Origin of the sequence: Marinobacter sp. VGCF2001 (genome assembly GCF_049943275.1) — a bacterium.
In the GTDB taxonomy this organism is placed as follows: Bacteria; Pseudomonadota; Gammaproteobacteria; order Pseudomonadales; family Oleiphilaceae; genus Marinobacter.
Window position 1 is genome coordinate 286,606 of the sequence record NZ_JBNFVX010000001.1, and the last position, 115,343, is coordinate 401,948.

At 55.7% G+C, this 115,343-nt stretch carries 108 protein-coding genes, 3 tRNA genes and 2 pseudogenes (2 of these 113 only partly in view); 27 read left to right on the forward strand and 86 right to left on the reverse strand.

Features of this window, described 5'->3' with window-relative positions; all coding sequences use genetic code 11:
- From ACP2AU_RS01290 to prpD, 22 genes are all read right to left on the reverse strand, one after another.
- Nucleotides 1-879: the 5' portion of a hypothetical protein gene (locus tag ACP2AU_RS01290; RefSeq protein ID WP_426373960.1), read on the reverse strand. It extends 195 nt beyond the left edge of the window; 879 of the gene's 1,074 nt are visible here — the first part of the coding sequence; the start codon lies at nt 877-879; its stop codon lies off the left edge, out of view.
- Entirely contained in the window at nt 872-2,803 is a 1,932-nt protein-coding gene (gene asnB / locus ACP2AU_RS01295) for an asparagine synthase (glutamine-hydrolyzing) (RefSeq protein ID WP_426373961.1), read from the reverse strand. The genes ACP2AU_RS01290 and asnB overlap by 8 nt, the downstream gene beginning before the upstream one ends.
- A gap of 3 nt (nt 2,804-2,806) precedes the next feature.
- The gene (locus ACP2AU_RS01300; protein WP_426373962.1) at nt 2,807-4,321 is read right to left on the reverse strand and encodes an oligosaccharide flippase family protein; all 1,515 of its coding nucleotides are present in this window, start codon (nt 4,319-4,321) and stop codon (nt 2,807-2,809) included.
- Nucleotides 4,318-5,448 (reverse strand): glycosyltransferase family 4 protein, encoded by a 1,131-nt coding sequence (locus tag ACP2AU_RS01305; RefSeq protein ID WP_426373963.1) that lies wholly within the window; start codon nt 5,446-5,448, stop codon nt 4,318-4,320. Before ACP2AU_RS01305 ends, ACP2AU_RS01300 begins: the two co-directional genes overlap by 4 nt.
- A gap of 99 nt (nt 5,449-5,547) precedes the next feature.
- Nucleotides 5,548-6,921: an O-antigen ligase family protein gene (locus ACP2AU_RS01310; RefSeq protein WP_426373964.1), complete on the reverse strand. Its 1,374-nt coding sequence runs from the start codon at nt 6,919-6,921 to the stop codon at nt 5,548-5,550.
- Nucleotides 6,911-7,951: a polysaccharide deacetylase family protein gene (locus tag ACP2AU_RS01315; protein WP_426373965.1), complete on the reverse strand. Its 1,041-nt coding sequence runs from the start codon at nt 7,949-7,951 to the stop codon at nt 6,911-6,913. Before ACP2AU_RS01315 ends, ACP2AU_RS01310 begins: the two co-directional genes overlap by 11 nt.
- A gap of 6 nt (nt 7,952-7,957) precedes the next feature.
- Nucleotides 7,958-9,085 carry a glycosyltransferase gene (locus tag ACP2AU_RS01320; protein WP_426373966.1) on the reverse strand — a complete coding sequence of 376 codons (1,128 nt, stop codon included), beginning with the start codon at nt 9,083-9,085 and terminating at the stop codon, nt 7,958-7,960.
- Nucleotides 9,078-9,995, reverse strand: coding sequence for a glycosyltransferase (locus ACP2AU_RS01325; protein ID WP_426373967.1), 918 nt, complete (start codon nt 9,993-9,995; stop codon nt 9,078-9,080). Before ACP2AU_RS01325 ends, ACP2AU_RS01320 begins: the two co-directional genes overlap by 8 nt.
- Before the next feature lie 142 nt (nt 9,996-10,137).
- Nucleotides 10,138-11,406, reverse strand: a complete 1,269-nt coding sequence (locus ACP2AU_RS01330; RefSeq protein WP_426373968.1) for a glycosyltransferase — start codon at nt 11,404-11,406, stop codon at nt 10,138-10,140.
- Between the two features lie 799 nt (nt 11,407-12,205).
- The gene (locus ACP2AU_RS01335) at nt 12,206-13,648 is read right to left on the reverse strand and encodes a hypothetical protein (protein WP_426373970.1); all 1,443 of its coding nucleotides are present in this window, start codon (nt 13,646-13,648) and stop codon (nt 12,206-12,208) included.
- A gap of 108 nt (nt 13,649-13,756) precedes the next feature.
- Nucleotides 13,757-14,746, reverse strand: coding sequence for a hypothetical protein (locus ACP2AU_RS01340; RefSeq protein WP_426373971.1), 990 nt, complete (start codon nt 14,744-14,746; stop codon nt 13,757-13,759).
- A gap of 63 nt (nt 14,747-14,809) precedes the next feature.
- Nucleotides 14,810-15,841: a CoF synthetase gene (locus ACP2AU_RS01345; protein WP_426373972.1), complete on the reverse strand. Its 1,032-nt coding sequence runs from the start codon at nt 15,839-15,841 to the stop codon at nt 14,810-14,812.
- Nucleotides 15,842-16,056: 215 nt separating this feature from the next.
- Nucleotides 16,057-17,181, reverse strand: coding sequence for a glycosyltransferase (locus tag ACP2AU_RS01350; protein WP_426373973.1), 1,125 nt, complete (start codon nt 17,179-17,181; stop codon nt 16,057-16,059).
- The gene (locus ACP2AU_RS01355; RefSeq protein WP_426373974.1) at nt 17,178-18,320 is read right to left on the reverse strand and encodes an acyltransferase family protein; all 1,143 of its coding nucleotides are present in this window, start codon (nt 18,318-18,320) and stop codon (nt 17,178-17,180) included. Before ACP2AU_RS01355 ends, ACP2AU_RS01350 begins: the two co-directional genes overlap by 4 nt.
- A complete protein-coding gene (locus ACP2AU_RS01360) occupies nt 18,320-19,477 on the reverse strand; it encodes a glycosyltransferase family 2 protein (protein WP_426373975.1) in 1,158 nt (385 codons plus the stop codon). The genes ACP2AU_RS01355 and ACP2AU_RS01360 overlap by 1 nt, the downstream gene beginning before the upstream one ends.
- Nucleotides 19,474-20,373 (reverse strand): XrtA system polysaccharide deacetylase, encoded by a 900-nt coding sequence (locus ACP2AU_RS01365; protein ID WP_426373976.1) that lies wholly within the window; start codon nt 20,371-20,373, stop codon nt 19,474-19,476. Before ACP2AU_RS01365 ends, ACP2AU_RS01360 begins: the two co-directional genes overlap by 4 nt.
- 28 nt (nt 20,374-20,401) lie before the next feature.
- A complete protein-coding gene (locus ACP2AU_RS01370; protein WP_426373977.1) occupies nt 20,402-21,688 on the reverse strand; it encodes an outer membrane beta-barrel protein in 1,287 nt (428 codons plus the stop codon).
- Nucleotides 21,681-22,577: a polysaccharide biosynthesis protein gene (locus tag ACP2AU_RS01375; protein ID WP_426373978.1), complete on the reverse strand. Its 897-nt coding sequence runs from the start codon at nt 22,575-22,577 to the stop codon at nt 21,681-21,683. Before ACP2AU_RS01375 ends, ACP2AU_RS01370 begins: the two co-directional genes overlap by 8 nt.
- Nucleotides 22,577-24,094 carry an XrtA system polysaccharide chain length determinant gene (locus ACP2AU_RS01380; protein ID WP_426373979.1) on the reverse strand — a complete coding sequence of 506 codons (1,518 nt, stop codon included), beginning with the start codon at nt 24,092-24,094 and terminating at the stop codon, nt 22,577-22,579. Before ACP2AU_RS01380 ends, ACP2AU_RS01375 begins: the two co-directional genes overlap by 1 nt.
- Nucleotides 24,095-24,133: 39 nt before the next feature.
- The gene (locus tag ACP2AU_RS01385) at nt 24,134-24,778 is read right to left on the reverse strand and encodes an XrtA/PEP-CTERM system exopolysaccharide export protein (protein WP_426373980.1); all 645 of its coding nucleotides are present in this window, start codon (nt 24,776-24,778) and stop codon (nt 24,134-24,136) included.
- A gap of 64 nt (nt 24,779-24,842) precedes the next feature.
- Complete coding sequence (locus ACP2AU_RS01390) at nt 24,843-26,255, reverse strand: TIGR03013 family XrtA/PEP-CTERM system glycosyltransferase (protein ID WP_426373981.1); 1,413 nt, start codon at nt 26,253-26,255, stop codon at nt 24,843-24,845.
- 144 nt (nt 26,256-26,399) lie between these two features.
- Nucleotides 26,400-27,878 carry a 2-methylcitrate dehydratase gene (gene prpD, locus ACP2AU_RS01395; protein ID WP_426373982.1) on the reverse strand — a complete coding sequence of 493 codons (1,479 nt, stop codon included), beginning with the start codon at nt 27,876-27,878 and terminating at the stop codon, nt 26,400-26,402.
- A 282-nt stretch (nt 27,879-28,160) separates the two neighbouring features.
- Between prpD and ACP2AU_RS01400 the strand changes: the two are divergent.
- Nucleotides 28,161-28,691: pseudogene (locus ACP2AU_RS01400) on the forward strand (DVUA0089 family protein); the annotation flags it as partial.
- A gap of 78 nt (nt 28,692-28,769) precedes the next feature.
- Here the strand turns inward: ACP2AU_RS01400 and prpF are convergent.
- The 6 genes from prpF to ACP2AU_RS01430 all read right to left on the reverse strand — a co-directional run bounded on the left by prpF (nt 28,770) and on the right by ACP2AU_RS01430 (nt 36,669).
- On the reverse strand, nt 28,770-29,948 hold the full coding sequence (prpF, locus tag ACP2AU_RS01405; protein ID WP_426373984.1) for a 2-methylaconitate cis-trans isomerase PrpF: 1,179 nt from the start codon (nt 29,946-29,948) through the stop codon (nt 28,770-28,772).
- Between the two features lie 73 nt (nt 29,949-30,021).
- On the reverse strand, nt 30,022-32,646 hold the full coding sequence (gene acnD, locus ACP2AU_RS01410) for a Fe/S-dependent 2-methylisocitrate dehydratase AcnD (RefSeq protein ID WP_426373985.1): 2,625 nt from the start codon (nt 32,644-32,646) through the stop codon (nt 30,022-30,024).
- 8 nt (nt 32,647-32,654) lie between these two features.
- A complete protein-coding gene (prpC, locus tag ACP2AU_RS01415; RefSeq protein ID WP_426373986.1) occupies nt 32,655-33,788 on the reverse strand; it encodes a bifunctional 2-methylcitrate synthase/citrate synthase in 1,134 nt (377 codons plus the stop codon).
- Nucleotides 33,789-33,835: 47 nt separating this feature from the next.
- Nucleotides 33,836-34,723: a methylisocitrate lyase gene (gene prpB, locus ACP2AU_RS01420; RefSeq protein WP_426373987.1), complete on the reverse strand. Its 888-nt coding sequence runs from the start codon at nt 34,721-34,723 to the stop codon at nt 33,836-33,838.
- Between the two features lie 17 nt (nt 34,724-34,740).
- A complete protein-coding gene (locus ACP2AU_RS01425) occupies nt 34,741-35,421 on the reverse strand; it encodes a GntR family transcriptional regulator (RefSeq protein ID WP_426373988.1) in 681 nt (226 codons plus the stop codon).
- Nucleotides 35,422-35,610: 189 nt separating this feature from the next.
- Nucleotides 35,611-36,669, reverse strand: coding sequence for a ShlB/FhaC/HecB family hemolysin secretion/activation protein (locus tag ACP2AU_RS01430; protein ID WP_426373989.1), 1,059 nt, complete (start codon nt 36,667-36,669; stop codon nt 35,611-35,613).
- A 462-nt stretch (nt 36,670-37,131) separates the two neighbouring features.
- On the opposite strand from ACP2AU_RS01430, the gene galU reads away from it, so the two are divergent.
- Complete coding sequence (gene galU / locus ACP2AU_RS01435; RefSeq protein WP_426373990.1) at nt 37,132-37,968, forward strand: UTP--glucose-1-phosphate uridylyltransferase GalU; 837 nt, start codon at nt 37,132-37,134, stop codon at nt 37,966-37,968.
- Nucleotides 37,969-37,976: 8 nt separating this feature from the next.
- On the opposite strand, the gene ACP2AU_RS01440 is transcribed toward galU, so the two are convergent.
- Nucleotides 37,977-38,393: a helix-turn-helix domain-containing protein gene (locus tag ACP2AU_RS01440; protein WP_426373991.1), complete on the reverse strand. Its 417-nt coding sequence runs from the start codon at nt 38,391-38,393 to the stop codon at nt 37,977-37,979.
- A 118-nt stretch (nt 38,394-38,511) separates the two neighbouring features.
- On the opposite strand from ACP2AU_RS01440, the gene ACP2AU_RS01445 reads away from it, so the two are divergent.
- The gene (locus ACP2AU_RS01445; RefSeq protein WP_426373992.1) at nt 38,512-39,378 is read left to right on the forward strand and encodes a RibD family protein; all 867 of its coding nucleotides are present in this window, start codon (nt 38,512-38,514) and stop codon (nt 39,376-39,378) included.
- Here ACP2AU_RS01445 and ACP2AU_RS01450 read toward each other — a convergent pair whose 3' ends face one another.
- From ACP2AU_RS01450 to ACP2AU_RS01465, 4 genes are read right to left on the reverse strand one after another with little or no spacing between them, the layout of a single operon-like run.
- Nucleotides 39,379-40,350 carry a lysylphosphatidylglycerol synthase transmembrane domain-containing protein gene (locus tag ACP2AU_RS01450; protein WP_426373993.1) on the reverse strand — a complete coding sequence of 324 codons (972 nt, stop codon included), beginning with the start codon at nt 40,348-40,350 and terminating at the stop codon, nt 39,379-39,381. It lies immediately after the preceding gene.
- Entirely contained in the window at nt 40,332-42,254 is a 1,923-nt protein-coding gene (locus tag ACP2AU_RS01455; RefSeq protein ID WP_426373994.1) for a glycosyltransferase family 4 protein, read from the reverse strand. Before ACP2AU_RS01455 ends, ACP2AU_RS01450 begins: the two co-directional genes overlap by 19 nt.
- A complete protein-coding gene (locus ACP2AU_RS01460; protein ID WP_426373995.1) occupies nt 42,241-42,639 on the reverse strand; it encodes a 6-pyruvoyl trahydropterin synthase family protein in 399 nt (132 codons plus the stop codon). Before ACP2AU_RS01460 ends, ACP2AU_RS01455 begins: the two co-directional genes overlap by 14 nt.
- A 13-nt stretch (nt 42,640-42,652) precedes the next feature.
- Nucleotides 42,653-43,633 carry a zinc-dependent alcohol dehydrogenase gene (locus tag ACP2AU_RS01465; RefSeq protein WP_426373996.1) on the reverse strand — a complete coding sequence of 327 codons (981 nt, stop codon included), beginning with the start codon at nt 43,631-43,633 and terminating at the stop codon, nt 42,653-42,655.
- Nucleotides 43,634-43,782: 149 nt separating this feature from the next.
- On the opposite strand from ACP2AU_RS01465, the gene ACP2AU_RS01470 reads away from it, so the two are divergent.
- From ACP2AU_RS01470 to ACP2AU_RS01495, 6 genes are all read left to right on the forward strand, one after another.
- Nucleotides 43,783-44,526 (forward strand): CDP-alcohol phosphatidyltransferase family protein, encoded by a 744-nt coding sequence (locus ACP2AU_RS01470; protein WP_426373997.1) that lies wholly within the window; start codon nt 43,783-43,785, stop codon nt 44,524-44,526.
- Nucleotides 44,507-45,112: a YceI family protein gene (locus ACP2AU_RS01475; protein WP_426373998.1), complete on the forward strand. Its 606-nt coding sequence runs from the start codon at nt 44,507-44,509 to the stop codon at nt 45,110-45,112. The genes ACP2AU_RS01470 and ACP2AU_RS01475 overlap by 20 nt, the downstream gene beginning before the upstream one ends.
- A 129-nt stretch (nt 45,113-45,241) precedes the next feature.
- Nucleotides 45,242-46,306 carry a hypothetical protein gene (locus ACP2AU_RS01480; protein ID WP_426373999.1) on the forward strand — a complete coding sequence of 355 codons (1,065 nt, stop codon included), beginning with the start codon at nt 45,242-45,244 and terminating at the stop codon, nt 46,304-46,306.
- Nucleotides 46,307-46,344: 38 nt separating this feature from the next.
- A complete protein-coding gene (locus ACP2AU_RS01485) occupies nt 46,345-47,433 on the forward strand; it encodes a hypothetical protein (protein WP_426374000.1) in 1,089 nt (362 codons plus the stop codon).
- A gap of 114 nt (nt 47,434-47,547) precedes the next feature.
- Nucleotides 47,548-48,507: a DMT family transporter gene (locus tag ACP2AU_RS01490; RefSeq protein ID WP_426374001.1), complete on the forward strand. Its 960-nt coding sequence runs from the start codon at nt 47,548-47,550 to the stop codon at nt 48,505-48,507.
- 43 nt (nt 48,508-48,550) lie between these two features.
- Nucleotides 48,551-48,627: transfer RNA gene (locus ACP2AU_RS01495), tRNA-Val, on the forward strand.
- A 610-nt stretch (nt 48,628-49,237) separates the two neighbouring features.
- On the opposite strand, the gene ACP2AU_RS01500 is transcribed toward ACP2AU_RS01495, so the two are convergent.
- From ACP2AU_RS01500 to ACP2AU_RS01520, 5 genes and pseudogenes are all read right to left on the reverse strand, one after another.
- On the reverse strand, nt 49,238-50,674 hold the full coding sequence (locus ACP2AU_RS01500; protein ID WP_426374002.1) for a hypothetical protein: 1,437 nt from the start codon (nt 50,672-50,674) through the stop codon (nt 49,238-49,240).
- A gap of 35 nt (nt 50,675-50,709) precedes the next feature.
- Entirely contained in the window at nt 50,710-51,393 is a 684-nt protein-coding gene (locus ACP2AU_RS01505) for a hypothetical protein (protein ID WP_426374003.1), read from the reverse strand.
- A gap of 117 nt (nt 51,394-51,510) precedes the next feature.
- Nucleotides 51,511-51,798 carry a hypothetical protein gene (locus ACP2AU_RS01510; protein ID WP_426374004.1) on the reverse strand — a complete coding sequence of 96 codons (288 nt, stop codon included), beginning with the start codon at nt 51,796-51,798 and terminating at the stop codon, nt 51,511-51,513.
- Nucleotides 51,799-52,094: 296 nt separating this feature from the next.
- A pseudogene (locus ACP2AU_RS01515) lies at nt 52,095-52,442 on the reverse strand (type I restriction endonuclease subunit R); the annotation flags it as partial.
- A gap of 38 nt (nt 52,443-52,480) precedes the next feature.
- Nucleotides 52,481-53,044 (reverse strand): recombinase family protein, encoded by a 564-nt coding sequence (locus ACP2AU_RS01520; protein ID WP_426374005.1) that lies wholly within the window; start codon nt 53,042-53,044, stop codon nt 52,481-52,483.
- A gap of 342 nt (nt 53,045-53,386) precedes the next feature.
- Here ACP2AU_RS01520 and ACP2AU_RS01525 point away from each other — a divergent pair, with 342 nt between their 5' ends.
- Nucleotides 53,387-54,556 (forward strand): MerR family transcriptional regulator, encoded by a 1,170-nt coding sequence (locus ACP2AU_RS01525; RefSeq protein ID WP_426374006.1) that lies wholly within the window; start codon nt 53,387-53,389, stop codon nt 54,554-54,556.
- A 98-nt stretch (nt 54,557-54,654) separates the two neighbouring features.
- Here the strand turns inward: ACP2AU_RS01525 and ACP2AU_RS01530 are convergent, their stop codons facing one another.
- The 6 genes from ACP2AU_RS01530 to putP form a co-directional block, all read right to left on the reverse strand.
- Complete coding sequence (locus ACP2AU_RS01530; RefSeq protein WP_426374417.1) at nt 54,655-55,437, reverse strand: BCCT family transporter; 783 nt, start codon at nt 55,435-55,437, stop codon at nt 54,655-54,657.
- 203 nt (nt 55,438-55,640) lie between these two features.
- Nucleotides 55,641-56,579 carry a biotin-dependent carboxyltransferase family protein gene (locus ACP2AU_RS01535; protein ID WP_426374007.1) on the reverse strand — a complete coding sequence of 313 codons (939 nt, stop codon included), beginning with the start codon at nt 56,577-56,579 and terminating at the stop codon, nt 55,641-55,643.
- Nucleotide 56,580: 1 nt separating this feature from the next.
- Nucleotides 56,581-57,294, reverse strand: a complete 714-nt coding sequence (gene pxpB, locus ACP2AU_RS01540; protein WP_426374419.1) for a 5-oxoprolinase subunit PxpB — start codon at nt 57,292-57,294, stop codon at nt 56,581-56,583.
- A complete protein-coding gene (locus ACP2AU_RS01545; protein WP_426374008.1) occupies nt 57,291-58,040 on the reverse strand; it encodes a 5-oxoprolinase subunit PxpA in 750 nt (249 codons plus the stop codon). Before ACP2AU_RS01545 ends, pxpB begins: the two co-directional genes overlap by 4 nt.
- Nucleotides 58,041-58,070: 30 nt before the next feature.
- A complete protein-coding gene (locus tag ACP2AU_RS01550; protein ID WP_426374009.1) occupies nt 58,071-58,940 on the reverse strand; it encodes an urea carboxylase-associated family protein in 870 nt (289 codons plus the stop codon).
- A gap of 21 nt (nt 58,941-58,961) precedes the next feature.
- Nucleotides 58,962-60,440, reverse strand: a complete 1,479-nt coding sequence (gene putP, locus ACP2AU_RS01555) for a sodium/proline symporter PutP (protein ID WP_426374010.1) — start codon at nt 60,438-60,440, stop codon at nt 58,962-58,964.
- 148 nt (nt 60,441-60,588) lie between these two features.
- On the opposite strand from putP, the gene ACP2AU_RS01560 reads away from it, so the two are divergent.
- On the forward strand, nt 60,589-61,488 hold the full coding sequence (locus ACP2AU_RS01560) for a LysR substrate-binding domain-containing protein (protein WP_426374011.1): 900 nt from the start codon (nt 60,589-60,591) through the stop codon (nt 61,486-61,488).
- A 3-nt stretch (nt 61,489-61,491) separates the two neighbouring features.
- On the opposite strand, the gene ACP2AU_RS01565 is transcribed toward ACP2AU_RS01560, so the two are convergent.
- On the reverse strand, nt 61,492-61,662 hold the full coding sequence (locus ACP2AU_RS01565) for a DUF2897 family protein (protein WP_426374012.1): 171 nt from the start codon (nt 61,660-61,662) through the stop codon (nt 61,492-61,494).
- 164 nt (nt 61,663-61,826) lie between these two features.
- On the opposite strand from ACP2AU_RS01565, the gene ACP2AU_RS01570 reads away from it, so the two are divergent.
- On the forward strand, nt 61,827-62,642 hold the full coding sequence (locus ACP2AU_RS01570) for a pseudouridine synthase family protein (protein ID WP_426374013.1): 816 nt from the start codon (nt 61,827-61,829) through the stop codon (nt 62,640-62,642).
- 197 nt (nt 62,643-62,839) lie between these two features.
- Complete coding sequence (locus ACP2AU_RS01575; RefSeq protein ID WP_426374014.1) at nt 62,840-63,664, forward strand: VWA domain-containing protein; 825 nt, start codon at nt 62,840-62,842, stop codon at nt 63,662-63,664.
- Between the two features lie 108 nt (nt 63,665-63,772).
- Here ACP2AU_RS01575 and ACP2AU_RS01580 read toward each other — a convergent pair whose 3' ends face one another.
- Genes ACP2AU_RS01580 through dapA form a run of 5 tightly spaced genes read right to left on the reverse strand, consistent with a single transcriptional unit; the run spans nt 63,773 to nt 68,361 of the window.
- Nucleotides 63,773-64,780: an NAD-dependent epimerase gene (locus ACP2AU_RS01580; protein ID WP_426374015.1), complete on the reverse strand. Its 1,008-nt coding sequence runs from the start codon at nt 64,778-64,780 to the stop codon at nt 63,773-63,775.
- Between the two features lie 52 nt (nt 64,781-64,832).
- Nucleotides 64,833-65,570, reverse strand: a complete 738-nt coding sequence (locus ACP2AU_RS01585) for a TIGR04219 family outer membrane beta-barrel protein (protein ID WP_426374016.1) — start codon at nt 65,568-65,570, stop codon at nt 64,833-64,835.
- 32 nt (nt 65,571-65,602) lie between these two features.
- Nucleotides 65,603-66,316: a phosphoribosylaminoimidazolesuccinocarboxamide synthase gene (gene purC, locus ACP2AU_RS01590; RefSeq protein WP_426374017.1), complete on the reverse strand. Its 714-nt coding sequence runs from the start codon at nt 66,314-66,316 to the stop codon at nt 65,603-65,605.
- 40 nt (nt 66,317-66,356) lie between these two features.
- A complete protein-coding gene (gene bamC / locus ACP2AU_RS01595) occupies nt 66,357-67,451 on the reverse strand; it encodes an outer membrane protein assembly factor BamC (protein ID WP_426374018.1) in 1,095 nt (364 codons plus the stop codon).
- 31 nt (nt 67,452-67,482) lie between these two features.
- On the reverse strand, nt 67,483-68,361 hold the full coding sequence (dapA, locus tag ACP2AU_RS01600) for a 4-hydroxy-tetrahydrodipicolinate synthase (RefSeq protein WP_426374019.1): 879 nt from the start codon (nt 68,359-68,361) through the stop codon (nt 67,483-67,485).
- Between the two features lie 74 nt (nt 68,362-68,435).
- On the opposite strand from dapA, the gene ACP2AU_RS01605 reads away from it, so the two are divergent.
- Nucleotides 68,436-68,903, forward strand: a complete 468-nt coding sequence (locus ACP2AU_RS01605; RefSeq protein ID WP_426374020.1) for a peroxiredoxin — start codon at nt 68,436-68,438, stop codon at nt 68,901-68,903.
- On the opposite strand, the gene ACP2AU_RS01610 is transcribed toward ACP2AU_RS01605, so the two are convergent.
- Together ACP2AU_RS01610 and ACP2AU_RS01615 are read right to left on the reverse strand one after the other, a co-directional pair.
- Nucleotides 68,890-69,987, reverse strand: a complete 1,098-nt coding sequence (locus ACP2AU_RS01610; RefSeq protein ID WP_426374021.1) for an AI-2E family transporter — start codon at nt 69,985-69,987, stop codon at nt 68,890-68,892. The genes ACP2AU_RS01605 and ACP2AU_RS01610 overlap by 14 nt on opposite strands.
- A gap of 15 nt (nt 69,988-70,002) precedes the next feature.
- A complete protein-coding gene (locus tag ACP2AU_RS01615; RefSeq protein WP_426374022.1) occupies nt 70,003-70,230 on the reverse strand; it encodes a sulfurtransferase TusA family protein in 228 nt (75 codons plus the stop codon).
- 156 nt (nt 70,231-70,386) lie between these two features.
- Here ACP2AU_RS01615 and ACP2AU_RS01620 point away from each other — a divergent pair, with 156 nt between their 5' ends.
- On the forward strand, nt 70,387-71,859 hold the full coding sequence (locus tag ACP2AU_RS01620) for a M48 family metalloprotease (RefSeq protein WP_426374023.1): 1,473 nt from the start codon (nt 70,387-70,389) through the stop codon (nt 71,857-71,859).
- A 27-nt stretch (nt 71,860-71,886) separates the two neighbouring features.
- On the opposite strand, the gene nadA is transcribed toward ACP2AU_RS01620, so the two are convergent.
- From nadA to aspS, 15 genes are all read right to left on the reverse strand, one after another.
- Nucleotides 71,887-72,948, reverse strand: a complete 1,062-nt coding sequence (nadA, locus tag ACP2AU_RS01625) for a quinolinate synthase NadA (RefSeq protein WP_426374025.1) — start codon at nt 72,946-72,948, stop codon at nt 71,887-71,889.
- Nucleotides 72,949-73,140: 192 nt separating this feature from the next.
- Nucleotides 73,141-73,216, reverse strand: a tRNA-Lys gene (locus ACP2AU_RS01630).
- Nucleotides 73,217-73,276: 60 nt separating this feature from the next.
- Nucleotides 73,277-73,352: transfer RNA gene (locus ACP2AU_RS01635), tRNA-Lys, on the reverse strand.
- Between the two features lie 112 nt (nt 73,353-73,464).
- The gene (gene ybgF, locus ACP2AU_RS01640; RefSeq protein WP_426374026.1) at nt 73,465-74,226 is read right to left on the reverse strand and encodes a tol-pal system protein YbgF; all 762 of its coding nucleotides are present in this window, start codon (nt 74,224-74,226) and stop codon (nt 73,465-73,467) included.
- A gap of 22 nt (nt 74,227-74,248) precedes the next feature.
- Entirely contained in the window at nt 74,249-74,818 is a 570-nt protein-coding gene (pal, locus tag ACP2AU_RS01645) for a peptidoglycan-associated lipoprotein Pal (RefSeq protein WP_426374027.1), read from the reverse strand.
- A 54-nt stretch (nt 74,819-74,872) separates the two neighbouring features.
- Nucleotides 74,873-76,201, reverse strand: coding sequence for a Tol-Pal system beta propeller repeat protein TolB (gene tolB, locus ACP2AU_RS01650; protein ID WP_426374421.1), 1,329 nt, complete (start codon nt 76,199-76,201; stop codon nt 74,873-74,875).
- Nucleotides 76,202-76,209: 8 nt separating this feature from the next.
- Nucleotides 76,210-77,235, reverse strand: a complete 1,026-nt coding sequence (tolA, locus tag ACP2AU_RS01655) for a cell envelope integrity protein TolA (RefSeq protein ID WP_426374028.1) — start codon at nt 77,233-77,235, stop codon at nt 76,210-76,212.
- Between the two features lie 18 nt (nt 77,236-77,253).
- Nucleotides 77,254-77,700 (reverse strand): protein TolR, encoded by a 447-nt coding sequence (gene tolR / locus ACP2AU_RS01660; RefSeq protein ID WP_426374029.1) that lies wholly within the window; start codon nt 77,698-77,700, stop codon nt 77,254-77,256.
- Nucleotides 77,701-77,733: 33 nt separating this feature from the next.
- Nucleotides 77,734-78,423: a protein TolQ gene (gene tolQ / locus ACP2AU_RS01665; RefSeq protein WP_426374031.1), complete on the reverse strand. Its 690-nt coding sequence runs from the start codon at nt 78,421-78,423 to the stop codon at nt 77,734-77,736.
- A 39-nt stretch (nt 78,424-78,462) separates the two neighbouring features.
- Nucleotides 78,463-78,888 (reverse strand): tol-pal system-associated acyl-CoA thioesterase, encoded by a 426-nt coding sequence (ybgC, locus tag ACP2AU_RS01670; RefSeq protein ID WP_426374032.1) that lies wholly within the window; start codon nt 78,886-78,888, stop codon nt 78,463-78,465.
- Nucleotides 78,881-79,912: a Holliday junction branch migration DNA helicase RuvB gene (gene ruvB, locus ACP2AU_RS01675; RefSeq protein ID WP_426374034.1), complete on the reverse strand. Its 1,032-nt coding sequence runs from the start codon at nt 79,910-79,912 to the stop codon at nt 78,881-78,883. Before ruvB ends, ybgC begins: the two co-directional genes overlap by 8 nt.
- Before the next feature lie 158 nt (nt 79,913-80,070).
- On the reverse strand, nt 80,071-80,700 hold the full coding sequence (gene ruvA / locus ACP2AU_RS01680) for a Holliday junction branch migration protein RuvA (protein ID WP_426374035.1): 630 nt from the start codon (nt 80,698-80,700) through the stop codon (nt 80,071-80,073).
- A gap of 30 nt (nt 80,701-80,730) precedes the next feature.
- Nucleotides 80,731-81,258: a crossover junction endodeoxyribonuclease RuvC gene (ruvC, locus tag ACP2AU_RS01685; RefSeq protein WP_426374036.1), complete on the reverse strand. Its 528-nt coding sequence runs from the start codon at nt 81,256-81,258 to the stop codon at nt 80,731-80,733.
- 33 nt (nt 81,259-81,291) lie between these two features.
- Nucleotides 81,292-82,035 carry a YebC/PmpR family DNA-binding transcriptional regulator gene (locus ACP2AU_RS01690; protein ID WP_426374037.1) on the reverse strand — a complete coding sequence of 248 codons (744 nt, stop codon included), beginning with the start codon at nt 82,033-82,035 and terminating at the stop codon, nt 81,292-81,294.
- A gap of 55 nt (nt 82,036-82,090) precedes the next feature.
- Complete coding sequence (gene aspS, locus ACP2AU_RS01695) at nt 82,091-83,890, reverse strand: aspartate--tRNA ligase (RefSeq protein WP_426374038.1); 1,800 nt, start codon at nt 83,888-83,890, stop codon at nt 82,091-82,093.
- A 206-nt stretch (nt 83,891-84,096) separates the two neighbouring features.
- Here aspS and fabR point away from each other — a divergent pair, with 206 nt between their 5' ends.
- On the forward strand, nt 84,097-84,723 hold the full coding sequence (gene fabR / locus ACP2AU_RS01700) for an HTH-type transcriptional repressor FabR (protein WP_426374423.1): 627 nt from the start codon (nt 84,097-84,099) through the stop codon (nt 84,721-84,723).
- Between the two features lie 10 nt (nt 84,724-84,733).
- Here the strand turns inward: fabR and ACP2AU_RS01705 are convergent, their stop codons facing one another.
- From ACP2AU_RS01705 to guaB, 6 genes are all read right to left on the reverse strand, one after another.
- Nucleotides 84,734-85,144, reverse strand: a complete 411-nt coding sequence (locus ACP2AU_RS01705) for an HIT domain-containing protein (protein ID WP_426374039.1) — start codon at nt 85,142-85,144, stop codon at nt 84,734-84,736.
- Between the two features lie 22 nt (nt 85,145-85,166).
- Complete coding sequence (locus ACP2AU_RS01710) at nt 85,167-86,513, reverse strand: UDP-glucose dehydrogenase family protein (protein WP_426374040.1); 1,347 nt, start codon at nt 86,511-86,513, stop codon at nt 85,167-85,169.
- A gap of 33 nt (nt 86,514-86,546) precedes the next feature.
- The gene (gene galE / locus ACP2AU_RS01715; protein WP_426374042.1) at nt 86,547-87,536 is read right to left on the reverse strand and encodes a UDP-glucose 4-epimerase GalE; all 990 of its coding nucleotides are present in this window, start codon (nt 87,534-87,536) and stop codon (nt 86,547-86,549) included.
- Nucleotides 87,533-88,045, reverse strand: coding sequence for a tRNA adenosine(34) deaminase TadA (tadA, locus tag ACP2AU_RS01720; RefSeq protein WP_426374043.1), 513 nt, complete (start codon nt 88,043-88,045; stop codon nt 87,533-87,535). Before tadA ends, galE begins: the two co-directional genes overlap by 4 nt.
- Nucleotides 88,046-88,065: 20 nt before the next feature.
- Nucleotides 88,066-89,643, reverse strand: coding sequence for a glutamine-hydrolyzing GMP synthase (gene guaA / locus ACP2AU_RS01725; RefSeq protein ID WP_426374044.1), 1,578 nt, complete (start codon nt 89,641-89,643; stop codon nt 88,066-88,068).
- A gap of 64 nt (nt 89,644-89,707) precedes the next feature.
- The gene (gene guaB, locus ACP2AU_RS01730; protein WP_426374045.1) at nt 89,708-91,171 is read right to left on the reverse strand and encodes an IMP dehydrogenase; all 1,464 of its coding nucleotides are present in this window, start codon (nt 91,169-91,171) and stop codon (nt 89,708-89,710) included.
- 191 nt (nt 91,172-91,362) lie between these two features.
- Here guaB and xseA point away from each other — a divergent pair, with 191 nt between their 5' ends.
- The 3 genes from xseA (at nt 91,363) to ACP2AU_RS01745 (ending at nt 95,251) form a co-directional block, all read left to right on the forward strand.
- Entirely contained in the window at nt 91,363-92,742 is a 1,380-nt protein-coding gene (xseA, locus tag ACP2AU_RS01735; RefSeq protein ID WP_426374046.1) for an exodeoxyribonuclease VII large subunit, read from the forward strand.
- Between the two features lie 61 nt (nt 92,743-92,803).
- A complete protein-coding gene (locus ACP2AU_RS01740; RefSeq protein ID WP_426374047.1) occupies nt 92,804-94,729 on the forward strand; it encodes a propionyl-CoA synthetase in 1,926 nt (641 codons plus the stop codon).
- Nucleotides 94,730-95,041: 312 nt separating this feature from the next.
- The gene (locus ACP2AU_RS01745) at nt 95,042-95,251 is read left to right on the forward strand and encodes a cold-shock protein (protein WP_426374048.1); all 210 of its coding nucleotides are present in this window, start codon (nt 95,042-95,044) and stop codon (nt 95,249-95,251) included.
- 96 nt (nt 95,252-95,347) lie between these two features.
- Here ACP2AU_RS01745 and leuA read toward each other — a convergent pair whose 3' ends face one another.
- Nucleotides 95,348-97,042 (reverse strand): 2-isopropylmalate synthase, encoded by a 1,695-nt coding sequence (gene leuA / locus ACP2AU_RS01750; RefSeq protein ID WP_426374049.1) that lies wholly within the window; start codon nt 97,040-97,042, stop codon nt 95,348-95,350.
- A gap of 143 nt (nt 97,043-97,185) precedes the next feature.
- Between leuA and ACP2AU_RS01755 the strand changes: the two genes are divergently transcribed.
- Nucleotides 97,186-97,683, forward strand: a complete 498-nt coding sequence (locus tag ACP2AU_RS01755) for an Lrp/AsnC family transcriptional regulator (protein WP_426374050.1) — start codon at nt 97,186-97,188, stop codon at nt 97,681-97,683.
- Here the strand turns inward: ACP2AU_RS01755 and ACP2AU_RS01760 are convergent.
- Complete coding sequence (locus ACP2AU_RS01760) at nt 97,671-98,294, reverse strand: TetR/AcrR family transcriptional regulator (protein WP_426374051.1); 624 nt, start codon at nt 98,292-98,294, stop codon at nt 97,671-97,673. The genes ACP2AU_RS01755 and ACP2AU_RS01760 overlap by 13 nt on opposite strands.
- A gap of 127 nt (nt 98,295-98,421) precedes the next feature.
- Between ACP2AU_RS01760 and ACP2AU_RS01765 the strand changes: the two genes are divergently transcribed.
- Nucleotides 98,422-100,155, forward strand: coding sequence for a proline--tRNA ligase (locus ACP2AU_RS01765; protein ID WP_426374052.1), 1,734 nt, complete (start codon nt 98,422-98,424; stop codon nt 100,153-100,155).
- A 47-nt stretch (nt 100,156-100,202) separates the two neighbouring features.
- Here the strand turns inward: ACP2AU_RS01765 and murB are convergent, their stop codons facing one another.
- The 9 genes from murB to ACP2AU_RS01810 form a co-directional block, all read right to left on the reverse strand.
- Nucleotides 100,203-101,234, reverse strand: a complete 1,032-nt coding sequence (gene murB / locus ACP2AU_RS01770; RefSeq protein WP_426374053.1) for a UDP-N-acetylmuramate dehydrogenase — start codon at nt 101,232-101,234, stop codon at nt 100,203-100,205.
- Complete coding sequence (locus ACP2AU_RS01775) at nt 101,231-101,710, reverse strand: low molecular weight protein-tyrosine-phosphatase (protein ID WP_426374055.1); 480 nt, start codon at nt 101,708-101,710, stop codon at nt 101,231-101,233. The genes murB and ACP2AU_RS01775 overlap by 4 nt, the downstream gene beginning before the upstream one ends.
- Complete coding sequence (gene kdsB / locus ACP2AU_RS01780; protein WP_426374056.1) at nt 101,703-102,488, reverse strand: 3-deoxy-manno-octulosonate cytidylyltransferase; 786 nt, start codon at nt 102,486-102,488, stop codon at nt 101,703-101,705. The genes ACP2AU_RS01775 and kdsB overlap by 8 nt, the downstream gene beginning before the upstream one ends.
- Nucleotides 102,489-102,507: 19 nt before the next feature.
- Nucleotides 102,508-102,696, reverse strand: coding sequence for a Trm112 family protein (locus ACP2AU_RS01785; protein ID WP_426374057.1), 189 nt, complete (start codon nt 102,694-102,696; stop codon nt 102,508-102,510).
- The gene (lpxK, locus tag ACP2AU_RS01790) at nt 102,689-103,750 is read right to left on the reverse strand and encodes a tetraacyldisaccharide 4'-kinase (RefSeq protein WP_426374058.1); all 1,062 of its coding nucleotides are present in this window, start codon (nt 103,748-103,750) and stop codon (nt 102,689-102,691) included. The genes ACP2AU_RS01785 and lpxK overlap by 8 nt, the downstream gene beginning before the upstream one ends.
- Nucleotides 103,747-105,519: a lipid A export permease/ATP-binding protein MsbA gene (gene msbA, locus ACP2AU_RS01795; protein WP_426374059.1), complete on the reverse strand. Its 1,773-nt coding sequence runs from the start codon at nt 105,517-105,519 to the stop codon at nt 103,747-103,749. Before msbA ends, lpxK begins: the two co-directional genes overlap by 4 nt.
- On the reverse strand, nt 105,516-105,941 hold the full coding sequence (locus tag ACP2AU_RS01800; RefSeq protein ID WP_426374060.1) for an ExbD/TolR family protein: 426 nt from the start codon (nt 105,939-105,941) through the stop codon (nt 105,516-105,518). The genes msbA and ACP2AU_RS01800 overlap by 4 nt, the downstream gene beginning before the upstream one ends.
- A 5-nt stretch (nt 105,942-105,946) precedes the next feature.
- Complete coding sequence (locus ACP2AU_RS01805; protein WP_426374061.1) at nt 105,947-106,573, reverse strand: MotA/TolQ/ExbB proton channel family protein; 627 nt, start codon at nt 106,571-106,573, stop codon at nt 105,947-105,949.
- 78 nt (nt 106,574-106,651) lie between these two features.
- Nucleotides 106,652-109,066, reverse strand: a complete 2,415-nt coding sequence (locus tag ACP2AU_RS01810) for a DNA internalization-related competence protein ComEC/Rec2 (RefSeq protein ID WP_426374062.1) — start codon at nt 109,064-109,066, stop codon at nt 106,652-106,654.
- An 83-nt stretch (nt 109,067-109,149) separates the two neighbouring features.
- On the opposite strand from ACP2AU_RS01810, the gene ACP2AU_RS01815 reads away from it, so the two are divergent.
- A complete protein-coding gene (locus ACP2AU_RS01815) occupies nt 109,150-109,698 on the forward strand; it encodes a DUF2062 domain-containing protein (protein ID WP_426374063.1) in 549 nt (182 codons plus the stop codon).
- On the opposite strand, the gene ACP2AU_RS01820 is transcribed toward ACP2AU_RS01815, so the two are convergent.
- Nucleotides 109,686-110,384 carry an ABC transporter ATP-binding protein gene (locus tag ACP2AU_RS01820; protein WP_426374064.1) on the reverse strand — a complete coding sequence of 233 codons (699 nt, stop codon included), beginning with the start codon at nt 110,382-110,384 and terminating at the stop codon, nt 109,686-109,688. The genes ACP2AU_RS01815 and ACP2AU_RS01820 overlap by 13 nt on opposite strands.
- On the reverse strand, nt 110,377-111,621 hold the full coding sequence (locus ACP2AU_RS01825) for a lipoprotein-releasing ABC transporter permease subunit (RefSeq protein WP_426374065.1): 1,245 nt from the start codon (nt 111,619-111,621) through the stop codon (nt 110,377-110,379). Before ACP2AU_RS01825 ends, ACP2AU_RS01820 begins: the two co-directional genes overlap by 8 nt.
- A 151-nt stretch (nt 111,622-111,772) precedes the next feature.
- Between ACP2AU_RS01825 and ACP2AU_RS01830 the strand changes: the two genes are divergently transcribed.
- From ACP2AU_RS01830 to ACP2AU_RS01850, 5 genes are all read left to right on the forward strand, one after another.
- Nucleotides 111,773-112,357 (forward strand): PilZ domain-containing protein, encoded by a 585-nt coding sequence (locus ACP2AU_RS01830; protein ID WP_426374066.1) that lies wholly within the window; start codon nt 111,773-111,775, stop codon nt 112,355-112,357.
- A 102-nt stretch (nt 112,358-112,459) separates the two neighbouring features.
- Nucleotides 112,460-112,765 carry a hypothetical protein gene (locus tag ACP2AU_RS01835; RefSeq protein ID WP_426374067.1) on the forward strand — a complete coding sequence of 102 codons (306 nt, stop codon included), beginning with the start codon at nt 112,460-112,462 and terminating at the stop codon, nt 112,763-112,765.
- Between the two features lie 107 nt (nt 112,766-112,872).
- Nucleotides 112,873-113,925 (forward strand): agmatine deiminase family protein, encoded by a 1,053-nt coding sequence (locus ACP2AU_RS01840; protein ID WP_426374068.1) that lies wholly within the window; start codon nt 112,873-112,875, stop codon nt 113,923-113,925.
- On the forward strand, nt 113,922-114,845 hold the full coding sequence (locus ACP2AU_RS01845; RefSeq protein WP_426374069.1) for a carbon-nitrogen hydrolase: 924 nt from the start codon (nt 113,922-113,924) through the stop codon (nt 114,843-114,845). Before ACP2AU_RS01840 ends, ACP2AU_RS01845 begins: the two co-directional genes overlap by 4 nt.
- A gap of 7 nt (nt 114,846-114,852) precedes the next feature.
- A protein-coding gene (locus tag ACP2AU_RS01850; protein WP_426374070.1) for an AAA family ATPase crosses the window boundary here: on the forward strand, nt 114,853-115,343 show its 5' portion. Its footprint extends 421 nt past the window's final position; the window shows 491 of its 912 coding nt (coding positions 1-491); its start codon is at nt 114,853-114,855; its stop codon lies off the right edge, out of view.

Consider the following 115,343-nt stretch of genomic DNA (forward strand, 5'->3'; position numbering starts at 1 on the left):
CTGATAGAAACCGGCAGCTTTCATTACTTGCTTTAATTCCAGATCAGATGTCATTGCGGAATAAGACGACGCACCAGGCCAATTACTGAGTATTGCTTCAATAACCGCTGCTTTTATCCCCTTCGATTTGGCCGGCCCGAGGTAATCCACCAGGCGCACCTGTCTACCATACTCTCGTACCACTCCAAGAGCTTTCAGAGTGCGGCCTCGGTCTCTCAATTCTATAAACTGATAACTTGCAAACGGATGTTGCTGATATCGCCAATCCAGATAGCTCCAATTCCGCACTACTGCCTTGTCGTAGCCTTTTGCTATCGAATTCCACAGCGCGTCGATCTCATCTTTGGCCGGAAGCTGCTTTGTTACCGATATGGAATCCGCCATTGGAGGTGTTCTGCGGGTTATCAACTTTGTCCCGAATTGAAAAACCATCAATGCCCAGTCACGGAATGAACGGGGCTCTCGAATTCGCCTGAGAAAATGCACCTCGTTATTGGCTTGCCATCCCATCCGCTCCAGAACAATGGCGGCCACAGGACTGATACCAAACGACATTAGAATGGGGGAACGCTGCGCAAGCTCCACCTTGATCAGCCTACCAATGCCCTTTCCTCGCAGGCCTTGGTTAACCTTGAAATCGCAGCTCCACATCGCAGAAGTAGGCCTGCCCTCCCACAATATGGACACGGGAACCACAGCATTGAACCCGACAACGGAGCCTTCTTCTTCTGCCACCACGGGGGCAAAGCCCCGAGCCCGAGCCCCGGGATTATCCAGAAACTGGTAATCCCAGATATCACGCTTGAACGCTACATCAGAGAAAAGATTGAGTACCTGCTCCCTGTGTCGGTGCTCTTCGTAGGGTTTAATGTCAACCACCGGTACGCTCCAGCCAGGCAAGAAACATCAGAATGCCCCATAATTCTGCGGAATAATCTTCCCGTCCTTTAAGATGTTCTTGCCAATAGGCATGAACGACCAAACGATCAAGGTAATCCTGCTTATCGAACACCGAGGGCTGCAACAATGACTCGGCCCAAGGACGTAATGGACCTCTAAGCCATTGTCCCACCGGCACTGCAAAACCCTGTTTCGGCCTGTCAACCATCGACTGAGGCACATGTCGGTAGAGCACACTTCGCAGTACCTGTTTGCCAATGCCGCCTTTCAGGTTATAGCTCAACGGCAAAGATAGCGCGAAGGCAACCACGCTGGGATCCAACATCGGTATCCGGGTCTCAAGGCTGCAAGCCATGGCCGCCCTATCCACCTTAACCAGAATGTCATCTGGCAGGTACCAATTCAGATCGCGCCACATGAGAGTTATAAGGCTGTCTTGAGGAATGACATTCGGAAGATTCCCGCTCAAACCGTAGAGCGGCTCATTAACATTGCTCAGGAAACATTCTGGCTCGGTCCAGAAAGACACCGATTGGCGGTAGAATTCCGAGAGACTGGCAGACGAGGCCAACGCTCGCTCCGCTTTCAGTCGATGGCGAATCGCCAGAGCCGAGCGCCCACGCTGCGAAGGTATTAGTGACCGAATGACATGCGCAGTTAGGCCCTCTGGCAAACGAGTGAGCAAACGTCGGGCAGCACCGCCAACACCGTTTCGCACCTGCCAACGTTTATGAACCGACGGATATCGGGAGTAACCGCAAAAAAGCTCATCGCCGCCGTCGCCAGACAGCGCCACCGTGACATGTTTTCGGGTCATCTCGCTGACAAGAAAAGTAGGCAGCTGCGAGGAATCCGCGAAAGGCTCGTCGTATAGATCTGGCAACCGTGGCACGAGGTCAAGCGCATCCTCGGGAGTTACGTACAACTCCGTGTGTTCGGTTCCCAGATGACGGGCAACCTCTGCAGCATGCTCTGCCTCATTGAAGCCCGGCTCATCAAAGCCAATACTGAACGTTCTCACGTTCTGGCTTGCACGGGCTTGCATAAGTGCAACCACGGTGGAAGAGTCGATACCGCCGGAGAGAAAAGCACCTAAAGGAACGTCCGATACCATCTGGTCTTCGATCACGTTCCCGAGTAAAGCCTCCAACTGGTCACTGGCAGCCTCAAAGCTTTCCGGCGCCCGGCTCTCTGTAAAGCAATCCTCAAGGCACCAGTAGCGTTGCGGTTCCGGTAACGTACCCGGTGAGGATCCATCAAGAGGAAAACGAACCAGCGAGGCAGGCGGTAGTTTTAAAATCCCTTTGTGAATACTGATCGGTGCTGGTATCACGTTGTGCCGGAGCAACAGCGCCAGCGCCCCAGGCTCTACACCGCCTTGCCATGCAGGATGTACCCGAAGCGCCTTGAGCTCCGAACCAAACAACAGAGTGTTGCCTTGCCATCCATAATACAGTGGCTTTTCACCCATTCGATCTCGGGCCAGAATCAGATCCCGGCTTTTCAGATCCACCAGCGCAAAAGCAAACATTCCCGAAAACTTCGGCAGACTCTCTTCCAACCCCCAACGCTCAATTGCGTGGAGCATCACTTCCGTGTCTGAGTGGCCCCGAAAGGTGCATCCCTCCTTTTCAAGCTCTGCTCGCAGCTGCCGAAAGTTATAGATTTCCCCATTGAAGGCAATAACAAAGCGCCCGCTCGCTGACGCCATCGGCTGCGCACCCGCCGGTGACAGATCCTGAATGGCCAGCCGCCTGTGCACCAGACCAACACCAAGCTCGGCCCTCACCCAAACTCCGGCGTCGTCTGGGCCCCGGTGAATGATAGCCTCACCCATACGTTCCAGCGTCGTTTCGGGCCCTCGACCCACATCCCTGTTTACGAATCCTGCAAAACCGCACATGGATTAGTTCCTTCCTGCAATGCGAGTCAATCGAGCGCCCACGTAGTCTCGCTCTTCCCGATTCAACACCAGCAACCAGAAGGCCGCTAACCAACCCACACTTCCCAATATAGCGCCTAGCAAAATATGACCATACGAGTCGTACACCAGATATTCGCCAAGTCCCAGGATAATCAAAGCCATCAAACCGGCCGGTACAAACGCCGGCAGCACAGACGCCCGGAGATATTGCCTAACCGGCAAATCCAGGTGCCGACAGGTGTACCGAAGATACAGCGGCACAAAAATCAGCCCCGGGACGACGGAGGCAAAGGCAACTCCCTCAAGTCCAAATGGATGGACCAGCACAAGGCTTAGCCCGATATTAAGCAATGCTGCCAATGGCGTAAGGCGAGCAAAAATTCCATGCTTATTAATAGCCGTGAGGTAACGGCTGGCAAAAGGATTTATGAACGGCAATATCGTAAAAAAGACCAGAAACAAGATGAGCCACTTAGCTTTTTCACCAAACTCGGGGCCTAGCCAAACTGAAATAAATGGCGCGCCAAGTAGTAAAGCGCCGGTCCCCATAGCAAAAAGCACACAGACGACGTAACGGGATGAAATAAGAAAAACTTGCCGAATTGTCTCATACTCATCCTTAGCACTGAGGCCACTAAACAAAGGCATAAAGGCATGGGTTAACGTCCATCCCAAACCTCGTATATGCTGCGTCAGGTTTGCGGGTATGCTGTAGAATGGCACAGCTGCCGGCCCCAGAATTAAGCCGATGACCAGAACGTCTGTCGCATTCTCAACACGTGTTGCTATACCCTGAACAAACGACTTAAAGCCGAAGACGATAAGCTCCTTCAGCCTCGTCCAAGAAAACGTCTTCCACTGGGCGCGAATGGCACCGTAGGCTGGGCGCGAAAGAATCCACATAAACAGCAGATACTTCACAGTAAGACCGATCGCATTAATACCCGCGAGAAGCACCAACCCATTTTCCGGTGTAATCAGGGTATACAACAAAACACCTCCGATTACGGAATTCACGATAGTAATGTTGTTTTTCAGGTAGTACTTCTGAAAACCCTCAAGGTAACTTTCTGCCACATATCCGGGGAAGGCAATCAATAGATAAGCGCCAATAATTATCAAAAATAACTGGTACTTTTGATGAGGCGCACCCTCGGGCGCCAACGCCCCCCCGAACCAATATCCCCAGGAGAAAAAGAACAAAAACAGTAGCAAACCAACCAAGGCCATGAAGACAAGCGCCGACATGTATACAGCCTGAAGCGCGGTTTCATTTCTCTCTGCCAGATGCTTGGCGGCATAACGGCTGATAGCGGGGCGAAGGCCAAGATCAAGTATACCCATGTAGCCGATAACCGCTCCGATCATTTCCCAAAGGCCGTAATCGTATTCGCCCAGATTATGGACAAATATTGGGGTCATAATGAAAGTAATGACCAATTTAACGATCATCACCAAGATATTTGAGCCGGTATTGACCAATAAAGTCCGAATCACCTATCGGACTCCGGCTTCATCAAAACCCCTTTATAAAGGTGCGCCAATTCACCTGCGGTTTGGCTGACATCAAATCTCGAAGCGGCTTCTTGTCTGAATCTATCCGACTCAAGCTGAAAGAAGTTCTGATCCGCTACAAATAAGCGGATCTTATCAAGAAGTCCGTCCAGTGATCCGACCTCGAATACGAGTGCAGGAGAATCGGCGACCACTTCCTTCATTCCGATACAGTTGGATGCAATGAATGGTCGACCAGATACCATCACTTCCATCGGTAAAAGCGGGCACGCCTCCCATTTTGACGGCATCACAACAACATCTACACCTCGTATGGCCTCCGACATCAAATCTGTCGCTGGGAAGAAATGGAAGAATGGCTCCAAATCCCGGGACCGAATGTCGGCCTGCTCCTCTCTAATAAAACCACCCCAACCAAAACAGCATACGTGAACTGGCTTTCCAATACCCTCGCGATTCAAACTCTCGACAGCATTGACCAATAGGCCAAACCCCTTTTGAGCCATGAACCGCCCAAAAAAACCGATAACAAGAGCATCGGGAGGAATACCGGCCTCGTTGCGGAGATTCCTGACACTATTCCCTATAAAAGCCTCAGCTTTAATTCCATTCCGAATCTCCTTCACGCGTCCGCGGGAACCCAAAATGGGAAAGGTATCTATAAAATTCAAAGCCGCGTCCTCACCCACCGGATTTATGACATCTGCTAAGGAGAACAGGCTAGCCATTATCCGTTTCTTCAACTTTCCCACCAGACCTTGGAACTGTCCCGGCATAAATACATCGTGAGTCGTTATGACATGAGGTATACGGAGTATACGAAGCGGCAAAGCCGCAATCAGTCCCGCTGTAAACCCGTGGGAGTGGACTATTGCCGGCCTGACCTTTACTACCTGTTTCAAGAGCGCGAGGAATAACATAACCAGGTTATCTGAAGGCTGAGCAGATACTTTAACATTAGCTAATGGCCCTACAAGTGTTCGAAGCGCCTCGGACTCAGGTGTTACTAGGTTAAAGCTGTTATCTCGCAGAGATTTATCGCCATATACGTAAGAAAAATACGTCCTAATTCCACCGCTCGGATGCCTGGCAAAAACTAAAACTCTCATCAATAAATCCTTTTATAAAACAAAATTCAGTGCTGGTGTGGTACGTTCACACTGTAATAGTCCGTAATTTCATGAAGTCTTTCATAATCTAGCATCACATCAGCTGAAATAGTGCCGACCATTACGAAGTTTTTCTGCTAGAGTGAAACGCCCATTTTCACTGATTTCTTCAATGGCACCAGCCTCTCTCATAGGGATCGACTTTTGTAACATCGCTAAACGGCCCAATGCGATAGTCAGACCGCCGAACAAGTACCAGTAGTACTGAGACAAACCCCAATAGTTAATGCTGTAGACTGCGTACATCCAAAACAAACAGATAAGTACTTTATTAAGGTTTTCATAGAAGGAAACTTTTGTCCTAGCGGTTCGGCCAAACTCTATTTGAAGACATTTCAGCTGCCTGAAGGCACGAAATAAAAAGACCATGAATATTGCAAACCCGATAAACCCGATCTCAATTAACAGCTCAGCATATAGATTGTGACTTGCCTGGCGTCGACCCAGTTTATGTGCTTTCGCCTCACCCGTTGTGCCAAGTCCATGCCCCACAACAGGCCGACTCAGCCCAAGCCGGAACTCCTGGATCATCCCTTGAATACGACCTTCGGCGGATGCGCCGCCTTCAACATCACGGTCAATAATCGAAAGATAGCGTTCCTTCTGGACGGGCGTCATTACGGAAAACGCTGTCACAATCGCCATTACGGCCACTCCAACAAGAGCAGTCTTGTGTCGTGATTCCTTGAAAATAAAAAAGCTGACGACCATCAAAGCAAGAAACGCACCACGCGACATAGTCAAAATCAGGGCATATAACAATAACGGCATCAAAATCAGGTAAAAAACTTTAAGCCTCCACCTTCCGGTCCATAGGAGATAGTGTAAAAACGGAATTACCGTAACGATCACAAACCCGAGCTCGTTAGGATTGATCACATCAGTCGGAGCGCCGGCAAGTCGGTTAGCAAACTCGTTGGTACTTAAATAGGTTGAGCTACCCCAGTATCCCTGGGTCAAATTCAAATATAGCGGCTCAAGTACCCGAACTACCTGACAAAAAACGAATATAACAATAAACCAGACCAGCCTTTTCCGAGTATCTACAATCAGCGCAGTAAAAAATAAAAAGACAATAGCTTTAACAAAAGGATCCAAGTTATTCCGGATAACGCTACCTGGCCACTCCACAAGAGGCAGGCTTATCACTATGTAGGCAAGCAAGACAAATATAGGCTTGAAAATAGGATGCTGAAACTTCTCAACCAGTTTTTCACGCTGTAAGAATAGAGATAGCGCCAGAACAACCACAGCCACCAATGTAGGGCGGAGACTTGAATAGCCTGGTATCCGAACTGAAAAGCGAAGGAAAAAATCCAAAGTAAAATATAGAAAAAAGACAAACGTAAAGGAGCTGACCACCTGATCAGATACTTTTGCCTGCTGCGGTGTAGTTACCACCTTACCCGGCATAACCAGACACCGCACCACTCAACCCCATACGAACTTCTTTCCGAAGCCTCAACCCTATTAACTCGACGCCAGAAACAGACTTGAAAAACTGAAACATGTCATCACCACTAACATGGCGTCGCATGAGCATAGGCTCACGGGTTCCGAATGCATCCGGAAAGGCAGTTACAGCACCAAGAAACCCTGCTTCTTGGACAAGGCCAGGCAAAAAATCCCGGAAATCGGAGGGCTGCCCATTTGGATAGCAAAACGTTCGACATCGACCTCCCAGTCTAGCATTCAAGGCGTCTCGGCAACCAAATATTTCCTCTCTCGCCTGAGATTTGGTTACTCGCCCAAGCGACGGATGAGTAACAGTGTGTCCGCCAATCTCAATGCCATTATCCTGCATTTCTGAAAGCTCAAGCCAGTTCACTGGTTCGAATTCAGGGGGAATGGAATCAGGGAAAGTTTTTCCTAGCCCAGAAGCAAGCTGGTCAATAAAAAAATGCTTTTCAACGTCAGGTAAGGACAGTGCGTGATGGATCCATTGTTTCCAGTATAACGGACGAGTTTCGAAATTAACTTCTCCAGCTCCACTCCGAAAAGAGCCAATCTTTATTGCTTCCGGAATACGATCGACCTGGCTCAAGAGCCAAGTAATCTTGTCTGGCCAGAGCCAAAGTCTACGGTCTATAAAGCCGGTGGTAACAAACAGTGTAGCGGGAACCTGATATTTTCTGAGGATTGGGTACGCATAATGATAGAAATCGCGATATCCGTCATCAACAGTGATGACAACGGCGTGACGTGGCATGTGCCCATGCTCACGTTTGTACTGCATCAAGCCCACCAAGGAAAAGGAGTTATAGTTCTCCTTGATGTGTCGAACCTGCTGCTCAAAGTACTTTGGGCTTGCCCAATCTTTAACTGGCGGATTGGAGAACCGGTGATACATTAAAATGCGTGGCTGCGTCCGGCAGATCTGCCTGGCTAATTGATAACCACCCCAAGGTCCCAGCGTGCGAATGGTTTTGGAGAACAAGCCCATACTGCATTACTCCTTGTTCAGCAGGGAGTCATAAAGTTCCTGATGCTGCTGAACCATCGTTTCCATACTGAAGCGTTGTCTTGCGGTAGATTTCGCATTTTTCCCTAAACGTTCACGGAGCTCACCATCCGTTACCAGTTTTTCAAGGCAAAAAGCCAATTCATCCAAATTACCACACGTATACAAAAGCCCGGTTTCTCCGTGAGTTATCGCTTCCGGGTTACCTCCCACCGCGCTGCATACAACCGCTAAGCCAGCCTGCATATACTCCACCAATGAATTAGAAAAACCTTCGGAATCGGAACATAACAAGCCTATATCAAGCCCGGTAAGACACTCCTTTACATCACGTCTCGCTCCCAAAAAGTGAACGCGCCCCTCAACGCCCAGCTCTTTTGATGTCGCCTTGAGTGCCTTTGGATCTCCATCTCCAATAATGACCAGATGTAAAGCCGGAATTTCCCCTGGCAACGCCCCCAAAGCTCGCACTGCGTCTTCCAACCGTTTTATAGGCCGGATGTTAGCAACGATTACGGCAAATACTGCTTCTGGATACATCCGACGCAATTCCTTTAGATCAACAGGTATCTCCGGCTGCCTCTCCTCAAATACATAGCCGTTATAAATCACATGAGTGCTTGTCAGATCAAATGGCTCATGTTCGACAGTAACTTTCCTCACCGCTTGGCTATTAGTGATAGCCAAAGCAGCAAATCGTCCACTAAGATTCAACATCGCCAGATATTTTCGTGTGTACCAATAACCCATGTCCCGGCGGGAGATAATGGTTTGGATGCCCAGCATTCCGAAAACCGGAGGACAGATTACCGATGGATCATTAAAAAAAACATGGGCTACCCGACCTCCTTCCGAACGGAATTTTTTGGCAGCCACCCACAAACTTAACCAAGTTTTAATAGATAGCAAACGACTATGCCCAAGCACCTTCACCGCACACGGGAACTCGGCCGAATCTAGGTATTCGGAGGGCTTGAACACTAGAAGAGTTGGTTCAAACCGTCGCCTATCAAGCCCAGTGATTAATTGGTATAACTGCCCTTCCGTGCCAGCATGGGGATTACGAAAAAAATCAATTACAAATAGAATAGGTGTTGGTGGCGTAGAGCTACTCATGAATAGTCGAAACGCTCATCTCGGGGCGCTTAGCACCTTTTAGCCCTACATCGATTGCTCTTCTTGGGTCCAATAGTGAACAAGTCAGGAAGGAGAAAATTGCCTTTACGTACATCCGTTTTTCAAAGTAAACCTGCCCTAATCGGAAATACAATACGGCTCGGCGCCTCCGCAGCGTAGAACGTGGATATGGATACCGAGCCGCCGCCCGCTCAAGGATTTTGAATCCATTCTGCCAGCGAGTCAGCTTTCCATTTGCGCTAATCGTTCCACCGTGCTTTCTGTAATAAAAACATTCAACGCCGGAATATGCGATCTGGGATACCTCTGCGATCCGCAGCACAAAGTCGTGATCCTGAGCCGCCCTAAAGGTCTCTTCTAGTTGTCCAACCTTGGAAATCACGCTTTTTCGGAACATGCAAAGCCCGGGGGACACTATGTAGCAATCGAGTAAAAGTCGATTGGGGTCACTTTCCTCCTGATGGGTCGAGGGAAAAAGCTGATAGAGCCTCGCCGCCCCCTCGTCAACAGCGTACCCCTGACCATAAACCATACCAACCGACGGGTTTTTATCCAGCACTTCAACGTGGCCTGCAAGCGCTCCTTGGGCAAGAAGGTCATCGCTGTCAAGGATTACAACATATCGCCCACTGGCATGGCGTAATCCTAGATTGATTGACGCTGACTGCCCGCGGTTCTTCCTATTTGTATGAGTGAAGACCTTCACTCGCGGATCGTCGATGCGGTTGAGCCACTCCCAAGTTCCATCGGTAGACCCGTCGTCAACGACTATGTACTCAAACTGCCGGTAACTTTGAGAAAGTACAGAATCTAACGTGGCGGGGAGCAAATCAACTCGGTTGAATGATGGAGTTATAACCGAAACTACGGGAAGCGAATCCTGATCCATGGAAAATACCTTGATGTTCGTAGGTCGCAAACTGATAGGAGCTCAATTGATACCGAGTAATCAATGACCCAAAGTTACATTCTGATACAACCTGAACCACTCTGCAAACGATGTATAGACAAAGTGCGCCAATTGAATGGCGTCAGGAGTGCCTCGGAAATCCAATACCTAGCTCAGACAGATACTTATAGTCGTTTACGAGACGATCACAGCTTTCATCACTAAAGTAATAAAAGTCCAGTCGCTGACTGTAGAATGGTTCTACGCCAACCGACCAGGCCTTGCCATTGCTGTTTGACCAGTCCCGGAGCATGCTGTTAAGTTTACGAGAATTAGCCTGTCCACTGATATTCTCTATAGCAATCTGACGAACCTGATCGTGCCCTTCAAAGTTCCTGTACTCCAATATTTTCTTCCGCAACTCTCTGACAGACTTCACCAGCGCACCAGTCCTTTCATTGATGAGACTCTTTGTACCGATATGTGCCTTGCGAAACATGAGAACAGGCGTGCCAGACATCAAAGACTCCGCAACAGCAATAAACGAGCCTTCGCGGTAAGACATTGCGCAAAACATTTTTGCCCTTCGAAAATATCGCCTCAGTTCCTCCTGGCTAGGATCCTCGACAATTGTTACCTGACCTAATACTCCGTATTCCGCTGCCTCCTGGCGGATGCTCTCGGCTGTTCGGGAACCCAAAGGAACGCCAACACAAGTTACCCGAATATCCTCGGGCAACTCCTTTAATGCCTTGAATAACAGCCAGTGCCTTTTGAAACTGGCGAAGTTGGCAACCATCAGGCAATCAATATCTCTTTCTTGAGCCGGCCTTTCAAAAAAATCAGAATTAACCCAACTGGCTGCGTTAAACGGAAGCGAGTGGCAATTACTACCAAGCGTCGTAACCAACTCTCGCTCATGACTATGAACTGGCAAGACGAAAACAGGTTCTTGGCCTGCAGCAGCGACTAATCTGAATAATTCTTTAGAGTACAGACCACTCCAAGAAGGGATAAAAACCAGATGATAGCGAGCAAGAACGTCATCAATACGACCGGAGTCGAGCAACTTCGCCAACTGGTTCTCGAACGAAACCAACAATATGCCCTTTTCAGACTCCGAGATAAAGGGCTTCAATACCGCGCAGTAACTAAGCGATACTGGTTTCGCTTCCTTAACAGAACGATTGACTGAGCAGGCAATATCCAGCGCTTCAGATAGCTGACGTTTATGGCGGCGGTTCCCAGGAAAGTAACCTAAAGAGCCCGCAAGCTGATTAAGCCTGAAACTACCTCCCGCCCGCGAAACGCTAGCAACACGACTCCAGATCATACGAACCAGAAATAGCCAACCGGCGAGATCTGATTCGCGAGCGAGGTTAAACAACTCCCGCTTTAATTTATTTATCATTTCAAGTTCTCCTGAACGAACATGCGTCGAAAGGCGGGAAGATTACAACTCAGTTTACCTACAAATTAATAAAATTACGTCGCGAAGGGCAATCGAAACTTTCACACAACGCAAAGCGTTCCTGGCTTGGACTACCATTTTCATCAAATACGTAAAGATAAAGGTAAAATGTACGATCCTATACCCAAAAGTCTACAGAGAGCTAAGTTGGATTCTCGTTCCAGCCGACTAAACGCTGTATTTCATAGTAACTAAGAGCTTCATAATTCGGTACGTCACTGATAACAATCCACTGAATAGTATTATTCATATAAATTTCTGATAAATATATGTTCTGAAGCGTTTCTTGGCCTGCGTTATTTCCTATCGACGCAATCGAGTCTAGGAAAACTATGAATAAATCTCAAAATCAGGAATAACACGGCCACTGTCAACCGCATAGAATTCAGTGGCGCCATGGATCAGACCATCTTCTCCGAAGTCCAGTACCAGACCAAGAAACGCAAAACCCGCTGCAAGATTTTTTTTTGGAACGGATGGACAAGCTGATCCCCGGGAAACAGGTGAGGTAAAAGGTAGCCCACCATTAACCGCTGCCTACGATGCTCCGCGTTCACTGCATGCAGTTGTGCTAATACCTCAGCGACCCGGCTATGGAAGATGCCCCGTAAGAGATCGTATCTATGCGTAAGTCCGCCGACCGGAACTTGGACCGGTTTCCGTGCGAAGCCACGCCCCTCAAGTTCCGTCATTTCCTAGAGCGCCGCGGGGTTGGATACACTCGTCTACCATACTCTAATCAATTAATTTCAATGCTTTCAATTGGGCTAGGCGGAACGTTTTTGGCCCCAATTAATACGCCCTTCTGATTAAAATGACCAAGTTTATCAAAAATATAAATATAATAATTGTCATTACCATCCAAAGCACCAAGATACTTTTCAAAAACTACTTCAGTATCAGTCCAGCGAGTTGTTCTTTGAACTTCGCAAGTACCTTTGCCTTGACGATAAAGAGTGTAATCACTAACGTTACAAATTTTTACGCGATGCAAAGATTTATCTAAGTATATATCGTCAACCTCAACGGAAAAGGGAACGGACATAAAGTCATTAATCCCCAAAAGAGCAATTGTTAGCCCTGAACTATCATCAAAATTGACATTTAAAATTTCTTGCTCCCATTTATCATCAGACCTTACGAAAGTTTGGCCGTTCATGTATACCGCTAGCCGCGGAGGAATCGTTCCTTCACTATTTCCCAAGCTAATCTCAACTTCAACCAGATTCCATCGTCCGGGTTCTGCAGAGACGCTCCCGTACTCATTAGACCACAACGACAATCCATGACCGGCCCAGCTGATATTACCTAAAGCGAAGCCATACCCTTTTCCGCTTGAGTCACTCCAGAATCTTGCATACTTGCCCCTAGGCGGTATATACCCAAAATCATCAAACTTATTATTCGATGGCGATGACGGGAATATGGTAGATGCACCTGACTCCAGGCCAACTATTTGCTGGCCTAGCATGTCGTGCGTGCTGACACCTTCGGGCGGCTCAAAAAACAGCCAGCCGTATTCTTGATTACCTAAGTCGGACTTGTAGCGTATGATTTTTCCTGTACCGTCGAGTCCTGATATCTTTATACCCTCCCCATAACTGCCATCACCTCCGTCTATAAACCGGTATGACTCTCGAGAACCCGGAATAGCATAGTAACGAGCCATGTCGTACGGGAGTTTTATCCAAAATGAAGCATACATACTGCGGGAACTGTAATTTATAGTTTCTCCCCCACTCGCCATCGGCCATCCGAGGTAATTATCACCACCTTTACCGAAATAATGAGCAACGCCGTTGGATGTCCGGTGTGCTTTCGACTTAACTACCAACATCCCCGTATTGTCATCGTTAGGAAGTGAAGGCTTCGCCCAAATCGTATTCGGATCTAAGTCCTGTCTTTGCACCACCTGGCCATCTTTAAACTGGGACTGATGAAAATTTGGTTTACCGTTCTCCCAAGTGACGTCAACATGATCGTAGAGAACCGGGTTGCCATCTGTTTTCTCAGTGAAGCCCGCCCCTTGAACCCTGACGCGAAAGACGTCATCTGATACTCTCTCAGCTACAACTGAACCTATACTTGGCGCCGCGTAGACGGCAGTACCAAGGCATCCAAGAGAAATTACAGTTAGCCCAGCAACTAGAGCACTAACACGTTTTGATACCGAACTAGCCATTTCGAATCCTCCTATCGTGGTTGAATAATTATAGTAGAGGCTCATTGCTTTAGTCCGGAAGCTTTATCACAATTATCTATAGTCAAAAATTCTTTATATAGAACCATACTAATGATGAATAAGACTCATCAGATCATCTTTCTTGGACTGCCAATCTTTATCAATCTCTTTTCTTCGCTCCACTATATTACTTTTCATGACATCCAAAGAAGACAATGCTTCGTTTATACCGCCCAAGATATCCAATCTAGAATTATTTACATAAATTATTCCTGGACCTCCAAAGTAGGACTTGAGGGTTTTGGTATTGCTTAGTATTAACGGCTTATTTAGCGATAAAGCTTCGTAAGCACCACAATTCAAAATTAGATCTTTGTCAGTAAGAACAACCACCAAATCCGACTCACAAAGCAACGTTTCATAAACCGAATTTGGAACAAATCCTGTGAAAATTATGTCATGCCTTTTGAACTCAATTACTTCAGATTCAGAAAACTTTTTTTTGTAGTTTCCGGTAAGATAAACGCTAACCGAATCTAAGCTTTTCGCCGCTTCTAGCATCTCATTTATTGGCTCATCATCATCAAATGTAGTGACAAAAAGAACCTTTTTTTTCTCGGCGACATCAACTTCAAACTTTTCAGAGCAAGCCTTACATTCGATCCTGGGAATTCGGTCCGGTAAAATGGCAACGCTTCTCGCTAATGATGAAATATAATCTTTTGCGTAGTCATTTGTCACTATTGTAATATCTGCATTAGACAACGAGTAGTTGCTCAAGTAGTGAAAAATTCTCCATTTAAGGCTTCCATCATCCAATTTATCAATCTTAAAATTTGAATGCCTATCAACAATTGCTTTATAGCGAAAGAATTTTTTCATTAAAACAACAACATAGGCAAGCATTACCGACGGGTTCTGACAAAAAACATTATCAGGCCTCTTTCGAGCGATCAGATATAATGTAAGAACAGTTGAATAAATATATTTTGCCAATCGGTTTTTTGGAGATTTTACAAAGATATATTCTGCATCAAAAGACTCTGCCAACTCTCGTGAGCGCCGATGATCTTCCCAAGTTATCCATATATTCTTCATTATTTGTATCAACTCATAAATTATTGCTTAGAATAAAATTATTGTAATCTTAATATAAAAAATCTAAGATTTTATCTCTTGTACAAAGTAGGTGAATTTTTCACGCCCAGCTTTGGTATTATCGCATGAAACGACGATATTCAAATCTTGCTGTAATTCGAGTTTGGTTATTAGCTCTGAACTTATCCAGCTTCTAAAATGCCTCATTCCAAGCAATGGCTGTTCAGATAGATAAAAATAAAACGAGTTATATTCCTTTTGCCTGATTGTAAATCTAAAACAATCATTGAAATTCCGCATATAAGAGTCAAGGACTCTTCCAAATACGACAGCGTGAAATTTTTGCTTCGGATTGATATAAGCAAACTGCTGAGCTGTACGTCCACGCAGCTCTTCGATCGAGCACATCGAACCCAACTCACTACAATCAGCCTTGGCAAGGCTAACTGCATCTCCCAGCTGATAACGAACGACACTTTGAGATTTGCGAGAGACATCCGTGATCAACACCGTGTCTTCTTCCTCAACCCAAAGCCAGGGATTTACCAAGTGCAAATGTCCTCTTGAGCATTCAAAGGCGATGACATCAAACTCGGTGGACCCATATTCCTCAAAAACCGGAGCTCCAAACACCTCTGCGATAAACTTCTTCTGCGCGGGCAGGATCGACTCCGCCGTGCAGATCACGGCTTTTACGCCCCTTGGCTTAAGTCCCTTCTTTTGCGCAATCTGCGCGGCCTCAAGGATGAGCGACGTATATCCATACAGATACTCAGGGCTCCACTTGACCAGTTTTTCAACCGTTTCTGCAGCACCATCCTCCGCCGGGTAGAACACCTTACGGTTCAACAAAAAATCGCGGATCTTTGCCGTTAGGGAATTGGCTGCCCTACCCCATACTCGCGCTTCTCTCTGACCCAGTTTCAGACCGTGCTTGTTATAGCAATACGCCCTGACGGCAAGCATCTGCGCCAGCTCAGTTCTGGACAGAGAAATATGTGTTGGCTCTCCGGTAGTACCCGCCGTGTGCCGGGAAAAACTCGATGCCACAGTGCTGCTGGCAGCGGACATTGCCCTGAGATCAGCCTTGCTCATTGGCGGTCTATCCGGCAATTCCGACAGAGAATGCACTGCCACACCCTGGGCATCTTTAGGCTGATTCTTGTTGAGTATACAAGACAGCCGCTGCAGTCTTTCGTTTGGCTCTAATCCCCAAAGCTCCTCTACTTCAGCCTGAAACCTGGAAACAGGAAGCCGCAGAACCAGGTAGGTTAAGCGCGCCAAGACATACCGAAAAAAGAACAAAGCCTTCAAGATGCCACCACCCCGTTATATACGCGCAGATACTGTTCGGCCATTGATCTTGCAGACAACTCTCCGGAGACTTTATGAAAAGCGTGCTCAGTTTTCCGATGAGTGGCCTCTGTCTCGTTGAGCACGAGTTCTATGGCATCAACCAACTCTGAAGCAGGATCCGTTACCAGAACGCCGCTATCCCCTTCATCCAGAACAAACGGGATCTCGCCAACATCGGTAGATACAACGGGCAGGCGGACAGCCATCGCTTCGAGCAAGGTGATCGGCAAGCCCTCGGTAGACGAGGAAATAACCAATGCAGACGAGCGCGCCATCAAAGCAGGCACATTGTCGCAATACCCGGGCAAGCAGACATCGCTGCCAAGACCGAGACGTGCAACCTGGTCTTCCAGATCCTTACGCAGCATTCCATCGCCAACAATCAGCAATCCAGCTTTAGTAGCAGATTGTTTGATCACACGGAAGCTATCAATAAGATGACTGAAGCCCTTTTCGTTCGATAGACGACCAACCCCCAGAATCACCTGCTCATGGGTGCTAAAAAACTCTTCCAGCGCCTCTGGCAAGGGTTCAGATGCCTTGCGCTGAGTGTCGTCTACCGGCAGTCCGTTTCTTATTGTCGTGAGGCGACGGGGGCGAATCAGGCCCGTTGATAGTTCCTTCTTCATCGCCGCGCCAACCATGACCACTCCATCCAATCGACTGATAGCCAGTCGATCAAGCAATTCATATACCCACATCCTTGAAAAGCGACGCGCGTGAACGTACCCGTGTAAGGTACTCACAACGGGAACCTTCCGACTAAACCGACCAAAGAGAGACATCAGAATATTGAACTTGTACCCGTGGGAATGCACCAGGTCGACACCCCAATGCTCAGCCCACTCACAGATTTTCCGAGTTTCCGAGTAGTTCAAGCCCGGAGTCATTCGCCAAACTACAAACGGCAATCCCAGTTTCTCAGCCTCGATCTCAAGCGGCTTTTGGTGAATCCCTTGCTCACCGGCACTGAGAATCATGGGCTCCAGCCCCTGTTTGATTTGCTCTGCTACCAGAGCCAACAGCATTCGCTCTGCGCCGTACAGGCCGCCACTATCAATCAGGTGCAATACCTTCAACTGGAACGCTCCCTGGCCGCGAGGCTCTCCATTCCGGATGGATTACCCGCCTTCGGTGAGCGTCCAGGCTTTGCTCCCACTACCTCATAGCGGTGCTTTAATCGCAGGAATCGTTTTTCGAGAAAATGGTAAGACGCTGAGGCAAGCACACCACTGAGAATCACGCCAGCCAGGAGCTGTAACCACTCGGGGAGAAAATTCAGTTTGCCGCCGGCCTGCAGGCCCCATACATGCCACAGATAGATCGGGTAGGATATAACTCCGAGATAGACCGACACAGGGTGATTCATCCAGCCCCAGAAAGCCCCTGAGCTGAGCCTGATCAATTGCAGCAATAGAATCGCGAGTAACAACGCATCAACCGTAAACGCCGGGCCGTAGGCATAATCGCCGCTGCCGTACTCTTTTGACAGGAACAACAGGCCCAGGGGGATAAAAGGCATCCAGAACCGGCTGCTGATGCTATTGAACACAGACAGCCAACGCGGCTTTTGCGCCAGAAACGCCAAAAGGCATCCCAGAGCCAGGTTATCAAATCGCGTATCAAACGCGTTGTAGGCGTAGGATGGTCCGTAGTCGAGGTAGGTGTAGGAATAGGAGCGCCAGGCCAATACAACCAAACTGGCAATAATCAGGAAAGCAACCGCGTACTCTCGGCCGCGCCTCATCAGAAATACGAAAAGCATCGGCCAGATCAGATAGAACTGCTCTTCAATGGCCAGAGACCACACATGCGCAATGGACGACGACGAATGTCCCTCCAGCGCGTTGTGGTAGTTCATAAAATAGAACAAGCCGGGGACTATGGTTTCTTTGATGTCGTCATTTCCGCGGAACAAATCCCACGAAATCGATACCAGTAAGAAGGCGTAGTAAGCCGGGAAGATGCGAAGAGACCGACGCATATAAAACTTTCTGAATGAAACGGTTCCCGTTTTGGCATGCTCCTTTAGCAAGAGCCAGGTAATCAAAAACCCACTCAGAACGAAGAAGCCAGCCACGCCATGGCGTGCCGAAAAGAACAGCGTGCCTACCCCTGAGTGAGCCAGTACCACGGCCATCACGGCAACCATTCGAAATCCATCAAGCCCGGGGAGTTTTTTCTCCTCCAGCAAGGCTTCCAGGTTGGGCAATGCCATTATCCCTTCCTTGGGTTCCAGACAACCTTCTTCTCGCCCTTGGAGAAGGCGACAAATGCCTTAAAGGACGCAAGGTTTAACAACACGAAGTAGTAAGGCAGGGCATACACGGTAGAAAGCGATTGCCCCCGGCTCTCTTTTTGATAGCCCGCCCACGCGAAGTAAAGAAACAGGCCGTACCCTATCGCGGCTAACGCATACAACCCTTTCACCGGCGCCAGGTAAAGGGCAGCAATCGCAAGGGTTATCATGGGTGCAAAGGCCGCGTAGCGCAGCAGCTTGTGGGAGATAAGCTGCCAGGCAAACACTGGATCGTTGGCCGGGCTCATGAGCTGTTTCATGTCTTTGAGCGCCCACAGTGCACGCAGGCTTACCCGCACCCGCATGCTGAATTCACTGCCCCCATCGCTTAACGCTTCTTCCTTGAGCAGCGCCCCAGGTTCATAAACAACGCGGTACCCCTGCTCAACCACTTTGAGTGGCTGAACAAAATCCGGCAACTGATCGGCATTCAGCTCGGAATGCAGTTCTTTACGCATGGCGTCAATGCCACCATCAACGCCTACCACGGAGCCTACCAGAGTCTCCTGTGCCCTGAGCCAGTTCTCGTACTTCATGTAAGCGCTGCAGCCGTCGCCTATCAACGCGCCCTCAGGGTTCACATAGACCATTTTTCCGGTTACGTAACCCACCGACGGGTCGTTGAAGTTACTCACCAGTGCTTTCAGGGCTTGATGATCCCATTCGGAGTTGGCATCCGAAAACGCCAGGATCTCCCCTTCCGCATGCTGTTTGAGCATGTTGAGCCCCGCGGTCTTGCCCTGACGGGGTACCTGACGAAAGAGTTTGACCGGGAAAGGCGCATCAGCGGCAACCGCCTGGACAATCTCGTCGGTCCCATCCTCCGACTCATCGGAAACCACCAGGATCTCCAATTGCTCCCTGGGATATTCCAACGCCAGCTTGTTCCTGAGTGTAGCCTCAATGTCTTTCGCCTCGTTGTAGGCGGCGATAAGAATCGAGACTTTCGGCTGGTAAGCGCCGCTTTTGTTTACGGGCAAAGGTCGTGCGGATGCCAGCAGTTTGATACAGACGGGATAGCCAAAATAGATATAAGCCAACAACAGAAAAGATATCCAGAAAACGGCGACCATCATGCCACTCCTGCCACAGAGCTGGAGCCTGGCGTGTGCAATGAAGGTTCAAGAATCCCTTCGCTCTCCAATACCTGGCTCATGGTGGTAAACCGGAAATCCGACAACAACCGGCTTAACCGCTGTTCGCACACATCCAGGTTGTTGTAATGGCGAAAACGGGAGAACCACTTCACATCCAGGCGCGGTTGGTCTGGGTCTACTTCCCACGGATGAAGGTAAAAAACGAACGGCCTTCCCAGCCGATTTATGGAGCCCAGTCCGTATCGACTGAACCAGTATGGAAACAGCCGGAAATAACCACCGCCCGCAATTGGCAGGGTGTAACCCGGGAACTTGAGCGTACTTAACGGAAATTCGGCCAGCTCATAACCTTTGTCCGTGGTCAGACGGTGCGGCCAACGCGGCGTTCCCGGCATACCGTAGCGGTCGTGGTGTACTGGAAAGATGGAGGAATCCCAGGTAAACCCCTGCTCAGCCAGGATATCCAGGGCCCATCGGGATTGGTTGGTGATAGAGTAGCTCGCCGCGCGATACCCCGTTACTGGCGCACCAAGAATGTCCTCAAGAATAGCCTTTGAACGCCGGGTTTCTTCCTCGAAAACTTCGGGGGTTTGGTTGTAAATCAATTGGTGACTGTAGCCATGGCTGGCGACTTCGTGACCTTGATCAGCTATCCGTCTCACCAGCTCCGGAGATCGCTCAGCCACCCATCCAAGGGTGAAAAACGTCGCCTTCACGCCCGCCCTTTCGAATAGCGCCAGAATGCGATCTGTATTCGCCTCAACCCGATAATCCATGGAAGACCAGTCATCGTAGCGAACGGCCTCTGCCAACGCGGCCACCTGGAAGTAATCTTCCACATCAATTGTCAGGGCGTTCTGTCTCGGTTCTTTCATGGCCATAGCCTCACACTTCCTGTGTTGATCACCTCAGTCGGTATTCCAACCCCACCAACACCCAGTTCTCATCATACTCCCGGCTGGCAAAATCGCTGGATTTGGTGTCGTGCCCTACCCTGGCCAACACGCTTAAATCCCGAGTGGCCTGGTGCTCGGCCCCGATCACAAGCCGGGCGACTTCGTCCTGGCTGTCGTCACTTTCATAGTTCAGGTGGTCGAAACCAAGCCCCAGATATCCGGTGGTAAGCTCCGAGAACTGCCGGGAGTAACGGGCGTTTATGCCGGCCTTGTCTTCCCTTTCATCGCTTTCAAGATAATCCGAGCGATAGGCATACAGGTCGAGATTGAACGATGAGGCGTCAGAAAACGTTTTTTTAAAGCCGGATGCCAGCGCACTGTTCTCAACGGTAATGCTTTCCCTAAGGTTGAATTCAAATTCGCCAAAACGCAGATCGAGCGTCGACGTTCGGTCCGTCAGTTCACGGGAGGCATTCAGGTACCATTCGGTGGTCGGATTGATCTGCCGGGTCAGGTTGAGCTCCCCGACAAACCCATCGCTTGACTGGCTGGTATTGGCGTAATCCGTTTCAACCTCGCTCACACCTACGGACCCGGAAAGCGATGTGCTGGCCCACCGGTTTTCGAAGGTGATCTGGGCGCTGCTGACATCAACTTCGGCACCGTAGTCGAACTCTGTCCGGCTATGGGAAACGCTGAGGCCGCCGGTAAAGGTGGAGCTGAACAGATGATTCCAGGCAATGGAGCCGGTGTAGCGTTCGCTATCGGTTTCCTCGGGCTCGTCGTACTCCGTATTTGCATAGCGCGCCGACAAATTGAGCCAGTTGGTGTCGTTCAGGCGCCAAAGGTACCGTGGGCCCGTGCTGAACACGTTTTTGCGGGTACGATTGTCGGGGATATCACTCTGGCGGGTGTCCTGATTGACTTCCCTGAGGTTGTTGCTCGCTTCCCAGTAGAGCTGATTGGCGAGCTTGCAATCACCCTCAAAATTCATTTCGGCGAAGCTTTCGTTATCAAAGGTTTCATCCTGCCAGAACGAGTAACCCAGGGTGCCGAGGAAGTCGGCGTTACAGCGCCCGGGCTCCGTCTGGTAACCCGCAGTCAGGTAGGTACGGGTCTCCAGATCGCTGTCTTCATTGACCTCAGCTTTACGGGCATTGTCGGTAAAGCGACTGTCCAGGCCAAACGTAATCTCGGCTTGCGCAAACGCCGGAAATGAACAGGCACCTGCTGCCAGCATCAGCGGCGTGATTGTCGCTGCAACGGCCTTTCTTACCCTCAGCTGATCAGCCATTGATCACCGCTCCCACGAATTTATCCGGGTTAAAGGCCGTTGCCGCCCGTTCCGCCGTTGCCGCCGAGATCCTGCCGTGCGGTACCACCAGCATGGCGTAGTCACATAGCTCAGTAAGGATTCGGGCATCGGGGGAATCTGATATCGGGGCCGTGTCCAGTACGATAAAACGGTCCGGATACCGGCGCCGGATGGCCTGAAGAAACTGCTTCATCCGGAACGATGTGAAGAATTCCGCCGGCGTTTCCCGGCGGCTACCGGCCGGGATTAGTCGTAGCCGAGGGATGCCCGTCGGATACAGAATCCGGGCGATGTCGTAATCCGGATCTTCCAGAAAATCGGTCAGGCCGGTTTCCGGCATAACATCGAGAGTGGAATGCAGAGACGGCTCGCGCAGGTTGCAGTCGATGATTAATGCTGTTTTCGCCTGGTCAAAGGCAAAGGCCGCCGCCAGGTTGAGGGCCACAAACGAGGAACCGGCTTCGGTACTGGCGCCGCTGACTACCAGGGTGAAGTTGTTGCCACCGGAGACCTCAAGAAGCTTGGTTCGCAAGTCACGAAAGCGGTTCACAAGCGCCCGGTTGCGGGACTCAGGATAGATGATACGCCGTTCATCAAGATCATCGGGCGTAAGCTTTCTGGGCTCCTGCATCCGCACGATCTGCTTGCTGATTACGTATTTATCAACCGCCCCGGGCCCCAATTCAAGAGAGCTGGGTACCAACATCCGTGAGTCTTCGTCATCACGGAAATCGAGTTCTTGTTTCAAACGCTCCTTCCGCTTCAGCCAGAAGGAATGCTCCTCGGTGCCAGTCTCGGTTGGCTCAGCTGAAGCATCCTGCGGCTTGGTGGAATCGTATCCGGGCTGATCATTTTGGTGTTCCGGCATCAGATCACTCCCATTTGAGCTAGCACAACGATGGTCACGTACGCCGCGATGGTGAGCACCGCAAAAAAACCAATCAGAGCAGTGACCTTCCGATCCCTGCGTTTCTCATAGGGCGTTCGCACCTGGGGAATTTCAACCAGCACAGGCAGGCCAATATCTTCTTCCAGCTGTTTTCTCGCGCGAATTCGCGGATCAACCTGCAGCAGCCCTGCCACCGCGCCAAAAGGGGCGGCTAGCCCGAGAAACAAGCCGGCGGCCGCAAACATGGAAAACTGTGGGCCTGATGGGGTGCGGGGAAACTGCGCGACTTCATTGATGCGGTAATTCAAGCCCTGGCCCTCGATATCAAGATGCATAGATACCCGCGCCTTCTCCCGGCGCTTCAGCAGGTCATCATAGATCTCGCGATTGACCTCCATATCCCGGGTGAGCTCGGAATATTGGGCTTTGTTGGCCTGAATGCGTTCCATTCGCTTGGCCTGCTGCTCCAGCAGGCGGGACAGGGATTGTATCCGGGTCTCAACGGTGGCCATGTCTGCCCGGGTGGTTGAAAGGTTGGCCTGCAATTCCTGGTAAAGCGGATTGACGGTCTCTTCACCTTCAAGCGAGCTCCTGTCTGCCGGTCTTTCCACCGCCTGATCCCGTTGCTTTCGGAGCTCTGCCAATTGTTCCCGGAGTATTACGATGTCCGGATAGGTGTCGTGATATTGCAGCCGCAGGCTATCCAGTCGCTCTTCGAGTATGCGAATGCGTTCGCGATAGCTGTCCTGGGTCCGGCCCTGTCGAATCGTCGGCCGTATACCTGCGAGCTGGCCTTGCAGGGACGCCGCCCGGGTTTCCAGCTCTTTCTTTTCGAGCTCCGCCAGTTCCAGCTGGTTGCGCAACTGCGCCATGCGCGAATTGGCTTCCTGTTCGGTACCATCGGTATTCTCAGAGAGAAACTGCTTCAGCCGGTTTTCCGCCTGAGTCAGTTGCTGCTCGTAACTTTTCACCTGTTTATCGATGAAATCGTACGCGTTTCGGCTCTCCGCCCGCTTGCGATCCTTGGTTTCTTCGATAAAAACCTGGCCCAGGCGTTGGGCAACCCGGAACGCTTCCATCTGTGAGGTTGAAGAAAAACCGATACTGAAATAACTGTCACCGCGCGGTCGAACCGACAACCCCCCACGAATGCTGGCAATACGGTATTCGAGGGGCTCGGGGTCTGTGGGCGCATCCGGGTAGATGTTGCGGTCCAGAGCGACCTTCTCGATCAGGCTCCGGCTCATCAACAACTCCTTGGCAGCAGAGGTCCGGTCGCTTATCTCCGTGGCGACGGCCCGGCCTTCCATCAACGGTGCGATGATGTTGCGGTCGTCCACGAAGATAACGGTCTCGGAGGTATATTTGTACGGCCAGACGAAGCCGGCACCGAGAACGGCAAAACTCACGACCACGAACGCCAGGAAGGCCAACCCCTTGCGGCCCCGTACCTCACGGATGATTTCCTGCGGTAACTGGGATAATGGTAATGCCATGATCTAACCCACCTGTTGGTCAGTACACTCAATGACCATTCAGAAGCTGCGCTCCGGGATGGTGAGAATATCGCCGGGCCGCATACCATAATTGGTTTCTACCCGGCCTTTATTGAGAATGTCGTCCAGCTTTACCGGTATGGCAACGATCTCGCCCTCAAACTTGCGATAAAGCATCGCATTGTTCAGCGCCGCAAATTCGTTGGCACCGCCGGCGTTCAGAAAAATATCCAGTACCGTCATACCGCTCCGGTGCGGCACCGAAATTGACTGGCGCACAGCGCCGGTTACCCGCACCCGGTTTGTAAACTCATGGCTGCCCATAGAGGTAACCACAACGCTCACCTGAGGCTCCCGGATGTACTCGGTCAAAGAGGTGCGAATGGAACTGGCCAATTCTTCCGGGGTACGGCCGCTGGCCTGCACATCGCCTACCAGGGGCACTGAGATTTTGCCGTCAGGCCGGACCGGCACGGCAATACTGAGGTCTTCGTTGCGCCACACCGACACCCGGACGACGTCGGTTGCTCCCAATACGTATTGGTCAACGCTGTCTCGGGAATCCACGGCCAGGGCGCGCTGGATCTGGTCTGATGAGGATGCGGAAGGGCCGGCACAACCTGTGGCCAACGCTACCGCCATGAGGGATACAATGAACCCTTGGATGAGATACTTCCGTGACATTTTTATTCCTCGCTGTTGAGGTCCGTGCTGCATTCCATGTTCCGGGAACAGCTGACTTCCGGAACTACCTTGATCCTTTTTTGAACAATACCACTTCCACTGTTTGAATTATAACCAACAGATCAAGAAGTAAACTCTGATTCTTGATGTAGTAGAGGTCGTACCGCAGTTTTTCCCGGGTGTCTTCTTCGTTGTCTGCGTATGCAAAGCAAAGTTGCGCCCAGCCGGTCAGGCCCGGCTTGACCCGGTGCCTTTCCGCATAAAACGGAATCTTTTCAGACAGCTGCTCAACAAAAACCGGCCGTTCCGGCCTCGGCCCGACAAAAGCCATGGTGCCGTTGAGCACATTGAAAATCTGTGGCAGCTCATCAATGCGAACCTTGCGGATAAACTCACCAACCCGGGTTACCCGCGTGTCGTTTTTCTGCGCCCAGACCGCGCCATTTTTTTCAGCGTCGGTGATCATGGAGCGGAATTTGTGCACCCTGAACACCCGGTTGTTCAATCCCACCCGCTCCTGGCTGTATACCACCGGTGCTTTAAAGCCATCTTCCAGTTTGATGGCGATGGCCGTAAGAATCATGATCGGGAATGTCGCCAGCAAAAGAGCCCCGGAAGCCAGAATATCCAGCGCCCGCTTACCGGCCCCGTACACAGACGAGACAGTAAAGCCGTCCGAGAACACCAGCCAGCCATGGGTGATCATCTCCAGCGCAACCTTGCGGGATTCCCGCTCGTAGAAATTGGCGCCATCGATAATCTGCACGCCTTCCATCTTGCACTCGAGGAGATCCTCCATGGGCAGCCCCCGGCGGCGATCATCCACCGCCACGACAATCTCTCGCACCGGATGACGGAGGACATACTGGTGCAGCGAGACCGGCAGATTGATGAGGTATTGCTCGTCCACCTCAACGGTGTCTTCAGGCATGGGGACAAAGCCATCCAGGCTGAAGCCTTTCCGGTTGAAGGGGGTGGTCAGGTCTTCAAACATCTGTTTTGCGCGGCGCCCGGCACCCAGCACCAGCACCCGGCGCTTGAAACGGTCTTTGCCCACCACGGCAAAGAAAACGATGCGGGCGATTCCCAGTGCGAAGATCGCCAAGACAGTGGCAGAGGTAAGCAGCCCGAAACTGCCGAGGTACCAAAGCCAGTCATCGGCAACGAAATAGGCAAAGCCGTGTAACGGAATGGCCAGAATCATCGCCATGATGGTTCGCAGCATCATTCCGGACATACCTTCCTCTACCCGGGACTGATGAACGCCCAGAGCGATCATAACAATCAGGTTGAGGAGCGCAAAAACGGTAATGGCAGGAAGAACAAAAACGAAATTATCGAGGAAGAAGCCGGGCTCGCCAAAGAAGCGGAAAAAAACCGCAAGTGCGAACGACAACCCCATAACGACCAGATCGATCAGGCCAAGAATGACAAATGGCAGGTGAATATAGTGTCTGAACAATCTGACGTGGGCCACGTCGACTCCTTGTGCGGTTTTTACTGCACTGTACTGCAAGCATCCTTTGCTACACACTGTAACAAACCGTTACACGATTGTACTGCAATTCCCTGAAACTGCAATGTGGCCTGGTTACTGATTCCGTTCGATTTTACAAATATTTTATAGTTTCGACACAAAATCGTGCACCGGCATAACTTCAAGCCGGGCAAGACTTTCACAGCAATCCATAATGGCCTCACATTGCTGGGCCGGAAACCGGGTTTTCAGATTAGCCCGGAACTTTTCCACCAACAGCGGCATCCCCTCTTCCCGCCGCCTCCGATGCCCGATGGGATACTCCACGGCGACTTTTTCAGTGCTGGTGCCATCTTCGAAGAACACCTGCACCGCATTGGCAATTGAGCGCTTGTTAGGCTCCAGGTATTCGCGGGTGTATCGTTCGTCTTCAATCACCTGCATCTTGTTGCGTAAACGGTCAATGTCCGGGTGCGCCTGGTGGAAGCTGTCCTCGTAATGCTCGGCGACCAGGTTGCCGAAGATCAGCGGCACCGCCGTCATGTATTGCAGGCAATGGTCGCGGTCGGCGGGGTTGGCGAGCTTGCCCTGCTTGGAGATGATGCGTATTGCCGATTCATGCGTGGTGATTTCAATACGGTCGATCTCATCCAGCCGGTGCCTGACTTGCGGGTGCAAGGTCACCGCAGCCTCGGCGGCGGTCTGTGCATGGAATTCTGCCGGAAACGAGATCTTGAACAGGATATTTTCCATCACGTACGAGCCGAAGGGTTGAGGCAGGGAGAAGCGGCGCGCCTGCTCCGGCTTTACCGACTGGTCGCGGTTGGTTTTCGCGAATAAAACGTCGTAAAACCCCCATTGCGGTGCGGTCAAAACACCGGGAATTCCCATTTCTCCACGCATGGCAATGTCTGCCAGCCGCACGCCGCGGGAGGTGGCATCACCCGCCGCCCAGGATTTTCGGGAGCCGGCATTGGGCGCATGGCGGTAGGTGCGCAAAGCCTGGCCATCCACCCAGGCATGAGACAGAGCTGAAAGCATCTGCTCCCTGTTGGCCCCCATCAGCTTGGCACTGACGGCGGTCGAAGCGACTTTCACCAGCACAACGTGGTCCAGCCCCACCCGGTTAAATGAGTTTTCCAGGGCCAGCACACCCTGGACTTCGTGAGCCAGAATCATCGCCTCGAGTACCGCCTTCATTGCCAGGGGCGCCTGCCCATTGGCCACCCGTTTTTGCGAAAGATGGTCGGCAACCGCCAGAATCGCACCCAGGTTATCGGAAGGATGCCCCCACTCAGCCGCCAGCCAGGTGTCGTTGTAATCCAGCCAGCGAACGGTGCAACCGATATCCCACGCGGCTTTGACCGGATCAAGACGGTAAGGTGTGCCGGGCACCCGGGCCCCATGGGGAACATGAGTGCCCTCCACCAGCGGGCCCAGATGCTTGGTGCATTCGGGAAAACGCAGCGCCAGCAAACCGCAGCCGATGGTATCCATCAGGCAGTAGCGAGCCGTTTCCCAGGCCTCGTCGCTGTCTATGCGGTAGTCGAGAACATAATCGGCGATGTCCTGCAGCAGCCCATCGTATTCCGGGCGCTCGTTGAGATCGTAATTATCAGCCATGAAAACCTCCCTTCTCTCAATATAGGTTCCACACCCCACAAGCGCCAACTCCGGTCTTCAGTGTCATGTTTTTTTACACTTCGTACTGAGAGGCAACCTGTAAAAATCACAACACACTGTTTTATTTGAAGAAAACCATGCAGGCACAAAACTTGCCTTAAAAGCGCCGCCCAGGCTCTGGGAAAACCAATACTTTCAAGGAGATGAAAGATAATGAAAGCCATGAAGTATGTTGCAGTTGGCTGTTTGATGACGGTAAGCGCGGCTAGCCAGGCGGCTCTCATCAATTTCACCGGTGAAATCGAGAACCACAATGATGTGGTTTACACCTACTTCACACTGAATCAGGACACATCGAATGTTCGGGTATGGACCGACTCATACCAGAACGGAACGAACTTTGACCCCATCACCGCACTCTGGAAAGCCGACGGCAGCCGGATCGCCGAGAATGATGACGACGACAGCATCAACCCGGGCACACAGTCCAACTATGATTCGGGCTTCAATTTGTCGTCTCTGGCGGCCGGTGATTACATCTTCACCGTGGCCACCTACAATAATTTCGCAGTTGGCACATCACTCACCGATGGTTTCAGCTTTGATTCCGAGGCTCCGATCCTGTTGGCAGACTGGGATCAGCCAGCCAATGACGTGAACATGGGGCCGAACTGGAGCGTATGGCTGGACGGCGCCGATTCAGCCTCCAATCCGGATGCCGGCAACCCGGTCTCGGTTCCGGAGCCTGGCTCTCTGGCACTGTTGGCCGCTGGGCTTCTGGGCCTCGGTGTACGCCGCAGACAGCGTGCCTGAGCAAACGCTGGTCGCCTGAAAACAAAAAGCCGGGGCAAGTTATGCTCCGGCTTTTTCAATGGTTACCCTATCGCAACATCAAAAACTGTCGCCGGGCACCCTTACCCAACCTTCCATAATAACCCGCGCACTGCGGCTCATGATCGCTTTGGTCGCAGTCCACTGACCATTCACTTCCTTCGCCTCTGCACCCACCCGAAGCGTTCCGGACGGATGCCCAAAAGTGACATGAGTACGATCCCCGCCGCCGGCCGCCAGATTCACCAGCGTACCGGGAATTGCCGACGCCGTAGCAATGGCCACCGCTGCAGTGCCCATCATGGCATGGTGCAGTTTGCCCATGGAAAGCGCCCGAACCAAAACATCGATATTCCCGGCATCGAGGTGCTTACCGCTGGATGACACGTAATCCTTTGGCTCGGCCACGAAGGCCACCTTCGGAGTGTGTTGGCGGCTTGCCGCTTCCGCAATATCGGCAATCAGGCCCATCTTTACCGCCCCGTGGGCACGAATGGTTTCAAACATCGCCAGTGCCTTGGGGTCGCTGTTGATATCGCTCTGCAACTCGGTGCCCTGATAGCCGATGTCTCCGGCATTGATGAAAATGGTTGGAATACCGGCGTTTATCATGGTGGCTTTCAGGGTGCCAACACCCGGCACATCCAGGTCGTCCACCAAATTGCCGGAGGGAAACATCGCGCCGTCACCATCGGCCGGGTCCATGAACTCGATCTTCACTTCCGCTGCCGGGAAGGTCACGCCATCCAGTTCAAAATCACCGGTTTCCTGTACTTCACCGTTGGTGATGGGCACATGGGCGACGATGGTCTTGCGGATGTTGGCCTGCCAGATACGCACCGTGCAAATGCCATTCTCAGGAATCCGCTCTTTGGCCACGAACCCGCCATTGATGGCGAAGGCGCCGACGGCCGCCGTCAGGTTGCCACAGTTGCCACTCCAGTCGACAAACGGCTTATCGATGGAAACCTGGCCGAACAGGTAGTCAACATCATGATCCGGTTGCGTAGACGCTGCCAGAATCACCGATTTGCTGGTGCTGGAGGTGGCGTTGCCCAAACCGTCAATCTGCTTTTCGTAAGGGTCCGGGCTGCCAATCACCCGCAACAAAAGCTTGTCCCGCGCTTCACCGGGTACCTGACAGGCTTCGGGCAGGTCCTGGAGGCGAAAGAACACGCCTTTACTGGTGCCACCGCGCATGTAGGTGGCGGGAATACGAACTTGAGGGGCAAAACTCATTGAACGAGCCTCACATGAATGAGTGTTTCAGGCGGGAGCCACTACCGGCTCCCGCCTGACCTTGCCATAGCCGTCAGGCTGCGTTTTCCGAAGCCAGGAAGTCCTCGGCAAAACGCTGTAAAACACCGCCTGCGGAATACACGGTCACTTCCTCCGCAGTGTCCAGACGGCAGATCACCGGTACCCGATCCACTTCACCGGTCTGCCGGTGAATGACCAGTTCCAGCCTGGCGCCCGGAGCGGGTGTGCCTTCCACATCGTAGGTTTCGGTGCCGTCCAGCTGAAGCGTGTGGCGCGTGGTGCCTTCCTCAAACTGCAGCGGCATCACACCCATGCCAATCAGATTGGTGCGGTGAATCCGCTCGAAGCCTTCGGCCACGATGGTTTCCACACCCGCCAGGGCAACACCTTTGGCGGCCCAGTCACGGGACGAGCCCTGACCGTAATCCGCGCCGGCAATGATGATCAGCGGCTGCTTGCGCTCCATGTAGGTTTCAATGGCTTCCCACATACGCATGGATTTGCCTTCCGGCTCCACACGTGCCAAGGAACCCTGCACCACGTCACCATTTTCGTCCCGAACCATTTCGTTGAACAGTTTCGGGTTGGCAAGGGTGGCACGCTGGGCCGTCAGGTGATCCCCACGGTGGGTTGCGTAGGAGTTAAAGTCTTCCTCTGGCAAACCCATTTTATGCAGGTACTCACCAGCAGCCGAGTCCATCATGATGGCGTTGGACGGCGACAGATGGTCGGTGGTGATGTTGTCCGGCAGAATCGCCAGCGGGCGCATACCCTTGAGCGGGCGCTCGGCGGCCATGGTGCCCTCCCAGTAGGGCGGGCGACGAATATACGTGGACTGGGGGCGCCATTCGTACAGCGGGCTCTTGGCCTGTTCAACTTCGTCGAGGTTGAACATCGGAATGTACACCTGCTTGAACTGTTCCGGCTTCACGAATTCGCCGACAATGCGGTCGATTTCCTCATCCGACGGCCACAGGTCTTTCAGGGTAACCGGCTTGCCGTCTTTGTCGTAACCCAGGGCGTCCTGCTCGATATCGAAACGCACGGTACCGGCAATGGCGTAGGCAACCACCAGCGGCGGCGACGCCAGGAACGCCTGCTTGGCATAGGGATGAATCCGGCCGTCGAAGTTACGGTTGCCGGAAAGTACCGCCGTGGAATACAGGTCACGATCGATGATTTCCTGCTGGATTTTCGGGTCCAGCGCACCAGACATTCCGTTACAGGTGGTGCAGGCATAAGCCACGATACCAAAACCGAGCTTTTCCAGCTCCGGCATCAGGCCGGCTTCTTCCAGATACAGGCGGGCCACTTTCGAGCCAGGCGCAAAGGAAGACTTCACCCAGGGCTTGCGAATCAGCCCCAGCTCATTGGCTTTCTTCGCTACAAGGCCGGCCGCCACCACATTGCGGGGATTCGAGGTGTTGGTGCACGAGGTGATGGCGGCGATGATCACCGCGCCATCGGGCATCAGGCCTTTTTTCTCTTCTTCCAGTGCCTTGTCGAGATTCACGGCAATGCCACGGTCGTGCAAATCCGACGTTGCCACCCGGCGGTGCGGGTTAGACGGGCCGGCCACATTGCGCACTACGGTGGAAAGATCAAACTCCAGCACGCGCTCGTACCGGGCTTCGGTCATCTCGCTGGCCCACAGGCCGATCTCTTTGGCGTAGGTTTCTACCAGCTCGACCTGCTCCGGCTCACGGCCGGTCAGTTTCAGGTAATCGATGGTCTGCTCATCGATGTAGAACATCGCAGCCGTAGCGCCATATTCCGGGGTCATGTTGGAGATAGTGGCGCGGTCGCCGATGGTCAGGCTGGACGCCCCTTCACCGAAGAATTCCAGATAGGCGCCAACCACGCGCTCTTTGCGCAGGAACTCAGTAATCGCCAGCACAATGTCGGTAGCCGTGATGCCCGGCTGGCGTCTGCCAGTGAGCTTAACGCCCACGATGTCCGGCAGGCGCATCATGGAGGGCCGGCCCAGCATCACGGTTTCGGCTTCCAGTCCACCCACGCCTACGGCAATCACGCCCAGCGCATCAATGTGCGGGGTGTGGCTGTCGGTGCCCACACAGGTGTCCGGGAAAGCGATTGGATGGCCGTCTTCGTCCGGGCGATTCTGAATCACCGGCGACATCTTCTCCAGGTTAATCTGGTGCATGATGCCGTTACCCGCCGGAATCACGTCGACGTTTTTAAACGCCGTGCGGGTCCAGTTGATGAAGTGGAAACGATCTTCGTTACGGCGATCTTCAATGGCCCGGTTCTTCTCGAAGGCGTCCGGGTCAAAGCCCGGGGCTTCCACCGCCAGAGAGTGGTCGACAATCAACTGGGTGGGCACCACCGGATTCACCTTGGCGGGGTCGCCGCCCTTCTCGGCAATGGCATCGCGCAGGCCGGCCAGGTCCACCAGGGCCGTCTGGCCCAGGATGTCGTGGCACACTACCCGCGCCGGGTACCAGGGGAAGTCCAGGTCGCGCTTGCGTTCGATCAGCTGCTTGAGGGCGTCGGTCAGCGACTCGGCATCACACTTGCGAACCAGCTGTTCCGCCAGGATTTTCGAGGTGTATGGCAACTGGGCGTAGGCACCGGGCTGAATATCTTCCACCGCCTGGCGCGTGTCGTAGTATTTCAGTTCCGTGCCCGGCAGGGCTTTACGGTATTGGGTATTCATAGTCTCTCTCAGCTCCGCTTGTCGATCGGCAACCAATCCTGATGCTCAGGGCCGGTGTACTCAGCGCTCGGGCGGATAATACGGTTATTGGCACGCTGTTCTTTAACGTGGGCGGTCCAACCGGATACCCGGGACATCACAAAGATCGGCGTGAACAGTTCCGTCGGAATGCCCATGAAGTGATAGGCCGAGGCATGGAAGAAGTCAGCGTTGCAGAACAGCTTCTTCTCACGCCACATCACCTCTTCACAGCGCACCGAAACCGGATACAACACGGTGTCACCCACTTCTTTGGACAACTTTTCGGACCATTTCTTGATGATGGTATTGCGCGGGTCAGATTCGCTGTAGATCGCATGGCCAAAGCCCATGATCTTTTCCTTGCGCTCCAGCATCCCCATCAGGCCGGCTTCGGCTTCTTCCGGCGTTTTGAATTTCTGGATCAGCTCCATCGCCGCCTCGTTGGCACCACCGTGCAGCGGGCCGCGCAGGGAACCAATGGCGCCGGTCACACAGCTGTGAATGTCAGACAGCGTGGATGCGCAAACACGGGCCGTGAAGGTGGATGCGTTAAATTCGTGCTCCGCGTACAGAATCAGGGAGACGTTCATCACCTGTTCGTGCAGTTCACTGGGCTTTTTACCATGCAGCAATTCCAGGAACACCCCACCGATGGAATCGCATTCGGTGTTGGCAGTATCGACGCGAACACCCTCGTGGGCAAAGCGGTACCAGTAGGTGATGATGGCCGGGAACACCGCCAGCAGACGGTCAATCTTGTCGTCCTGCTCGCTGAAGTCCTGCTCGGTCTCCAGGTTCCCCAGCACGGAACAGCCCGTGCGCATCACATCCATCGGGTGCGCGTTTGGCGGGATCTGTTCCAGAACCAGTTTCAGGGCATCAGGCAGATTGCGCAGGCTTTTGAGCTTGGCTTTGTAAGCGTCGAGTTCGGCCTGAGTGGGCAATTTACCCCGCAGCAGCAGGTAAGCGACTTCCTCAAACTGCGCGTTATCTGCCAAATCAGACACATCGTACCCGCGATACGTCAGGCCCGTGCCCGTTTTGCCAACGGTACACAAGGCAGTTTCACCAGCTACCTGGCCTCGCAGGCCAGCGCCACCGAGTTTCTTTGCTTCAGCCATGTTGGTCTCCCAGATCTTCTGTTTGTATTTTGTTCAGTCTAACGGAATCAGTCTTTTTTCTGAGCGAACAGCTGGTCCAGCTTCTGCTCGAAATCGTGGTAGTTAAGGAAATCGTAAAGCTCCATGCGGGTCTGCATCAGATCCACCACATCTTTCTGGTCGCCCTTGTCCAGGATGTTCTGGTACACCGTCAGGGCCGCCTTGTTCATGGCACGGAAAGCGCTCAGCGGATACAGAACCATGCCAGCGCCGGCATCCGCCAGCTCTTTTTTGTTGTAGAGCGGGGTGGCACCGAATTCGGTGATGTTGGCCAGCAGCGGCACCTCAATGGCGTCGGCAAAGGCACGATAGTCAGACAACTCATGCACGGCTTCGGCGAAGATACCGTCTGCACCTGCTTCAATGCAGGCTTTGGCGCGGTCGATGGCGGCTTCCAGGCCTTCCTTCTGGAAAGCATCAGTACGGGCCATGATGAAGAAATCTTTGTCTTCACGGGCATCGGCAGCCGCTTTGATGCGATCCACCATTTCCTCTTTGGAAACGATTTCCTTGTTTGGGCGGTGGCCACAGCGCTTTTGCGCAACCTGGTCTTCAATATGAACGGCCGCAGCGCCGGCACGCTCCATCTCGCGGATGGTGCGGGCAATGTTAAAGGCGCCGCCCCAGCCGGTATCGATATCCACCAGCAGCGGAACATCAACGGCGGCGGTAATCCGGCGCACATCTTCCACCACATCGTTCATGGTGGTCATGCCCAGATCCGGCAGGCCATAGGAAGCATTGGCAACGCCACCACCAGACAGATAAATGGCCTTATGCCCTACCCGCTCGGCCATCATGGCCGCATAAGCGTTGATGGTACCAACAATCTGCAGTGGCTGGTTTTCCTTCAGGGCTTTACGAAAACGGGCGCCCGGGGAGAGTTTGTTAGCCATGGGAGTTTCCTCTCTTATCAGATGGTGAGAACGCCTTCATCGATTTTCTTCTCGATGTTCTGGCGTGCTGCATTAATGTGTCGTTTCATCAGGAATTCGGCGAGTTCGCCATCGCGCTGGGCAATGGCCTCGACGATACGGCGGTGTTCACCCAGCGCCAGATGGGGGCGCCCGGCCGAGGTGCTTAACCGGTATCGGTACATCCGCACCATGTAGTAGAGATCACCCAGGAGCATCTGGGCCAGCTTGGTATTGCGACTGCCGGTGGCAATCCGGTGATGAAAGTCATAGTCACCCTCGGCCTGATAGTAGGCCTGGCCCTGGGCTTCCTCGATCATTTTCTCGTGGCTGTCCAGAGTGGCCAGAAGGTCGCGGATTTCCTCATCCGGCATTCGCTCTGCCGCCTGTCGAGCCGCCAGCCCCTCCATCACTTCACGAATCCGGTAAAGCTCCAGCAGTTCGGCGGCACTGACAGACACCACCTTCACGCCCGCGTGCGGGCGCCTGACCAGCAATCCCCGGGATTCAAGACGCCCCAGCGCTTCTCGCAGGGGCCCACGGGTGAGGTTGAACCGGGAACAGAGCTCCACTTCGCCAATCTTTTCACCCGGCGCCAGGTCGCCCTTCACAATGGCCGTTTGCAGACAATCAAAGGCCTCGTCGGCACGGGTTTGAGTTTGTAGTTGAGCCTGAACCATACTTTGTTAACAATCCGAAGACGATTTAGCCTGAAGCTACGCCTGGACAACCTGATTGTCAACAATTCCCTCTACGCCTTAAGTCTGATTGTTGGCACACCTTGCGCCGCGGCGAGACCGAACCTCGAGTGGCTGCAGGAAAATACTCCGGTGAGAAGGAAAGCAGGATTGAAAGTCTTCGGGAAAGAGTTATATCTGAAGGTTCATGGATACACGCACATCCGGGTGATCCGGCACTGCGATGGCGCTCGTTGTGGTGTTCAATACCCGGCCAAGACTGACATCGGCGCTGAACTGATGAGCCGTTAAGCCCCAGGATAACTCCCCAGATGTTACAAAACCGGCCTTATGCTGCTGAAAGGGCTCATCCGGCACCCAGCCCCGAAGCACGGAGAGCCGGACACTGGAGAGCAACCGGGGAAAAAGCGGTAGCGCAAAATCCGGGCTCTCGCTACCCAGTCGCAACCAGCCTCCCTCTGCCACTTTCAGCGACTGGCCGTTAAACCCTGCCATCAGCCTGCTGCCAGCCACCCGCAGGTACTGTGAATCCGGCAGGCCTGCGGTGGCAAACTGGTACCGGCCATCCAGCCCCCATCGCCAATTCAACACTTCACGATTCACCGAGGCGTTTATTTCAAAGCGCTCAAACTGATCGTCACGCCATTCGCGCTCTTGATTTGATAATCCCCGCGACTCTGTCTCAATGCCGGTAACCGCGCTGAGGCCACTGTGCAGACGGAAGCCGCCCAGCAGGGAATGTTGCCCCCGTGCTTCCAGGCCAACGGTGGAAAGCTGATAACGGGTGCGATGAATCTCGTTGCGTTGCCGTGTCCACTGCTTGCTGGTCGACGTATAGTGAGCGCGCCCGAGAAAGCGGTAACCGTGAAGAGAAAAAAGCGCACGCCGCCCGGCCAGGGTCAGATTCCGGCTCCGCCCCTCTTTCTGGAACTGTGCCCCGTCGGTTACGGACACTTCCTCGTAAGCCGTGTTTTTGAGTTCCAGATCAAAGTAATTGCTACCTAGTGGCAACGCGTAACTGAACCCGAGTACCTTCTTCTGGTCGCCCGCCCGGTAGGTTCTGGCATCGCGATAGCGCACCCCTGCACGGTGATCTTTCCAGAACAGGCCGTTGAACCCGAGGTTCAGCGCCCCATCCAGACGATCAGACTCCCGGCTGGTACGCCCGGAAAACCGCATTTTGGAACGAAGCCAGTGCTCATATCTTGCCTTCAGGGTATTCTCTGTCATGAGTGATCGGTGTGAATGAGCCGTAGACTCAACGCCCCGAACCGGGGCTGCATTAACGGTCAGGCAAGCGCCCACAGCGCACAGAAACAGTGCGGATTGGCAAATCGTTTTTACAGACCGCAGGCCGAGCAAAGAAAACACTGTCAGTAACCCGAATCCGGTTGGCAGTTGTGCGGGATTATTCAGAGAAAATACTTTAAAAGATCCTGCCGGCCCCCACCACCTCATCCATCATATCTTTACAATTTTAATGTGGCTTATAATCAGTCGGTTAACGGACTTACCAAAAGAAAATTCTAGAATTATCAGGGCGTACCCGCAAAGCGGAACCCGTCCACAGAATTACCGGTTTTCAACACTCGGAAACGAAAGCCTCCACCTCCACATACAAGTTGGTTACACTTGGCACACTTTGTGGGTAATGAAAGTAAACAAACAGATTCCAGATTAAGGACGAACATCATGATCAGAAAGTGCCTCTTCCCGGTTGCCGGATACGGCACCCGCTTCCTGCCGGCCACGAAGGCGATGCCCAAGGAAATCCTCCCGGTCGTCAACAAGCCTCTGGTTCAGTACGGGGTGGAGGAAGCCGCCGATGCAGGTATTCATGAATTCGGTTTCGTCACCGGGCGGGGTAAGCGGGCCATCGAGGACCATTTCGACATCAGTTACGAGCTGGAACACCAGATTGCTGGCACTGGCAAGGAAGGCTTGCTGACCTCCATCCGCGACCTGATCAACAACAATTCGTTCGCCTTCACCCGCCAAAACGAGATGAAAGGTCTGGGCCACGCCATTCTCACCGGCCGCAATCTGGTAGGCGACAGCCCGTTTGCCGTCGTTCTGGCCGACGATTTCTGCGTGGGGCCGGAGGATGGTGACGGCGTACTCACTCAGATGGTGAAGCTCTACAACCAGTTCCGTTGCTCCATCGTCGCGATTGAGGAAGTACCTGCCGATGAAACCCATAAATATGGGGTGATTGCCGGCGAATCGATGAAGGATGGCCTCTACCGGATTACCGATATGGTGGAAAAACCAGCTCCGGAAGATGCGCCCAGCAACCTGGCCATCATCGGCCGTTACATCCTCACCCCTGATATCTTCGACATCATTGAGCGGACGCCTCCGGGCAAGAACGGCGAAGTACAGATTACCGATGCCCTGCTGGAGCAGGCCAAGAACGGTTGCGTGCTGGCGTATCAGTTCAAGGGGCAGCGTTTCGACTGCGGCAGCATTGACGGCTTCGTGGAAGCCACCAACTTCGTTTACGAGAACATTTACAAGAAAGGTAAATAAACGCGGGTTCAAACACCCAGTAATTGCATCACCATGCGCCGGTTATCCGCACTTGCCTTGCGGAACCGGCGCAGCAATTCGCCCTCTTCATCTGAAAGCTGAATCCGGTCGATTTCGTTTTCGAGCTCATTCAGTGCCACCGACAAATCATCGCTGTTACTGAACGCCAGCCCGGGCAACTCAAGCTGCCCATCCTCGCCGTTGTCGTCCATATCCAGCAGGTGTTCCAGCGGCGTTTCGGTCTTCAGGCAGAAATCCAGTAACTCACTCACCCCGGGATAACCCCGCTGGCGCGCGTCTGTGGCCTCCCAGCTACGAACACGAACCTCGTCTACACCGCACAGCTCGGCGACATCGGCCAGGGACAGGCGGCCCTCTTCGCGAGCCCGACGTAAACGACGGTTGAAAGTTTGCAGGTACCGCATGGCTACGTGCCCCTGAAAAGTTGGCTGCACAAGTGAATTAAACCCGAAATGTATCGTACATATAGCTTTGCACACAATCTGCCTATACTGAAACGAACGCTGAACAAGCAGGTACGCTATGAAAAGCAACGAACTGGACGCTGATAACGCCTGGGCTCTGGTGCTGAGCGCGATAAACCGGAGCAATATCACGCTGCCCGCCCCCGGTTCCGACCAGCCGGCGGTGAAGATTAACGGAAAAAGCTGGGAGCTGATGCAACCCGCGACCGAGCAGGCCAGAAACCTGCTGTCTCTGTTTTTGCCGCTGTGCCAACCCGTGGCTGGCAGCATCCGGGTTATCGGGCAGCTTGGCCAAAGTCTCGACGGCCGGATAGCCACGGTGACCGGTTGTTCGCGCTTCATCAATGGCGATGACGGCATTACTCACTTACACCGGATTCGGGCATTGTGCGATGCCGTGGTAGTGGGTGCCGGCACCGCCACAACTGACAACCCACGCCTGACTGTGCGGAGGGCTTCCGGCGCCAATCCCGTGCGCGTCGTCATCGACCGCAGGCAACGGGTACCCGCCAGCCATCACCTGTTTACCGATGGCGAGGCGCCCACGTTGCACCTGATTGCCGGCAACTATCAACCTGGGCCGAAATCTCTGACCAGCGATGGGGTCACAGTCGTGCCCTGCCTCGGTGACATCGACAGCCAGAGCCCGGAATCTCCCGAGCATATTCTGCAGGTGCTGAAGGACTTCGGGCTGAAGAAGGTTTTTATCGAAGGCGGAGGCGTTACCGTGTCGTCCTTTCTCAAGGCGGGACAACTGGACCGTCTGCACGTGATGGTCGCGCCGATGATCATCGGCAGCGGCAGGCCGGCCTTGTCGCTGCCGGAAATCGATCAGCTGGACGAAGCACTCCGCCCCCGGGCCCAACTCATCAATCTGGGCAGCGATATGTTGTTTGATCTGGCTTTTGACACCGCAAATGCGTGATTATCGGCGGGCCATCAGCCCCATGGCCCCCGGCAGGGCTGCGAAAAAGACGGCCGTGCCATAGCCCACGCTCAGCGCAACGCCCTGCTCCGCCGGCAACCCCAGCAGTGGCCAGAGAATGGCTGCAACGCCTTCTCGCACCCCCCAGCCAGACACGGTAACCGGAACCACCATAGACAGAAGCAGCAACGGGCAGAGGGCAACGAACACAAGCCAGGGCATTCCATCGGCAAACAACCCCATACCCGCCGCCATCAAGGCAAACACCACCAGGTAGGTCAGCAACACCAGCACCGATGTGCCAAATTGCAGAAAGGCATTTCGCCACCCCAGGAAAGCCCGCCCAACATCACCTCCAAGCCGCCGGATGTAGCGTTTCAGGCGTGTGCCCACCCCCGTCACAAACGCCAGCAGGGTGGCAAACCCCAGCAAGACCGGCACAAACACCCAGTACCCGAGATTCAGGGATACGCCCGTGTCACCCCACTGACTGTCAAACTGACCACTCCACCACAGCCCAAGCAGGGCAAAAACCGCCACCGGAACCAGCACCAGCTGCCCGGATAAGCGCTCCAGAACCACCGCGTGAACGATGGCCAGTTGCTGTAATCGCCGGGCTGCACGGGTATGACGCCAGGCTCTGTTGACATCGCCCATGACGCCGCCGGGCAGCACCTGATTGAAAAAAACGGCCAGGTAATACTCCCGAAACGCAAAGCCAAAGCCCATAGCGACGCCCAGCCGCCCGGCGGTGTACCGCCAGCGCCAGGCCGACAACGCAACCTGAATCAGTGACACCGCGAACACCGCCAGGGCAACGAACCAGGGCACCATGGCCAAACGCTCAAGAAGCGCCCCAACATCGACAAACGCCAGCACAATGCCCAGCAACGACAAGGTGACACCCCAGCGGAACACAGCCTTTCCTACCCGTTTGGAGAGCTCCGATGCGTTCAGTTGGGCGTCGGCCATGCCAACAGGTCCGTATGGTCGACAACAATGGATAACGTCTCAGCGCCCAGCTGCTGTTGGCGTGTGTACAGCCACGACCTAATCCTTTCAGCGTCTTGCGGGCTCTGATCCCGGGCGGCTTCGGCCCAGCCTTCCAGCAGCATGGCTGCCAGGCCCGCCTGCTCCGCCGTTAACTTCCAGGGGCTGTCTGAGGTTTGAAGGGTGTAACCCTTCTCCGCCAGGGCGTGCCCCAGCGCCTCGGTTGCGCCTGGCCCCATCGCCGGGCCACTGCCTTTTTCGCTATGTTGATGCGCATTGACCAATGCCCGAAGCTTTTCATCGAATGGATGCGTGGGCGCCAGGGCAAAGCTACCGCTGTAGCTGATAACCACCAAAAGTGCCGCCTGCCGACGCGCCACCGCCGCCGACAACGCCTCCAGCCAGGGCCTGGACACCAGATCAATCAGCGCCGACGCGGTAACGAGGTCCGCCTTCGCCGGGAGAGCGCTTTCCAGGTTGTCTGCCGTCAACGCCATCGTTTTCAGGGCGACCGGGGCATCCAAGCGTTCAACTCGACTGTGCGCAGCCATCCCCAGCGACCGGTCTGGCTCTATCAGCGTCCATTGTTGGGGCACGGGCAGATGGCGGCACAGATACACAGGGTTGGAGCCCCGCCCGGTTCCCAGGTCCACCAGATGCAGCGGCTCGCCGGGCCCACCGCCGGTGTTCCGGCGGCTGTATCTGTCCGACAGCCACCGCGCGACTTGCCGGGTCAGGTTATCGGCACGGGCGGTGTGATCCGCCGCTTCGCGAAGTTCCAGCCAGTCCGCCTCAAATCGTGCAGGGTTTCGGGCACCGGCGATATCCAGCCCTTTCCGGAAGTCGGTCGCTGTTTCGGACCATCGCCGTATCAGTTGCCGGGACTGACCGGCCTGTTCTGTCAGCTTGTCGAGCGCTGAAGGCCCGGCAATCAGCTCACTCAAGTGTTCAGACAGGCCCGCCACATCACCCGCCGGGTAGAGGACAACGCCCGGTTTGTCAGACGTTGAACTCAGAGCCCCGCCATCGGAACTCAGCACAGGAAGGCCGGCCGCCAGTGCTTCATCAATGACCATGCCATAGCCTTCATACAGCGAGGGAAACACAAAAAGGTCCGCGCGCTGATACGCGGTTAAAACAGCGTCTTCATCCAGTTCGCCGGCCAGCTGCACCCGGGTTTCCAGCCCGAGTGCCCGCACCTGGCGATTGACGCTCTCGGCATATTCCGGGTCGCGCTCCATGCTCCCCACCAGGGTACAGTGCCAGTTTTGCGCGTGAACCTGCGCCAGGGCCTGAAGCAGCTGGTGTTGAGCTTTGCGAGGTGACAAGTGCCCAACGCAAAGCAGGCGAACGGGTGCATCAGGCCGGTCCGGCCTGAAAACCCGGGGCTCACCGGTAAAAAACGCTTCATCGACAGCCGGTAACGCCGTGGTGATTCGTGTCGCCTCAACCTCGAAGGCCTGCAACCGATGCGCGGTATAATCACTGGTGGTGAACACACCACCGACATTCTGCAATGCTGCCGTTTCCAGCTGCGTGAACCGGGCCCGGTCCTGATCGCTCAAGCCATTTTCATCCGCCAGCGGGTGATGCACCAACGCCATCAGATTCAGCCGGTTGCAGTGCCTCTGCAACACTTCTGGCAGGCCACCCATCGCAAGACCATCCAGAACCACCCGCGCGCCGTCAGGCAAACCGGTCAGAAATCGATTCAGAGATTGTCGTGCACGTTCATCGGCGTGGGGAAACGCCCCTTCCAGGCCGGTAAGCTGTGCTGGCGTGCCTGCGCCTCTCAGGGCCTCAACCAGGCGCCGGACGTACCGATACCCGCCGGTATTCTGCCCCGGGTCACCCGGCACCACGAACCAGACGTCAGATGCCGGCATGGTAACTGGCCCAGGCGATGTGTGATTCGCCGAGCGTTACTTTCAAACTGACCACGCCCTTGCCATCCTCGCCCAGGCGACCGGCGTGTATCGCCGCAGCCACTCGATCGAAAACCACTTTGGCCATGAATTCCGTGGTGGTGTTGCGCCCGGCGAATTGTGGCAGGTCGTCCAGATTCTTCATGTTGAATTCAGACAACACGTCCTTGAGCAACTCCGAAGCCTGGCCGATGTCGACGATCAGGTCATTGTCGTCAAGCACGTGGCGCTCGAAGGTGACGTCCACGACATAGGTCGCCCCATGAACGCCCTGCGCGGGCCCGAAGATCTCACCGTTAAAACTGTGAGCGATCATCATGTGATCACGAACGGTCAAACTGAACATAGTGTCTCCCTGGTTAATAAACGATTCTGTGGCAGAGGGCATCGGCTCCCGGTGCCAGAATGCTTTTGGCAAGGTGTGGTAAATCCTCGAACCGCGACTCCCCGCTAATCAGCACATCCAATGCCGGCTCCGAAAGCAGGGACAGCGCCAACTGCAACCGGCGGCGATGGTCCCAGCGCGGCCTGCGCTCCGGCGACAAATGCCCCACCTGGCTCGATCTGAGCGTCAGCCGGTTCGGATGAAACGCATGGCCCAGGGGAACGCTAACCGGTGCGTCACCATACCAGCTGAGCTCCACCACCCGGGCATCAGGCCCGGCCAGTGACAGGGCTTGCGCCAGGCCCGCGAAATGCCCGGACGCATGAAACACCACATCACATTGGCCCGGTTCCGGTTCCCGACTGAAAGTCAGCCCCAGCGCTTCTGCCACGGGCCCGCGGCTCTCGTTGGTGTCTACGGCCACTAACTCGACGCCAGGGATGCGGTTGACCAACCAGGCCACCAACAACCCAACCACCCCAAGGCCAATCACGGCCACCCGGTCACCCACCGTGGGTTGCCCATCCCAGACTCCATTCACGGCCGTTTCCATGTTGGCAGCTAACACCGCCCTGGCAGGCGGGACATCCGCCGGTAATAGCAGAACGGCAGACGCCGGCACCGCGTAGCGCTGTTGATGAGGGTACAGACAGAAGACGGACCGTCCTGACAAGGTATCCGGCCCTTCAACAACTTCCCCGACGTTGGCGTAGCCGTATTTGACCGGAAAGGGGAACTCGCCTTCCTGGAAAGGCGCTCGCATCCGCTGGTATTCGTTTTCGGGCACCAGGTTGTTGTACACCAGTGATTCCGTGCCCCGGCTAACACCGGAGTAAAGAGTCTGAATGATAACGTACGGGGCATCACCCTCCGCAGCGGTCCCTAGGCTCGCAGGCTGCAACGCAGACTGCTGAAAGCCGGTGATCCAGAAAGCAAGGGGGTCATCTACGTCCATGAATAGTCCATTTAAGGGTTGGCCGCGTAGGCAAAGATAGTTGTCCCAAACTATAGTTATAAAGCGGGAATTAAAAGTTTTCCCGCGCGCAGCGATGCTGACGCAAAACAGATTCAAAACATTCACAGGCTATACGGAAGCAATGGCGGATGGATTCCACCGGTACGTCGATAAGAGGCAAGCTCAGCCTGTCACTGGATCTGGCCCTGGGCTTTCTTGGCCTCGCGGCTGTGATGCTCGTTCTTACGGCCGCTTTTGGCCTGCCGGCCCAATTCTGGCTGATATCCCTGGTACTGTATGTCGGCCAGGGTCTGCTTATTGTCCGGTACTGGCCGAGGCAAACCGATTTCGGCTGGGCCAACCGGGCAACCCTGCTGCGCTCGGTGTTGGTATTGGCGTTGGTGGGCTGGGCCCCATACCTTGGTGGCCAAGCAATTCCCGCGCTCTGGGCCTATGCCATCCTGAGCCTGGTTGCCCTGCTTCTTGACGGCGTAGACGGCAAAGTAGCGCGGGCAACGGGCAGCCATAGCACCTTTGGCGCCCGTTTCGACATGGAGCTGGATGCTCTGTTTATACTCGGCCTTTGTATGGCGGTTATCGCTCTGGACAAAACGGGAAGCTGGGTACTCGCCCTCGGCCTTATGCGCTACCTGTTCCTCCTCGCCGCTGGGCTGCTCCCCTGGCTGAACGCCCCGTTGCCCGACAGTTTTCGCCGGAAAACCGTCTGCGTCTGGCAGGTGGTCACATTGATGGTCGCCGTTGTGCCTCTTACCCCTGCACTTTTCGCCAGCCTGACACTGGGGCTCGCTCTGGCATTACTTGCCTGGTCGTTCTGTGTTGATGTGCGCTGGCTTCACAAAAGGAGACAATCCCATGAAACGCTTATTTCCTGATCTGCTGGCGTCGTCCTTGCTGCTGGTAGCTGCAACGGCAGCACACGCCGAGCCGGCGACGTTTGAAGTGGACGAAGAACATTTCTCCATGAGCTTTGAAATCATGCACATCGGCTATGCCCCGGTCATCGGGATGTTCCGCGACATCGAAGGCAATTTCGAATACGACGAAGAAACCGGTGAACTGAACTCCGGCAGACTGGTGTTTCAGGCCGACAGCGTCTTTACCAATCACGACAAACGCGACGATCACCTACGCGAGCCGGATTTTCTAAACGCCCGTGAACATCCGGAAATCGTATTTTCAGTGAACGATTTCGTGAAAACCGGCGACAACACCGGCGTGGTCACCGGTGATCTGACCATGCTGGGCCAGACCCGTCCGGTCGATGTAGATGTGACCCTCAACAAGGCAGCGGAGTATCCGATTGGCCATGAAGAGTACACGCTGGGTATCAGCGCAGAGGCCATCATCAACCGCAGCGAATGGGGCATGACCTATGCCGTTGAAAACGGCCTGGTGGGCGATGAAGTGCGGCTGCGTTTCGGTTTTGAGGCCATCCGGCAAGGCGGCGGCTGGTTCTGACTTTGAGAACCAACTCGCAATTTCGCCGGAAACCGCGGATGCGCCGGCCTGATTCTTTGCCGTGTCAGGCGGTTCATTCCTATGGTTAAAGGAATACATAATCGGCAATAACAACAACAGGATCGAAGAATGCTGTATCGGGCAATGGGCCTCATTCTGGGTATTACCGCAGGTGTTGCGGGAGTGGTTTGGCTGCTTTCATCTGACAACGAAGGCAGCATTCTCAGCCATCCGCCAATTAAAGCGGCTTCGCCGGATAACGCCGGTAATGGCCAAGAAACGGCTTCCGCAACCAGGGCCCACAAGCCTGGCCAAAAACCGCCTTCCGATAACGCCATGGGGTTCATGCTGGCGAGCGTTGCGGATGAATATCAGCAAACCATCCGTTATCCCGATTATTCCGTTCCACTGACTCCGGCGCAGGCAGAGGCCTATCAGGGCAATCGTTACCACCCGGTGATTTTGCCGCTTGAGGGTGACGGCCGTTTTGTCGTCACCCTCGACAAGTTCCGCTTCAGCCGCGGTGAACCCATTCTGGTGGTGGCCTCCCTGGACGGCCGGCAGGTATTCGGCCAGTCGCTCTCGGCCACTCTCGAAACCGCCGGAAGCCAGGACCAGGTCGAAACAGCAGAGCTGGCCATGTCAGAAACCGGCTACTACCAGGGCACCCTGAGCTCGGACCACACCCCTGGCGAATACCGGCTGATTGTTCAGGCGCGGGTCGATGGTAAACCCGTTCGCCATGTGTCGTCGCTGACCATCGAGCCCGATCTGGGCAGCTTCGAGGGACTGGAAACGGCCTATGTGTCGGGTAACGATTTGATCATTCCGGTGCGTTTTGATCCCGAACAATCCGGGTATTACGCCCTCTCCGGGCAGCTTTACCTCGGCGAGACACCGCTGGCACAGCTGCAACAGGACACCGCCCTGGGCAGCAGCGCCGCCACTATCCGCCTCAAAGCTCACGGCAGCGTCCTGGCCAATCGCACCGTGGATGGCCCTTTACAGCTGCGGCACCTGCAGATACGGCGCTTGCCCGCAGCGCCCGGCGACCGTACCGATTATGCCTTTGGCCCCGAAGAGGGTTACCAATTTTCACCGCCGGACCTCAGCAACCTCCGGGACCAGCCGGCGGTGAACCCAGAATCAGAGCAGCGGGCCGCCCTGCTCCAGCAGTTGGCGGACAAGTTCTGATAACACCAAAACAATAAACCGGAAAAACGGAGCAACCAATGACAATGAGAAAAAAAGGATGCCTGACAAAAACCGCGCTGGCGACGGCGCTGGCCGGCGGGCTGTTTGCCACTGGCGCAAACGCACAGCTGGCTGGCCATAACGTGATCCTCGTTCACGGCTTCATGATGGATGATCTGTCTAATCCTCCGGCAAACTTTCAGGAAGTCCGGCAAGCCGGGGAAGATAACTGGCGAGACTACTGGCTAAGCCGGGCTGATGCCCGCATCGATTGGGGCAGCGATGGCCGGGTAGAGGGGCAGATTGCCCAACAGGCCTACCAGCAGCTGCGCCAAATCAGCCAGCAAGGCCTGTGCAATGACTTCTGTATTGTGGTGACCCACTCCACCGGTGATCTGGTTACCCGCCACCTGCTGGAAAACCAGGCGCGCTGGCTGCAAGCGGAGGGTCTGCAACCCCTGAAAATACTGGCAGTGCTGGATATGGCAGGGGCCGGTGGTGGTACAGAACTGGCCGACCTGGCAGTGAGTGTTGCCTACAACGACAGCTGGTACAACTGGCCCTTAAAGCAGGCAGTGAAGGCCTTTACCGGCATTGATCCGGAACCGGACAAACTGGGCGTGGTCAACGACCTGCAAACCAACGTTGCCCGCAACCTCGCAGTCAGCCCCAACAGCATTCCTCGCCTCCGGTTTGTGGGTGGCGGCTCGTCTTACGGTGGCATCACCAAACCTTTCATTGATGGCACGGATGACGGTGTTGTGCCCACCCACTCCGCCTGTGGCGCAACCAGTGCCAACGGCATCGACTCGTGCTCCGGCAGCATCAGCATGGCCGGCAAGGTCTCCGGGCAGAACGGACCCGCAGGCTTGTATTACAACCACTACCCGGTGCTGATGAGCGAGGGCGCCAACCATGGCGATGTGATCAACACCCAAACCGGCAACACCTCGGTACCCGTCGTCAATAACACCACGCTGAATGGATTGCGCGTGGACTTCGCCAGCCGCACCTACAACCAGCGCCCCTGGTGGCAATTCTGGGGCTCGGGCGATCAGTATGTCGAGGTACCAAATTCCGCCCAGACCAGCGTGTCTAACCTCGTCTACACCACCCTGAACAACTGACCCATTGTTATTCACGCGGCTCAGGGATGAGCCTCTCCCTCGGTTTTCGCGGCTATCTTTTTTAATTCGCAAACTATAGATTAGTCCGCCTGTTCACCCCAAACCGGCTTACTCATGTCTGACGCTCACAAATCCGATATTTATCTGGTGCTCGTTACCTTACTGGCGGCGGTCGGCTGGATGTTTTCCAAAGAGGCGGTGCTGATGATGCCGCCGCTGATGTTTATGGCGGCCCGCTTTCTCATCGCCGGCACGTTTCTGGCTATGCTTGCCCTGCCCTCCCTCTGCAAACTCGGCCGCGACCAGGTCATCCGGAGCCTGGGGGTTGGTTTTGTCTTCGGAATCGCCATGACCTGCTGGATCATGGGCCTGTACCACACAGACAGCATGGGTGAAGGCGCCTTTCTGACCAGCCTTGGGGTGGTCATCGTTCCGATCATCGCGCGGGCGGTATTTGCAGAGCAGCAACCCCTGAGTACCTGGCTTGCCATCCCGATCGCCGTGGCGGGCCTGGCGCTGCTGTCTCTGGAGAACGGCTTCCGCCCTGACCCCGGCCAACTCTACTTTGTTCTGGCCGCAACCATTTTCGCTCTTTATTTTACCCTGAACACCCGCGCGGCAAACCAGCGCACGGTCGTAGACAAACACGGTAACCATCTCGAGAAGCGAAAGGTGCCCGCACTGCCCCTGACCGCCATTGCCCTGCTTACAGTGGGTACCGTCACGTTTGCCCAATCCGCCCTCAGTGAGCACTGGACCCGAACCCTCACGAATCCGCCGCCTACGCTCTACGGTTGGGTGCTTGCCAGTGCCCTGGTGGCCACCGCCGGGCGTTTTCTGCTGCAGACCTACGCCCAAAGCCTGTCAGCAAACAGCCATGGGGTGGTTATTCTGGTATTGGAACCCGTTTGGGTCGCCCTGTTCGCCGTTGCCTGGTTTGGCGAGACTATGTCGCCTCTGCAGCTGGGCGGCTGCGCGCTGATATTCGCCGCCCTTCTGGTTAACCGCTGGAACGCTCTGCGCCGGACCATCAAGGCCATACGCAAACCAAAAAATCCCGCGCAAAGTGGTTGACCAGCGGAACCGAAATCCGTATATTTCCACCCCGTTGCAGGACAGGACCATAGCTCAGTTGGTTAGAGCGCTACCTTGACATGGTAGAGGTCCCCAGTTCGAATCTGGGTGGTCCTACCAATCTTTCAATTACTTAGATTGGCCCTGCGAAAGCCTTGGCAAAATGAAAGGCTTATACAGTATTCGAAAAAGCCGCCTGATGGGCGGCTTTTTTATTTCTGAGTAGCCCCCCCAAGAAATTGCGGCAGCACGGCCACTAGATCTACAACGCCCCTCGCGCACCACTACACAAATCTACTCGCGACGCCACTTTTGGCGAATTTAAACGGACTCCACACCGCTTCTGTTAACACCCCTAAAACGATGCGGAGTTTCTGATAGCGAAAGCGTCGGTCTATCTACCTGAATGTTCGCTTTGCGACCCTTAACGTAACGCCGATTATGCGCAGTCGTCTCAGAGAGACGCTGCTATCCGTGAACACTCTGACCGGCGCTACTTTGGATCGGCTTATGCACAACGACCATCGCTATGCTCTAGCTCTGAACGCCGTTAAAGAGGGGATCACCCTGGAAATTGACTGTTTGACTCCCAAAGCAAACTTTCGGTAAGCGATGTGTTAAAAGTTAATACTCGCATTCAGTCGGTATGATTGTTCACGCTCCCCGGAATTGGCAGAAGTGCGCGATTACCGAATCGCACACCCCTTGAGAACTCAGGCTGGCGAGCCTGTTAATTTTGATCGATAAACTGCCCGAACGCTACCACAGCTGCATTGATATATGGCTCGATTTCGAACACTTGGACCAGAGAACCAGACTGATCACTTTGAACCAGTGTTTCCTTAATTTTAACCATTGAGCAACCGCAAATAGCTGCAACTGATCCGTTTGCAATAACTTGAGAGGTATGCCGGTCGGCAAGAGCTACGTGATGAGTGGTGGCGGAAGGCTGTGAAAAAATAAGCATTGATCCTTTAATCTCCTGAAGCCTCCCGTGAATGTTTTGTGTTTGTATTACCAACGAATCAATATCGTCACGAGAAAGTATGCCTTCCTGCATGTCTTTGAAAACGTCTGAGATAGTACCAGTGTATAACCTGTAACCGTCACGCTCAATCGTGTCTAGGACGGTGGCAAGCAGCCGTTCATATTTCTCTTTTATTGCTTGTTGCCGTTTGGCAGCTTCTCGTTTAGATTCAACCATTGCCGCCAATTTTTTAGTTGTTGATTCGTAATAGGCAAGAAACTCCAAACCATCTTTGTTGAGCGCGTCGAGGATTATATCAAATTTGACGGTTAAATAGCCTTTATACCTATCTCCAGATGATCCAGGGCTTAGGTCATCATAATCTTTCGTGATCGAATATATTGAACTTCTATCAATATCAATGGTGCCGTCGTGAGAGATACCTCTATTTTTTATGCTATTTTTTACTAAGTGAAAATAGTCTGGAATGAACGATGCAGATTCACAAATTGCGTCATTTACCAGTGGCGAGGATTCGTCGCATTTTTTTTCAACAGAGTCCTCTTCAAACCGTGTCAATAACGCGGTTACGGTAGATTTTTCCAAAGCATGTAAGGCAGCCTCACCCGCTTCGTTAAGTGGAGGCTCGTAAGCCGCTAAAGTAGAATCTAGCCGTTGAATTCCCATGATAGGATCATAGCAAGACCAACTCATGCCAACGGTAAATTGGTTCTGGTTCGAACGTTTGGATAGCGAGCAGTTCTCACGAACGAGAGCTTGTAAATTCATATACTCTGTAACGGCCATCACACATTCATCGCTACCGCAGTTTCTCTGAAGGTAGACAGCCTGATTAGATGGCTCATAAGGGTTTAGTTTACCGCTCTCCAAGCTTTCCTTCATTGCTCGTAGTTGAACAAGTTTAGGTAGATGCGTTTCGAAAGATTCCAAAAACTGCACACCCTGCTGTTTCCCTGATTTTCGAAGTGCTTCCTTACATGAGCTAATCGTAGGCTTTCCATAGCAGGTCATATGAATGGCACCAAGGTTTTGAGAGCCATTACGCAGTTCTTTTGGTACCTCAGGACCTTGCATATATGACATGAACTCATTTACGGTGCGCATTGATGTAGTATCTGCAAGTGAGCTCGAAGAAAAAGCAAGCATAAACGCTGCCATAATATGAATAATATAAATCATCAGAAATTCATCCTTTTTTATTTTGAATTTCGTTATTATTTCGGAGTTGGCGAGTGGGTAAATGACGGTGAATTTAATTTATGTTGTAATAGAAGGTTGGTAACATGAGAATTAAAACTTACTTTATGTAGATATGACATACCAACAGTTACAGAGAAAAAGAAAAGGTTAGTTAGTATTGCGCTGGCTAGGATAACGGAGGTCATTTCCGTTGACAGGTACCGGTAATCGATTTTTGCCAAATGAATGAAAGTGCCCAGCGCTACAAAACCGGAAAACCAGGCAAGCACAGTAACAACGATCGGTGTCTCATATACCGGGGGAACGAATACTTGATCAGACGGAGAATGACCGGACTCCTGACCTGGGAGTGAAGCAACAGTTGATGTATCCTTCGTGGTAGTTGAGCTGGTTGTCGGCGCTAGTTGAATGGGAGGTTTCAGTGTCTGCCCCTCAAATGAAAGATTCGCATCGCCACTGACATCAATAGACGGGTCGGGTTGCATTGGGTGCACTGTGAGATCAGTGCTGGATACTGACACGCCTTCAATAAGAGCCCAAGTTCTACCAGTCCGAACATTCGTTGAAACTACTCTTTCCCCACTTTTAATTAGTTTCTCCACCTTTTGCCTAGCCGAAGGCAGACTATTTGCGCTGACGGCTATAGCGTCAAGTCCAGATCTGTTTAGTGATGAAAAAACAAAACGATATATCGCCATAAATACTCCAAGGGGTTAATAAATTTAGTATCGTGTTCAAAATGCATTAGCTGCATGTAGGGACAAGTTTGAGCAGACCTGGATCAATACGTTCGGCGTTGTTTTACACTTAAAAAACTATTCATCATGAAAAACAAAGCCTTTCGCTCTAAGCCGAGCGCGAGCTGCCTCTCGCGTCATTACCAGTGGTTCTTCATTTTTCTCGGGGGCTGAATCTGTATTAGATCCTTTCAATGCATTATCTTCAGAGTCATCCTCAGGTTTCGCTTCATCAAACATCGGTTTACCTGAAAATAGGCAGTAAATCGCATAGAGTGGCAGTGCGAATATACCAATGATTAACACTAGTGACCCTACTATCAGAAGGGCTAAGAATGGCAGGTCTCGCTGACGAATTTTAGCCATGACTGTTACATCCTTGGGCCGCGCGGTAGGTAACCTTTCTCGTTCTTGTCTGGAACAGGAAGCTTTTGATTTATCATGTATCGAATTAGGAACTCTTCGTAGTCAGGATGCCATCCATCCCAATTCAAATCCCAGCATTTCTCGCAAACGGTAAGCTTGTATAGTTGAAGCCTTACTCCTTCGTATCGACCAGGCCCCATCTGATAATTTGATCCACATAATGGACAACTCTTTATGAGTGGATCCATGCCGTTATCCTCCATCACTTTTTTGTTTTCCCAAGTCGGACTTATGTTACTCGCGAGAAGTTGCAAAATTAGGAGAGTATACTGTCCTTGGCTCGTTGCGCTTTCCAAAATCTCCATTGATAACTTCTCTTGATCCGTCATGGAATCCAGTACGAGATCGGTAAGACTCTTTGGAAACAGCCCATGCATGAACTGATCCGTTGAATGGCCGTTCACTTGCCATCACGGCCTCATCCCGGCGAACACGATCCGTAATACCGTTGGCAAAGTGTAGTTGGTCCTCATCACTGACGTCGGCCCCAAAAATATCGTTTAGCTTTTCGATGATTTCGGCCAGGCGTTTTTCTCCGGATCGTGGGGCTTTCCGGTACCGACACCGGTAGTTGTGTCCAGTCCATCAGGGTCGCTCTCCCCCTTGCAGGGCCGCCTTTAGATCAGGCAGCTAATCCCATTCTTTTTAATGCGGCGTTTAACGTAGTGCGGGTCACGCCGAAGTGAGCCGCAACTTCGGTTTTCGTAATTTTAGGGTCGGATAGCATGGCGGCTGCTTTGCGGATATCTGAGTCGGACATTGATGGTTTACGTCCACCTTTACGTCCCCTCGCCCTAGCCGCCTGAATACCTGCCTTTGTGCGCTCTCTAATTAGATCATGCTCAAACTCAGCCAATGCGCCGAAGATATGAAATACCAGGCGTCCGCCTGAGCTGGTTGTGTCGATTGCTTCGGTAAGTGATTTGAAGCCAACTTCTCGATCATTTAGATCCTGGACGATCTCAACCAGGTCTTTCAGTGAGCTTGCCAGCCGATCCAGCTTCCAAACTACGAGAACATCCCCTTTCCGGAGGGTACGAAGGCACTGCGACAGCTCGGGTCGCTCGCGAAGTTTGCCGGTAAACTGTTCTTGGAAAATCTGCTCACACCCAGCTTTTTGCAAAGCATCCACCTGAAACTCAGGATTCTGATCCTGGGTACTGACACGCGCATAGCCTATGATCATTAAACGCACCTTTTCTAATCATAGTTTTTTGTACGTGATTTTTGGACAATAAACAACAGGAAACTACGGTTTTTCGGGGAACCGTCCAAGCGTCCAACAAACGACCGTTTTCTTATATGAGCATAGTTCGGCAAAGAATGTGATCTTTGATCAGGATACGGGAGGGGCCTGCAACTCTGTAGTGACCACGAAACGACGGCCGTTCAAGCCCGATTTTAAACAAAAGCGGACATTGGCCTAGCTTTCGGGACACTGTAGGTTGACTCAAAACCACTTTCGTTGTTGGCCCGTCTACAACTTCATAGTTTACCTTCTATCTGTAGTAGCAAAGTTGGGGGTGTCATGTATCGAATCTCAGAGCTGGCTGCACAGCTCAGTCTATCCCGATCAACTTTGTCGTATTACGAAAGAAAAGGACTAATCACTGGCAAGCGTCAGTCGAACGGATATCGATTTTATGGGGAAAAGGACCTCCAGCGCCTTCGGCTGTTGCAACAGCTACAAGCCGGGGGGCTGAGCCTCCAGGAGTGCAAGGACTGCCTCAATGGCAAGCTCGATAGAGACATACTGCAACGCCGAATGGTGCAGTTGAATGCTGAGATCGAAGCAAAGCAGAGAGCCAGTCGCCTGCTTTCTGCATTGCTCGGTAAAGGCTCGTTGCGTTCCTGGCACCGGGTAACTGACCGGGTCGCACCCAACGCCTACCTAGATTGGATTAAACAGCAAGGCTTCAGTGAGCGGCAAGCCCTGCATTTGAAATGGTTATCTAAAGATATGAATCAACATGACCAATACATGGCCGACTTTATGGCCGTTTTCCAGGGCCTTGACCGGTGGGGACCAGGCTCTGAAGAAGATACTGTTAAAGCTCTGGCCCGAATGCCTATCGTACCAACTCACGTGGTTGATATCGGCTGTGGCAAGGGCCTTGCCACTATCATACTTGCCGGAAAGACTCAGGCTCAGGTCGTGGCCGTGGACAATGAAGCAAGCGCACTAGAGGCATTGGAACAACGGCTTGTTGAGCAAGGCCTTCAAGACCGAGTGAGAACCGAATGCGCAAGTATGACGAATTTGCCATTCCAGACTGGCAGCTTCGATCTCATTTGGGCAGAAGCGTCGGCCTACGTTATGGGCTTTGAGAAAGCGCTTACAACTTGGAAAAAACTCTTGAAGCCAAAAGGCTGCATCGTGGTGAATGATTTGGTCTGGCTTACAGACACGCCAAGTCAGACCGCCGTGGACTTTTGGCATCAAGAATATCCTGACATACAATCAGTTTCTTCACGTGAGCAACAAATTCGGCGGGCGGGATATACGGTAATTGATCATTTTTCCCTGAGCCAGCAGGCATGGACAAATTATTATGAACCTTTGCGTTCACGCCTCAATGAGTTGGAGCCTCAGATGGCAGAATCGATGGCACTGAGCGACATTGATCGAGAAATTGGAATTATTGACCAGTATCTCGGTGAGTTTGGTTATGAGATGTTCATATTGCAGGTCGATTAAGCAGAACGGCTTGCTCCATCTCGAATGTCCGCTTTGCGACCGTACCGCGGATTTGTATGAGCTCATCCGAACCATGCGATTCAGTAACAATGCAATCGTCACTCAATGTCCGGCGTTTTTTCTGGTGGCTGAACGTGGGGGCGTTTGAGCGCAATCACCAGTGCCGGCATAAACGCCAGCAACAGAAGGCTGAATGGCAACCCGCTGGCGATAGCCGCCGACTGCAATGCCTCCAGGCCTCCGGCGTTCAATAGAAACGCTGTGACCATACCTACGCTGGCCATCCAGAAAAACCGTTGCCGCCAACTTGGGTCATTGCCATTGGACGTCAGCGTGGCGACTACCAGCGCACCGGAATCGGCAGATGTGACGAAAAAGACCAGCACAACGATGACCGCGATGCCCGTTGTGATCGCGCTGAATGGCAGGTAGTCCAGCAGGCGATACAGACTTTCACTGGGGGCTTGAGTGACCAACTCGGCAAACGACACCCCGGCAAACAGCTCCAGATACAGAGCGTTGCTGCCGAACACCGTCATCCACAAGAAATTGAACGAAGCCGGCACCAGCAGCACGCCTAGCAGATATTCGCGTATGGTTCTGCCCCTGGAAACCTTGGCGATAAACATACCCACGAAAGGTGACCAGGATATCCACCAACTCCAATAGAAAACGGTCCATTTGGATTGCCAGTTACTGCCGGTGTAAGTTTCGTTCCAGGTCGAGAGTTTTGGCAGGTCATTAATACAAACGCCCAGATGTTCACCGAGCGGTCTTGTATAACAACAAAACCCATCAAAGCGAGAATAAAAAGCGCCGAGAATATCAGTAAGCTTCGTCCCCTGAACACTGCCATCACCCCATACTCCCTGTTTGAGGATAAGCTATCCCCGCGGCTCGCTCTGAGCCGCCAGCGCATCCTGTCGAATTTGAAGTCGGCGCTACCCTGCTTCAAAACGCCGGGACCGTGGATGGGTAAAGGCACCTATTCATTTCCCGTAAGTGGACAGTGGAACCCCCAAACAACAACAGATTCAATTAGGGAGCACCCCTGACGGAACCGCGCTGGCTTTCACGCCTTAAATCAACAAAAGGCCCCGAGAAATTCCAGATAGGCGTGGTGCGCGCGGTCCAGGGGTATCGGCCGGAATCTCACATGCTGGCCGGGACGGCATTGGGCAAGTCGGCTGCAAGCCAGGGGGGGCAAGGTGCCCAATCGAGGGTAACCACCAATGGTCTGGCGGTCGTTGAGCAATACGATCGGCTGGCCATCTGGCGGGACCTGCACCGCCCCGAGCGCCAGGCCTTCAGACACCATACTGCCGACAGTTGAGCGGAGTACGGGTCCTTTCAGGCGAATCCCCATACGGTCAGAGCGGTTATCCACCGCCCAGGCCCGGTTGAAGAAATCGAACAGACTGATGCCCCGGAAGTCCCCGGCCTGTGCACCCAGAACGAACTCCAGAGTGGGTGGCTGATCGTAGTCAGGAATCTGGTCTGCCGGCATCACCCGCAGGGCCTGGTTTTCCGGGTTATCGACAGGCACAGCCCGAAGCTCATCGCCCGTACGAAGCGCCCCCCCCTCGCCGTCGTGCCCTCCCAGTTTTTCCCGGGCAACCCCGGACACACTCCCCAATACAGGCTCTGCCGCAAACCCGCCCTCAACGGCAAGATAGGCCCGTAATCCGGCTTTCGGGGCCTTGAATGTCAGCCGCTGGTTCGCGGTGACTTTGAAGGACGCCCAGGGTGAAACCCGCTCACCGTCCAGCGTGGCACCCAGATCAGCGCCCGCCAGCGCCACTGTAAGCGTCCGGCTTGCCTCAAGCGTTAAGCCGCCAAAAGTCACTTCCAGAACGGCGCAGCCCCAGGCATTGCCGGCCAGCCAGTTCGCCCAGGCCCAGGCGTGTAAATCGGCAGCACCACCCTGGGTAATGCCCAGGTGACGGACCCCATACCGGCCCGCATCCTGAAGCGATGCGGATGGCCCGGCCTGAACGACCCTGAAAGCGGATTCCGTTGGCATATCAGTGGTCCTCCTGGGGCGTTGCATCGCCTCCCAGACGTAAAAACTCTTCTTTGCTGACCGGCACCAGTTGTACCCGGTCGCCAATCTGGAGAAAGCTCATAGGCTGCCGGCTTCGTTCGAACAGGGTCAACGGGGTACGGCCAAGCAGGTTCCAGCCACCGGGTGATTGCGTGGGGTAGGCCGAGGTTTGCCGCCCCGCAAGTGCCACGCTCCCCGGATAGACGCGCGGCCGGGGCGTTGACAGCCTTGGCGCTTCCAGCCTGGGGTGCACCGAGCCCATAAAGGCAAACCCTGGCGCAAAGCCCAGTGCGTAAACCCGGTACTCCTGGCCAGTATGCAGGGCAACCAACTCCTCCACGCTCATGGACTTCTCCCGGGCAAGCCGCTCCAGGTCCGGGCCTACCGATGGGCCGTACCAGACCGGAAGTTCACGCAATTGACCGCTGGACTCAGCCGTGGCGGGCGACAGATCGGCAAGCAACGTGTGCAGTTCCCGCTTTGCCTGCTGGGGGTGCAGCCGTAACGGGTCGTACTGGACTAGAACGGTGGTGTAAGACGGCACAAGATCGACCAGAGCGCCTCCAAATGCCTGCTCGCATTTCCGGGTTAATGCCAGAACCCACGGCAGATTGCCCTCGTCAATATCCTCGAACAGCCGAACCAGCCAGGCGCCGACACCGGCGTTCTCGATTGCAGGGAGCCGGCGCATTATCCGGCCCTCTGGCCGAGGGCTTCGCGGATGGCCCTGGCCGCCCGTATGGACGCCTCGTTGTCGCCATGCACACAGAGCGTGTCGGCATGGAGAATCAGGTCGGCCCCTTCGATGGACCGGATCGCCCTGCCCTCGGCAAAGCACAACGCCTGATCCACAATGATCTGCTGATCATGGTGAACGGCACCTTCCTGTGTGCGTGAAACCAGACGGCCATCCTGGTGATAAGCCCGATCGGCGAAGACTTCAAACCATAGTTGCAAGCCATGCTCCCGGGCCAGTTCGCGCACCGGCCCGGAGTCTGGCGTGGCCGGCACCATCAACACCAGGTTGTCGCCGAAGGTGCTGACCGCCCGCATCACCGCAGCTAACAGTTCATGATCCCGCGCCATGTCGTTATAAAGTGCGCCATGGGGCTTTACATAGTGCAGAGCGGCCCCTTCTGACCGGCACATCGCCGCCAGCGCACCTATCTGGTACAACACCAGATTCTCCACCTGTTGCGGCGAGCAGGCCATGGAACGTCGCCCGAAGCCGACCAGGTCCGGGTAGGCCGGGTGGGCTCCCACGGTTACCTGATGCTCGGCTGCCAGGCGCACGGTGGCACGCATGATGTCGGGATCGGAGGCGTGAAAGCCACAGGCAATATTGGCAAGGTCCAGGACCGGCATCACTGCCGGATCATTGCCCATCGTCCAGGCACCGTGGCTCTCGCCGACATCGGCGTTCAGCAGCAATTTGGCCATGGTTTCACACCTCCTCAGGTTTTACCGAATTCAGCAGCAATTCTGTTGTTTGATGGCGGCCCAATCAATCCCGGGATTCTGGCGCCCATGCTTACCTTTATAAGGTGCATACTCCGGTGATTTCCAGTTCCGGAGCAGGTCCGAGTCTACCCGATAGATCTCAACCCCCAGCGGATTACAGGTCTGCAGCGGATCCTGGGCGTTTTCACCCCAGAGGTCTACCGACAAGTCACCACCCGGGCAACAAGACATGGCACACAACACGTCGATTTCTGCGAAGAACTCCAGATAATCTCCTTTGCGCGCCGGGCAGGCTTTCATGAAATACTGGTCGTTGCTGTTCAGACCGGTGCACTGGAAGATATTGAGAACATCGTGCACATCGAATTCGGTCAAACCGTAGGGTTCAACCGCCCTGACCAGGTTCGAATGGCAGTGAAAATCAAAATCCTCTCCCGTCAGCAGGCGGTTTACGTAGGGATCACACCGGGTGCCGAGCAGGTCGTGCACGCGCCCGCCTTCGTCGTCCACCCCGTAATCCGCCATGGTGTCGTCGATAATGGTCGCCATCGGGCGCAGGTAAGGTAAGGTGGACCACAAGCGATCATAGGTGCTCACGTGCGCGCGCTGGAGCTGGCGGGTGCGGGACGCCCACATACGCTCTCTCGGGTTGTGCAGGCTCCACATATTGAAGTCGCCGACCTGCGGCCCATCGGTCACTTTCACCCGGAACACGTGCCCGGCAGGCACAGTCCAGGCCAGACCGTCCCGCAGGGGGACGGTATGGGTTTCGACCAGCTCTCGCTGTGTGCTGGCTTCTGTCAGACTATCGTAGAACCCTTTGTCGACATCCAGAATGGAGCCCTTGGTTGCGCGGTATGCGGCGTGTACATCAGACATTGTCAGTTCCTCCGGGAAAGATCAGTTGTTGGCGTTTTTCGGCTCGTTGAAATGCACCATCAAACCATCGAATTGCTTTGCCTCGCGCCGGCCATCCGTGAGCAGGCTCACCGCGACCACCGCCAGACAGGACAGGGCAAAACCGGGTACCACTTCAAAGATATCGAACAGGCCTCCGGGACCACCGGTCAGCGGCTTCCAGATGGCAACGGTGGCAGCACCCACCACCAGGCCGGCAATGGCGCCGTTTCGGTTCATACCGCGCCAGAACAGGGAAAACAGTATGACGGGCCCGAAAGCTGCACCGAATCCACCCCAGGCATAGGCCACCAGATCAAGAATGCTGCTTTCCGGGTTTGTTCCCATAATGGCCGCCAACAGAGCAACAGCAGCCACACTGAATCGACTCAACCACACCAGCTCTTTCTGGCTGGCGTTCGGCCGGATAAAACCGCGGTAAATATCTTCGGCAATGGCGCTGGAGCACACCAGCAATTGAGAATCGATGGTGCTCATGATGGCAGCCAGCACACCCGCCAGCACAAAACCGGCCACCCAGGGGTTAAGCATGGTATCGGCCAACAGAATGAAGACCCGTTCGCTGTTCTCGAGCGCGCCGCCATACCAATAGTAACCGACCGCACCCACGGCAACCGCCGAGGCCATGGTGATGGCAGACCAGACCATGGCGATACGACGGGAAACCTTCACATCTTCACGCTTGCGCAACGCCATGAAGCGGACAATCACGTGCGGTTGGCCGCAGTAACCAATGGCCCAGCCCGCCAGCGAAATCATCCCCAAAACAGTCAGACCCTCAGTCCAGCCCGGCAATGCGGCAATCGCATCGGAGTTTGTTGAACCGGTTTCTCCGTTCATCAACGCGATGGCGGTCATCACGGCAACCACAAACAAGGCGGACGCCATCATCAGGCCCTGCACAAGGTCGGTCCAGGAGGCCGCTGAAAAACCGCCCAGAAAGGTGTACGACACAATTACTGTCGCGCCAACCCAGAGTGCGACCGAGTAGTTCATATCGAACAGGCTTTCAAACAGGAGGGCCCCGCCCACCAGGCCGGCGGACACGTAGAAGGTGAAGAACACCAGCATGACCACCGAAGACACAGTACGGAGAATGCGCTGCTGGTCGACAAACCGGGCTTCCAGGTAGTCTGGAATGGTCAGTGCGTTACCGGCTTTCTCGGTAAACACCCGTAAGCGCTCGGCAACGAACGTCCAGTTGATATACACGCCAACCAGCGTCCAGACCGCGATCCAGGCCTTACCATAGCCGTCGCTGAAAATTGCGCCCGGCAGCCCCATCAGGGCCCAGCCACTCAAATCAGATGCGCCCGCACTCAGGGCAGCCACGCTCGGGGGCAGGTTTCTGCCGCCCAACACGTAGTCGGAGAGGTTGTTGGTTTTCAGGTAGAAATAGATACCGATCGCCAGCATCATGATCAGATAGATGGCAAACGAGATAATGACAGATGTGCTCATGGCTCACCTCTTGTGTATTTGTTGTTAGCCAGACAGTGCCGCCAGGCCGGATTCATTCCACTTCCTGCAAGGTATTGGCTAGACTATCCTTAAGAAAAAATAATAAAAATTGATTATTATTGAGCGGAATGTTGAATTTGAGTCATGTATGTCGCGCCCTAGCCTGTCTTCGCTGAAAACCTTTGAAGTGGTCGCCCGACTCGGTAGCCTGCGCGCCGCCGGGGAAGTGCTGCATATCACGCAATCTGCCGTTAGCCACCAACTCAGGCGGCTGGAGGACAGCCTGAATGTTCAGTTACTGGAGAAAAAAGGCCGGGGCATACGCCTGACCCCGAGGGGTGAGCAACTGGCGCTGCGCCTGAAGGAAGGTTTCGAGCTGATTGACGAGGCGCTGGATACGGTCACCGGCGCTACCGCGGTTGAGCAGATCCGGATCATGTGTCTGCCATCGGTAGCCGTGCGTTGGCTGATCCCCAGGCTGAACCGTTTCCGCGCACTCCATCCGGATTACGCCATCAGTTTTCAGTACATTGACTCGTCCAGCACGGATGTACCGCCCGATATCGATGTCCAAATCACCTGGTTCGACGGTAACCCGCAGGGCAATTTCGCAAAAACCAGGCTGTTCAAAGGCGATACAGTGCCGGTGGCCAGCCCTCTCTATTTGCAAACCATCGCGCCGATAAACCACCCACGGGACCTACTGCGGCTCGATCTGTTGCACGATGCAACGTCTGATCCCTGGCGTTACTGGTTTCAAGGGCAGGGACTGAACCCCAGCCATCTCGAGAGAGGTATGTTTTATCAGGATTTCAACCTGCTCAGCTCGGCTGCAATCGCGGGCCAGGGTGTGGCCCTCTGCCCTCCCCGCCTGATTGAACAGGAACTCGCCAACGGCACGCTGGAGGTTCTGTTTACAGAGCGGGCCAACACCGCCCGCGCCTATTGGCTGTTTTCTCACCCGGAACCAAGGCCGGCCGTGGGTGAATTCACCGAGTGGCTGCAGCAAGAAGCCTGCGAGCCTGAAGCGGACTTCGGGGCAAATTGAGAGTTACCATTGCTCGTCTTCCTGATCCTGCTTTTCCGCTTCTTTCTTGCGTTGTCGGATTTTTTCGAGCTTCTCCCGGGGGATGTTCATGTTGGCACTGTCCCGCAACAACAACAGACTTCCGACTACCATGGCAAAGGCAGCGAAAATAAAAAGCCAGCCGATTAGGGGCATAACCTGTCTCCGGTAAACCTGATTTCTTCAGTGTACACGCCTGTTCGCACCTGGGGTAACCACCAATAGCGTTCTCTGCGTGACCTGAAACGCTTGTTCCGCTGCAGCCTGCTCCGTACTATTGCCCTTTCTTCCCGAGAATGGCTTGCTCTGCCTGAATGCCCATGAAAAAAACGTTTGATCTTGTTGTCGATTCTTCCGTTATCGCTGTAGACGCACTGGCCCAGGCCTCCGGCCTGCCCAAGCAGCGTATCAAGGATGCCATGGCCAAAGGCGCCTGCTGGTGGACCGTTAAAGGCAAACAGGTGAGATTACGCAAGGCCAAGCGGGAGCTGAAACCCGGTACCCGGATCCAGCTTTTCTACGACGACCAGGTGCTGGCACGCCAACCCGAGGCTGCCGATATGCTTGAGAACAAAGGGCGTTACAGTGTCTGGTTTAAGCCCCATGGATTATTGTCGCAGGGTTCTCAGTGGGGCGATCATTGCAGCCTGCTGCGCCAGGCAGAGGTAGAACTGAACAAACCCTGCTTTCTGGTCCACCGCCTGGATGCCGACGCCGCAGGTTTGATGCTGATTGCCCACGACAGCAAAGCAGCCGCCGCGCTCTCGGCTTTATTTTCCGGTCGGGCGATGACCAAAATCTACGAGGCGCGGGTAACCGGCGTTCTGGAGGCAAAGGGCCGCTGCATCGACACCGCGCTGGATGGCAAAGCATCGGTAAGCTACGTGTCAACACTCGATGTTGACGACGATGGCAATAGCACCCTGGTCGAAGTCAAAATCGATACCGGGCGAAAGCATCAGATACGTCGTCATCTTGCAGGGATCGGCCATCCGATTCTCGGCGACCGCCTGTATGGCACCAGGGCCGCCGCCAGACTTGAGCTTGTGGCCAAATACCTGGCGTTCGACTGCCCCCTGACACGTCAGTCCGTTGTTTTCAGGCTCAAGACCGGCCGCGATCACCCTCCTGCCTGAGGGCATACAACACTCCACGCAATTGTCAGCTTTTTATACACCGCTCGTTCCGAGTGTTTCAATAAAACCTGTAAGCCGCTGATTTACCGTATCAAATAAAAACACTCAAGAAATGGTACGCACTATGCTTTCGTCCTGTTACGCCCGACGACATAACGGGTGACAACGACTGAAACCGGGACGAGAGGAAACCCACAATGAACATCAAACAACTATTCTCAGGGCTCTTGCTAGGAGCCACCATCGCCGTATCGCCGGCACAGGCGGCACCGATTCTCAGTGACATTGTCTTTGTGGTGGACGAATCCGGCTCCATGGGCAACGTGCAAGCCAATCTGCGAACCAACATCGGTTTGTTTGCCAGCATTCTGACAGGCACTAACCAGGTCAATGCCCAGTATGGCCTGGTCGGCTACGGCAGCAGCTCGCCAGCGCCCAGGATGCTCACCGACTTTACCGATGCCAGTAGTTTTTCAAGCGCCGCGCAAGGGTTGAGGACCAATGGTGCTTCAGAGCCTGGCTACACCGCCACGGCGTTCGCGCTGAACGCACTGGATAACCAGTCCCCGACTTTCTCCTTCCGCAGTAATGCGGTCAAAAACATCATCATCCTAACGGACGAGCCCTCGAACGGGGATTCCACATCGAGAGGTGCAGTGGGTGGTGCAGCCGTTTCCGAGAGTATCCTCAGCGGCCTGCTCACCAGCAATAACGCGCTCTACAACGGTGTTCTCAGAAGGAGCAGCACGATTACATCTTACCAGCAACTGATCACAGACCATGGCGGTTCGGTCTTTGATCTGAACCAGTTCAATACAACCGACCAAACTGTGGTACAGAACTTCGTGACGAACTTCGCGAACAAAAAGCTGCAGGAAACCCTGGATTTCTGTCAGCTCAACCCCACCGATCCGGCTTGCCAGCCGTCCACCTCGGTGCCGGAGCCTTCCTCCCTCGCACTCATTGGGCTTGGCCTGCTGGGCATGGGCTTCCGCGCTCGTCGTAAGGCGGCCGCTGCCTGATCTGGCTGCAAGCAGTCGCACACCAAAAAGGCCAGCAACGTTGCTGGCCTTTTTGAATCACCGCAAACAAGGGGCTGCCCCCAATTTGCCCGGGTTACGCCGGCAGACTCATACCTGGTAAAACTCGCGATACCAGTCCACAAAGTTGGCAATGCCCTCATCCACCGTGGTTGACGGTTTATAGCCAACGTCGGTAATCAGGTCGTCAACATTGGCGTAGGTAGCGGGCACATCGCCAGGCTGCAACGGCAGCAGATTCTTCTCCGCCTTCTTGCCCACCCGTTCCTCAATGATTTCGATAAACCGCGACAGTTCCACCGGATTATTACTGCCAATATTGTAGATGCGATACGGCCCTTTGCTGGTTCCCGGGTCTGGTTGGGCACCGCTCCACTCCTCGTTCGGCGTGGCGACGTTATCCAGGGTACGAATCACACCTTCAACGATGTCATCAATGTACGTGAAATCCCGCTTGTGATGACCGTGGTTGAACACGTCAATCGGCTCGCCGGCCAGAATCTTTTTGGTAAAGATGAACAGCGCCATGTCTGGCCGACCCCAGGGGCCGTAAACGGTGAAGAAGCGAAGCCCCGTGGTCGGCAGGTTGTAAAGATGGCTGTATGTGTGCGCCATCAATTCATTGGCTTTCTTGGAGGCCGCATACAGGCTCAGCGGATGGTCGACGTTGTCGTGCACCGAGAACGGCATGGTTTCGTTGGCACCGTACACAGAGCTACTGGACGCATAAACCAGGTGTTTCACACCGTTGTGGCGACAACCCTCGAGGATATTCATGAAGCCAACCAGGTTAGCTTCCACGTAGGCGTGCGGATTTTCCAATGAGTAACGTACGCCGGCTTGTGCTGCCAGATGCACCACCCGCTCGGGTTTATGCTCACGGAACACCGCTTCCATGGTTTCCCGGTCTGCAACATCCTGCCGGACCTCGGTAAAGCCCGGTTTGTTCAGTAATCGCGCCAACCGGGCTTCTTTCAGACTGACGTCGTAATAGTCGTTGACGTTATCCACGCCGATAACCTCATCGCCGCGGTCCAGCAGGCGGTGGGCAAGATGTGAACCGATAAAACCGGCGGTTCCCGTAACGAGAATTTTCAAAATGGGGTCTCCATAAAAAACGGCGCCCGGAGGCGCCTTTTACTGAGGCTGCTTAGAACGCCACGCCCACGCTGGCGAAGGGGCCGGACATTTCCACATCCAGCCTGTCATCATCGTCTTCATAATCGATGGCCATCTGGCGATAACCCGCCCGCAGCTGGAGCAACGAAATCTCATATTGGCCGTAGGCATTGAAATCGTGCAAGGAATCACCGCTGTAGCTGATGACGTTGCCCTCGGCGCCGACTGACACACCGGTGAACGGCAGATCAAAACGGGCAGCCAGGTAGCCCATGGGGACGACGGCGTCGACGGAGGTTTTGCTTATATTCGCCGTGTCATCCAGATCCCGAACAACCAGTTCACCGTCAAAGTTACGCGCCGTCAGGCCCAGATCCAGATTAACCCAGTTGTCGAGCACTTCGTAATAGAGGGTGACGTCCAGTTGGTCGATGTCCAAATCAGACGATACCGGCGCTCCAGCGTCAATGATGTCAAATTTCTCGAGGCCAATCTCACCACGCCCACTCTGGGAAATGCTGGTGTAATTCAACCGCACATTGGGCAGCACCGGCACCGGATGCTCGAAGAAGGCGGTGAAGTTGGCGTTGCTGTCGCTGTCGAGGTTGAGATCCTTTTCAATATCAACGCCCGAGTCTTTGTTAACCACTTCCCCGGAGAAATCGGAATCCCAGTAGCTCACGTTGGCGCCAACACCCAGGATATCGGCACTGGCCAGTGGCGTGGCAAAAGCCAGCGAGCCACCCAAAGCAATCATCAGTTTACGCATAACGCACCTGTTGTAATGGTTGTATTGTCCGGTCAGTCAAACTTTATGCCGAGCCGACGACCGACTTCTTCGTAGGTCTCGATCACATCACCCAAGCCCTGGCGGAACCGGTCCTTATCCATTTTCTTGCGGGTTTCCTTGTCCCAGATGCGGCAGCCATCGGGGCTGAATTCATCACCCAGCACAATCTCGCCGCCGCTGCGACCGAATTCCAGCTTATAGTCCACCAACAGCATACCGGCATCGTCAAACAGTTTCTTCAGAACGTCGTTGACCTTGTAGGTGAGCTCCTTCATGCGAGCCAGCTCATCCGATGCCGCCCAGCCAAAGCTTACAGCCAGCGATTCGTTCACCATCGGGTCGTGCAGTTCGTCGTTTTTCAAAAACAGCTCGAACGTGGGCGGGTTCAGTTCCAGACCTTCTTCCACCCCAATACGACGGCACAAACTCCCGGCAGACACATTGCGCACCACACACTCGACCGGGATCATGTCGAGTTTTTTCACCAGCGATTCCGTGTCTGACAACACACCCTCGTGATGGGTGGGCACGCCGGCGGCTTCGAGCTTTTCCATCACAAACGCATTGAACTTGTTGTTCACCATGCCTTTGCGGTTCAGCTGTTCTTTCTTCTCGCCATCAAACGCCGAGGTATCATCGCGGAATACCAGAACAAAACGTTCCGGATTGTCGGTGCGGTAAACCGATTTCGCCTTGCCGGCATAGAGCTCTTCACGCTTTTCCATTACTTTCTCCAAACGGCCGGTGGCAGTGCCACCCCGTTAATCAATACAGACGTTCAAACAATCGGGTGAGCAGGTCGGCGGCGCTACGCTCACCGTTATAACTGCCCTGCTGCCCGGCAATAACACGCATGGCGCCGTCCCCACGTTCGATTCGGATGGTGTGGGTGTGAACCGGCTCTTCCTCGTCAGCAAACCAGGAGAACCAGCCAGGGCTGCGCTCATCCTCGGTGCGGAAATCGACCTGCAGCCAGCCCTCACTTCGATTCAGATCCATAACCGTCAGGGGCATTTCTTCGAGCGACCGGTTAACCTCGGCCCAGGTGCGCCCGAAATCGAGCTCCATCCGGATAGCCACGGCTTCATCCTGCTCGGAGAGCAGGCGAACCAAAGGTTCAGACACCATGCCCGAGGCCGCGCGTGAAAATGACTTGCTGTCTTCCCGCTGTTTCAGAAATTCACTCAGCTCGGCCAGTAAAGCCCGCTGCTGTTGCTCCGTCGCCATCTTGGGGGCAGCCGCAGAGTCCCAGGGCATGAGTTCGCCCGGGGCCTGCTCAAGCTCAAGCGCACGCACACGTATCTCGGTGGTCTTCCGGCGGATACCGGGAGCCAGTCGGGCCTGTAGAACCACTTTGGGCTCGCCTGCCGAAGGCGAATCATCCAGCCCAAGCAGCTGACGGCTGCGCTTGCTGAAATTAGCGAGCTCGCTCTGCAGAACACCCAGCTGCGGACTGTCGTAAGCAATGCCCAGCCCGCTCTCATTCATCCAGCCACTGACAACCGGCCAGAGCCGACCCGGCACTTCATTGACCAGCAACCAGATCCGACCATCCAGCTCCTCAATAACGTAATTCTCGTCGAGGATCTCAGAGGTCATGTCCGGCGGGCGGGGAATCGAAGACGGGTAAAGGCTGCGGGCATCGTCTGTACGGATTGCACGGATCGGCATGGTCTCGCTCAGCCGCTGGTCGTCGAGGCCCTCAGGAACCTGGATCGGGGTGCCTTCAGGCGCATTAACGTAATCTTCTGAACGATCATCGATGAGACTGCATCCGGCCAGCGCACTGGATAATACCAGTGCCACGGCCGGCCGGCTGAATACTACGGTTTTCTTACGGGCTCTTGCGGGAACCTGCATCGGGTTACTCCGGTTAACGGTAACGGTGGCCTCAGAGAACGCCAGAGGCCTTGAGCGCGTCTTCCACTTCGCCGTGAAACTTCGCACTGAGCGGGGTCAGCGGCAGACGTATGCCCTCACCGATCGAACCCATTCGGTGCAACGCCCATTTTACCGGAATCGGATTGGCTTCCAGGAACAGCTTGCGATTAAGAGGCCCCAGCAATTCATTCAAGCGAGCGGTCTCTTCCTCGTTGCCCGCAACAGCGGCCTCACACAACTGTGCCATGGCTTTCGGCGCCACATTGGCAGTTACCGAGACATTGCCTTTGGCACCCGCCAGCATCAAATCAGCCGCAGTCGCATCATCACCCGAATACACCGCCAGCCTGCCCGCCAGCCCCTCAATCAGCTCTGCACCGCGGGGGATATTCCCGGTCGCGTCTTTGATCCCGATGATGTTGGGGATATCCGCAAGCCGCAGCACCGTTTCGTTCAACATATCGCAGGCGGTCCGGCCTGGTACGTTGTAGAGAATCTGGCTCATACCCGGCACGGCCTCGGCAATGGCCTTGAAGTGCTGGTAAAGGCCTTCCTGAGTCGGCTTGTTATAGTACGGCACGACCAGCAGGCAGGCATCGGCACCCAGCCTGTGCGCCTCGGTGGTCAATTCGATGGCTTCGCGCGTACTGTTACCACCGGTGCCGGCGATAACGGGGATCCGACCGTTCACGCGTTTTATGATGTGCCCGATGGTCCGGATATGTTCTTCCGGGTCCAGGGTCGCGGATTCACCGGTGGTACCCACGGCAACAATGCCATGTGTGCCGTTCTCAATGTGAAAGTCCACCAGCTTGTCCAGATCCTCCCAGTGGATGTCACCGTTGGGATGCATGGGCGTGACCAGTGCGACAAGGCTACCCGTAATCATAAAAGCTCCGTCCGAATAAAACCGATATGGTAATGTTGGGCTCGAACTGACACAAGGGAATTAAAGGAGATGTCATGTCATCCGTAGCATTAAACCAGCCCGTGCCAGACTTTCAGGCTGACGCCACCGGCGATCAGACCGTTCGCCTGGCAGATCTGAAAGGCAGTAACGTCGTTATTTATTTCTACCCGAAAGACAACACGCCCGGCTGCACCACCGAAGGCCAGGATTTTCGCGACAGAATTGAAGCCTTTGAAGCCGAAGACACCCGGATTTTCGGGGTCTCGCGGGATGGCCTGAAGGCCCATGAAAACTTCCGGGCCAAACACGGTTTTCCGTTCCACCTGATTTCAGACAAAGACGAGGCGCTATGTCAGCTTTTCGATGTGATCAAATTGAAAAAGCTGTACGGCAAGGAACACCTGGGCATTGAACGCAGCACCTTCCTGATCGACAAGGAAGGTGTGCTGCGCCAGGAATGGCGTGGCGTCAAGGTGAAAGGGCACGCCGACGAAGTACTCGAGGCCGTTAAGGCTCTCTGACGCCGCCCTGGTCCGCGTTGGCCGGTGACGGAGGCGTATCCTTCACCGGCCAGGCGGCAAAGACAGCTTTCAGCATAGTCGCCAGCGGAATGGCAAAGAACACCCCCCACAACCCCCAGATTCCACCGAAGAACAGCACCGCCACGATGATGGCCACCGGATGCAGATTGTTCACTTCGGAGAAAAGAATCGGCACCAGTACATTACCATCCAGCGCCTGAATGACTCCGTAAACCACCATCACCCAGATGAAATGGCTTCCCCAGCCAAAGGCAAACAGCGCGATCACGGCCACCGGAATGGTCACAACGGCCGCACCGATATAGGGAATCACCACGCTCAGGCCCACCAGCAGAGACAGCAGCGCAGCGTAAGGCATTCCGAGAAGCTTGAAGCCGATATAGGTCGCACCCCCGACAATGAGAATCTCAACCGCCTTGCCGCGAACGTAATTGGCACACTGCAGATTTACCTCGTGCCAGATACGAACCATCATCGGTCTTTGGGGCGGCAGCAGCCTGGCAAAGGAGTTGACCAGCACGGTGCGGTCTTTCAGGAAGAAAAACACCAGAATTGGCACCAGAACCATGTAGATCAGCAATGCGACCAGATCCGGTATGCTGGACAGGGAAAATGACACCAGCCACTGGGTCAGGTGCCCCACCTCAGCGGAAATCTGCTGATACATGGTATTGACCGATTCGGTCGACACCAGGTGCGGGTACTGCTGGGGCAGAACCTCCAGGTAGGATTGCAGCTCACGGATAATGCGGGGCGCTTCGCCCGCAAGATTACTGAGCTGGGTCCAGATCAGCGGCAGCAAGCCAAAGATAAAGCCCACCAGTACACCGAGGAAGATCACAAACACCCCGATCACGGCGATAAGCTCGGGCACTCCCAACCGGCTGAGCTTGGACACCAGGCCCTGCAGGATAAAAGCGACAATCAGAGACGCTATGGCAGGCGCCAGCATAGCGCCGAACCAGATAATGAAAACGGTGCCCGTCACCAACAGGAGAAACAGGATGACGGCTTCTTCGTCTGAAAAATACTTGTGGGCTAGCCCACGCAGAATTCTGACCATGAATAACTCCGGAAATTAACCGCCGCACTTTATCACGAAACGGTATGCCCCATTACTCTCCGTTTGGCTGACCAGAGAGTGCGGTGACAGCGACAGCCAGGCAGGTATGTCCCGCAGTGAGCCGGTATCGGTTGCCAGCACAACCAATTCTTCGCCAGGTGCCATGGCATTGAGCTCCAGCTTGGTCTTCAACAGCGGCATAGGGCACCGAAGGCCGCTGGCATCCAGGGTTTTGTCAGCCATAATCAGAATTTACCATTACGTTTCATACAGTAATCAGGCAGGCATTATGCCGCTGGTGTTACTCTATTGCATCACAAGAGTTGGTAATACTCCGGAGAACTTGCCGATTACCACCCTGTCTAACCGGCCATCAGAATTCGAGGTACGCTCAGACACATGACGCTACGCCCCTTCTGTCCGCACCGCCACTTGCGGGCGCTCATCCTGCTGCTGACCACCATGGTAATGGTGATCAGCCCGGCGGCACATACCCAGACAGCCGACCTGCCCAGCATTGGTGGCAGCGGCGGCCTGATTTCCGGGCAACAGGAAGCGGATATTGGCCAACAGGTTATGTCGTCGTTACGGCGCTCCGCGCCTCAACTTCAGGACCCTCTCGTCTACGACTACCTGAGCGCCATCATGTACCGGCTGGTACCTTCGGCGCCACTGGATAACCGCGACCTGAAACTGGTTCTGATCGACAGCCCGGCAATCAACGCCTTCGCCGTGCCAGGCGGCGTTGTCGGCGTTAATGGTGGCCTTTTCCTGAATGCCGCCACCGAGCAACAGTTTGCATCGGTACTCGCCCACGAGCTGGCGCACCTCAGCCAGCGCCATTTTGCCCGCCGGATGCAGCAACAGGAAACGAGCGCACCGCTTACGCTGGCCGGCATGATCGCCGGCATTGTACTTTCTGCCGTTACCCAGTCCGATATCGGCATCGCCGCCATCGCCGGCACCCAGGCCATGGCGGTCCAGAATATGCTGGCTTACAGCCGGGCCCACGAGCAGGAGGCCGATCGTGTGGGCATGGAGATTCTGGCAAATGCCGGCATGGACCCCAGGGGTATGCCGGAAATGTTCGAAATCATGATGCGCCAGAATCGCCTGCAGGGTAATCGTCTGCCGGAATACCTGTCTACACACCCGTTAACCCAGAATCGGGTGGCGGATAGCCGCAACAGGGCGGAACAATACCCCGACACCCGAATTCAGGACGGCCAGGAGTACCACCTGGTACGCAGCCGACTGCAGGTTCATTACAGCGACTCTGCGGAAAGTGCGGTAGAAACGTTTGAAGCCTATCTGGCCCGGGAAGACGCCACTCGGAATGACGCCATTCGTTACGGCCTGGCCGTTGCCTATCAGGAAAACCGGGATTATCAAAAGGCCGAACGGCTGCTCCGGGATTTGCTTGACGCCAACCCCGGGCGCATCACGTTCCAGGTTTCACTGGCCGAAACCCTGATCGACCAGAAACGGTACGGCGATGCCAGGACACTTCTGCAGGACGCGCTGGCACGCAATCCGGGCAATTACCCGATCACGGCCACGCTGGCCGCCACGGAAATCGCCGATGGCAACGGCTCAGCCGCAGCCGGCCATCTTCGGGAACTCACCCGGCGACGCCCCGGGCAGGAGCAATTGTGGCTGAGGCTGGCTGAGGCCGAAGGCATGGCCAGAAATATCGTAGGGGTTCACCGGGCACGGGCAGAGTACGACGTTCTTATGGGCGATCTGCGGTCGGCACAACGGCAATTGCGCCAGGCCCAGGAAAAGTTACCGGCCGGCTCAACGGAGCGACAGGTGGTTAGCGAGCGGCTAGGCGAACTGACCAGCCGACTTCAGCAGCGTGAAGCCAGCTAGCGGTGATAGCCGCGAGACACGCCCGATTCAGGCGTTACCCGCGGCTTTCAGGTTCATATTAGCCGTGAAGTCCAGCATTCTCCTGAGCGGGCGCAACGCATCTTCTCTCAACCCGTCATCCACAGAAACCTCCTGATCCCCGTGCTCAAGCACGTGCAACAGGTTCTCCAGGCCATTCATCGCCATCCACGGACAGTGAGCACAACTGCGACAGGTAGCGCCGTTGCCGGCCGTAGGCGCTTCAATCAGGGTCTTGTTCGGGGCCAACTGCTGCATCTTGTAGAAAATACCGTTATCTGTTGCCACGATAAATTCTTCGTTGGGAAGGGTTTGCACCGCGTGAATCAACTGCGAGGTTGACCCAACCACATCGGCCATCTGAACCACGGCATCCGGGGATTCGGGATGCACAAGAACGGCAGCGTCGGGATAGAGCGCCTTGAGATCCTCCAGCCCACGGAACTTGAATTCCTCATGCACAATGCAGGAACCGTCCCACAGCAAAACGTCTGCACCGGTGGTTTTCTGTACGTAACCACCCAGGTGCTTGTCTGGTGCCCAGAGGATTTTTTCACCCTTGGCATCCAGGGACTCGACAATCGCCTGAGCGCAACTGGAGGTAACCACCCAATCCGCTCGCGCTTTGACCGCGGCAGAGGTATTGGCGTAGACCACCACGGTCCGGTCCGGATGCTGATCGCAGAACTCTGAAAATTCGTCTGCCGGGCAGCCGACATCCAGCGAACACGTGGCTTCCAGGGTTGGCATCAGAACCCGCTTCTCGGGGTTCAGGATTTTTGCCGTCTCCCCCATGAAGCGAACCCCGGCAACAACGACCGTAGACGCCGGATGCTGGTTGCCGAACCGGGCCATTTCCAGTGAATCCGCCACGCAACCGCCGGTTTCTTCCGCCAGGCGCTGGATATCCGGATCTGTGTAGTAATGCGCAACCAGTACGGCATCCTTCTCCTTCAGAGCCACCTTGATCCTTGCCTCGAGGTCTTTTTTCTCGGAGGCACTCAAGGGCTTGGGTTCCGCCTGATGGGCGAGATGTTCCTGAACCAGAATGCGATCTTGCGCTTTAGTCATCATTTGTTCTCTGATTGACGTTAACGGCCAGAGTATATCACTTCTGCCTTTTGATTCATGATCCTGCAACCTTACCAAGCCAGACTCGAAGATTGCATTGGGCCTGCAGGTAATAGGTGGGCTCGTAAGGACAAAAAAAAAGAGCCTTTCGGCTCTTTTTTTTCCGCCAGCCTAAAATCGGGCTGGCAATGTTGGTGGGTCGTGAAGGATTCGAACCTTCGACCAATTGGTTAAAAGCCAACTGCTCTACCAACTGAGCTAACGACCCATAACTGTGTGCTGGCCTTTCATCCAGCGATCACACGGCCGGAGCCCTGCAATCTTGATTTGGTGGGTCGTGAAGGATTCGAACCTTCGACCAATTGGTTAAAAGCCAACTGCTCTACCAACTGAGCTAACGACCCAAGCGAGGCGCATATACTACTGAATTTTTTTTGGTGATCAACCCCTTTTTTTACGCTCAACCCATTTTTTTTATTCGCTGGTCAATATCAAAACAGGTTGATCAAATACCGATCAACCCTGGGCGGGCTCCAGGTACTTTTTCGCCAGTGCCGCCGCACCGGATTCCGGATAGCGCTCCACCACAGTCTTCATGCGGCGCGCGGCTTCGTCTTTTTCACCCAGCTTATCCAGGGTAACGCCCAGTTTATACACGGCATCCGGAGCCTTGCGATGGTCGGTGTAACGCGTAGCAACAATCGTAAACGCCTGACGCGCCTGCTCAAGCTGCGGCTTGGCAAGATACACCTCGCCCAGCCAGTAGTAGGCGTTAACCGTCAGGTCGCCCTCAGGATAAGCGTCGACAAATTCGTACAACTGTGTGATCGCGGCATCATAATCTTTTTTGTTACGAATCAGATCGATGATGGCGTTGTAAGCCTCCTGCTCTTCCGCTCCGGGAGCGCGATAGTCTCGGGCTTCGTCCTTCGGGGCATCGGACGGGGCTGCCGCCGGCGCCTCGCTGGCCCGCGTTTCCACGGCCTTGGACAAATCAAGAATTCGCTGGTCGAGATCCACGTAGCGATCTCTGCCCTGCTGCTGCAATCGGCCTATCTGATGCTGCTGCTCCTCGACCTGGCCGCGCAGATCCCGCACTTCACGCTGGAGCTGCTGGATCATGTAAAACAGTTCGGCGGTTGCCTGGTTATTGCCCGCCTTTCGCTGGGCTTCCGAGCTGTTATTCTGGAATGCAGGTGTGGACGACTGTGCGTGGGTGACTCCCGCCAGGCCAAAGCCCAGCGGGATCAGCACGGTCGCCATGAGCTGTTTTCTCATGGGAACGTCCGTCAAATCGTTTTTACTGGAATACCAGCTCTACACGACGGTTCTGTGCCATGGCACTTTCCGTGGAACCGCGTACCGCCGGCTTTTCTTCACCATAGCTTACGGTTTCGATCTGGCCACGGGAAGCACCGTTTACAATCAAGAAGCGCTGAACCGAACTGGCACGACGCTCACCCAGTGCCAGGTTGTACTCTTTGGTGCCGCGCTCGTCGGCATGCCCCTCAACGCGTACTTGCTGGCGCGGATTGTCGGCCAGGTAGCGGGCGTGGGCGACCAGCACGTCACGGGCGTCTGGTTTGATCTCGGAGGTATCGAAATCAAAGTAGAAGGTTGTGATATCACGCAGCGCCTCTTTCTCGGCCTGCTGCTGAGCCTCCCGGCGCTCCTCGTCCGTCAGTTCTGTAGTCGTCACACCCGAGCCATCGGCACCACCATAAACCGTGGAACCGCCATCCTGGTCGATGGCCGCCACGTCGGAACCGTAGTTACCGTCATCAACAGTTTCACCGGTCGAGCTACAGCCTGCCACCAGGCCGGCTGACAAAAGCATGGCACACGCTTTGGTAGAAAAAGACATCTTCATCACGTTAATTTCCCCTTTTGAGGTATTGGTTGCATGAATTCAGGCTGAAGACCGCTATCGGGTAACGGGGCCCCACGCGGGTTCCCGTACCTCGCCTTCAGAGGCCGGCAGGCTGTATGCCGCACCGCCGTCTGCCGAAACCACGGTTAGCACATCGTTTCCGTTCTGGCGGGTTGCATAAATCAGCAACTTGCCATTGGGCGCGACACTGGGCGATTCGTCAGAGCCGGTGCGGGTAATCACGGTTTCCTCGCCGTTTTCAAGGTTGGTTCTTGCAATATGGAAGCCGCCATCGCGCTGATGCACATAATAAACATAATCGCCGGTGGGGCTTGGGCGCGGCCTGGCATTGTAGCGACTGCCAAACGTCATCCTGCGAGGCTCTGCACCGGGGCGCTCCATATGGTAGATCTGGGGACCGCCGGAACGATCGGAGGTAAAGTAGATCCCCCGATCGGCGTGGTCCCAGGCCGCTTCGGTATCAATCGCCCAGTGGTCAGTCAACCGGGTCAGATTCCTGGTTGAGAGCTCCATCTGATAGATTTCTGCGTTACCGTCACGCGACAGCGTCATCAACAGCGAACGACCGTCTTCAGACCAGGCGGGGGCCGAGTTCAGGCCGCGGAAGTCAGCCACTTTCTGGCGTTCACCCGTGGCCAGTTCATGAACAAAAATAACCGGTTTTCCCGTCTCGAAAGACACATAGGCCAGCTTACTGCCATCCGGAGACCAGGCTGGCGAAAGGATAGGCTCACGACTTTCAAGCCGGATTTTGGCGCGCTTGCCGTCCACATCGCTCACCTGCAGGCGGTAACGGGTCTGATCGCCCTCCCCCACCACCGTGATAAACGCCAATTTGGTCGAGAACACACCCGGCGCGCCGGTCACGGCCTCGTAAACCCGGTCACTGATGTGATGGCCCAAAGAACGCATATTATTGGCCGGCACAGCGGCGGTCTCGCCCAGAATCCGTTTCTCCTGGTTTACGTCAAACAACTCATATCGCGCCTGGACACGATCGCCATTGCGGCTGAGCTGACCGACCAGCACATACCTCTGGCCAAGCAGGCGCCAGTCACGGAAATAAACCTCCGAGCGCTCCGACGGCAGACTCAACATCTTGGATGGCGGCAATGGCCGAAACTCACCACTCATGGTGAGGTCAGCCTGGATAATGCGGCTGACTTTGTCTCCAGCCGGCAACGACCCGCTTTCGGCAAACGGCACCACTGCAATCGGAATCGCGGACCCCGCGCCCTCAGTAATGCGGATCAGCAGTTCAGCCCGGGCGCTCAACGGCAACAATAAGCAGACCAACAGGCAGGCAACATAGCGTGCGTTTAATACAGTCTGAAGGCAACGGGATCTGTCTGTCATAAACATCATCAGCCTCACCGCAGTCTTTGCGGATTAAATTCAATCGTGAACTGCCGGAAATAACGCTCAAACGTGTCACGATTATCCGGAACGGGATAACGGCTCAAAGAGCGAACGGCGCTCAGTGCCGAGTTATCAAACGCCGAGTTTCCGCTACTATTGACCAGCTTCACACTGCCCAGTTCACCGGTTGGCAACAGGGTGATCTGCAATCTTGCTGTCATGTTCTCCGTAGCGGAAGACGGCGGATACCAAGCCTGACTGAGCCGCTCCCGAATCAGCGCCTGGTACTTTTCACTTTCACTGAGCATCTGCGCTTCTCTGGCCCGTGCCGCTGCCGCCTCCTGCTGTCTTCGGGCCTCTGCCTCACGATCCTTCCTCGCCTGCTCTGCCAGTGCCTGCAATTGCTGTTCACGCAGCCGGCGCTCGGCTTCAAGCCGCTTCCGCTCGGCCTCTTTTTGGCGGGCTTCTTCTTCACGGCGCTGTCGTTCCTCTTCCTCTTTCCGCCGCTGCTCTTCCTGACGGCGTTTTTCTTCCTCTGCCCGCTTTCTGGCCTCTTCTTGCCGACGGCGCTCTTCCTCGGCTTTCTGCCGCTCACGCTCTTTGGCTGCGGCCTCCGCTTTCTGCCGCGCGGCCTCACGCTCCCGGGCCTGCTTTTCCGCCAGTTCCCGCGCCTGCGCCTCTTGCTCGCGGCGTTCTTGCTCGCGTTTACGCGCTTCTTCGCGGGCTTTTTGCTCTGCTTCCTGCCGGGCCTTTTCCTCTGCCTGGCGCCGTTGCTCCGCTGCTTCGCGCTCACGAGCCTGCTTGCGCTCCTGCGCTTTATCGTCCTGATCCTGCTCGTCCACAACCGGCGTCGGCCTGGGTTCCGGGCTGATCAGACGCGCGGAAATACTCCGGGGCTCCGGCTCGGGCGGCGCGTTCCAGGACCACCCGGCCAGGGCAATGCCGAAGACCAGCAAATGCAGCGCTACGGACACCGCAACCGGCGATTTCAGCGGGGCTTTGCCGATACTCAGGATGTCGCGCTTATGACCTTTCAAAATGCCATCACCATCGAGTTACTGACTCTCATCGGGTGCGTCGGTAATCAGGCCAATCCCGGTTGCTCCGGCAGCCTGAAGCTCTGCCATCAGGCGCACCACCACACCATAATCCACGTATTCATCACCGCGCACGAGTACTTCACCATTGCCGCGCTGGGACAAAATTTTCGCCACCTGATTACGCACTTCCTCCAGCGCCATCGGTTCACTGGCGTCGTCACCTACCTCCAGATAATAGGCACCATTGCTGTCCACCGACACCGTAACGGATTCCACGTCTTTGTCCTGCTGAATCGGATCCGATGTGGTTTCCGGCAAATCCACTTTAACGCCCTGTGTGAGCATGGGGGCGGTTACCATGAAGATCACCAGCAGCACCAGCATCACATCAATGTAAGGAACCACGTTAATCTCAGCCATTGGCTTGCGCCGCTGCTGAGGCATCATTCCCATACCTTTCATTTCGCTATACTCCCGTGGCCCGCCAATGCCATGTTATGACCCGGCCTGCTCGCTGTTATGAACCCGGCGATGCAGTATGCTGGAAAACTCCTCCGCAAAGGTTTCGTAGTTTTTCAGCAAGGCATCCGACATGGACGAGAACCGGTTATAGGCGATAACCGCCGGAATCGCGGCAAAAAGACCCATGGCGGTGGCAATCAGTGCCTCGGAGATGCCCGGAGCCACCGTCGCGAGCGTCGCCTGTTGCACCTGAGCCAGTCCCCGGAAAGAGTTCATGATGCCCCAGACCGTCCCGAACAGGCCAACGTAAGGACTGGTTGAACCTACCGTTGCCAGGAACGGCAAATGCATCTCCAGGCGCTCCTGTTCCCGTGAGAAGGCAACCCGCATTGCCCGCTGGGTGCCGTCCATCACGGCATCGGCATCCCGGCTCTGCTGACGCAGACGCGAGAATTCCTTGAAGCCGGCACGGAACACCGATTCCATTCCGGAAAATGGCGTTGGCTCGGCGCTTACCTCTTTATAAAGCTGCCCCAGATCCATCCCGGACCAGAACCGGTCTTCAAATTCCAGCTGCGCCTGCCGGGCCTTGCGGAAGACCTGGAGGCGCTGAAAGATCAGCGCCCATGAGACCACCGAAGCCAGCATCAAAAGCAGCATGACCAGCTGCACTAAAACCCCGGCGTTCGCAATCAGATGCCAGACAGACAGTTCCGTTTCCACTGTTCACTCCCAATTAGTTTTTCCAATTCTTTCAGCAAACTATATGAAATTCTTTAGAATTTGCTGCATATTTTCCGGTAGTCGCCGGGGCTTGCCGGTATCCAGGGCAATACAGGCAACGCGAACATCGGCCTCACACAACAACCGGCGATCTTCCGCACCAAACACACGTTGCCGAAATCCCATCCAGACCCGGGAGGCCTCTTTCAGCTCCGCCGTAACCAGCAACTGGTCATCCAGCTTTGCCGGTGCCCGAAAGTGCAAATTCATTTTTTGCACCACGTAACTGATGTTGTGCTCCAGCCCCGCTCGCAAGCCAACGCCCTGGCTACGGACCCATTCAGTCCGGGCCCGCTCCATGTAATGCAGGTACTTGGCATGGAAAACGATACCACCGGCGTCTGTATCTTCTATATACACCCGGATAGGTAGTTCAAACGCCTTGCCGGCAGAGCTGTCATTCAAACCGCTCCTCCTCCCGGCCAGATTTCGGCGGTATTACTCCGAAATGCTGGTAGGCACTGGAAGTCACCATACGCCCCCTGGGTGTCCGGATCATGAACCCCTGCTGAATCAGGAAGGGCTCCAGCACATCTTCAATGGTGCCGCGTTCCTCGCTGATTGCCGCCGCAAGGCTCTCCACGCCAACCGGGCCTCCGTCGAATTTCTCGATCATGGCCAGCAGCAGCCTGCGGTCCATATGATCAAAACCCTGGCCATCAACCTTGAGCATATTCAGGGCCTGGTCCGCGATGTCGGATGTAATGTGCCCGTTGGAGCGCACCTCGGCAAAATCCCTGACCCGCCGCAATAACCGGTTAGCGATTCGAGGCGTTCCTCTTGAACGACGGGCGATCTCAAAAGCGCCTGCCTCGTCGATTTCAACCGATGACAATCGGGCCGAGCGAGTGATGATATGGGTAAGATCCTGATGGTTATAGAACTCCAGGCGCTGAACAATACCGAAACGGTCGCGCAGCGGTGAGGTCAGCAAACCGGCACGGGTGGTTGCGCCCACCAGGGTAAACGGTGGCAAATCAAGCTTGATCGACCGGGCTGCAGGGCCCTCTCCGATCATGATATCCAGCTGATAATCCTCCATGGCCGGATACAGCACTTCTTCCACGGCAGCGCTCAGGCGATGGATCTCATCGATAAACAGCACATCGCCTTCTTCCAGGTTGGTGAGCATCGCCGCCAGATCACCCGCCTTTTCCAGCACCGGCCCCGAGGTGGTTTTGATCGAAACTCCCATCTCGTTGGCGATGATATTCGCCAGGGTGGTTTTACCGAGCCCCGGAGGGCCAAAAATCAACACATGATCCAGCGCCTCCTGACGCCCCCGCGCCGCAGAAATAAAAATCTCCATCTGCTCGCGCACAGTGGGCTGACCGACATATTCAGACAGCAGCGTAGGACGGATGGCCCTGTCCTGCACTTCCTCGTATTCGCCGGCCTTCGCCGATATCAGTCGGTCCGATTCAATCATGGCATTATCCACTTGCTGGGAATAAACAACTCGCCCACTAGCCCAACCTGAAACCCAGGCCCCACCAATTGTACAAAGGCGCGTTCGGGAGTCACGTTACGCTCTATACACATTGATCTTGCGTATTCGGGCTCCATCAACACAAAAACGCCGGGCGTTTACCCGGCGGGAATCATGTTTTTCAACGCAAGGCGGATCAACGCCTCGCTGGTCATATCCGGCTCGGCAACCTTACTGATCGCCTTGGCCGCCTCCTGAGGCTTGTAGCCAAGGGCAATAAGCGCCGCTTCGGCCTCTTCACCGGGATCTGGCCCTGTCTTTTGGGCTATTTCGATGGAGGGGTCCCCCGAGGCACCAGGCTTGGCAGGTAAAAACCCGGCTTCAAGCTGGCTTATCCGGTCTGTCATTTCGATGAGCAAACGCTCGGCGGTCTTTTTACCAACGCCGGGCAGCTTCACCAGGGAATTGATGTCCCTTGCTTCAACGCAGGCAATAAATTGCTGAGCGTCCAGCCCTGACAAAATGCCGATAGCCAGCTTGGGTCCCACGCCATTGACCTTGATCAGCAGGCGAAACAGATCCCGATCCAGCCGGGAAGCAAAACCATACAGACTCTGGGCATCTTCACGCACCGCAAAATGCGTGTGAAGGGTGACTTCCTGACCGGACTCAGGCAGATGAAAGAACGTAGTGTAAGGTATGTCAATTTCGTAACCCAACCCGGAGCACTCCACCAGTGCCTGAGCGGGGACTTTCTCAATCAACGTTCCGCGAATTCGACCAATCAAACGAACTCTCCTGTCGCGACTGGCAGCCGCTTATGGTTGGCGTACGCGGCCACTTCGGACCCTGCCTCCGGTCCGGGCCACTTTCAATATGCTTTGATTCATGTGGGCATGGCAAAGAGCAATGGCCAGTGCATCGGCGGCGTCGGCCTGGGGCTTTCGCGACAACCCCAGAAGCGCCTGTACCATGTGCTGCACCTGGGATTTGTCGGCCCCACCGGTGCCTACCACCGCTTGCTTCACCTGCCTTGCCGAATACTCATGCACGGCCAGGCCACTGTTCGCGGCACTGACGATGGCCGCCCCTCTGGCCTGGCCGAGTTTCAGCGCGGAATCCGGGTTCCGCGCCATAAACACCTGCTCGATGGCAAACTCTTCGGGGCGATACTCGCCAATCAAGACCGCAAGACTGTGAAAAATAGTCTGTAACCGCTCCGCCATGGGTTTCTCGCCAACCCGGATGCAGCCGCTATCGATGTACTCCATGGTACGCCCTTCCGCCCGGATAATACCGTAGCCGGTAATCCGCGACCCCGGGTCTACACCCAAGATGATAGCCATCAGCTGGCCTTACCCGGCGCTGGCGGGATCATGCTAGAGGGATTCCATGATGTCGGCAGAAATGTCCGCGTTGTGGTAAACATTCTGAACGTCGTCCAGATCTTCCAGCATATCGATCAGCTTGAAGAAGGTTTCAGCCCCGTCACGGTCCAGTTCGACACGGGTGGAAGGCACCATCGTTACTTCTGCGTTATCGGGAATGAAGCCAGCCGCTATCAGTGACTCTTTAACGTCAAGGTACTCGCCCGGCGTGGTCACGATTTCAAACGATCCGTCGTCCTGCTCCTGCAAATCATCGGCCCCGGCCTCGAGGGCGGCCTCCATCAGCTGATCGCCATCGGCTTCCGGCCCGTAGCTGATGATTCCCTCCTTGGTGAAAAGGTACGCGACGGAACCGTCGGTGCCGAGGTTGCCACCACACTTGCTGAACGCATGGCGAACTTCCGCCACGGTGCGGTTTTTGTTGTCGGTCATCGCTTCCACGAGAACGGCAACACCGCCATGGCCATAACCTTCGTATGTGAGTTCTTCGTAGTTGCTGTCGTCACCACCGCCGGCACCACGCTCAATGGCCCGCTCAATGGTGTCTTTCTTCATATTGGCGGTCAGGGCCTTGTCGACCACTGCCCGTAAGCGGGGATTATCGTTGGGATCGCCACCACCCAGCCGTGCGGCCACGGTCAGCTCGCGAATCAGCTTGGTAAAGATTTTGCCACGCTTGGCATCCTGGGCCGCTTTACGGTGTTTGATATTGGCCCATTTGCTGTGTCCAGCCATTATCAATACTCCTGACGGTGACCGGGGCGCTCTGACGCGCCCCGGGCCTGAGGATTTACGATTTCTCGTCTGCCTTGTTGCTATCGCCCGCTTTGGGCGAGCGGCGCAGCCGGATGTGAAGCTCTTTCAATTGCTTTTCGTCCACCTCACCCGGTGCCTGGGTCATCAGGCAGGTTGCGCTCTGGGTTTTCGGGAATGCGATCACGTCCCGAATGGATGAGGAACCGGTCATCAGCATGACCAGACGATCCAGACCAAAGGCCAGACCACCATGGGGCGGGCAACCGAACTTCAGAGCATCCAGCAGGAAGCCGAACTTGGCACGCGCTTCTTCCTCACCGATACCCAGAATACGGAACACCGTTTCCTGCATGGCTTCGTCGTGGATACGGATTGAGCCGCCACCCAGCTCGGTGCCGTTGAGCACCATATCGTAAGCGCGAGACAAGGCGTTTGCGGGGTCCGCAGCCAGCTCTTCCGGGCTGCATGACGGTGCAGTAAACGGATGGTGGATTGCAGTCAGGGCGCCGTCCGGAAGTTCTTCGAACATCGGGAAGTCAACCACCCACAGCGGCGCCCACTCGCAGGTCAGCATATTCAGATCATGGCCAACCTTGATACGCAACGCACCCAGCGCCTCGTTGACTACGGTGGTTTTGTCGGCTCCGAAGAACACGATATCGCCGTCTTCGGCGCCCACGCGCTCCATGATCGCAAGCGCCACGTCATCACCCAGGAACTTGACGATGGGCGACTGAAGGCCTTCAGCCCCTTTGCCCAGATCATTTACCTTGATGTAGGCGAGGCCCTTGGCTCCGTAAATACCCACGTATTTGGTGTAATCGTCGATTTGCTTACGAGTAAGCTCGGCGCCTTTCGGAACTCTCAGCGCGGCAACGCGGCCTTTCGGGTCTTTGGCAGGACCGGCAAAAACCTTGAAATCGACGCTTTCAACCAGATCGCCCACATCCTGAAGTTCAAGCGGAATACGAAGGTCCGGCTTGTCGCTGCCGTAGCGCTGCATGGCTTCGGAATAAGGCATCCGTGGGAACTCGGGAAGTTCAACTTCCAGAACATCCCTAAACAGAGCGCGGATCATATCCTCGTTCAGGCCCATCAGGGTCTGCTCGTCGATAAACGACGCCTCGATGTCCACCTGTGTGAACTCCGGCTGGCGATCAGCACGAAGGTCTTCGTCACGGAAACATTTGGCAATCTGGTAGTAGCGATCGACGCCGGAGACCATCAACAGCTGTTTGAACAGCTGGGGGGACTGCGGCAACGCAAAGAAAGAACCGTCGTGGGTCCGGCTGGGCACCAGATAATCCCGGGCGCCTTCGGGGGTGGCACGGGTAAGGATCGGCGTTTCCACATCCATGAAACCGCGGCTGTCCAGGAAGTTACGGATGTAGCTGGTCACCCGGGAACGGAAGCGCAGACGATTGATCATTTCCGGGCGGCGCAGATCCACGAAACGGTAACGCAAACGTACGTCTTCCCCGACATCCACGTGTTCATCCAGCGGGAACGGCGGGGTAGCAGCGGCGTTCAGAATCTCCAGTTCTTTACCCAACAACTCCACCTGACCGGTGGGCATATTGTTGTTCTCGGTACCCGCCGGACGGCGCCGTACCCGGCCGGTCACCTTGATGACGAATTCGCTGCGGACTTTCTCTGCCAGGGCAAAACTTTCCGGGGTGTCAGGGTCTACGACCACCTGAGACATACCATCCCGATCTCGCAGATCCAGGAAGATTACCCCACCGTGGTCACGACGGCGGTGTACCCATCCGCAGAGTGTGACTTCCTGATCGATGTGGGATTCGTTGATCCCACCGCAATAATGGCTGCGCATACCGGTTCCCGTTGTATCTGAATGTGTTCGCGTTAAATTTAAAACGTTAGGGCAAGCTGATGCCGAAAAGCCGCCCATTATAAACACAATGACGTTGAAAATCAGGCGTCGCCTGGCACAATCGACGAAGCTTGTAGCGTAACGGGATGACTATCAAAAAACCGGGGGCTAGAATGCATGGTTTGACCGGACCATGGAGCAATACGTTGGCCACCCGAGCGGAACAGAAACTGAAAACCCGTCGAGCACTGATGGACGCAGCCCTGGCCCAACTGAGCGCAGACCGGGGCTTTGGCAGCCTGAGCCTGAGGGAAGTTGCCCGCGAGGCCGGGATAGCCCCTACGTCGTTTTACCGCCACTTTGCCGAACTGGACGAACTCGGCCTGGCCCTCGTGGACGAGGGCGGCGTAGCGTTGCGGCAACTGATGCGCCAGGCGCGCAAGCGTATCGCGCGGGACGGCAGTGCTATTTCCACGTCTGTTGATACCTTCATGGAGTACCTTGGCAACAACGCCAACCTTTTCCGGCTAATGCTGCGGGAACGTACCGGCGTGTCCAAACCGTTCCGGACCGCCGTCAAAGCAGAAATCGACCACTTCGTCACGGAACTGGCCGATGACCTGTGCCGATTCGCAGACGAACAGAACAAACCCGTGGCGGAAGCCCGGATTGTCGCCGAATCGATGGTGACACTGGTGTTCAACCAGGGCGCCGAGGCGCTGGATGCAACACCGAAAGAGCGTGAAGAACTCAAGCAGAAACTGAAAACCGAACTACGGATGATTCTGGTGGGATCGCAGACCCTGGCCCAATGGCAGCAGGGTCTGGAATAACGGGCATAATCTAAAGCAATCGCTCAAGTACAGGCCGGAGCCTGGCTTTTATGCTGTCCATCTGCGCCTCGCTGTAGGGCACCGGCGGCTGCTTACCCCACACTGGGCCAGGCCAGGCGGGATCACCCCCGAAGCGGACAATGTGGTGCAAATGCAGCTGGGGAACCATGTTACCCAGCGCAGCCACATTCATCTTGTCGCCGCCAAACAGCTCCATCATCGCCTCACTCAGCAATGACGATTCCTCCAGCAGGCGCTGCTGATCTTCGCCCGCCAGCTGATAGATCTCGCGGATATCCGGCACCCGGGGCACCAGGATAATCCAGGGCCAGGTACTGTCATTCATCAGCAGGACATCGCACAGCCGGCTTTGGCCCAGCTTATGGGTATCTGCCGCCAAACGCTCATGAAGCCGGAACATCAGCGCCCCTCCTGTGTGACGATCAAAGCGCCGAATGGAACTGGTTGCGGCCGCGACCAATGGCGTAATAGATCAGCCCGTGGCGCTCGAGCATTTCCGGCTCGTAGAGATTGCGGCCATCAAACACCACCGGCTCTCTCAGTGCCGAGGCAATCACATCGAAGTCTGGCGAACGGAATTCTTTCCACTCCGTGCAAATAACCAGCACATCCGCCCCTTTCAATGCCTGCTCTTTGGTGCCGCACAAGGTCAGCCCCTCGTGCTCACCATAGATACGCTGGGTTTCTTCCATGGCCTCCGGGTCAAACGCCTGCACACTGGCGCCGGCTTTCCAGAGATTCTCCATCAATGTACGGGAAGAGGCTTCGCGCATATCGTCGGTGTTGGGCTTGAACGCCAGCCCCCACAGAGCCACGACCTTACCTTTAAGGTCGCCCTGGAAGTAATGGGACACCTTGTCGAAAAGCACGTGCTTCTGGGCATAGTTAACGGCTTCGACGGCGTTCAGGAGCCGGGATTCGTAATCGCAATCCCGCGCCGTACGGGCCAGAGCCTGAACGTCCTTCGGGAAACACGACCCGCCGTACCCGCACCCCGGGTAGATAAAGTGATAGCCAATGCGCGGATCGGAACCGATGCCCCGGCGCACCTCTTCAATGTCAGCGCCCAACCGCTCTGCCAGGTTCGCCACTTCGTTCATAAAGCTGATTTTGGTGGCCAGCAGCGCATTGGCCGCGTACTTCGTGAGTTCTGCCGAACGGATATCCATAAAGATCATGCGGTCGTGGCTGCGGTTGAACGGGTAATACACTTCCCGCAACAGGTCTGCCGCCTGCTCACTCTCGGTACCCACCACGATTCGGTCCGGCTTCATGAAATCGTTGATGGCGGCGCCTTCTTTCAGGAACTCCGGGTTTGACACCACATCGAAATCCAGCTCCACGCCCCGCTTGTCGAGCTGGGCACGCACAGCCGCCTTGACCTTGTCACCGGTACCAACCGGCACCGTCGACTTGTCGACCACCACTTTATAGTCGTCCATGTGCTGGCCAATGGACTTAGCTACGGCCAGGACATATTGCAGATCCGCTGACCCGTCCTCGTCCGGCGGAGTGCCAACGGCGATAAACTGGAGACAGCCGTGAGCTACGGCTTCCTCGGTGTCTGTAGTGAAGGCCAGGCGCCCTGCCTCGACGGTATGCTTGACGATGTTATCCAGACCCGGCTCAAAGATTGGAATCTGGCCATTCTTCAGTTTATCGATCTTGCTCTGGTCAACATCCATGCACAGCACGTGGTGCCCGACATCGGCCAGGCAGGCGCCGGTTACCAGGCCAACATAACCGGTTCCAAAAATCGTAATCTTCATGTGCGTCTTCCCGAAAATTTAAAATGAAAACAGTCAGTGGCTCGCTTTTTTCTGCTGCCAGATCTTCTCCCAGGCCAGCGCGGTCCGCACGATGGTTTTCAGGTCGTCATAATCCGGCTGCCACCCAAGAACATTCTTGATGCGGGTATTGTCAGCCATCAACGCGGCCGGATCGCCGGCGCGGCGTCCCGTTTCCTCTACCGGAAAATCAACGCCGGACTCCGCCTTCACCACATCAATCACTTCCCGCACGGTAAAGCCGCGTCCGTAGCCGCAATTCAGTACCTGGGACTCACCGCCATCGGCCATATACTCGAGGGCCATCACGTGGGCTTTGGCGAGATCTTCAACGTGAATGTAATCCCGAATACAGGTGCCATCGCGAGTCTCGTAGTCGGTGCCGAACACACTCATTCCGTCCCGCTGCCCGGTCACACATTCAGACGCCACCTTGATCAGATGCGTGGCTTCCGGCGTGGCCTGGCCCAGCAATCCTTCGGGGTTGGCGCCAGCAACGTTAAAGTAGCGGAGGATGACGTAATTCAGGCTGGTGGCGGCCGCAAGATCCATCATCATGCGTTCGCTCATCATTTTCGAGGCACCATAGGGATTGATTGGTGCAAGCGGCAGATCTTCGGTCAGCACCGTTTGCTCGGGCATTCCGTAAACCGCAGCGGTAGAAGAAAACACCATGTAGGGCACCTGATGGTGTTCAACCGCCTTCAGCAGATTCAGCGTATTCCGGGTATTGTTGCGATAATACTTGAGGGGATTGGCGACCGACTCCGGCACCACGATATTCGCGGCGAAATGCAACACCGCCTCAAACCTGTGATCAGCAAACACCGCCTCGACAGCCTGCTCGTCGGCCAGGTCTCCAACCACAAGCTGGCCCGCAGTTACCGCCCAGCGATAACCGGTCGACAGATTATCAAACACGACAATATCGTGGCCTGCCGCCGCCAACTGCCGCACAACGTGGCTGCCAATATACCCGGCACCACCGGTTACCAGTACTTTCATGGGGCTTCGCTTCCCTTCCCTGAGTGTTGTTTTCGGCGCTGCCGAATTTCACGGCGACGCCGGCTGAAAAATTCCGAGATTACCTGTCCGCAGGGCTCAGCCATGACACCGCCGAGCGCCTCGACTCGCCAGTTCAGGTGCGGCTCTTCAAGGGTTCTGCGGGCCGATTCAACAGCGCCTGCTTTTGGCTCAACAGCGCCGTACACCAGTCGGCTGACACGACTGTGAACAATCGCGCCGACGCACATGGTACAGGGCTCCAGCGTTACATACAGCGTAGCGCCTGCCAGACGGTAGTTACCCACGCGGACCGCCGCATCGCGCAGAGCCCGGATTTCCGCGTGCGCTGTGGGATCACAACCGGAAATCGGGGCATTGAAACCGGCACCGATTTCCTTACCATCCAGAACAACAACCGCACCCACCGGCACCTCGTCAGCCGCATCGGCCTGGCCGGCCAGGGCCAGAGCCCGGACCATCCAGAACCGATCCTCAGTCGTTGCCGTCACTGCCTGGCAGCCCCGGCCGCTTATTCCCACTCAATGGTCGCAGGCGGCTTTGAGGAAATATCGTAGGTGACCCGCGAAACGCCGGAAATCTCGTTAATGATCCGGTTCGACACGGTTTCCAGCAGTTCATACGGCAAACGAGCCCAGCGAGCCGTCATAAAGTCGACGGTTTCCACCGCGCGAATGGCAATCACGTATTCGTAGCGCCGGGCATCACCCACCACACCCACCGACTTCACCGGCAGGAACACCGCGAACGCCTGACTGGTCTTGTGATACAGGTCTGCGCGGTGCAACTCTTCCAGGAAGATCGCATCCGCACGGCGCAGGATATCGGCATACTCTTTCTTGACCTCGCCGAGGATACGAACACCCAGCCCCGGCCCCGGGAAGGGGTGACGGTAGACCATGTCGTACGGCAGGCCGAGCTCCAGGCCAATACGGCGCACTTCATCCTTGAACAGCTCTCGCAGCGGCTCCACCAGTTTCATTTTCATGGTTTCCGGCAAGCCACCCACATTGTGGTGAGACTTGATGACATGAGCTTTGCCGGTTTTTGACGCGGCAGATTCAATGACATCCGGATAGATGGTGCCCTGAGCCAGCCAGTTGACATCCTTGATGTTGGCGGCTTCTTCGTCGAACACATCGATAAAGGTATTACCGATAATCTTGCGTTTCTGTTCCGGATCGTTCACGCCTTTGAGCTTGGACAGGAACAGATCCTCGGAATCCGCGCGGATAACCTTCACGCCCATGTTGCTGGCGAACATATCCATCACCTGATCGCCTTCGTGCAGGCGCAACAACCCGTTATCCACGAACACGCACGTGAGCTGATCGCCGATCGCTTTGTGCAGCAGCGCCGCAGTCACCGATGAATCAACACCACCGGACAGCCCCAGCAGTACTTTGTCGCTACCCACCTGTTCGCGAATCTGACGAACCGCGTCGTCCACAATCTTCGCCGGGGTCCAGAGTGCCTCGCAGCTACAGATGTTCAGGACAAAGTGTTCCAGAATACGCTTACCCTGGAGCGTATGGGTCACCTCCGGGTGAAACTGAACGCCGTAAAGGTTGCGGCTGAGGTCCTGCATGGCGGCAATCGGGGCGCTTTCAGTCGAGGCCAGCAGCTCAAACCCTTCCGGCATGGCCACAACCTTGTCGCCATGACTCATCCAGACGTCCAGCAGAGAGTCTCCGACCGGGGTCAGATGATCGGTGATGTCGGCCAGCAAGGGCCCCTTGGCCCGCACCTTGATTTGCGCATAACCGAACTCACGCTTCTCGGAGCTGGCAACCCGGCCTCCGAGCTGCTCGGCCATGGTTTGCATTCCGTAGCAGATACCCAGAATGGGAATGCCACGATCAAAAAGCCCTTCCGGTGCACGCGGGCCGCCCAGCTCAGTGACTGACTCCGGTCCGCCGGCAAGGATGATACCTTTGGGATTGAACTCTTCGAGCTCTTCGTCGGTTATGTCAAACGCCTTGATCTCGCAGTAAACGCCAATATCCCGAACGCGGCGGGCAATCAGCTGGGTATACTGGGAGCCGAAATCGAGAATCAGGATTCGGTAATCGTGAATGTTCTGGGCCATGGAGTCCTCGAGCTGTAAAGAAACAACACGGCCCGGAAACCGGGCCGTGTCAGATCAGGCAAAATTAACCGATTCGGTAGTTTGGTGCTTCCTTGGTGATCGTCACATCGTGAACATGACTCTCACGCATCCCGGCATTGGTGATGCGGACAAATTCAGGCTTGGTTCGCATTTCGGTAATGGTTGCACTGCCGGTGTACCCCATGGAGGCCCGGATACCGCCAACCAGCTGATGCACGATATTGCGCATAGGACCCTTACACGCCACACGACCTTCAATGCCTTCCGGCACCAGCTTTTCAATACCCTTGCTGGCATCCTGGAAGTAGCGGTCGCTGGACCCCTGCCCCATGGCGCCGATAGAGCCCATGCCGCGGTATGCCTTGTAACTGCGACCCTGGAAAAGCTCCACTTCGCCCGGTGCCTCATCGGTACCGGCAAGCAGGCTTCCGATCATCACGCAGTGCGCACCGGCTGCGAGTGCCTTCGCAATATCACCAGAGAACCGGATGCCACCGTCTGCGATCAGGGGAACACCACGGTCTTTCAAGGCTGCCGCTACATTGGACACTGCGGAGATTTGTGGCACACCGATACCGGCAACAATGCGTGTGGTACAGATTGACCCGGGGCCAATACCGACTTTCACGGCGTCTGCGCCCGCATCGGCCAGCGCGATCGCCGCGTCACTGGTGGCGATATTACCGCCAATAACCTGCACCTCCGGGAAATTCTCCTTGACCCAGCGCACGCGCTCAATCACGCCTTTGGAGTGGCCGTGGGCCGTGTCGACCACGATCACATCAACACCAGCCTCCGCCAGGGCAGCCACACGCGCGCCGGTATCGCCGCCCGTGCTCACGGCAGCGCCCACACGCAGGCGGCCCTGCTCGTCTTTGCACGCCAGCGGATAGTCTTTGGCCTTCTGGATGTCTTTGACGGTAATCAGGCCGCGCAGCTGAAATGCATCATTCACCACCAGCACCTTCTCGATACGGTGACGGTGCAGCAGCTCTTTCACCTCGTCCAGATCTGCACCTTCCTTGACGGTCACGAGCTTTTCCTTGGGCGTCATGATATCCCGCACCAGAGTATCCATCCGGCTCTCAAAGCGGATATCGCGACCCGTTACAATGCCAATCAGGTCGTTACCGTCTACCACCGGAAGGCCGGAGATATTGTTTGCCATGGTGATATCGACCAGCTCGCGCACCGTTGTGCCCGGCGAGACCGTGATCGGGTCTTTCACCACGCCACTCTCGAATTTTTTGACCTTGCGAACGGCAGCCGCCTGCTGTTCAACGCTCATGTTCTTATGCATGATGCCGACACCGCCTTCCTGGGCCATGGCAATCGCCAGCTCCGCTTCGGTCACCGTGTCCATGGCCGCCGACAACAGCGGGATATTCAGGGTAATACCCTTGGTTAACTGGGTTTTCAGGTCAACCTGATGGGGAAGAACTTCGGAATATCCGGGCACGAGCAGAACATCGTCGAACGTGAGGGCTTCTTCGGCAATACGCAGCATTGGGATCCGCCTTTTGAACATGCTAAGTTGGGAATTTGCGTACCGCTACGATGGCGGCGCGACAAAGCAAAATCCTTAATCGATCCATTATAAAGTGGTGCGTAAAGACAGTAAACCGCGCGGTTTGGGCTGTCTGGTTGCATCTTTTTGAATTTCCGTTATTTTTGGCCGTCCCTCTTCGGCTATTGCGTATGAATGATTCTGGAGCCCGCCCTGTGAGCACGCCCTACCCGGACAATCGCCCCCGAGCCCTGACCGTCAGCGAGCTCAACCATCAGGCGCGCCATCTGCTTGAGTCCAGTTTTATGCAAGTCTGGGTGGAGGGTGAACTGTCCAGCTTTTCACGCCCCTCGTCCGGCCACTGGTATTTCTCGCTGAAAGACCAGAAATGCCAGATCCGCTGTGCCATGTTTCGCGGTGCAAACCAGCGCATCCGGACTTTGCCCAAAGAGGGTGATCAAATCCGCATTCGCGGCAAAGTCACGCTTTATGAGAATCGCGGCGATTTCCAGATCATTGTGGAACACCTCGAGCCCGCAGGGCTGGGGGCACTGCAGCAAGCCTTCGAGGCATTAAAGGCCAAACTGCACAGCGAGGGCCTGTTCGATCCCGCTCGCAAAAAGCCGATACCCGCGCCTCCCCGGCATATTGGCGTTATCACATCCCCGACTGGCGCGGCCATTCACGACATACTGACTGTGCTCCGGCGACGATGCCCAGCCATTCCGGTCACCCTTTACCCGACCTCGGTGCAGGGCCAGGCCGCCGCCTCGGATATCGTTGAAGCCATTCAGCGAGCCCAGAATCACGGCCTCGCAGAGGTACTGATCATCGGCCGCGGTGGCGGCTCGCTCGAGGATTTATGGTGCTTTAACGAAGAATCTGTGGCTCGCGCCATTGCCGGTTGCGCCATACCCACGGTCAGCGCTGTTGGCCATGAGGTCGACGTTACGATTGCGGATTTTGTTGCCGACCTGAGAGCCCCGACGCCATCCGCCGCGGCGGAGAAAATCTCTCCGGATCAACAGGACTGGCTGCGCCGGCTCGCAGAGCAACAGGGACGACTCACCGAGGCTGCACGGCGCTCGCTGCAGAGGCATAACACCGGGCTCGGGCACCTCTTTGCCCGACTCCGGGACCCGCGCAGGGAGCTGCAGGAAAAAGCGCAGCGTATGGATGATCTGGAGGTTCGGCTGAATCAGACAATTCGAAGCCGTCTGGACCAACTGAAGCAGCAAACCGACTACCTGCTGCAGCGCATGAGCGCCCAGTCGCCAAATCGAACCCTGAAATCCGCCCACGAACAGATGCAACAGTTGCAGGAGCGCCTGCTGCTGGCTACCCGCCACCAGCTCCGGCAGCACGACGAACGCCTGCAACACACGGCACAAACCCTGCACGTTGTCAGCCCCCTGGCCACCCTCGGCAGAGGGTATGCCATTGTGAAAGACGAACAGAGCCAGATCGTCCGACAGGCCGATGGCCTGAACGTGGGCGATCAGATTACCGCACGATTCGGGCAGGGCTCAGCCTCCGCCCGCGTGACGAGCGTCAATCCGGCCCGGGAATAAGCGACGGACACCCCAAACTACGCCTATGGTCTACTAGCCCCGGATTTCAAAGCTCCTACAGTTGTCAACTACAACCTTAAAACAACAACACGCACAACCGAGGTGGAGCACAATGAGTTATAACTCCGAATTTCGACGGTCTATCGACCGGCGGGATGAATTCTGGCGGGAGCAGGCCCAACACATTGACTGGATGACTCCCCCGCAGACCATCTGGCAGGCGCTGGAGAATGGCCATGGCGAGTGGTTTCCCGACGGCGAGCTCAACACCAGCGATATCGCCCTGGATGCCAATATACGCGCCGGTCGCGGCGACCAGACCGCACTGATTTACGACTCTCCGGTCACCGGGACCAAGCAAACCTTTACCTTTAACGAACTGCGCGACGAAGTTGCCCTGTTTGCAGGTGCCCTGCGTGCCCGCGGAATCGAAAAAGGCGACCGGGTGATTGTCTATATGCCGATGATCCCCCAGGCAGCCATTGCCATGCTGGCCTGCGCGCGCCTGGGCGCCATCCACTCGGTTGTTTTCGGCGGATTCGCCGCCCATGAACTGGCCGTGCGCATTGATGACGCCAAACCCAAGGCCCTCATTACCGCGTCTTGCGGCATCGAAGTCAGCCGGGTCATCGAATACAAGCCGCTGGTGGACACGGCCATTGAGCAGGCCACCCACAAGCCCGAAACCTGCGTGGTCTTCCAGAGGCCACAGGTAGCGTCCGCCATGCAGGAAGGGCGGGATTACGACTGGAATGCCATTGTCAGGGAGGCCACGCCCGAGGCTCCAGTCGCGGTCAAAGCCACCGATCCGCTGTATATCCTCTACACCTCCGGCACCACGGGCAAACCCAAAGGGGTAGTCCGGGATAACGGCGGCCATGCCGTTGCCCTCAAATACAGCATGAGCCTGGTCTACGACGCCAAGCCCGGAGACGTCTACTGGGCCGCTTCCGATGTGGGCTGGGTTGTCGGCCATAGTTATATTGTCTATGCACCACTATTCGCCGGTTGTACCACCGTTTTTTATGAGGGCAAACCGGTCAAAACACCGGATGCCGGCGCCTTCTGGCGCGTGGTTCAGGATCACAAGGTCAATATGCTGTTTACCGCCCCCACGGCCTTCCGGGCGGTGCGCAAAGAAGATCCGGAAGCAGACCACTTGAACCGCTACGATGTCTCTTCTCTGAAGCGCATCTTCCTGGCCGGCGAGCGACTCGACCCTCCCACCTATGAATGGCTGAAAGAGCATACGGGCCTGCCCATTCTTGATCACTGGTGGCAGACCGAAACCGGCTGGGCCATTTGCTGCAATCCGGTTGGCATCGAAATGATGACCACCAAACCGGGCTCGGCAACCGTCCCCTCACCGGGCTTCAATGTGCAAGTGGTGGATATGACCGGCCGCCAGGTGCCCGCCGGTGAGCAGGGCCAGATTGCGGTGAAACTGCCGCTGCCACCGGGGTGCCTGATGACGGTCTGGGGCGACGATCAACGCTTCCGGAACAGCTATCTGAACCTCATTCCCGGCTTTTACAGCTCCGGTGACGGCGGCTTCATTGATGATGATGGCTACGTGTTCATCATGGGGCGCACGGATGACGTGATCAACGTGGCCGGGCACCGGCTCTCCACGGGTGAAATGGAAGAAGTGGTGGCTTCTCACCCGGCCATCGCAGAATGCTGTGTTGTAGGCGCCCACGACGACATGAAGGGGCAGATCCCGCTTGGCCTGGTACTGATCAAGGATGGCGCCACCATTGACCAGGACGAACTGGAAGAGGAGCTGGTAGACATGGTGCGGGAAAAAATCGGTGCCATTGCCTGCTTCCGGCGCGCCATCGTTGTAGACAGGCTTCCGAAAACCCGCTCCGGCAAAATACTGCGAAGAATTATCCGCCAGATTGCAGACGGCGAGGAGTATAACGTTCCAAGCACCATCGACGACCCTGCCATTCTGGAAGAAATCAGCGAAAAATTCGGCCGCTGAGCGTCGGGCCGAACCATCCGCACCAAACCCCGGGCCTCTTTTTTTCAAAGAGCACGCCCGGGTTTCATTAATATTACAACCCTCTGTTTTTTATCAAATAATAAATTCCTTTGGTCATTAAAAAAACAATTGACCCCCCCCAAAGTCGGTCTATACTGAAAATTGCTGTTCACTTCTGCAGCGTTATTTGGCGAATGCGTTACAACGTCCTGCCCCCCGGCTTTTCGTTGCCCCTTCCTCAGTGCGCTCCAGATGTTCCAGCTTGAAAGAAGGTCCCGTGAGGGAAAATAATCAGTAAGACAGGAAAGATCGATGTCCGATACCAAAACCGGCCACGTAAAGTGGTTCAACGAGTCCAAGGGCTTTGGCTTCATCGCCCAGGAAGGCGGCAGTGACGTATTTGTTCACTACAGTGCAATCAACTCAGGCGGGTTCCGTACCCTGGCCGAAGGCCAGCAGGTGCAGTTCACCGTGACGCAGGGGCCCAAAGGCCCGCAGGCCGAAAACGTAACGCCGCTTTAAGCTGTTATGTTATCGACCTGATGCCCCTCACGGGCAGCAGAAAAAGGCCGGCGATCTCGCGATTGCCGGCCTTTTGTATGGGTTAAACAAGATGATTCAGGCAGTCTCGGTTATCCGTGCTGACGCGCTCTGACTCCGGCCGGCACCAATCACCGGGGCGACCGCCGAGAACAACGCCTGCAGTGTTGCCGAGGTCGTGTCTTCCGCCAGCGCTGCCGCACTGCAATGCTCGCCATTAGCCGTCAACCGGATACACGCCAGTGCATTCGCATTGGTCCCTTCACCCAGGGCGAACTCGTCGTAGGCTTCAACCGCTACTGTCACACCGTACTGCCTGGACAGCGCCTCGGAAACCGCTTCAACAGCGCCCAGCCCCCGGCCCTCGAGGGTAATCGGCGCGGCGCGTTCTCCCAACACAACCTCCGCGCGAACGCCATGATCATCCCGATGCAAGTCGTAGGAGCGCAGCGCCCAATCGCTCCGTACACTCAGGTAACGCTCTTCAAACAGACGGTGGATAGTGTCGGAATCAATCTCACCACCATGGGTCTCTGCCTCCCGCTGCACCACCTTGCTGAACTCGATCTGCAGCCAGCGGGGCAAAGTAATATCGTAATCACGCTCCAACACGTAGGCCACGCCCCCCTTGCCGGACTGGCTGTTGATCCGCACGACTTCCTCGTATCGCCGGCCTACGTCGAATGGATCGATGGGCAGGTAAGCCACATTCCAGGCATCTCCTTCGGCCCGGCGGGCAAGGCATTTGCGAATGGCATCCTGGTGGCTGCCAGAGAATGCGGTAAAGACCAGTTCTCCCGCATACGGATGGCGTGGGTGCGTGGGAATCTCGGTACAGGCCTCCACTACATCTGTAATCTCCGCCATACCGGACAAATCCAGTGTCGGATCAATCCCCTGGGAATACAGATTCATGGCCATGGTTACCAGGTCCATATTGCCGGTCCGCTCTCCATTTCCCATGAGCGTACCTTCCACCCGGTCTGCTCCGGCCATGACTCCGAGCTCGGCGGCGGCCACAGCGCAGCCCCGGTCATTATGCGTGTGCAAACTGATACTGATGTGTTCCCGGTAGCGGATATTATCGCAGATCCATTCAACCTGATCGGCAAACACATTCGGCGTTGCCATTTCCACCGTAGCCGGCAGGTTGATAATCACCGGCTGGCCCAGGTCCGGTCGCCAGACGTCGTTAACGGCATCAATCACACTCGCCGCAAAGTCCAGTTCGGTGCCGGTGAAGCTCTCCGGGGAATACTGGAAGGTCCATTCGGTGTCGGGATAGCGCGCGGCGATGTCCCGGACAACCGTTGCGCCGTGCACGGCAATGTCACGAATCCCGGCTCGATCCAGACCAAACACCTGCTCCCGCTGGACCGTCGACGTGGAATTGTATACGTGGACAATGGCCCGTTTGGCGCCCTCAAGCGCCTGATAGGTCCGTTCAATCAATTCGGGGCGGGCCTGGGTGAGCACCTGGATCTTTACATCGGCCGGAATCCGGTCCTCTTCAATCAGCTTGCGGCAGAAATCAAAATCCGGCTGGCTGGCGGCTGGAAAGCCGATCTCGATCTCTTTGAAGCCCAGCTTGACCAGCAGATCAAACAGACGCTGCTTCTGGGCAACAGACATGGGCTTGACCAGCGCCTGGTTGCCGTCCCGAAGGTCTACCGCGCACCAGGCAGGGGCTTTCTGGATAACCTGATCGGGCCAGCGGCGGTCTTTTTTGGCGACCGGCTGGAAAGCAACGTATTTGCGATGGTCAAAGGCCATGATGACGATTTCCTTCCGATATCAATGAGTGATAAGAACAGACACAGTTTAAAGGCAGCGGCGCGCTATTTGGTTGCCATTTTCTGGCCGAAAACGACTTCATTAGCATATAATTGCAAGAAACTTACCCAGAGAGCCACACAATGCCCACAGCAGAGCAAAAGCTCGTCAAAGTTGACAAGCTTGACCGGAAAATCCTCGAAACATTGCAAAAGGATGGATCGCTGACCAACCAGCAACTGGCGGAAAAAGTCGGGCTTTCCCCTTCCCCTTGCCTGCGACGGGTCAGAGCGCTTGAAGAGGCCGGGGTCATTGTCCGGACGGTCACCATACTTGATCACAAAAAGCTGGGACTCGCGCTGACCGCCATCATCCTGATTGGCATGGACAGACATACACCAGAGCGCTTCGCCGCATTTGAAGAACAGGTAGGCGACTATCCGGAAGTGCAGGAGTGCTATCTGATTACCGGCCAGAGCGCGGATTATATGCTGAAGGTGGTGGTACCAGACATGGACCATTACCACCATTTCCTGTTGAACCGGATCACCCGCATTCCCGGAGTCAGCGGCGTTCACTCCAGCTTTGTTTTGCGGCGCGTGCTCGACAGCACGGCGTTGCCGTTGGGTTATCTGTCCTGATCCACCAGGTTCTCCAGATAGGCCCGGGCCATGGTTTTCATTTCCTGCACCAGCTGCTCCCCCTGGTCATCCGGAAGAGTAGCCGCCAGCCGCAGAATGGTGCCGGCTGACCGCGGCAACAGCAGGCTGGCCGTCCAGCGCCGTTCCGGTGACAACGCCGGGCACTCCTCCTGCAGGCGGGCGTCCAGATCCCGGGCATTGCTGTAGAGTTCCCGCAGATCCAGCTCCCGCAACTCCGGCATGGCCTCCACCCCACTCCAGATGGCCGAATACGCCGGCTCGGTGCAGTAGAAGTCGTAAAACAGATCAATCAGGACATCCACCGCATCCTGCAGGCTCAGTTCCGGTAATTTCGACCGCAGCGCCTGCTCCATTTTTTCGACGTGGCTTTCTGCGATGGCACGCACAATGGCCGCCTTGTTCGGAAAGTAGCGGTACAGTGACGCCAAAGACATACCGGATTGCCGGGCAATCGCAGACATACTGGTGCTGTCGACACCTTGCTCATGAAAGATCCCGGCAGCGTGGCGCAATATGGTGCTCACCCTCTCCCGGCTGCGGGCCTGAACAGGTCGCCGGCGGGGTGATACATCGATGGATTCGTCAGTCATTATCTGTACCTTATGTTGCAGGCTCCGTACAATAACGCCCACTCTACGACAAAGAAAGGCAGTGGTGGTTCACCCCGCCTTGCCAATTAGTCTGACTCCCACTTTTCTGACGACAGCGGAAGACACGATGCGAGCGAGCCGTTACCTGATAGCTACCCAGAAAGAAACCCCTTCCGACGCCGAGATTGTCAGCCACCAGCTGATGCTGCGGGCGGGGATGATCCGTAAACTGGCCGCCGGCCTCTATACCTGGTTGCCACTGGGACTGCGCACCCTGCGCAAGGTAGAGCGAATCGTGCGTGAAGAAATGGACAAGAGTGGCGCCCAGGAAGTGCTGATGCCCGCAGTCCAGCCCGCCGAGTTGTGGCAGGAATCCGGGCGCTGGGAACAATACGGTGGCGAACTCCTGCGCCTGAACGACCGGCATGGCCGGGATTTCTGTTTCGGCCCCACCCACGAAGAGGTCATCACAGACCTCGTTCGTAATGAGCTTAAAAGCTACAAAGAGCTGCCGGCCAATTTTTACCAGATCCAGACCAAATTCCGCGATGAGCGCCGCCCCCGCTTTGGCGTGATGCGCGCGCGGGAATTCATCATGAAGGACGCTTACTCCTTCCACCTGAACGCCGAATCCCTGGATGAAACCTACAAAGTGATGCACCAGACCTACTGCAACATCTTTGATCGTTTGGGGCTGGACTATCGCCCGGTACAGGCAGACTCCGGCTCCATCGGCGGCAGCTCAAGCCATGAATTCCATGTTCTGGCATCCTCGGGCGAAGACGCCATCGTATTCAGCACCGGCGGCCAATACGCCGCGAACATCGAGAAGGCAGAAGCCGTAGCGCCGACGGGCGAGCGCCCTGCGCCAGGCGAAGAACTGAAAGACGTTCACACGCCGGGTCAGCATACGATCGCCGCAGTGTCAGAGTTCCTGGGCCTGCCTGAGGAACGCAGTGTGAAAACGCTGCTGGTGAAAGCCGAGGCCGACGAGAACGGCGAGGCCGGCCTGGTGGCACTGATTCTGCGTGGCGACCATACGCTGAACGAGATCAAAGCCGAGAATCTGGCGGGCGTTGCCGAGCCGCTGACCATGGCATCCGATGAGGAAATCGAGCAAGCCATTGGCTGCAAGCCCGGCTCCATCGGCCCGGTCAAGTTGCCGGTTCCGGTCATCGTGGACCGCAGCGCCGCCCACCTGGCGGACTTTGTCTGTGGTGCCAATAAAGACGACTATCACCTCACCGGGGTGAACTGGGGCCGCGACGCGGAAATCACCCGCATCGAAGACCTGCGCAATGTGGTGGAGGGCGATGCCAGCCCGGACGGCAACGGCACACTGGAAATCCGTCGCGGCATTGAAGTTGGCCATATATTCAAGCTGGGCAATAAATACAGTCAGGCCATGAATGCATCGGTACTGGATGAAAACGGCAAAACCGCCATTCTCGAGATGGGTTGTTATGGCGTGGGCGTATCCCGGATTGTCGCCGCATCCATCGAGCAGAATCACGATGACAAAGGCATTGTCTGGCCCGACGCCATCGCACCCTTTGAGGTTGCCATCGTCACCCTGAACGGCCATAAATCCCCGGTCGTGGCAGAAGCTGGCAACAAACTGTACGAGCAGCTTCGGCAGGCAGGCTATGACGTCCTGCTGGACGACAGAAATGAACGCCCGGGCGTAAAGTTCGCCGATATGGAATTGATCGGCATCCCCCACCGTTTTGTGGTGTCCGAGCGCGGCCTGACCGCGGGAACCCTCGAATACAAGGGGCGCCGGGACGAGAACAAGCAAGACCTTGCGATTGACGAAGCCCTGTCTTTCCTGGTCAAAGCCTCGCCCAAGAACGGCCTGTAACATAAGAGAACCGGAGGGCCGCACGGGTCCTCCGGTGTTTCATTCAATCAGCGCTCGCCCACCACCCCTGGTTCCATTTCCAGTTCGACACCGAAGGTTTCCATCACAGACTGGCGCACCTTGTCTGCCAGCGACAACACATCCCGGCCCGTGCCGCCGGAATGGTTGATCAACACCAGTGCCTGGCGGTTGTGAACGCCCACACGGCTGTTGCGATACCCCTTCCATCCCGCCTGGTCTATCAGCCAGGCCGCCGCGAGCTTGACGCTGCCATCCAGCGGATAACATACGATGTCCGGAAACCGGGCCTGAAGCGCCCCGAACTGAGCCCTTTCAATGACCGGATTCTTGAAAAAGCTGCCGACATTGGGCAGTACCGCTGGGTCCGGAAGCTTCCGGTGACGAACGGCCATCACACCCTCCGCCACATCCAGAGGTGTCAACGCAGCCGGATCGCCATCGTCAAAGTAGTCCTGAAGGTCGCGATAACCGATATTGAGCGGCGCGTGGCGGGATAGCCTCAGCCGAATTTCAAGAATGATGTACTGGCCAGGGTGGCGCTTGAAAAGGCTGTCGCGGTAGCCGAATTCACAGGCACTTGCGGGCAGCGTTCTCACCTCCAGATTCTGGCGATCCAATACCGTCACACTCTCCAGACAATCACGCAACTCGGTGCCATAGGCGCCAATATTCTGTACCGGTGCTGCGCCGGCGGTCCCCGGGATCAGAGCGAGATTCTCAATCCCGCGATAACCGGAACGAGCCGCGTAAAGTACCGCCTCATGCCAGTTCTCTCCGGCTTTCAAAACCAGCACGGCACCCTGCTCGTCTACCTGCTCCCAACGGCGGCCCCGCAACGCCATGCGGATAACCAGCCCCTGAAAATCGCCGGCAAACACCAGATTGCTGCCACCGCCCAGCACAAGCACTGCTTGTTTGTGTTCCTGCCCCCAGCGGAGCGCCTGCTGCAGTTCAGCAGTACTGGTGACTGCGGCCAGAAATCGCGCCCGAGAAGGCACTGCCAGGGTATTGAGCGCCTGCAAACTGGCGCCCTCAACGATATTCAGTGCCGGGCTCAAGAAAGCCGCTCCCGGATAGTCTGCAGCAGCCCCTGACTGGCGCCGTGGATCAGGTCCAGAACGTGCTCAAAGCCCGCCTCTCCACCAAAATAGGGGTCTGGAACCTCGGCCAATCGGGAATCTCCGAATTCCAGAAACAACCGGGGCTCGGTGCCGCCATTCTGATGCCAGATCTCACGGACATCCGCCAGATTCGAGCGATCCATAACCAGCACATAATCAAAGCGATCGAGGTCTTCTGCCCGAAACTGGCGGGCCCGCAAGTCACTGATATCAATCCCCCGGCGCGAAGCCGCGGCTGTTGCCCTCTCATCGGGAGACTTACCGATGTGCCAGTCTCCCGTACCACAGGAATCGATCTGGAGCCGGTCCAGCATCCCCTGTTCACGGGCAAGCTCACGAAAAACGCCTTCGGCGCTCGGCGAACGGCAGATATTACCCAGACAGACAAACAAGACACTGACGCGTTCAGACATTGGTACCTCCCCGTTCCATTCGTGCCCGTAAACGGGCCAGATCTTCTTCGGTGTCCACGCCGGGAGCCGGCGGCCTGCTGGCGACATCGACGTGAATCCGGGCGCCGTTGTGCAGGGCTCTTAGCTGTTCCAGCGATTCGATTCTCTCGGTCGGCGCGGGAAGCCAGCCAACAAAATCACTTAACACGCTGGCCCGGTAGCCATAGATTCCGATGTGGCGGAAATAACCGATGCCATCGGGCAGGTCCACGTCCTGCGTGGCGGCCGCCGCTGGCCAGAAGTCCCGTGCCCAGGGTATCGGGGCGCGACTGAAATAATGCGCCATACCGCGGGCGTCGAACACCACTTTTACCACGTTCGGGTTGAACACCTGGCGAGCATCGTGGATTCGCTCGCACAGGGTTGCGATTGCCGCCTCCGGATATTGCTCCAGATTGTCTGCCACCTGATTGATCAGTTCTGGCGGAATCAGCGGTTCGTCACCCTGCACATTCACTACCCGATGATCCGGGTCCAGCTGCAGCTTTCTTGCGACTTCCTCAAGGCGATCCGTACCGCTGGCATGGTTGGGTGAAGTCATAATGACCTCAGCTCCGAACCCGCGACAGACTTCTTCAATACGAACGTCGTCGGTTGCCAACACCACGCGGCTGGCCCGACTCTCCTTGGCCCGCTCGCAAACGTGCTGGATCATCGGCTTGCCGGCAATCATCGCCAGCGGCTTGCCAGGCAAACGACTGGAAGCGTATCGCGCGGGAATAACAACGGTGTATGACATGGTTCGTCCTGCCGGAGTTTCAGTGTTTGTCGAGACGCTCGTCGGTGCTGAGCGTGCGGGCCTCGGCCGCCAGCATCACTGGGATTCCCTCTCGAATCGGGAACGCCATGGCATCCTGATAGCAGAGTAATTCGGTGCGGGCATCGTTGAGCTTTAGCTCTCCTTTGCACACCGGGCAGGCCAGCATGGCCAGCAATTTCTTATCCATGGTTCGATTCCTCACTGACAATAGGTTGCAACTGGCCAGAGCAAGCTCTGAGCCGTTCCAGAAAGTGCTGTTCAAAAGGCTCCGACAAGCGCGCCTGAACGGTTAGAACCCAGGCGTTATCTGGCGCAAAGCCATGGCACTTCACCGCATCCTTGGCGGTCATCACCAGCCATTCAAGGGCTCCGGAGGCCAGGTCTTCCGGGCGGAAATGGTGATGGTCGGGAAAGGGAACTTCCGTAACGTGGGCGCCAAGAGTCCGGAGGGTTTCGAAAAACCGGCCGGGATTACCAATGCCCGCCACCGCTCGCACCGGCTTACCCTCGAGTTGCTCCGGCGGTAAGGTCTCACCGGAGTTCATATTCACCAGGGCAGAGGGCTCCAGCGCCATGGCGTGAATGCTCGGGTGACCAACACCGGCAAAACTCTCAATGGTCTCGCCGGCCGCCGGAAACTCTTCTCCATTCAGAACAACAAAGTCGACACCGCTTAACCGTTCAACCGGCTCTCTCAGAGGGCCTACCGGAATGATAGCGCCATTCCCGATACCCCGCCGGGCATCGAATACAGACACCTCGATATCTCTGGGCAATCGATAGTGTTGCAGGCCATCGTCACAGATTAATACATCACCCAAGCCGTTCTCCAGCGCCCAGCGGGCACCGCGACAGCGGTCCGGGTCAACGACCACCGGGCATCCGGTGGCCCGGGCGAGCATCAGGGGTTCATCACCACAGACACCCGCCGGTGTTCCGTCAGCGACCAGCAGTGGGTACTGGGGACTTTTACCGCCGTAGCCGCGGCTGAGAATCACCGGCTTCCAGCCATTCTTATTCATGCACTGAACCAGGCTGGCCGTGAGAGGCGACTTGCCGGTGCCGCCGGCGGTGATATTACCCACCACCACAACCGGCACCGGAAGCGATTCGTTGCGCGCATTCCATGCCTTTCGGCGCCTGGACTCGGATACCGCCCGGTACAACCAGGCCAGAGGCGTAAGCAACGCAAGAGGCCTGCCCCGCCCATACCACAGCCGGTCGACCAAGCCGCCGCTCATGCGTGCTCGCTGAACTGAATCTGGTGTAATTGGGCATAGGCGCCGCCCGCTGCCAAAAGCTCGTTGTGGCTACCTGACTCAACGATGCGACCATTATCCATGACCAGAATCCTGTCGGCCTTCTCGATAGTGGATAGCCTGTGTGCAATCACGAGTGTGGTCCGGCCTTGCATCACGGTTTCCAGCGCTTCCTGGATATGGCGCTCGGATTCGGTATCCAGAGCCGATGTCGCCTCATCCAGAATAAGAATCGGTGCATCCTTGAGAATGGCCCGGGCAATCGCCAGACGCTGGCGCTGCCCCCCCGAAAGCATCACGCCATTGTCGCCGATCATAGTATCGAGCCCTTCCGGCATACGGTTGATGAATTCAAGCGCGTGCGCCTTTTCGGCCGCTTCCATGATGTCTTCCCGGCTGCAGTCGCGCAGGGCACCATAAGCAATATTGGCAGCGATGGTATCGTTAAACAGCACCACGTTCTGGTTCACCAGCGCAATCTGGGCGCGCAGCGACTGCAGTGAAAATTCTTTCAGCTCATGGCCATCAATCCGGATAGCGCCATCGGTGTATTCGTAGAAACGGGGCAACAAACTGACCATGGTCGATTTGCCACTGCCGGAACGGCCCACAAGAGCAACGCTCTGGCCCGCAGGGACGTCAACAGAAATCCCCTCAAGTACATTATCGAGCTGGTCGCGGTACCGGAAAGACACCTGGTCGAAAACAATGTTTCCGTTCACCCGATCAGGCTTGAAGGTGCCCGGATCATCCTCCGGGGTTTCATCCATAGTCTCGAATACGTCAAACGCTGCCGCCACGCCCTTCTGGATCTTCGCGTGTACCGAGGTAACCTGGCGGATAGGCTTGGCCATGGTAGTTGCAGCGGTTATGAACGCAATCAGCTGACCGGTGGACATTTCACCCCGAATCTCCGGCGCGAGCATGGTCCAGACCAGCGCCGCAATCGCCAGGGCCACCAACACCTGGATGACGGGCACGCTGATGGCCTGGGTCGACGCCATCTTGAGACTTTGCATCAGATTGCGGGCACTGACCTCGCGGAAACGTTCCCGCTCATAATCTTCGCCACCGAAGGTGCGCACAACCCGATAACCCGAGATGGACTCCGACGCCACGTGGGTAATATCGCCCATCGAGCCCTGGATACGCTTACTGATCCGGCGAAAACGCTTGCTGGCGTAATTGACGACCAGACCAATCACCGGGCCCGCAGTCAGGAAAATCAGGGTCAGCTTCCAGTTGGTGTAAAGCATAAACCCCAGCAACCCGATAATCGTCAGGCCTTCCCGCAGCGTGATGGTGACGGCGTTGGTCGCTGCATCGGCTACCTGCTCGACGTTAAAGGTAAGCTTTGAAACCAGGCGCCCGGAAGCGTTTTCATCAAAGTATCTCGAGGGCAACGACATCAGGCGATCAAACACATCGTTGCGAAGTGCGTTGATGACGTTGCGCCCGACGTAGCTGATAAAGTACTGGCTGAAAAACGTACCGACACCTCTGAGCGCAAAAACGCCGACAATCAGCGCGGTGAGCAACAGCCTGTTCTGGTCCGACGGGTTCTCGATGGCCGTAATCACGTATTCCATAGCCGCCGCCATACCCGTGGAGGCAGCGGCATAAATGATGTTACCGAAGACGGCCAGGGAGAATGCCAGCCAGAAGGGTTTGACGTATTTGAGCAGGCGCTTGTAGGTGGTCCAGCTACCGGCAGGGGGCGCGCTGACCGGTTCCGGCCTTGATTGAATCACTGACTGTCAGCCTCCCGCTCTGTGGTAATGCTCAGTTTTGCAAACCCCAGGCGACCGGCAACGTCCATGGCTCTGACCACAAATTCATGGGGGGTGCGGGCATCGGCCGTGATGATAAAGGGCAGGTTATTCTCTCCTGCTGCCAGTTCACTGACCCCCCGCTCCAGAGTCTCGCGGCGGTTATTAACCAGCGGCCGGTCGTTCAGAATGTACTGGCCGTCGGCGTTGATCACCACGTCAATCTGCTTCACCTCGGAAGGTGCTGCCGGTTCTGCGCTGGCTTCCGGAAGCTCCACTTGCAGGTGGCTCTCCCGGGTGAACGTGGTCGATACCATAAAAAAGATCAGCAGCAGGAACACCACATCTATCAGTGGCGTCAGATCCACTCCGATCTCCTGGCTTCGTTGACGCTTGAACTTCACGGTGTTCAGGCTCCTTCAACGTCGATTTCGCGGTCTCCGTGGACCACTTCAACCAGTTTGATGGCTTCCTGTTCCATATTGACCACCAGCTCATCAACGCGCCGGATAAAGTAACGGTGGCAGATCAGCGCCGGGATCGCCACGCTAAGGCCAGCTGCAGTGGTAATCAAAGCCTCGGAGATACCCCCGGCGAGATTGCCGGCATTGCCCACACCCGCCAGCTGGATCTCGGCAAACACCTTGATCATGCCGATAACGGTGCCCAGCAAACCCAATAACGGGGTGATGGTCGCGATCGTACCCAGGGGATTGAGAAAACGCTCCAGCTCGTGAATCACCTGGCTGGCTTCGTGTTCGATGCTCTCTTTCATGATCTCACGACCGTGCTTGGCGTTGATCAGTCCGCCAGCCAGTATCCGCCCCAGGGGGGAAGAGGCCTGCAGTGCTTTCAGCTTGCGGCCGTTCAGCTCTTTCTTCTTGATCCAGCGCCAGAGTTCGTTAACAGACTGCGGGGGCGCAACCCGGGGGGCCCGCAATGTCCAGATTCGTTCCAGGATGATGGCTAGTGCCAGAATGGAACAGGCAACAATGGGCACCATCAGGATGCCACCGGCTTTCAACAGCTCGAACACGCTTGATCTCCCTGATTAGTTACAAGCCGCGCTACTTTAGCATAGCTGCCGGCACTGGCCACACCCGGAATGTCACGGCTATTGGCATTGGCTGCGCGTCCCCTCGGGAGATGCTATCCAGAAAGGTTGCGATCGCCAGAGTTCCCTGGTGAGAATTTGACCGCGCATAAAGCTCAGCTGGATCTGGCCGGAACACGCCGTGTTCAGCGCCAACGCCCCGGCGCTTCGATAACGACGGGTAACATCCGGGTGCGGATGCCCGAAATGGTGCCGATATCCGGCGGTATAGATAACCTGATCGGGCATCATCGCTTGAATCCATTCCGGAGACGAGGACGTTTTGCTGCCATGATGGGGAGCCAGTACCACCCGGTGCGCAAGGCCGGTACGATTCCACCCCGGCCCTTCGGCTCCGATCATGAACTGCTCTACTCGCCGGCTGATATCACCGGCCAGAATGATATCGCTGTCGGTTTGCTCGTGGTACAGGCGTAACACGCAGGACGCATCATTGCCACTGGCGGGCAGCGGCGTGCGCCAGAAAGACAATTCCAGATCCGGCCAACGCACGGTGTCGGGCTGACAAGCTGCCACAGATGCCGACACCCGATCTCGCGCAGCCTCCGGCTCGCCAGTGATTACCCGGGTTATCTCAAACGCCTCAGCCAATTGCTCCAGGCCCCCTGCATGGTCATTATCGCCATGGCTCAGCACCAGCAGGTCGATCACCTCAATCCCCATCGCCCGCAGATTCGGAATCAGGACAGACTCCGCTGCAGAGTATACGCCGGGCACTGCCGGCCCGGTGTCGTATACCATCACCTTGCTGCCGGAGCGGACGACCACAGACAGCCCCTGCCCCACATCCAGAATCCGCACTTCCGGTACCTCCGCCATGTCGTTGGAGGGCCCGGCACCCTGCCAGTCCGGAATACTGACCAGCATGGTCATGCCGAACAAGACGCGCCAACGCCAATCGCGCCAGCGAATAGCCCACAAGGCCAGCAACGCAAGCCCCGCCGCCAGCGGCAGGGGAAGCAGCCGCATCTGCCCGAGCCGAACCTCAGCGATCCATTGCAGCCACCACCAGAGCACCCCGAGCACACGGTCAAATCCGACCATAACCCAGGGTAACAACCCGTCACCGAAGAGCAGAGCCAGCATGGAACCCACGAACAGCACGGGCATCACCGCAAAGGATACCCAGGGAACGGCCACCAGATTTGCCAGCATACCGGCGACCGGCTGCCCCTGGTTGAGCACCATCAGCATTGGCCAAAGCCCGACAAATACCGCTAACTGCGCGCGAACAAGCGCTGATAACCAGCCGGTGGCACCCAGCCGCCCGTAGAAAACGAACATCAGCACAGCAACCGCACCAAAGGAGAGCCAGAACCCCTGGTCTAATGGCGCAAAGGGGTCCATCAGCAGCACAGTTGCCAAAGCCAGAGCAAAGGGCAACCAGCCGCTTTGTTGCTGTGCTTTGAGCAGATACCAGCTACCGGCCGTCACCATCACAAGCGCTCTTTGCGTCGGCACGGTGAAGCCGGCCAGCAGTGAATAGCTTGCGCAACCCGTAACAACGAAAGCGAACACCAGAGAGCGCCTGCTGCGTTCACTCAACCGGCCGGCGGGTAACAACAGCGCCCAGCGTGCCAGCAGACCAACCCCGACCGCTACCAATCCGAGATGCAATCCCGAAATGGCCACCAGATGGATGGTGCCCGTCGCTTTCAGTGCCTGCCAGTGGGTGTCATTCAGGTGACTCCGGTCGCCCATCAACAAGGACGCAATCAAAGGATAATGTTCCGCTGCACCAAACATCCGGTTCAGCCGCTGCGAGGTGCGCCAGTGCCAGGCGTGGTACTGGCAACGCACCCCGCACTCCAACTGCGGAGCGGCCGAAACCTGCTTGACACTGCCTGTCGCGCGGTAGCCGTGGCGAAACAACCAGTTTTCGTAACGGAAACCCTCGGAATTCAGATTGCCGTGAGGCCGCTTGAGAACGACTTCCAGCATCAACCGGTGATCAGGCAAGGTACGCCCCTCCCGGCCATACCAGGAGAGCCGGAGGTGCCGCGGCAGAGATGGCTCATCTGAAAGCCCCGGGGAATGCCATTTCGACACGCAGAACCCGAAACGCACACTATCAAAACTCCCCGGCGCGGGCAGATTACAAAGGTACCCGGACACCAGCAGGCGCTGCCCCTCGGCACTGGCGGGAAGACGCTCGACAAGCCTTGAATCAGCGTGCCAGCCGGCCCAGGCAAGGCCAAACAATGCCGCGGCAAACATCGACAGCACGCGACGGCCGCGCCACCTTCGCCGTAGCGATAGCATCACCACCACCAGCGAAGCGACAAACAGCCATGGATATGGTGGCAAGGTTGCGAGCCGATAAAGTAAGATAACGCCGCAAGAGAAGGCGAGAATGCTGGCGACATCGACAATGCGTTTAATGGCCAGTTGGCCGGTCGCGGTTTTTTCGGACAATCCTTGTCCTCCGATTTTCGATAGCGTTGGCAGGCGTCGCGTGCCAACGATGACTTTCAGCCACGAAACAGGCCGAACTTCCTATGCCGAAGAAGTTCATGAAACGGTATTTGCCCACCCCCGAAAAGGTGCAGTCGATGCAATCGCTGCGCTTTCTGGGCGATATCCTCCATGAACCCAACCTATGGCACATCAACCGCCACTGCGTTGCCCGCGCTTTCCTGGTTGGTGTCTGGTTCTGCTTTATTCCAATGCCATTTCAAATGCTGGCCGCAGCGTTCTGCGCCATCTGGTTTAACGCCAACCTGCCCCTTTCCGTGGTTCTGGTCTGGATCAGCAATCCCCTGACCATGCCACCGATGTTCTACTTCAACTACAAAGTGGGCGCCTGGATACTGGACCGGCCGGTTCTGGCATTCGACTTTGAATTATCCTGGGGCTGGATAAGCCACCGCCTGATCGACATTGGTGTTCCCCTTTACCTGGGGTCTCTGGTGCTGGCCACAATGACCGCTTGCCTGGCCTACCTGGCCATCCAGTACCTCTGGCGGCGCAAAATCCGTTCAGACTGGCAGCTGCGCAGACGCGGCCGGGCCGATAACGACCCGTCCGTAGGGGATCAGGCCTCCTGAACCAGGCGGCCCTGCTCCAGACGCAACACCCTTCCAAGACTCCGAGCCATAGCCATATCATGGGTAACCATGATGAATGCCGTGCCGGAGTTATCCCGGAGATCGCCGATCAACGCGCGAATCCCTTCCCCGGTATGCTCGTCCAGATTTCCGGTCGGCTCGTCCATCAACACGCAGGCAGGGTCATTTACCAGCGCCCTGGCAATAGCCACGCGCTGGCGTTCACCACCGGAAAGCTCGCCCGGCTTATGTTTAAGCCGCTCTCCCAGGCCCACCCGCTGCAGCAGGCTTTCGGCTTTGGGCCGCGCCTTTTTGGGTGGCATACCGCCAAGAGTGCACGGAAGCATAACGTTCTCAAGCGCCGTAAATTCCGGTAACAGGTGATGGAACTGATACACGAAACCCAGGTGCCGGTTCCGGAAACGGGCCCGGCCACGCTCTGTCAGAGCGTGGATATCCTCACCGCAAATCCGGATGTGGCCCGACGACGGCCGGTCGAGCCCTCCAAGCAAGTTCAGCAACGTCGTTTTGCCCGCACCGCTGCTGCCAACAATCGCGACCGTCTCTCCGGACTGAACCTGGAGAGAAATGTCGGAGAAAATCGTCAGCGTTTCCGGGCCTTCACTGTAGGTTCGGGTGACTTGCCGGCAATCAATCACCTGAGCTGTCGCCTGCCTGTCACTCATAACGCAATGCCTCCGCCGGTTCGACCCGCGACGCCCGCCAGGCCGGATAAATCGTTGCCAGCAGGCTCATGGTGAGACCTGCACCACTGATAATCAGCACATCCTGCATTTGAAGCTGTGAAGGCAGGTAGCTGATGAAATAAACGTCTGCGCTGAGGAACTTGTGTCCCAAAGCCGATTCCAGCCAGGAGATAAAGCCACTGATGTTCAACGCGCCCAGAACCCCCAACGCAGTCCCGGTCAGGGTGCCAAACACGCCAATCACGGCGCCCTGGATGATGAATATCCGCATGATGCGCCCCGGGGTTGCCCCCATGGTTCGCAAGATGGCGATGTCGGCAGTCTTGTCTGTCACGACCATCACGAGGGTCGACACAATATTGAACGCGGCGACCGCGACAATAAACATCAGCAGCAGGCCGATCATGGTTTTTTCCATACGAATGGCCTGGAACAGGTTGCCATGGGTGCGAGTCCAGTCCGATACGTAGTAGCGGCCGCCCAGTGTGCGGGCAACCTCGTTGACTACTTTCGGTGCCGCGAACAGGTCATCCACCAGCAGGCGCACGCCCTGGGCCCGTCCGCCCGTGCGCATCAACCTCGCGGCATCATCCATGTGGATCAATGCGTAGTTGCCATCCAGCTCTGCGCCAACGCTGAAAATACCTTTGACCGTAAACCGTTTGAGCCGGGGTAGAACGCCCGCTGGTGTTACCGACGCCTCCGGCAGAACCACCGTCAGTTTGTCGCCCACCCCAAGCCTGAGACTGTTGGCCATCAGCTTGCCAATAATGATTCCGAATTCGCCGGATTTAAGCTCATCGAGGCTTCCCTCGACAAAGTGATTCTCAATAATCGACACGCTGGCTTCCTGCTCTGGCAGGATGCCGCTGAGCATCACGCCGCGGACATTGCCGCCACCGGTAACCATACCCTGCCCCTGGATAAACGGGGCCGCAGCAAGCACCCTGGGGTAAGCCTCAACATGGTCATCCACTTCTTCCCAGCTCTCCAAAGGTCCGGAAGCGCCCTGAATGGTGGCATGGGGCACCATTCCCAGAATGCGCTGCTTCAGCTCACGGTCGAACCCGTTCATCACGGAAAGCACAATGATCAGCACGGCGACGCCCAGCATCAGGCCGATCATCGAAGTCAGCGATATAAAGGAAATAAAGTGATTGCGTCGTTTGGCGGCGGTGTACCGCAGGCCAATATAGAACGATAAGGGTCTGAACATGTAGGAGTGCCTGTCGCTACCTTGCGGTTCGTCGATTAGTGAGGTCCCCGGGGCCGGATAATTGTCGGGCCGGGGATGTATTCGGGCTCTTTCCAGCCATCGGGAAACTGCTAAACTGTTCTGTAATCAATAAAACCCGCCCGGAGACAGGATGCCAAGCCAGAATAAGACACCGCCGAGCATTAATGGCCAACGGGAACGCCGGGAATTCTTCCGGATCGAAGACCGGATCGGGCTGGAAGTGTCTCGTCTCGACAAAGCTCACGCTGGCGACGACCCATTCAACCATTCTCCTCTGGCCGCCCTGAAAGCCGAGTTCCAGCGGCTGGACCAGGATGTTCGGGCGCATCTGGCGAGCCTGGCAGAGCGCGATCGCCTGCTGGCCGGACTGATCAAGTCTCTCAACAGCAAGATCGATACGCTGGCGCGCATTATCGCCTTTGAGCAAAATCCGTTGCAACCGGAGGACTGGCAGGATGTGACACTCAGCGAGGGCGGGCTGTGTTTCACAAGACCCACCGCGAGTTTTGAAACCGGTGATCATCTGGCAATCCGCATGACCCTGCCCCCGGAACTGTACCAGCCCAGAGCCGTCGCAGAAGTTATCGCAACCGAACAAAACGATTCAGGCGACACGCGGGTTCACGCCCTGTTCGTTGATCTGGATGACAGCGATCGTCAGCAAATTGCCCGTCATGTGATGCGATGGCAGATTCGGCAAAGGCAAAAGGAGTAAGATGCAAAAAAACACTGACTTTTGCCAGGTTTTTCGGGATATTACGCTTTATTCATCTGCCATTGCACGGGTGCAGTCACCCGCCATTACTGGAGACCCTCTATGACAAACTACCGCAACGTGTTGGCCGCCGCTATGCTGGCCACGGCCGTATGCGCCGGCACGGCACCCATGGTTCATGCTGAAGAGTTGAAGGTGCCAGTGGGCAGTCAGGCGGACCGCAGCCAGATCAGCCTGCCCGCCAACGGCATGAGCGAGAACTCTGTGCGCAACCGCTGGGGTGCGCCGGCGGACATCCGGGGGCCGGTTGGCCAACCCCCTATCAGCCAATGGCATTATCAGAACTTTGTCGTCTATTTCGAGAATAATCGCGTACTGCACTCGGTAGTAAAACAGCAAAACGACTGACCCGGGCCAAATCAAAAGCGCCGACGACCGTGCCGAACGGCAACAATGCACTGCCAGCGCAGGTCGTATAGACTGGCGACTTTTTGCAAATCAAGGTGAGTTATACCGTGACCTCCAGACGTACGTTGCCTGCGGAATGGGCTCCCCAAAGTGCTGTCATGCTAACGTGGCCTCATCCGGGAACGGACTGGGCTGCACGAATGGCCGATGTTGAGCCCGTCTTCGAAGCCATCGCCAAAGCCATACTCCGCTTTGAACACCTGGTCATCAGTTGCGAATTCGTGGCACGCCTGCAAAAACTTGGCAAAGAACTGAACGACTATGCCGAAGCACACGACCTGCCCGGGCGGGTTGTGACCGTTCCCGCTCCGGCCAACGATACCTGGGCACGGGACCACGGCCCTGTGACCGTCGCGACAGACGCAGGGCCGATGCTGCTGGATTTTCGCTTCAATGCCTGGGGCAATAAATTCCCGTGGGAAAAAGACGACGCGCTTAATCGCCACCTGGCGAATGCGGGTGTTTTTGGCAAACACCCTCTGGAAGCCGTCGATTTTGTCCTGGAAGGCGGATCGATCGAATCCGACGGCCAGGGAACCATCCTCACCACCAGCGAATGTCTGCTGACACCCTCCAGAAACCCCTCACTGGACCGGGCTTCTATCGAGAAAACGATGCAGGAAATGCTTGGTGCCCAGCGGATTCTCTGGCTCAACCACGGCTACCTCAAGGGCGACGACACCGACAGCCATATTGATACTCTGGCCCGTTTCTGCGCTGCCGACCATATCTGTTACGTGGCCTGCCCGGACGTCGCCGACGAACACTACAGCGCGCTCGCGGCCATGGAAGAAGAGTTGCAGGAATTCAGGCAGGCTGACGGAACCCCCTACCGCCTCACCCCGCTGCCCTGGCCCGATCCGATTCATGACGAAGAAGGCGACCGGCTGCCGGCAACCTATGCAAACTTCCTGATCATCAACGGCGCCGTTCTGATGCCTGTCTATGATGTCCCCCAGGACGAAGAGGCACTGAAAGTTATTGCCGGCATTTTCCCGGGGCGTGAAATCATCCCCGTTAATTGCCGCCCACTGATTCATCAGCATGGCAGCCTGCATTGCGTGACCATGCAGATTCCTGCCGGAGTGGTTGAGCTATGAGCAACAAACAACCGGCCGCGCAGCTCAGAGTAGCGGCTATCCAGCAGCCGTGCAGCCCGGACAAAAGTGAAAGCCTGGCCACCTCTGAACGGCTGGTGAGGCAGGCGGCTGCAGAAGGCGCCCGGTTAATTGTGTTGCAGGAGCTGCACGCCACCCAGTATTTCTGCCAGACCGAAGACACGGCCCTGTTCGAACTCGCCGAACCGGTTCCCGGGCCCACCAGTGAACGGCTATCCGGGCTTGCGAAGGAGCTGGGAGTCGTTCTGGTAGGCTCCATTTTCGAGCGCCGCATGAACGGCGTGTATCACAACACGTCCGTGGTGCTGGATACCGATGGCAGCCTTGCCGGCCTCTACCGGAAAATGCACATTCCGGACGACCCCGGCTTCTACGAAAAGTTTTACTTCACCCCTGGCGATGCCACATTTAACGACGGCCGCAATGGTTTCACGCCCATCCAGACCTCCATTGGCAAACTGGGGGTTCTGGTTTGCTGGGACCAATGGTACCCGGAGGCGGCCAGGCTGATGGCGCTTGCAGGCGCGGAAATCCTCATTTACCCGACCGCTATCGGCTGGGACGTTACCGACGACCCGGCAGAACAGACCAGACAGCTGGAAGCCTGGGTTACCGTGCAGCGCGGCCATGCCGTCGCTAACAACCTCCCGGTTATCGCCCCTAACCGGGTCGGCACCGAACCCGATCCATCCGGGCACAGCGAGGGCATCCGGTTCTGGGGAAACAGCTTTATCTGCGGGCCCCAGGGTGAATTTCTGGCACGCGGCAACGACAGTGACGAGTGCATTCTGTCGGTAACCCTCGACCGCCAGCGTACGGAAGCGATCCGCCGCATCTGGCCCTATTTTCGCGACCGTCGCATCGATGCCTACGGCGACATACTGAAACGGGTAAGGGACTGAGGCCAGTATGAAAGAGAAAATGGACACCGTTGTCAGCGCCCTCAACACCATTCTGCTGGGTAAGGAAAACCAGGTACGGCTGGCCCTGTGCGGCTTGCTGGCCCGGGGGCACCTGCTGATTGAAGATATCCCCGGCATGGGCAAGACTACCCTCTCTCATGCCCTGGCGAAAATCATGGGGCTGAGCTATCAGCGCATCCAGTTCACCAACGATCTTCTTCCGGCGGATGTCCTCGGTTATTCCGTGTACGACAAACAGGCCGGTGGCCTGGTTTTTCACCCGGGACCGATCTTTGCGCAAGTGGTGCTTGCGGATGAGATCAACCGGGCGTCACCGCGTACCCAGAGTGCCCTTCTTGAGGCCATGGAAGAAAGACAGGTCTCCATCGAGGGGGAAACCCGCCCCCTGCCAGCGCCCTTCTTTGTCATTGCCACCCAGAATCCGATCGAGCAAGGTGGCACCTTCCCTCTGCCAGAGTCCCAGCTTGACCGATTCCT

Bases quoted from the DNA above. Each gene is read 5' to 3' on its own strand.
- asnB (WP_426373961.1), bottom strand. From the start codon at position 2,803: ATGTGCGGTTTTGCAGGATTCGTAAACAGGGATGTGGGTCGAGGGCCC.
- ACP2AU_RS01305 (WP_426373963.1), bottom strand. From the start codon at position 5,448: ATGAGAGTTTTAGTTTTTGCCAGGCATCCGAGCGGTGGAATTAGGACG.
- ACP2AU_RS01310 (WP_426373964.1), bottom strand. From the start codon at position 6,921: ATGCCGGGTAAGGTGGTAACTACACCGCAGCAGGCAAAAGTATCTGAT.
- ACP2AU_RS01315 (WP_426373965.1), bottom strand. From the start codon at position 7,951: ATGGGCTTGTTCTCCAAAACCATTCGCACGCTGGGACCTTGGGGTGGT.
- ACP2AU_RS01320 (WP_426373966.1), bottom strand. From the start codon at position 9,085: ATGAGTAGCTCTACGCCACCAACACCTATTCTATTTGTAATTGATTTT.
- ACP2AU_RS01325 (WP_426373967.1), bottom strand. From the start codon at position 9,995: ATGGATCAGGATTCGCTTCCCGTAGTTTCGGTTATAACTCCATCATTC.
- ACP2AU_RS01330 (WP_426373968.1), bottom strand. From the start codon at position 11,406: ATGATAAATAAATTAAAGCGGGAGTTGTTTAACCTCGCTCGCGAATCA.
- ACP2AU_RS01335 (WP_426373970.1), bottom strand. From the start codon at position 13,648: ATGGCTAGTTCGGTATCAAAACGTGTTAGTGCTCTAGTTGCTGGGCTA.
- ACP2AU_RS01340 (WP_426373971.1), bottom strand. From the start codon at position 14,746: ATGAAGAATATATGGATAACTTGGGAAGATCATCGGCGCTCACGAGAG.
- ACP2AU_RS01345 (WP_426373972.1), bottom strand. From the start codon at position 15,841: ATGAGCAAGGCTGATCTCAGGGCAATGTCCGCTGCCAGCAGCACTGTG.
- ACP2AU_RS01355 (WP_426373974.1), bottom strand. From the start codon at position 18,320: ATGGCATTGCCCAACCTGGAAGCCTTGCTGGAGGAGAAAAAACTCCCC.
- ACP2AU_RS01360 (WP_426373975.1), bottom strand. From the start codon at position 19,477: ATGATGGTCGCCGTTTTCTGGATATCTTTTCTGTTGTTGGCTTATATC.
- ACP2AU_RS01365 (WP_426373976.1), bottom strand. From the start codon at position 20,373: ATGAAAGAACCGAGACAGAACGCCCTGACAATTGATGTGGAAGATTAC.
- ACP2AU_RS01370 (WP_426373977.1), bottom strand. From the start codon at position 21,688: ATGGCTGATCAGCTGAGGGTAAGAAAGGCCGTTGCAGCGACAATCACG.
- ACP2AU_RS01375 (WP_426373978.1), bottom strand. From the start codon at position 22,577: ATGCCGGAACACCAAAATGATCAGCCCGGATACGATTCCACCAAGCCG.
- ACP2AU_RS01380 (WP_426373979.1), bottom strand. From the start codon at position 24,094: ATGGCATTACCATTATCCCAGTTACCGCAGGAAATCATCCGTGAGGTA.
- ACP2AU_RS01385 (WP_426373980.1), bottom strand. From the start codon at position 24,778: ATGTCACGGAAGTATCTCATCCAAGGGTTCATTGTATCCCTCATGGCG.
- prpD (WP_426373982.1), bottom strand. From the start codon at position 27,878: ATGGCTGATAATTACGATCTCAACGAGCGCCCGGAATACGATGGGCTG.
- prpF (WP_426373984.1), bottom strand. From the start codon at position 29,948: ATGAGTTTTGCCCCTCAAGTTCGTATTCCCGCCACCTACATGCGCGGT.
- acnD (WP_426373985.1), bottom strand. From the start codon at position 32,646: ATGAATACCCAATACCGTAAAGCCCTGCCGGGCACGGAACTGAAATAC.
- prpC (WP_426373986.1), bottom strand. From the start codon at position 33,788: ATGGCTGAAGCAAAGAAACTCGGTGGCGCTGGCCTGCGAGGCCAGGTA.
- prpB (WP_426373987.1), bottom strand. From the start codon at position 34,723: ATGGCTAACAAACTCTCCCCGGGCGCCCGTTTTCGTAAAGCCCTGAAG.
- ACP2AU_RS01425 (WP_426373988.1), bottom strand. From the start codon at position 35,421: ATGGTTCAGGCTCAACTACAAACTCAAACCCGTGCCGACGAGGCCTTT.
- ACP2AU_RS01430 (WP_426373989.1), bottom strand. From the start codon at position 36,669: ATGACAGAGAATACCCTGAAGGCAAGATATGAGCACTGGCTTCGTTCC.
- galU (WP_426373990.1), top strand. From the start codon at position 37,132: ATGATCAGAAAGTGCCTCTTCCCGGTTGCCGGATACGGCACCCGCTTC.
- ACP2AU_RS01440 (WP_426373991.1), bottom strand. From the start codon at position 38,393: ATGCGGTACCTGCAAACTTTCAACCGTCGTTTACGTCGGGCTCGCGAA.
- ACP2AU_RS01445 (WP_426373992.1), top strand. From the start codon at position 38,512: ATGAAAAGCAACGAACTGGACGCTGATAACGCCTGGGCTCTGGTGCTG.
- ACP2AU_RS01450 (WP_426373993.1), bottom strand. From the start codon at position 40,350: ATGGCCGACGCCCAACTGAACGCATCGGAGCTCTCCAAACGGGTAGGA.
- ACP2AU_RS01455 (WP_426373994.1), bottom strand. From the start codon at position 42,254: ATGCCGGCATCTGACGTCTGGTTCGTGGTGCCGGGTGACCCGGGGCAG.
- ACP2AU_RS01460 (WP_426373995.1), bottom strand. From the start codon at position 42,639: ATGTTCAGTTTGACCGTTCGTGATCACATGATGATCGCTCACAGTTTT.
- ACP2AU_RS01465 (WP_426373996.1), bottom strand. From the start codon at position 43,633: ATGGACGTAGATGACCCCCTTGCTTTCTGGATCACCGGCTTTCAGCAG.
- ACP2AU_RS01470 (WP_426373997.1), top strand. From the start codon at position 43,783: ATGGATTCCACCGGTACGTCGATAAGAGGCAAGCTCAGCCTGTCACTG.
- ACP2AU_RS01475 (WP_426373998.1), top strand. From the start codon at position 44,507: ATGAAACGCTTATTTCCTGATCTGCTGGCGTCGTCCTTGCTGCTGGTA.
- ACP2AU_RS01480 (WP_426373999.1), top strand. From the start codon at position 45,242: ATGCTGTATCGGGCAATGGGCCTCATTCTGGGTATTACCGCAGGTGTT.
- ACP2AU_RS01485 (WP_426374000.1), top strand. From the start codon at position 46,345: ATGACAATGAGAAAAAAAGGATGCCTGACAAAAACCGCGCTGGCGACG.
- ACP2AU_RS01490 (WP_426374001.1), top strand. From the start codon at position 47,548: ATGTCTGACGCTCACAAATCCGATATTTATCTGGTGCTCGTTACCTTA.
- ACP2AU_RS01500 (WP_426374002.1), bottom strand. From the start codon at position 50,674: ATGATTTATATTATTCATATTATGGCAGCGTTTATGCTTGCTTTTTCT.
- ACP2AU_RS01505 (WP_426374003.1), bottom strand. From the start codon at position 51,393: ATGGCGATATATCGTTTTGTTTTTTCATCACTAAACAGATCTGGACTT.
- ACP2AU_RS01510 (WP_426374004.1), bottom strand. From the start codon at position 51,798: ATGGCTAAAATTCGTCAGCGAGACCTGCCATTCTTAGCCCTTCTGATA.
- ACP2AU_RS01520 (WP_426374005.1), bottom strand. From the start codon at position 53,044: ATGATCATAGGCTATGCGCGTGTCAGTACCCAGGATCAGAATCCTGAG.
- ACP2AU_RS01525 (WP_426374006.1), top strand. From the start codon at position 53,387: ATGTATCGAATCTCAGAGCTGGCTGCACAGCTCAGTCTATCCCGATCA.
- ACP2AU_RS01535 (WP_426374007.1), bottom strand. From the start codon at position 56,579: ATGCCAACGGAATCCGCTTTCAGGGTCGTTCAGGCCGGGCCATCCGCA.
- ACP2AU_RS01545 (WP_426374008.1), bottom strand. From the start codon at position 58,040: ATGGCCAAATTGCTGCTGAACGCCGATGTCGGCGAGAGCCACGGTGCC.
- ACP2AU_RS01550 (WP_426374009.1), bottom strand. From the start codon at position 58,940: ATGTCTGATGTACACGCCGCATACCGCGCAACCAAGGGCTCCATTCTG.
- putP (WP_426374010.1), bottom strand. From the start codon at position 60,440: ATGAGCACATCTGTCATTATCTCGTTTGCCATCTATCTGATCATGATG.
- ACP2AU_RS01560 (WP_426374011.1), top strand. From the start codon at position 60,589: ATGTCGCGCCCTAGCCTGTCTTCGCTGAAAACCTTTGAAGTGGTCGCC.
- ACP2AU_RS01565 (WP_426374012.1), bottom strand. From the start codon at position 61,662: ATGCCCCTAATCGGCTGGCTTTTTATTTTCGCTGCCTTTGCCATGGTA.
- ACP2AU_RS01570 (WP_426374013.1), top strand. From the start codon at position 61,827: ATGAAAAAAACGTTTGATCTTGTTGTCGATTCTTCCGTTATCGCTGTA.
- ACP2AU_RS01575 (WP_426374014.1), top strand. From the start codon at position 62,840: ATGAACATCAAACAACTATTCTCAGGGCTCTTGCTAGGAGCCACCATC.
- ACP2AU_RS01585 (WP_426374016.1), bottom strand. From the start codon at position 65,570: ATGCGTAAACTGATGATTGCTTTGGGTGGCTCGCTGGCTTTTGCCACG.
- purC (WP_426374017.1), bottom strand. From the start codon at position 66,316: ATGGAAAAGCGTGAAGAGCTCTATGCCGGCAAGGCGAAATCGGTTTAC.
- bamC (WP_426374018.1), bottom strand. From the start codon at position 67,451: ATGCAGGTTCCCGCAAGAGCCCGTAAGAAAACCGTAGTATTCAGCCGG.
- dapA (WP_426374019.1), bottom strand. From the start codon at position 68,361: ATGATTACGGGTAGCCTTGTCGCACTGGTCACGCCCATGCATCCCAAC.
- ACP2AU_RS01605 (WP_426374020.1), top strand. From the start codon at position 68,436: ATGTCATCCGTAGCATTAAACCAGCCCGTGCCAGACTTTCAGGCTGAC.
- ACP2AU_RS01610 (WP_426374021.1), bottom strand. From the start codon at position 69,987: ATGGTCAGAATTCTGCGTGGGCTAGCCCACAAGTATTTTTCAGACGAA.
- ACP2AU_RS01615 (WP_426374022.1), bottom strand. From the start codon at position 70,230: ATGGCTGACAAAACCCTGGATGCCAGCGGCCTTCGGTGCCCTATGCCG.
- ACP2AU_RS01620 (WP_426374023.1), top strand. From the start codon at position 70,387: ATGACGCTACGCCCCTTCTGTCCGCACCGCCACTTGCGGGCGCTCATC.
- nadA (WP_426374025.1), bottom strand. From the start codon at position 72,948: ATGACTAAAGCGCAAGATCGCATTCTGGTTCAGGAACATCTCGCCCAT.
- ybgF (WP_426374026.1), bottom strand. From the start codon at position 74,226: ATGAGAAAACAGCTCATGGCGACCGTGCTGATCCCGCTGGGCTTTGGC.
- pal (WP_426374027.1), bottom strand. From the start codon at position 74,818: ATGAAGATGTCTTTTTCTACCAAAGCGTGTGCCATGCTTTTGTCAGCC.
- tolB (WP_426374421.1), bottom strand. From the start codon at position 76,201: ATGTTTATGACAGACAGATCCCGTTGCCTTCAGACTGTATTAAACGCA.
- tolR (WP_426374029.1), bottom strand. From the start codon at position 77,700: ATGAAAGGTATGGGAATGATGCCTCAGCAGCGGCGCAAGCCAATGGCT.
- ruvB (WP_426374034.1), bottom strand. From the start codon at position 79,912: ATGATTGAATCGGACCGACTGATATCGGCGAAGGCCGGCGAATACGAG.
- ruvC (WP_426374036.1), bottom strand. From the start codon at position 81,258: ATGGCTATCATCTTGGGTGTAGACCCGGGGTCGCGGATTACCGGCTAC.
- ACP2AU_RS01690 (WP_426374037.1), bottom strand. From the start codon at position 82,035: ATGGCTGGACACAGCAAATGGGCCAATATCAAACACCGTAAAGCGGCC.
- aspS (WP_426374038.1), bottom strand. From the start codon at position 83,890: ATGCGCAGCCATTATTGCGGTGGGATCAACGAATCCCACATCGATCAG.
- ACP2AU_RS01705 (WP_426374039.1), bottom strand. From the start codon at position 85,144: ATGTTCCGGCTTCATGAGCGTTTGGCGGCAGATACCCATAAGCTGGGC.
- ACP2AU_RS01710 (WP_426374040.1), bottom strand. From the start codon at position 86,513: ATGAAGATTACGATTTTTGGAACCGGTTATGTTGGCCTGGTAACCGGC.
- galE (WP_426374042.1), bottom strand. From the start codon at position 87,536: ATGAAAGTACTGGTAACCGGTGGTGCCGGGTATATTGGCAGCCACGTT.
- guaA (WP_426374044.1), bottom strand. From the start codon at position 89,643: ATGGCCCAGAACATTCACGATTACCGAATCCTGATTCTCGATTTCGGC.
- guaB (WP_426374045.1), bottom strand. From the start codon at position 91,171: ATGCTGCGTATTGCCGAAGAAGCCCTCACGTTCGACGATGTTCTGCTC.
- xseA (WP_426374046.1), top strand. From the start codon at position 91,363: ATGAATGATTCTGGAGCCCGCCCTGTGAGCACGCCCTACCCGGACAAT.
- ACP2AU_RS01745 (WP_426374048.1), top strand. From the start codon at position 95,042: ATGTCCGATACCAAAACCGGCCACGTAAAGTGGTTCAACGAGTCCAAG.
- leuA (WP_426374049.1), bottom strand. From the start codon at position 97,042: ATGGCCTTTGACCATCGCAAATACGTTGCTTTCCAGCCGGTCGCCAAA.
- ACP2AU_RS01755 (WP_426374050.1), top strand. From the start codon at position 97,186: ATGCCCACAGCAGAGCAAAAGCTCGTCAAAGTTGACAAGCTTGACCGG.
- ACP2AU_RS01760 (WP_426374051.1), bottom strand. From the start codon at position 98,294: ATGACTGACGAATCCATCGATGTATCACCCCGCCGGCGACCTGTTCAG.
- ACP2AU_RS01765 (WP_426374052.1), top strand. From the start codon at position 98,422: ATGCGAGCGAGCCGTTACCTGATAGCTACCCAGAAAGAAACCCCTTCC.
- ACP2AU_RS01775 (WP_426374055.1), bottom strand. From the start codon at position 101,710: ATGTCTGAACGCGTCAGTGTCTTGTTTGTCTGTCTGGGTAATATCTGC.
- kdsB (WP_426374056.1), bottom strand. From the start codon at position 102,488: ATGTCATACACCGTTGTTATTCCCGCGCGATACGCTTCCAGTCGTTTG.
- ACP2AU_RS01785 (WP_426374057.1), bottom strand. From the start codon at position 102,696: ATGGATAAGAAATTGCTGGCCATGCTGGCCTGCCCGGTGTGCAAAGGA.
- lpxK (WP_426374058.1), bottom strand. From the start codon at position 103,750: ATGAGCGGCGGCTTGGTCGACCGGCTGTGGTATGGGCGGGGCAGGCCT.
- ACP2AU_RS01815 (WP_426374063.1), top strand. From the start codon at position 109,150: ATGCCGAAGAAGTTCATGAAACGGTATTTGCCCACCCCCGAAAAGGTG.
- ACP2AU_RS01820 (WP_426374064.1), bottom strand. From the start codon at position 110,384: ATGAGTGACAGGCAGGCGACAGCTCAGGTGATTGATTGCCGGCAAGTC.
- ACP2AU_RS01825 (WP_426374065.1), bottom strand. From the start codon at position 111,621: ATGTTCAGACCCTTATCGTTCTATATTGGCCTGCGGTACACCGCCGCC.
- ACP2AU_RS01830 (WP_426374066.1), top strand. From the start codon at position 111,773: ATGCCAAGCCAGAATAAGACACCGCCGAGCATTAATGGCCAACGGGAA.
- ACP2AU_RS01835 (WP_426374067.1), top strand. From the start codon at position 112,460: ATGACAAACTACCGCAACGTGTTGGCCGCCGCTATGCTGGCCACGGCC.
- ACP2AU_RS01845 (WP_426374069.1), top strand. From the start codon at position 113,922: ATGAGCAACAAACAACCGGCCGCGCAGCTCAGAGTAGCGGCTATCCAG.